Here is a 114,389-nt window from a genome sequence, read left to right as displayed (position 1 = left end):
TGGCTAATCTGATGACCCTCAACCGCAATGGTCAGGCCATCACTCTCTCCAGCGAACTGCAGGAGAAAGGGGTGACCGACCTCGGCGGACTGAAACGGCTGATCGACCGCAGCGCGCCGGGCAGCTACACCTTCGCCCATACCTTTCCCACCGGCACCCATGCCATGTGGCTTTACTACTGGCTGGCGAGCGCCGGCATCGATCCCTTTAACGATGTGCGCACCGTCGTGGTGCCGCCGCCGCAGATGGTGATGAACATGCGCATCGGCAATATGAGCGGCTTTTGCGTCGGCGAGCCGTGGAACGCCCGCGCCATTAACGACCGTATCGGCTTCACCGCGGCCACTTCCCAGGATATCTGGCCTGAGCATCCTGAAAAGGTGCTGGGCGCCCGTCGCGACTGGGTGGAACGCCACCCGAACACCGCCCGCGCGCTGGTGGCGGCCCTGATGGAGGCGCAGCGCTGGATCGCCGCCTCGGCGGAGAACACCCGGGAGACGGCCCGCCTGCTCGCCAGACGCGGCTGGCTCAATACCAAAGAGCAGTACCTCACCGGCCGGATGCTTGGGGAGTATGACAACGGCCTCGGCCGCCGCTGGCAGGATGCCCATCCGATGCGTTTTTACGCCGAGGGAGAGGTGAGCTTTCCCTGGCTGTCGGACGGAATGTGGTTCCTCACCCAGTTTCGTCGCTGGGGGCTGCTGAAGCAGGCTCCGGATTACCTCGCGGTGGCGTCGCGCCTTAACCGCATCGACGTCTGGCAGGCGGCCGCCCAGGCGGTCGGCGGGATCAGTACACCGGCGGCCACGATGCGCAGCAGCACACTGATGGACGGTACGGTCTGGAACGGGTCTGACCCGGAAGGCTACGCCCGCCATTTCGCTATTCAACGTAAGGGGGCATGAGATGAAGCAGGCACAACGTAAGCAACCGGTCGTCAGCGTGGAGAACGCGCCTGGCGAAGTCATTATCCTGCCGCCGGTGCAGGTCCGGCGCACCACGCCGACCGTCACGCGCTGGCTGCGTGAACTCACCCAACGCCTGCTGCCCCCGCTGCTGGGGCTGGGGGTGCTGCTGCTGGCCTGGCAGCTGGCGGCGATGCACAGCAAAGGCTTTCCCACCCCGCTGAGCACGCTGGACTCGGCGCTGACGCTGTTCGCCGATCCGTTCTATCAGGACGGGCCGAATGACATGGGGATCGGCTGGAACGTGTTGGCCTCCCTGCAGCGCGTGGCGGTGGGCTTCGGCCTGGCGGCGCTGGCGGGCATTCCGCTGGGGTTTTTGATCGGCCGCTCGCTGTTCTTCTCCCGCATGTTTAATCCGCTGATTGCTCTGCTGCGCCCGGTCAGCCCGCTGGCCTGGCTGCCGATTGGCCTGCTGCTGTTCCAGAAGGCGGAGCCAGCCTCCAGCTGGACCATTTTTATCTGCTCCATCTGGCCGATGGTGATCAACACCGCGGAAGGCGTGCGGCGGATCCCGCAGGACTATCTCAACGTCGCCCGCGTCCTCCAGCTCTCAGAGTGGACGGTGATGCGCAAAATTCTCTTTCCGGCGGTGCTGCCGGCGGTGCTCACCGGCGTGCGCCTCTCCATCGGCATCGCCTGGCTGGTGATCGTGGCGGCGGAAATGCTCACCGGCGGGCTGGGGATCGGCTTCTGGATCTGGAACGAGTGGAACAACCTCAATGTGGAAAACATTATCATCGCCATCGTCATTATCGGCGTCGTCGGCCTGCTGCTGGAGCAGGGCCTGATGCTGCTCGCCCGCCGCTTTAGCTGGCAGGAAAAATAAGGAGCCAACATGAAACCATTAATTCAGGTGCAGGCCGTCAGCCAGCGCTTCAACACCGCCAGCGGCGAGTTTCTGGCGCTGCAGAATGTCTCCTTCGATATCGTCGAAGGGGAGACCATTAGCCTGATTGGCCACTCGGGGTGCGGAAAATCGACCCTGCTGAATCTGATCGCCGGGATCACGACCCCTACCGAGGGCGGACTGCTGTGCGATAACCGGGAAATCGCCGGGCCCGGGCCGGAGCGGGCGGTGGTTTTCCAGAACCACTCGCTGCTGCCGTGGCTGAGCTGTTTCGACAATGTGGCGCTGGCGGTGGATCAGGTGTTTCGTCGCACCATGAGCAAGCATGAGCGTCGGGAGTGGATTGAACACAACCTCGCGCGCGTGCAGATGAGTCATGCGCTGCATAAACGGCCCGGGGAGATCTCCGGCGGCATGAAGCAGCGGGTGGGTATCGCCCGGGCGCTGGCGATGAAGCCGAAAGTGCTGTTGCTTGATGAGCCCTTCGGCGCCCTGGACGCGCTGACCCGCGCTCACCTTCAGGACACGGTGATGCATATCCAGCAGGAGCTCAATACCACCATCGTCATGATCACCCACGACGTTGATGAAGCGGTGCTGCTCTCCGACCGGGTGCTGATGATGACCAACGGCCCGGCGGCGACGGTCGGCGAGATCCTCGCGGTCGATCTGCCGCGTCCGCGGCATCGCGTTCAGCTGGCGGACGACAGCCGGTACCACCATCTGCGCCAGCAGATCCTCCATTTCCTGTATGAAAAACAGCCTAAAGCGGCATAAGGAGGCGGTCATGACGCGGCGACTGGTGGTGATCGGTAACGGCATGGCGGCCACCCGGCTGGTGCAGCGGCTGGTTGAGCGCGACCCTGCGCGGTTTGCCATTACCGTCGTCGGCGACGAGCCGCACCCGGCCTATAACCGCATCCAGCTCTCGCCGCTGCTGGCTGGCGAAAAAACGGCATCGCAGATCCCGTTGCTGCCGGCGGAGTGGTACACCCGGCACGGGGTGTGTCTACGGTCTGGCGAGGCGGTGGATGAAGTGGATGTTGCGCAACGGCGGCTGCGCATCGCTGACGCCTGGCTGCCGTGGGACGAGCTGGTTTTCGCCACCGGCTCGCGGCCCTTTATCCCGCCGCTGCCGGGCATTGATCGTCCGCAGGTTATGCCCTTCCGCACCCTGGCGGACGTGGAACGTATTCTGGCGATACCCGGCCCGGCGGTGGTGATTGGCGGTGGGGTTCTGGGCGTGGAAGCGGCGGCGGCGCTGCGTCGCCGCGGCGGGGAGGTCACACTCCTGCATCGCGGCAGCGGCTTAATGGCGCCGCTGATCGACGCCTTTGCCGCCGATGAGCTCAGGCAGCAGCTTGAAGCGCGCGACATTCGCTGCGTGCTGGAGTGCCGGATCGCCGCCATCGACGCCGACGGCGTGCGGCTGGCGGACGGGCGCGTATTCGGCGCCGCCAGAGTGGTGCTGGCGACCGGCGTGCAGCCCAACAGCCGTCTGGCGGCGCAGTCCGGCGTGCTGTGCCAGCAGGGGATCGTGGTTGACCGCCAGATGGCCGCCTCGCTGCCGGGGATCAGCGCCATTGGCGAGTGTTGCGAAATTGACGGCCAGACCTGGGGGCTGGTGGCTCCCTGCCTGCGCCAGGCCGAGGTGCTGGCGGATCGCCTGTGCGGCGCCCCCGGCGAGGGCTTTGTCTGGCAGGACGCCGGGACCCGCCTGAAGGTCACCGGCATTGAACTCTTTAGCGTCGGCGAACAGCAGGCCGGCGAACAGGATGACATCTATACCAGCTGGGATCCCATCGACCGGCACTATCGTCGCCTGCTGCTGCGCGACAGCCGCCTGCGCGGCGTGCTGCTGATGGGCGACTGTACCGCCGCCGCCGCGCTCACCGCGCGCCTGGAAAGCGACGAGCCCGCCACCGCGGACTGGCTTTTTGACCCTTCTTCAACGCAGCCGCAGGCTGCAGGAATAATGACGATGACGAAACCTGTATTAGTGCTGGTGGGACATGGCATGGTCGGCCACCATTTTCTCGAACAATGCGTGAGCCGCAACCTGCATCAGCAATATCGTATCGTGGTGTTTGGCGAAGAGCGTTACGCCGCCTACGACCGGGTGCATCTCTCCGAATATTTCGCCGGACGCAGCGCCGAATCGCTGTCGCTGGTGGCCGATGATTTCTTTCACCAGCACGGCATCGAACTCCGCCTCGGCAAGGCGGTGGCGACGATCGACCGCGACGCGCGGCTGGTGCGGGACGCCGAGGGGCATGAAACCCACTGGGATAAACTGGTGCTGGCGACCGGCTCCTATCCCTTTGTTCCGCCGATCCCTGGCAACGATCTCGACGGGTGCTTTGTCTATCGTACCCTTGACGATCTCGACCGTATCGCCGCCCATGCCGCCGCGGCGAAGACCGGGGTGGTGATCGGGGGCGGCCTGCTCGGACTGGAGGCCGCCAACGCCCTGAAACAGCTGGGGCTGGAGACGCACGTGGTGGAGTTTGCCCCGAACCTGATGGCCGTCCAGTTGGATAACGGCGGGGCGGCGATGCTGCGGGAGAAGATCGTCGCCCTCGGCGTGGGGGTGCATACCAGCAAAGCCACCACCGCCATCGTGCGCGAGGCCGATGGCCTGCGGCTGAACTTTGCCGACGGCGGCACGCTGGCGGCCGACATGGTGGTCTTCTCGGCAGGGATCCGCCCGCAGGACGCGCTGGCCCGCGGCTGCGCGCTGCAGGTTGGCGAGCGCGGGGGGATTGGCATCGACGGCCAGTGCCGCACCACTGACCCGGACGTGCTGGCGATAGGCGAATGCGCCCTGTGGGATAATAAAATTTACGGCCTGGTGGCGCCGGGTTATCAGATGGCGCGGATCGCCGCGGCCACCCTCGCAGGAGAGGACGCCTGCTTTAGCGGCGCCGACATGAGCACCAAACTGAAGCTGCTGGGGGTTGACGTAGCCTCATTTGGCGATGCGCAGGAGCGCACGGCGGGCTGCCAGAGCTATCAATGGACCGACGGTCCGCAGCAGGTTTACAAAAAAATCGTCGTCAGTCAGGACGGCAAAGCCCTGCTTGGCGGCGTGCTGGTGGGGGACGCCAGCGACTACGCCACGCTGCTGCAGATGATGCTGAACGGCATGGCGCTGCCGCCGCGTCCGGAGAGCCTGATCCTGCCGGCGCTGGAGGGGGCCGCGCCGAAGGCGCTGGGGGTGGCGGCGCTGCCCGACAGCGCGCCGATCTGCTCCTGCCATAGCGTCAGCAAAGGCGATATCTGCCAGGCGGTGAACAATGGCGCGGGGGATATGGCGGCGATAAAAAGCTGTACCAGAGCGGCCACCGGCTGCGGCGGCTGCAGCGCGCTGGTGAAACAGGTGATGGAGTACCAGCTGGCGGCGCAGGGCGTCGAAGTGAAAAAAGACGTCTGCGAGCATTTCCCGTGGTCGCGTCAGGAGATCTACCATCTGGTGCGGGTCAACCATATCCATACCTTCGAGCAGCTGATTAGCCGCTACGGCCAGGGGCACGGCTGCGAGGTTTGTAAACCGCTGGTGGCCTCGGTGCTGGCCTCCTGCTGGAACGAATACCTGCTGAAGCCGGCGCACCTGCCGCTGCAGGATACCAATGACCGCTATTTCGCCAACATTCAGAAGGACGGCACCTATTCGGTGGTGCCGCGGATGGCGGCAGGGGAAGTGACCCCGGACGGGCTGATCGCCATCGGGCAGATCGCCAAACGTTACCAGCTCTACAGCAAAGTGACCGGCGGCCAGCGCATCGACCTGTTTGGCGCGCGGCTGGAACAGCTGCCGGCGATCTGGCGCGAGCTGGCCGACGCCGGGTTTGAAACCGGCCACGCCTATGGCAAGTCGCTGCGCACGGTGAAGTCCTGCGTCGGCGCAACCTGGTGTCGCTACGGCGTACAGGACTCCACCGGGCTCGCGGTGCGGCTCGAGCATCGCTATAAAGGGCTGCGCGCCCCGCACAAAATCAAGATGGCGGTCTCCGGCTGCACCCGCGAATGCGCCGAAGCCCAGGGCAAAGACATCGGGGTGATTGCCACCGACAAAGGCTGGAATCTCTACGTCTGCGGCAACGGCGGAATGAAGCCGCGTCACGCCGACCTGTTTGCCAGCGACCTCGACGAAGCGACGCTGATCCGCAGCATCGATCGTCTGCTGATGTTCTATATCCGCACCGCCGATCGCCTGCAGCGGACCAGCACCTGGATGGACAACCTGGAGGGCGGCGTGGCCTACCTGCGGCAGGTGGTGCTGGAGGATAGCCTCGGCATTGGCGAGGAGCTGGAACAGGAGATGGCCCGCATCGTCGACAGCTACCAGTGCGAGTGGCAGACCACGCTCAACGATCCCCAGCGCCTGGCGCTGTTCCGTTCCTTCGTGAACAGCGACCAGCCCGACGAGGCGGTGCAGCGCCACGATCTGCGCGGTCAGCCGCAGCCGTTGCCTGCTGAAGCGTTGCCTGAAGGCGAACTCCCATCCCGGCCGTGGCAGGCGATTTGCGACCTTGACGCCATCCCGGCGCAGGCGGGGATCGGCGCCCGGTTAGGGGAGCGGCAGATTGCCCTGTTCCGGTTCGGCGATCGGGTGTATGCCCTGGACAACCGCGAGCCGGGCAGCGCGGCCAACGTGCTGTCGCGGGGGCTGTTAGGGGACGTCGGCGGGGAACCGGTGGTGATCTCCCCGCTGTACAAACAGCGGATTCGCCTGCGCGACGGCTGGCCGTGCGACGGCGGTGAACAGGCAGTGCGCGCCTGGCCGGTGAAAGTGGAAAACGGCAAAGTGTGGGTGGGCAGCCAGCAGCTGCTGGCGCGAGCGGAGGCCTCCTGATGAAGACCATCCGAACGACCTGTCCCTACTGCGGCGTAGGCTGCGGCGTGCTGGCGAGCGTGGATGACGCGGGTCAGGTGAGCGTGCGCGGCGACGATCAGCACCCGGCCAACCTCGGCCGCCTGTGCGTCAAAGGGGCGGCACTAGGGGAGACCATGGGCCTGGCGGGGCGGCTGCTGGCGCCGGAGGTGGACGGCCAGCCGGTGGCCTGGTCTCAGGCGCTGGCGGAGACCGCTTCCCGCCTGCAACAGGTTATCGACCAGCACGGTCCGCAGGCGGTGGCCTTCTACGCCTCCGGCCAGCTGTTAACGGAGGATTACTATGCCGCCAACAAGCTGATGAAGGGATTTATCGGCGCGGCGAACATCGACACCAATTCGCGGCTGTGCATGTCGTCGGCGGTGACCGGCTACAAGCGGGCCTTTGGCGCCGACGTGGTGCCCTGTAGCTATGAGGATGTGGAAAACAGCGATCTGGTGGTGCTGGTCGGCTCGAACGCCGCCTGGGCGCACCCGGTGCTGTACCAGCGTCTGGCGCAGGCGAAGCGGGATAATCCCCGGCTACAGATCGTGGCGATAGACCCCCGGCGCACCGCCACCTGCGAAATCGCCGATCGCCATCTGGCGCTGGCGCCGGGAAGCGACGGCGGGCTGTTCGTGGGGTTGCTTAACGCCCTGGCGCAGGCCGGGGCCTGCGTCGACGGTTTTCGCGACGGCCCGCAGGCGCTGGCCGCCGCCCGCGGCTGGGACGTGGCGAAAGTGGCGGCTTTTTGCGGCCTGCCCGCCGATGAGGTAGCGGGTTTCTATCGCGATTTTATCGCCGCCCCGCGGGCCATCACCCTCTACACCATGGGAATTAACCAGTCAGCCAGCGGCAGCGACAAATGTAATGCCATCATCAACGTCCATCTGGCCAGCGGAAAGTATGGCCGCCGCGGCTGCGGCCCCTTTTCGCTGACCGGTCAACCCAACGCCATGGGCGGGCGCGAAGTCGGCGGGTTGGCGACGATGCTGGCGGCGCACATGGATTTTGTGCCAGACGATCTGCAGCGGCTGGCCCGCTTTTGGGGAACCGAGCGGCTGGCGCAGACCCCGGGGCTGACCGCCGTGGAGTTGTTTGCCGCCATCGGCCGCGGCGAGGTGAAAGCGGTGTGGATCATGGGCACCAACCCGGTGGTGTCGCTCCCCGACAGCCACGCGGTGAGCCAGGCGCTGGCCGGCTGTCCGCTGGTGATCGTCTCGGATGTCGCCGCTGAGACGGATACCGGACAATTCGCCCACATTCGCTTTCCGGCGCTGGCCTGGGGCGAGAAAAATGGCACGGTCACCAACTCGGAGCGGCGCATCTCCCGTCAGCGCAGCTTCCTGCCGCCGCCGGGGGAGGCGAAAGCGGACTGGTGGATCATCGCCAGAGTAGGGCAGGCGCTGGGGTATCGCGAGGCGTTTGCCTGGCAGCATCCGCATGACGTCTTCCGCGAGCATGCGGCGCTGTCCGGTTTCGAAAACGACGGCCAGCGGGCGTTTGATATCGGCGCGCTGGCGGATCTCAGCCGCGAGGCATGGGACGCTATGGCGCCGGTACGCTGGCCGGTCAGCCGCCGCCGCGCCGCCTGGGATGTTACGCGCGGCTGGCATAGCGATGGCAGGCTGCGGATGGTGCCAGTGACGCCTCAGCCGACCCGGGCGGCAACCGATGTCTTTTATCCGCTGATCCTCAACAGCGGGCGGATCCGCGATCAGTGGCACACCATGACCCGCACCGGCGCCGTGCCGCGGCTGATGCAGCATATCGCGGAGCCGGTGGTGGAGGTGGAGCCGCAGGACGCCGTTCGCTACCAGCTTGTCGCCGGCGGGCTGGCGCGGATCTGGTCGCGCCATGGGGTGATGGTGGCGAAAGTGGCGATCAGCGAAGGCCAGCGCCCCGGCTCGCTGTTTGTCCCAATGCACTGGAACAATCAGTTCGCCCGCCAGGGGCGGGTGAATAATCTGCTGGCCGCCGTCACGGACCCGCATTCCGCCCAGCCGGAGAGTAAACAGGCGGCGGTGGCCATCGCCCCCTGGCAGCCTGCCTGGCATAGCGAACTGTTTTGTCGCGAACCGCTGCCGTTTCCTGCGGCCTGGCACTGGCGGCGGCGGGCGGCGGCGGGCGTATTGCACTACTCGCTGGCCGGGGAGGCGTCAGCCCGACAGTGGCTCAGCGTCTGGTGCGCGCAGCGCGGCTGGCAGCTGCAGATAGCAGACGGCGGCGCGGTGTGGAACCTGCTGGCGTGGCATCAGGGGAGGCTGATGCTGGGCTGGTGGAGCGATGCGCGCGAGCCGGCGGTGGATAGCGCAGGGATAAGCGCCGCCTTCGCCGCGCCGCCGTCCGATGCCGCCCGGCGCCATGCGTTGCTCAGCGGCCGACCGGACGCCGCCGCCGCGCCGCCGGGGCGGATCGTCTGCAGCTGCTTTGGGGTGGGGGAGCGGGCGATCGGCGAGGCCATCGCCAGCGGCTGCGCCAGCGTTGGGGCTTTGGGCGCCAGGCTTAAGTGCGGGACAAACTGCGGCTCCTGCGTGCCGGAGCTCAACGCGCTGCTGACGGCGCAACCGGCCCGCGCCGGGGCGTAACGGCGCGGCGGCACCTTCTGTGGTTGGGCGACTATTTGCCCAACCGGTTTCAGCATATTCCTGGAATTGTCCGCAGGGCTGCGGGAGAAGGGAAAAAACGATAAACTAAAACTATCTTCCAATTTTTTCTGCGAGCCCGCGTAAAACCTGTTGATGCCTGTGTCGTACCGTTTGCTGCCATCCCTGATCTTTCTCCTGCTGCTGCCGGGCGCTCCCGTCTGGGCGCTGACCGCCAGCGACACCGCTCTTACGCCCCAGGGAGAAGATCCCTTGCCCGATTTGGGGATCGCCCCGCAGGTCGATGACGACGCCAGACACTTTGCCGAAGTGGCGAAGAAATTCGGCGAGGCCAGCATGAGCGATAACGGACTGACGGCGGGCGAGCAGGCGCAGATGTTCGCCATCAACAAACTCGGCAATGAAGTGAGCAACCAGCTGGAGAGCTGGCTCTCGCCGTGGGGCAACGCCAATGTCGACCTGCTGGTCGATAAAGAGGGGAAGTTCACCGGCAGTAAAGGGAGCTGGTTCGTGCCATTGCAGGATAACGATCGCTACCTGACGTGGAACCAGTATTCGGTAACCCGGCGCGAGAACGATCTGGTGGGCAATATTGGGCTTGGCCAGCGCTGGCGGGTCGGCGGCTGGCTGCTGGGCTATAACTCGTTTTATGACAAGGTGCTGAGCGAAAGCCTGGCCCGCGGCAGCGTCGGCGCCGAGGCGTGGGGGGAATATCTCCGCCTGTCGGCGAACTACTATCATCCGCTGGGCGACTGGCAGCTGCGGGAGAATCAAACTCAGGAGCAGCGGATGGCCGCGGGGTATGACGTTACCGCCCAGGCGCGGCTGCCATTTTATGAGCACATCAATACCAGCGTCAGCGTCGAACAGTACTTCGGCGACAGCGTCGATCTGTTTCACACCGGCACAGGCTACCATAACCCGGTGGCCGTCTCCGTCGGGCTCAATTATACCCCGGTCCCGCTGGTCACCGTAACCGCCAAGCATAAGCAAGGGGAAAATGGCGTCAGCCAGAACAACGTTGGCCTGAAGCTCAACTACCGCTTTGGCGTGCCGCTCAAGCAGCAGCTGGCGGCGGACGAGGTGGCGTTCAGCAACTCGCTGCGCGGCAGCCGCTTCGACAGCCCGGAGCGGGATAATCTGCCGGTGGTGGAGTATCGGCAGCGCAAAAATCTGACGGTCTATCTGGCCACGCCGCCCTGGGATCTACAGTCCGGGGAGACGGTGCAGCTCAAGCTGCAGATCCATAGTCTGCACGGCATCAAGTCGCTGCACTGGCAGGGCGACACCCAGGCGCTCAGCCTGACGCCGCCGGTGGATGCCAGCAGCCCCGATGGCTGGAGCGTGATTATGCCGGTGTGGAACAGTGAACCGGGCGCCGCGAACCGCTGGCGCCTGTCGGTGGTGGTAGAGGATAAACAGGGGCAGCGCGTCTCCTCCAATGAGATCGTCCTGGCGCTGACCGAGCCGCTGGTCAAGTTCACCGCGCCTGGCGTCTCGTGGACGGACTCGCCTTAAAAAATTCGCTCCTGGTGGACCCATACCGCGGCTTCCACCCGGGATTTGAGCTTCATTTTCTTCAGCATGTGCTTGACGTGTACTTTGACGGTGCTTTCGGTGATATCCAGCCGGCGGGCGATCATTTTGTTCGGCAGCCCCTGGGCGATCAGCTTGAGGATGTCGCGCTCGCGCGGGGTCAGCTGGCTGATGTCGCGATCGGAGGTGGCGCGGTTGGCGCGCAGGCTGGCGGCCAGCACCGGGGTTAACGCTTCGCTTAATACCATCTCGCCGGCGGCGGCCTGCTGCAGCGCTTTCAGCAGATCTTCCGGCTCCATGTCTTTCAGCAGATAGCCATCGGCGCCGCGCTTGAGGGCGGTAACAACGTCCTCTTCATGGTTAGAGACGCTGAAGACCACCACCCGGCCAGACAGCGATTTCTCACGCAGTTTGTCCAGCGTCTCCAGACCGTTCATGCCCGGCATATTGAGGTCCAGCAGGATCAGATCCGGATCCAGCGACTCCGCCAGCTCGATACCTTGCGCGCCATTGCTGGCTTCGCCAATCACCTGGATGTCCGGCGCCATGCTAATCAATTGTTTCACGCCGGTGCGCAGCATCGGATGGTCGTCAATGAGAAGGATGGTTGCCCGTTCCTGTTGACTCATGGGGGTCTCCTTATTGGATGGAAAACGTTTTTTCCGGGATAAACGTGACGATCACTTCGGTCCCGCCGGTTTCCCGGCGCCGAACCTGACAGTCGCCGCGCAGGCTTTGCGCGCGATCCCGCATAATGATTAAACCGTAATGGTTACTCCGCTCGGCGTGGTCCGGCACGCCGCGGCCGTTATCCGCCACCACCAGACGGACCTGGTTATCGCGTTGTGACACCGTCACGGTCACTTCCGTCGCGCTGGCATGCTTCAGGGCGTTGCTTAACGCTTCGCGGGCGATCTGCAGCAGGTGTATGGCCTGATGCGACGGCACAAAGCGCGGCGGAAGCTGATAATCAAGTTGCACCGTAAAGCCGAAGTGGGCGCTGTACTCCTGACAGCTGGCCTCCAGCGCCGGGCGCAGGCCCGGCTCGGTCAACTGCAGGCGGAAGGTGGTTAACAGCTCCCGCAGTTGGGCCCACGAGGTATTCAGCTCGTTACGTATTTGCCCCAGCAGTTGGCGGCTCTCCGCCGGCAAGGCGTCGCCCTGCATCTGCAGGCAACTGACCTGCATCTTCATACAGGATAGCGACTGGGCGATGGAATCATGCAGCTCGCGGGCGATAGTGGCCCGCTCTTCCATAACGATCAGCTGCTGCTGTTTCTCCTGATGGCGGTCCAGCGCCAGGGTGCTGGTCAGTTGTTCAACCAACGTATCCACCAGCTGCTGCTGATCGTGGCTGAGATGACGGCCAACCGGCAGCGTCGCCAGCAGGATGCCGTACTGATTATGCGCATCCGACAGCCGCCACTTCAGCGTTGTGCCGCCATCCGGTAGCGGCGGCAGGTTGCGTGGGCAGAGGTAGCAGCCCATGTCATCACATTCATTATCCGAGTGGCAGGTAAACTCCTGATGGTTGTCTTCATCTTCCAGATCGTAGACCCGCACCTCGATATCGCGCAGCAGCGTCAGACCCTGCAGGCCGTTCAGCACCGGCGAAATGCGTTCACAGAGCGGGGCGTTGGCGTGCAGCCGGCGGTTGGCCTGCCATAAGAAGGCGAGGATCTCGTTCTTCTGTTCCAGCCCGGCGGTCTTCTCCTGCACCCGGCGCTCGAGCACGGCGTAGCTTTCCGCCAGCTCTTCCGACATGTTATTTAGCGCCATGCCGAGGGTCGCCATTTCGTTGCGTCCGCTGATGTGCGCCCGCTGGGTGAAATCACGCTGGCTCACCGCTCGCGCCATGCTCAGCAGCTGTTTCCATGGCCGCAGCAGGCGGGCGCGTAGCCAGATGATGGTGAAGATCAGCAGCAGCGCCATGCCGATGGCGAGGAGGCGATGGATCCAGACCACCCGTTCGATACGCTGCTCGGTGGTATGGTCGAATGCGGTGACCAGCTGGTCGATACGATCGACAAAGTCGGCGACATCCTGGGCGACCTCCGCCTGGTTGACCGCGCGCTGCATGCCGGGAGCCAGCGCCAGCTGCCAGTACTGCTGCAGGGCCTGCAGCTGGCGCTCCTGCCCGTCGCGGCGGGCGGAGTTTTGCAGCTCCGGACTGAAGACGGTGGCGGTCATATCATCGACCAGCTTTTGGTCGTGTTCATTCAGCGGGATCGCCGCCAGCAGCCGGTAGCTCTGCATGCGTAATGACCCGGCTTTGTTAATGGCGTGCGCGCTGCCCTGCACGCCGTTGACCAGGCGCGCGGAGATCGCCATACCGGCGACGCCAGTAAGGGTGGCAAGCAGGACGATCAACGCCAGTTGATTGACCAGCGTCAGCGGGGTAAAAAGACGTTTTAACATGGAATGCGTGGCTCCTGACCGGTCGTGTCCCCGGGAGTGGCGCTTATTCTCGGCTATCCCCTGGAGTATACCCATACCCACAAAGAGTTACTCCTTAATTGTCGGTGGTAGGCGCCGTTGGGAGAGGGGTTAGACGCATCCCGGCAGCCGTGTGAAAAACCACACTTTTTTTCCCACCATTCTCTACTCACTTCGGAGCATGGTTTATTTTCGCACAAATTAGCGCGCGCTTTTCCTTTGATTTATATCAACTTACCGCCCGGGGCAACCCCTAAGGTAGCGGCAGGAAAAATGAATAATCAGAGGTATCTATGAGTCAATCTTCCCTCCCGGAGAAGGCTAACCGCTCGGTCATTACCGACTGGCGGCCTGAAGATCCTGAATTCTGGCAACAGCGCGGCCACCATGTGGCGAGCCGCAATTTATGGATCTCCGTTCCCTGTCTGTTACTGGCGTTCTGCGTGTGGATGTTGTTCAGCGCCGTTGCCGTTAACCTCAACAAAGTGGGCTTTCAGTTTACGACCGATCAGCTGTTTATGCTGACCGCGCTGCCGGCGCTGTCAGGCGCTTTGTTGCGCGTGCCTTACGCTTTCATGGTACCGCTGTTCGGCGGCCGCCGCTGGACGGCGTTCAGTACCGGGATCATGATTGTGCCGTGCGTGTGGCTGGGCTTTGCGGTCCAGGATACCTCCACGCCGTTTAGCGTCTTCGTGATCATCTCTCTGCTGTGCGGCTTCGCCGGGGCCAACTTCGCCTCCAGTATGGCCAATATCAGCTTCTTCTTCCCGAAAGCGAAGCAGGGCGGGGCGCTGGGCGTCAACGGCGGCCTTGGTAATATGGGCGTCAGCGTGATGCAGCTGGTCGCGCCGCTGGTGGTGTCGGTCTCGGTGTTTGCCATTTTTGGCGGGACCGGCAGCGAGCAGCCGGACGGCTCAATGCTGTATCTGGAAAACGCCGCGTGGATCTGGGTACCTTTCCTGATTATTTTCACCCTGGCGGCGTGGTTTTTTATGAACGACCTGTCCGCTTCTAAAGCCTCGCTGAGCGAACAGCTGCCGGTGCTCAAACGCCTGCACCTGTGGATCATGGCGCTGCTCTATCTGGCGACCTTCGGCTCCTTTATCGGTTTCTCCGCCGGTTTCGCCATGCTGTCAAAGACCCAGTTCCCGGACGTGCAGATCCTGCACTACGCCTTCTTCGGTCCGTTTATTGGCGCGCTGGCGCGTTCGATGGGCGGGGCGATCTCCGACCGTCTCGGCGGTACCCGCGTGACGCTGGTCAACTTTGTGGTGATGGCTGTCTTCTGTGCGCTGCTGTTCCTGACCCTGCCGACCAACGGCCAGGGCGGTAACTTCATCGCCTTCTTCGCGGTGTTTATGGTGCTGTTCCTGACCGCCGGGCTGGGGAGCGCCTCCACCTTCCAGATGATCTCCGTGATCTTCCGTAAGCTGACCATGGACCGGGTGAAGGCTCAGGGCGGCAGCGAAGCCCAGGCGATGCGCGAGGCGGCGACCGATACCGCGGCGGCGCTGGGCTTTATCTCCGCCATTGGCGCCATCGGCGGCTTCTTTATTCCGAAGGCGTTCGGTATCTCGCTGGATCTGACCGGCTCGCCGGCCGGCGCGATGAAAGTCTTCCTGATCTTCTATATCGCCTGCGTGATCATCACCTGGGCGGTATACGGCCGTAAGCGTCAGTAATTCGCTATCGTCGATGTTGCTTCGTAAAGGCGTACTCCCGAAGGAGGCGCCTTTTTTAACCGGCCTATTTAGTTACAACATACTAATGGGTGATTGTATGCGTATTGGCCACTGAGCCGGGAAGGGACGGCTTGGCAGCGTCACTGCTCTACCCCTTAATACCTCCCTGGTGAACAATTCCGCGCTTGGCGACCCATTTTTCGATAAAAACCATTAAAAAAACATGCAGTTAAAAAATCGAGGCTCCTACCACCTTGGTGGTAAATGCCAATTTCCGCCGCGCTAACAAGCCAGTCCGTATTGATCGCTATCAATTCCCGTCCGCTTTCATAGCGTTACCTTCGCTGCAAATCCAGCAATGTCGATTTATCAGAGAGCCGTCAGGCTCCATATCAGGAGAAACCCGATGAGTAAATTCCTGGACCGGTTTCGCTACTTCAAACAGAAGGGTGAAACCTTTGCCGATGGGCACGGCCAGCTTCTAAACACCAACCGGGACTGGGAGGATGGATACCGTCAACGTTGGCAGCATGACAAAATTGTGCGTTCCACTCACGGTGTCAACTGCACCGGTTCATGCAGCTGGAAGATTTATGTCAAAAACGGACTGGTGACCTGGGAAACCCAGCAAACGGACTATCCGCGCACCCGTCCGGACCTGCCAAACCACGAACCACGCGGCTGCCCGCGCGGCGCCAGCTACTCCTGGTATCTCTACAGCGCGAACCGCCTGAAATACCCGTTGATGCGCAAACGCCTGATGAAGATGTGGCGGGAAGCGAAGGTCCAGCATAGCGATCCGGTTGAGGCATGGGCCTCGATTATCGAAGACGCCGACAAAGCGAAAAGCTTCAAGCAGGCTCGCGGTCGCGGCGGGTTTGTCCGCTCCTCCTGGCAGGAAGTGAATGAGCTGATTGCCGCCTCCAACGTTTATACCGTGAAAACTTACGGTCCGGATCGCGTGGCCGGCTTCTCGCCGATCCCGGCGATGTCGATGGTCTCCTACGCCTCCGGCGCTCGTTACCTGTCGCTGATCGGCGGTACCTGCCTGAGCTTCTACGACTGGTACTGCGACCTGCCGCCGGCCTCGCCGATGACCTGGGGCGAGCAGACCGACGTGCCGGAATCCGCCGACTGGTACAACTCCAGCTATATCATCGCCTGGGGCTCCAACGTGCCGCAGACCCGTACCCCGGATGCGCACTTCTTTACCGAAGTTCGCTATAAAGGGACCAAAACTGTCGCCATCACCCCGGACTACGCCGAAATCGCCAAGCTCTGCGATCTGTGGCTGGCGCCGAAGCAGGGTACCGATGCCGCGATGGCGCTGGCGATGGGCCACGTGATGCTGCGTGAGTTCCATCTTGATAAGCCGAGCCAGTACTTCACCGATTACGTGCGTCGCTACACCGACATGCCGATGCTGGTGATGCTTGAGGAGCGCGACGGCTATTACGCCGCCGGCCGCACGCTGCGCGCGTCCGACCTCGTGGATTCCCTTGGTCAGGAGAAGAATCCGGAATGGAAAACCGTCGCCTTTGATGAGAAGGGCGATCTGACCGTGCCGAACGGTTCCCTCGGATTCCGCTGGGGCGACAAAGGCAAATGGAACCTCGAACAGCGCGACGGTAAAACCGGCGAAGAGATTGAGCTGCGTCTGAGCCTGCTGGGCAGTCATGACGAGGTCGCGGACGTCGGCTTCCCGTACTTCGGCGGCGAAGGTTCTGAACACTTCAATAAAGTCGCGCTTGAAAACATTCTGCTGCACAAACTGCCGGTTAAACGCCTGCAGCTGGCCGACGGCTCCACCGCCCTGGTGACCACCGTGTACGACCTGACCATGGCCAACTATGGCCTGGAGCGCGGTCTGAACGATGACAACTGCGCCGCCAGCTATGATGAAGTGAAAGCCTACACTCCGGCCTGGGCGGAGAAAATTACCGGCGTCTCCCGCGCGCATATTATCCGTACCGCCCGCGAGTTTGCCGATAACGCCGATAAAACCCATGGTCGTTCGATGATTATCGTCGGGGCGGGTCTCAACCACTGGTTCCACCTCGACATGAACTACCGCGGTCTGATCAACATGCTGATCTTCTGCGGTTGCGTCGGCCAGAGCGGCGGCGGTTGGGCGCACTATGTGGGCCAGGAAAAACTGCGTCCGCAGACCGGCTGGCAGCCGCTGGCGTTCGCCCTTGACTGGCAACGCCCGGCACGTCATATGAACAGCACCTCGTACTTCTATAACCACTCCAGCCAGTGGCGCTATGAAAGCGTGACCGCGCAGGAGCTGCTCTCGCCGATGGCGGATAAATCCCGCTACAGCGGCCATCTGATCGACTTCAACGTCCGCGCCGAGCGGATGGGCTGGCTGCCGTCGGCGCCGCAGCTGGGCGTAAACCCGCTGCGCATCGCCGATGAGGCGAAAAAAGCGGGCATGACGCCGGTGGATTACACCGTCAAATCTCTGAAGGAGGGATCGATTCGCTTTGCGGCAGAGCAGCCGGAAAACGGAAAAAACCATCCGCGTAACCTGTTTATCTGGCGTTCCAACCTGCTGGGCTCCTCCGGTAAAGGTCATGAGTACATGCTCAAGTACCTGCTGGGTACGGAGAACGGCATTCAGGGTAAAGACCTTGGCAAGCAGGGCGGCGTGAAGCCGGAAGAAGTCGAATGGCGCGATAACGGCCTCGACGGCAAACTGGACCTGGTGGTGACCCTCGACTTCCGTCTGTCGAGCACCTGTCTCTACTCCGATATCGTGCTGCCGACCGCCACCTGGTACGAAAAAGACGACATGAATACCTCGGATATGCATCCGTTTATTCATCCGCTGTCGGCGGCCGTTGACCCGGCCTGGGAATCGAAGAGCGACTGGGATATCTACAAAGGTATCGCGAAGAAATTCTCTGAAGTGTGCGTGGGCCACCTCGGTAAAGAAACCGACGTCGTTACGCTGCCGATCCAGCATGATTCCGCCGCGGAAATGGCGCAGCCGCTGGACGTCAAAGACTGGAAGAAGGGCGAATGTGACCTGATTCCGGGGAAAACCGCCCCGCATATTATTCCGGTCGAGCGTGATTACCCGGCGACTTATGAGCGCTTCACCTCCATTGGCCCGCTGCTGGAAACCATCGGCAACGGCGGGAAAGGCATCGCCTGGAATACCCAGAGCGAAATGGACCTGCTGCGTAAGCTCAACTACACCAAGGCCGAAGGCCCGGCGAAAGGTCAGCCGAAGCTGGAAACGGCCATCGACGCCGCGGAGATGATCCTCACCCTGGCGCCGGAAACGAACGGTCAGGTGGCGGTGAAGGCGTGGAAAGCGCTGAGCGAAATCACCGGCCGCGAACACGCGCACCTGGCGCTGAACAAAGAAGACGAGAAGATCCGTTTCCGCGATATTCAGGCGCAGCCGCGGAAAATCATCTCCAGCCCGACCTGGTCCGGGCTGGAAGACGAACACGTCTCCTATAACGCCGGATACACCAACGTTCACGAGCTGATCCCATGGCGTACCCTGTCCGGTCGTCAGTCGCTGTATCAGGATCACCAGTGGATGCGCGACTTTGGCGAGAGCCTGCTGGTTTATCGTCCGCCGATTGACACCCGCTCGGTGAAAGCGGTGATGGGCGAGAAGTCCAACGGCAACCCGGAGAAGGCGCTGAACTTCCTGACGCCGCACCAGAAATGGGGTATCCACTCGACTTACAGCGATAACCTGCTGATGCTGACCCTGTCACGCGGCGGTCCGATCGTCTGGATGAGCGAGGCGGATGCGAAAGATCTGGGTATCGAAGATAACGACTGGATCGAAGTGTTCAACGCCAACGGCGCCCTGACGGCGCGCGCGGTGGTGAGCCAGCGCGTGCCGGCCGGGATGACCATGATGTACCACGCGCAGGAACGCATCGTGAACCTGCCTGGCTCTGAAGTCACCGGCCAGCGCGGCGGGATCCATAACTCGGTTACCCGTATTACGCCGAAACCGACCCATATGATCGGCGGCTATGGCCATCTGGCCTATGGCTTTAACTACTACGGCACCGTCGGCTCCAACCGCGATGAGTTTGTGGTGGTACGTAAGATGAAGAACATTAACTGGTTAGACGGCGAAGGCAATGACCAGGTACAGGAGAGCGTAAAATGAAAATTCGTTCACAAGTCGGCATGGTGCTGAATCTCGATAAATGCATCGGCTGCCACACCTGCTCGGTAACCTGTAAAAACGTCTGGACCAGCCGGGAAGGGATGGAGTACGCCTGGTTCAATAACGTGGAGAGTAAGCCTGGCGTTGGTTTTCCGAACGACTGGGAAAACCAGGAGAAATGGAAGGGCGGCTGGATCCGCAAAATCAACGGCAAGCTGCAGCCGCGTATGGGCAACCGCGCGATGCTGTTAGGTAAAATCTTCGCGAACCCGCATCTGCCGGGCATCGATGATTACTACGAGCCGTTCGATTACGACTACCAGAACCTGCATAACGCCCCGGAGAGTAAACACCAGCCGATCGCCCGTCCGCGATCGCTGATCACCGGCCAGCGGATGGACAAGATCACCAGCGGTCCGAACTGGGAAGAGATCCTCGGCGGCGAGTTTGAAAAGCGCGCCAAAGACCAGAACTTCGACAACATGCAGAAGGCGATGTACGGCCAGTTCGAGAACACCTTCATGATGTATCTGCCGCGCCTGTGCGAGCACTGCCTGAATCCGGCGTGCGTCGCAACCTGCCCGAGCGGCGCCATCTATAAGCGTGAAGAAGACGGCATCGTGCTGATCGACCAGGACAAGTGCCGCGGCTGGCGGATGTGCATCACCGGCTGCCCGTACAAGAAGATCTACTTCAACTGGAAGAGTGGGAAATCTGAGAAGTGCATCTTCTGCTACCCGCGTATTGAATCCGGAATGCCGACGGTATGCTCCGAAACCTGCGTGGGCCGAATCCGCTACCTCGGCGTCCTGCTGTATGACGCGGACGCGATCGAAAATGCCGCCAGCACCGAGAACGAGAAAGATCTCTATCAGCGTCAACTGGACGTGTTCCTCGATCCGAACGACCCGAAAGTGATTGAGCAGGCGCTGAAAGATGGCGTACCGCAGGGCGTGATTGAAGCCGCGCAGCAGTCGCCGGTCTGGAAAATGGCGATGGACTGGAAGCTGGCCCTGCCGCTGCACCCGGAATATCGCACCCTGCCGATGGTTTGGTACGTGCCGCCGCTGTCGCCGATTCAGTCCGCCGCCGATGCCGGCGAACTGGGCAGCAACGGGATCCTGCCGGACGTGGAAAGCCTGCGTATTCCGGTGCAGTATCTGGCGAACCTGCTGACCGCCGGCGATACCCAACCGGTCCTGTTGGCCCTGAAGCGGATGCTGGCGATGCGTCACTATAAGCGGGCTGAAACCGTTGACGGCGTTGTCGATACCCGCGCGCTGGAAGAGGTGGGCTTAAGCGAAGCGCAGGCTCAGGAGATGTACCGCTACCTGGCGATCGCCAACTACGAAGATCGTTTCGTGGTGCCGAGCAGCCATCGTGAACAGGCGCGGGAAGCGTTTCCGGAGAAAAATGGCTGCGGCTTTAGCTTTGGCGACGGCTGCCACGGCTCTGACAGCCAGTTCAACCTGTTCAACAGCCGTCGCATCGACGCCATCGACGTGACCAGCAAAACGGAGCCGCACGCATGATTGAACTTGTGATTGTGTCGCGTTTGCTCGAATACCCTGACGCTGCCTTATGGCAGCATCAGCAGGAGATGTTCGAGGCGCTCGCGTCATCGGAGAAACTCGGCAAAGAAGATGCTCACGCGCTGGGCGTTTTTCTGCGCGATCTGCTGGCTCAGGATCCGCTGGATGCTCAGGCGGCCTACAGCGAACTGTTTGATCGCGGCCGGGCCACCTCGCTGCTGTTGTTTGAACACGTGCACGGCGAATCCCGCGATCGCGGGCAGGCGATGGTTGACCTGATGGCGCAGTATGAGCGCCACGGTCTGCTGCTCGATAGCCATGAGCTGCCGGATCATCTGCCGCTGTATCTGGAGTATCTGGCGCAGCTGCCGGAAGAGGAAGCGCTTGGCGGCCTGCGGGACGTTGCGCCGATCCTCGGCCTGCTCAGCGCGCGCCTGCAGCAGCGCGAGAGCCGCTATGCGGTGCTGTTCGAGCTGCTGCTGAAGCTGGCCAACACTCAGGTCGACAGCCAGAAGGTGGCGGAGAAGATTGCCGACGAAGCCCGCGACGATACGCCGCAGGCGCTGGACGCAGTCTGGGAAGAAGAACAGGTTAAATTCTTTGCCGACCAGGGCTGCGGCGAGTCGGAGATTTCCGCTCACCAGCGTCGTTTTGCCGGAGCCGTGGCCCCGCAATATCTGAATATCTCTAACGGAGGACAGCAATAATGCACTTCCTGAATATGTTCTTCTTTGACATTTATCCGTACATTGCGGGCTCGGTGTTTCTGATCGGCAGTTGGCTGCGCTATGACTACGGTCAGTACACCTGGCGCGCGGCCTCCAGCCAGATGCTGGACCGTAAAGGGATGAATCTGGCGTCGAACCTGTTTCATATCGGCATCCTCGGCATTTTCGCCGGCCACTTCCTCGGCATGCTGACGCCGCACTGGATGTATGAATCCTTCCTGCCGATCGACGTCAAGCAGAAGATGGCGATGATCGCCGGCGGCGCCTGCGGCGTGATGACCCTGGTGGGCGGTTTACTGCTGCTCAAGCGTCGTCTGCTCAGCCCGCGCGTTCGCGCCACCACCACCGGCGCGGATATTCTGATCCTCTCCCTGTTGATGGTGCAGTGTGCGTTGGGCCTGCTGACGATCCCGTTCTCAGCCCAGCATATGGACGGCAGCGAAATGATGAAGCTGGTCGGCTGGGCGCAGTCGGTGGTCACCTTCCACGGCGGTGCGTCGCAGCACCTGGATGGCGTGGCGTTTATCTTCCGCGTCCACCTGGTGCTGGGTATGACCCTGTTCCTGCTGTTCCCGTTCTCCCGTCTGGTTCATATCTGGAGCGCGCCGGTAGAGTACCTGACGCGCAAATACCAGATTGTTCGCGCCCGTCGCTAACTGGCCCGCGTCTGCTGACTGACCCCGCTCTGGCGGGGTTTTTTTTCGCCCCAGCCGAGGTTATTCCCCGCGGCGGCAAACAGAATCAGCATCCCGCCGCACCACTGCACAGGAGTTAACGCATGGTGGAAGACCAGATAGTCGACCCCCATCGCCACCAGTGGATAAATAAAGGAGAGTGAACCGGTAATGGGCGTTGGCAGCTTCTGTATCGCGCTATATAAAAGCTGATACATGATCCCGGTATGGACGACGCCGAGGATCAGCAGATAGCGCCAGGGAAAGCTGGCAGAAAACGCGGGCATTTGCACCAGCGGCAGCAGCATCACGACGCCGACCAGCACCTGAATAAAGGCGATATGCTGAGCAGGGAGCGGATGCAGTTTGCGGGCGATAATGGCGGTCAGAGCATAGAAAAATGCTGCGCCTAATGCCAGCAAAACGCCGGTCGCGAGACTATCGCCGTGCGCCGGGGCAAGCTCGCTTGACAGCAGGATCACCACGCCGCCGAAGGCCAGCAGTAACCATCCCCATTTTACGGCGCTGACTCGCTCCCCCAGCACCATGCCCATCAGTACCAGCATAAACGGCTGGGTGTTGTAGACCACCGTGGCCATGCCAATTGAAATACGCGAGTAGGCGGCAAAAAGCAGCAGCCAGTTGATGACCAGCGCAATGCCGCCAAGCACCGCGAGGGCGAGGGTGAAGCGCGTGAGACGACTGAAGGGTTGGCGGCTGAGAACGATAAACAGCAGCAGGGTGAGCGCGCCAATCAGGCAGCGCCAGAACACCACATCAATTACCGGCAAACCAGAGAGCAGCACGAACGCGCCGATCGAGCCAGAAATTATCATCGCCAGGCTCATTTGCCAGACGCCGCGGGTAAGTTGCATATTTCACCTCCAGAAGTTTTCCATTATTGTGCGAAAAATCCTGACAGCCTGACATGGCTGAATTAAGGTAAGCAGGGGGAAATTCCTTTCATAATTAGGTAAAAACCATGAATGACTTACTTGATGAAATTGACCGGGCGATACTCGCTTGCCTGACTCAGGACGCCAGAGTCTCGTTGAAGGTATTGAGCGCGCGGGTGGGGCTGACCTCGCCGAGCACAGCCGAGCGGGTGAAGCGCCTGGAGGAGCGGGGGGTGATCCAGGGCTATGGGGCGCGGGTGAATCTTGCCGCGCTGGGCTACAGCCTGCAGGCGCTGGTGCGGGTCCGGCCGCTGCCTGGTCTGCTGCAGAAGGTGGATAAATATATCCAGGCGATGCCGGAGTGCATCGAAAGTGACAAAGTGACCGGAGAGGATTGTTTCGTGATGCGACTGGTGGTGCGTGATATTGCCCAACTGGATACGCTGCTTGACGGCCTGGCTGAATTTGCTCAGTGCAATACCTCGGTGGTGAAAAGTTCGCCGGTGAAGAGACGACTGCCCCCGCTGTGAGTTTCCCGGAGGCGGCGCGGCGCACCAGTCCGGGGCGCCGGTCGGCACCACCTGTAGCCTCGCTAAGCGAAGCGCGAGCGAGGAGGTAGCAGTACAGGTGGTTGCAGAGAGCGCGAGAATGGTGGGGGAAGGATAACTCGGCGCTAAAGCGCCTCGCCCTTCGGGCCGTTGCCTGCGGCAACGTTCTCTCGCTACGCTCGAGTCGAACCTTGGTCGAAACTTCTCATCCTCCCCCGTAGGGGAGAATATAGCATGTAGCCTCGCTAAGCGAAGCGCGAGCGAGGAGATAGCAGCACAGGTGGCTGAAGAGAGTGCAACAGTAGTGGGGGAAGGATGACTCGGCGCTAAAGCGCCTCGCCCTTCGGGCCGTTGCTTGCGGCAACGTTCTCTCGCTACGCTCGAGTCGAACCTTAGTCGAAGCTTCTCATCCTTCCCCGTGGGGCAGAATATAGAGTATCGCAAGTGAAGTAAGTTGGGTAATACATGAAGAGATGGTGGTGGGGGAAGGATTCGAACCTTCGAAGTCGATGACGGCAGATTTACAGTCTGCTCCCTTTGGCCGCTCGGGAACCCCACCAGGGGTAAAATCAAATTGTAGGCTATTCAGCAAAGTGAATGGTGGTGGGGGAAGGATAACTCGTCGCTATCGCTCCTCGCCCTTCGGGCCGTTGCCTGCGGCAACGTTCTCTCGCTGGCGCTCGAGTCGAACCTTAGTCGAAGGTTCTTACCCTTCCCGCTAAGTGCAAACATCGTTTACGCCTGCCGGGAAAACCCTATCACTGTAGTGAATAATGGTGGTGGGGGAAGGATTCGAACCTTCGAAGTCGATGACGGCAGATTTACAGTCTGCTCCCTTTGGCCGCTCGGGAACCCCACCACGGGGTAATGCTTAGTACTGGCCTGCTTCCTTCTCGGGAAGCGGGGCGCATCATACCAAATGATGCGCCCCTGTAAAGCATTCCTTTGACAAAAATAAACTGGTTGCCTGATTTTTACCCGTAACGCCGGAAAGCTAACCAATTCATTTCTCAGTCGATTAAAGAATAATCGTCCGGTTACCGTAGACGAAGACGCGCTGCGCCAGGACCTGATACAGCGCCCGGCTCAATACGTTTTTTTCGACATCGCGCCCGGCACGCATCATATCTTCTGCGGTATAAGTATGATCGACGTGAATGACGTCCTGCATAATGATGGGACCTTCGTCCAGGTTATCATTCACGTAGTGGGCGGTGGCGCCGATGATCTTCACACCGCGCTCATAGGCCTGATGATACGGACGCGCGCCGATAAACGCCGGCAGGAACGAGTGGTGAATATTAATGATCTTGTTCGGGAAACGAGCGACAAATTCCGGCGTAAGAACGCGCATATACTTGGCCAGCACCACGTAATCCGGTTCGTGGGCGGCAATCGCGTCGCCCATCTGCTTGTCGTGCTCTTCGCGGCTCAGCCCTTCATGGCTGACCAGTTCAAACGGGATGCCAAAACGTTCCACCAGCGGGCGCAGGGTGTCATGGTTGCCAATAACCGCGGCAATGTCGACATCCAGCCCGCCGTAGTTGGCTTTCATCAGCAGATCGCCGAGGCAGTGCGCCTCTTTCGTCACCAGAATCACTACCCGGCGGCGGCCTGCCGGATTGAGTTCACGAATCGAGCCTTCCGGCAGGGCGCTGTCCAGATCGGCCAGCAGAATAGCGTCGTTGAAGATGCCTTCCAGTTCGGTGCGCATAAAGAAACGACCGGTACGGTGGTCAACAAATTCGTTGTTCTGCACAATGTTAAGTTCGTGCTTGTAGCAGATATTGGTGATACGCGCGATGAGGCCTTTCTGATCAGGGCAAATAGTGCGTAGTACTTTACGTTGTAATGAATGCATCGCGAGGAAAATCCTGTAGTGTTTGCAAGCGCTGCGGTAGCGTTACTGGCCGCAGCATTTTTTAAATTTTTTACCTGAACCGCAAGGGCAGGGGTCGTTACGGCCAATCAGCGGCCGTGTCCCGTCGATATAGTACCACTGTCCATTTTCTTTTAAGAATCTGGAACGTTCAATAATGGCGCCCGGGCGGTTATTGTCATTAAAGCGGGCGATAAAGCTGACAAAGCCTTCATTGGCGGCTCGTCCATCATCGCTGGCGAACAGGGTTAAACCCAGCCATTCGGTGTGGGCAAAGCCTTTCTCCAGTTCGGCGCGAAACTGCTGCGCCTGACAGGACGGATGCCAGGTTTTGATCAGATAGTCGGCATCTTTCATGACGAACGCGCTGTAACGGGAGCGCATAAGCTGTGACGGGCCTGGCGCAAGCTCAGCGCCGGACAGATATCGCTGGCAACATGAGCTATACTCCAGTGCGCTGCCACAGGGGCATAATTGCGACAAAATTGCCTCCATGGAAGAAAGAGTAACGGCGCTTCTACGCCAAAGGGCTTTATGTTAACTGAGCCGTGACAATGTTGCCACGCTCAGAGTGGAAGGATAGTTATCAGTACTAATGAGAAAGCTTAAAATTGGTCTGGCGTTAGGTGCGGGCGCCGCCCGCGGATGGTCGCATATTGGCGTCATCAACGCCCTCCAGCAGGCCGGCATTGAGATTGATATCGTGGCCGGTTGCTCTATCGGTTCGCTGGTAGGGGCGGCGTATGCCTGTAACCGACTCCCGGCCCTTGAGTCCTGGGTCTGCTCTTTCAGTAACTGGGACGTTCTGAAACTGATGGACCTCTCCTGGCGCCGCGGTGGACTACTGCGGGGTGAAAAGGTGTTCAATCATTATCGCCGCATCATGCCCGTGACCGATATCGAACACTGCGAACGGCGATTTGCCGCCGTCGCGACAAATTTAAGCACTGGCCGGGAGCTGTGGTTTACCGAAGGCGATCTGCACTTAGCGATTCGAGCCTCCTGCAGTATGCCGGGGTTAATGTCGCCGGTCAGGCATAACGGTTACTGGCTGGTCGATGGCGCGGTGGTCAATCCGGTTCCCGTATCGCTTACGCGGGCAATGGGGGCGGATATCGTGATTGCCGTGGATTTGCAACATGATGCCCACCTTATGCAGCAGGATTTATTCTCCCTCGAAACGCCGCGGCGGGAAGCCGAAGCGAAGGAGGGGCCATGGCATACTCGTCTGCGCGCACGCTTGACGCAAATGAGTTCCCGCCGTACGGCCGTGACGCCGACGGCGATGGAGATCATGACCACCTCTATCCAGGTCCTGGAGAACCGTCTTAAACGCAATCGTATGGCGGGTGACCCGCCGGATATCCTGTTGCAACCGTACTGTCCGCAAGTCTCGACGCTTGATTTCCATCGCGCCGGCGAGGCGATTACCGCAGGGCAGTTGGCGGTAGAAAAGAAAATGGATGAATTATTACCCTTAGTGCGTACCGCGATTTAACGCACGAGTACCTGACTTAAGCAAATTCTGACAGGCGATAGTGAGAATAGCGTGCCACTATTGAATTATCGTCAGCCAGGGGAGATATCATGACGCAGCCATTGGCGGGAAAACAGATTCTGATAGTTGAAGACGAACCCGTTTTCCGCTCACTCTTGCATGGATGGCTGACCTCGCTGGGAGCAACAACCTTCCAGGCGGAAGATGGCAAGGATGCCCTGCATAAAATGACGGAGGTGCATCCGGACCTGATGATTTGCGACATTTCGATGCCGAGAATGAACGGTCTGGAGCTGGTGGAGACGTTGCGTAATCGCGGCGAGCAGCTACCGATCCTGATGATTTCCGCTACCGAAAACATGGCCGATATAGCCAAAGCGTTGCGGCTTGGCGTTCAGGACGTGTTGTTAAAGCCAGTAAAAGATTTCGATCGCCTGCGCGAAACCGTTTATGCCTGCCTCTATCCTGCGATGTTCAGTTCACGGGTGGAAGAGGAAGAGCGTTTATTTGAGGACTGGGACGCGCTGGTCAGTAATCCCACTGCGGCTTCACGATTACTGCAGGAATTACAGCCGCCGGTGCAACAGGAAATGTCGCACTGCCGCATTCATTATCGCCAGCTGGTGTCGGCGGATAAACCCGGTCTGGTACTCGATATCGCGCCGCTCTCGGACAATGATTTGGCCTTCTATTGTCTGGATGTCACACGGGCAGGAGATAATGGCGTCCTGGCCGCTTTATTATTGCGCGCGTTGTTCAATGGCTTGCTACAGGAGCAGCTGGCGCATCAGGGACAACGGCTACCAGAAATGGGGAGTCTGCTAAAACAGGTGAATCAGCTCCTGCGTCAGGCAAACCTTCCCGGCCAGTTTCCTTTGTTAGTGGGGTATTACCACAGCGGACTGAAAAATTTAATTCTGGTGTCGGCGGGACTTAATGGCACGCTGAATACCGGTGAGCATCAAATTCAGATTAGCAATGGCGTTCCTTTAGGCACCCTGGGTGATGCTTACCTTAATCAAATTAGTCAACGCTGTACCTCATGGCAGTGCCAAATTTGGGGGGCGGGAGGCCGTTTACGCTTAATGTTGTCTGCGGAGTGAGCAATTGCGTTTATATCTAAGCAGACGGGATTACCCGTTGTCCTTTAGCGGTGGTAACATCGAGCAGTTTTATGCGTAAAAGTCCTAATTCGAGGCTATCGGAAGCTTTTCAGACCAGTGAATACGCGGTTGACTGATATACTCGACACGTTATTTGTAACGAGAAGTTTAAAAAACAAACAGTCCAGGAGATTTCAATGGCTGCCCTTAATTCTAAAGTCAGAAAAGCGGTTATCCCGGTTGCGGGATTAGGCACCAGGATGCTGCCGGCCACCAAAGCGATTCCAAAAGAAATGCTGCCGCTGGTAGATAAGCCGTTAATTCAGTATGTTGTTAATGAATGTATCGCTGCAGGAATTACTGAAATTGTTCTGGTAACGCACTCGTCCAAAAACTCTATCGAAAACCATTTCGATACCAGTTTTGAGCTGGAAGCGATGCTGGAAAAACGTGTGAAACGCCAGCTGCTGGAAGAAGTGCAGTCTATTTGTCCGCCGCACGTAACCATTATGCAAGTTCGTCAGGGCCTGGCAAAAGGTCTGGGACACGCGGTACTTTGCGCCCATCCGGTGGTGGGTGATGAGCCGGTCGCAGTTATTCTGCCAGACGTTATTCTGGATGAATATGAATCCGATCTGAGCCGCGATAACCTCGCAGAGATGATCTCTCGTTTCGATGAGACCGGCGCCAGCCAGATTATGGTTGAGCCTGTCGACGACGTGACCGCTTACGGTGTCGTTGACTGCAAAGGTGAATCTCTCAAGCCGGGAGAAAGCGTGCCGATGGTAGGCGTGGTCGAGAAGCCAAAAGCTGACGTCGCGCCGTCCAACCTGGCGGTGGTGGGGCGCTATGTCCTCAGCGCCGATATCTGGCCGCTGCTGGCGAAGACTCCTCCGGGTGCCGGTGATGAAATTCAGCTGACTGACGCGATTGATATGCTGATCGAAAAAGAGACGGTCGAAGCTTATCATATGAAAGGCAAGAGCCATGACTGCGGTAATAAGCTTGGCTACATGCAGGCGTTCGTCGAATATGGTATTCGCCACAAAACGCTGGGTGACGATTTTAAAGCCTGGCTGGAAACCGCGGTTGCTAAGTAATCCGCAGCGCTGCTGAAAGCACAAAACCGGGAGTCGCAGATGCGCTCCCGGTTTTTTATATCGGCCCCTGGGGGCAAAAAAAATCCCGCCGCAGCGGGATTTTTTATATCGTAACAACGGAGATTAGATCAGGAAATCGTCCAGTGATTTACCTTGCTCATCCATTGCTTTTTTGATCACCGCCGGGGTACGGCCCTGGCCGGTCCAGGTTTTGGTTTCGCCGTTTTCGTCGACATAGCTGTATTTAGCCGGACGTGCAGCACGCTTGGTTTTGGTACCGGCTTTAACGGCTGCCATGGTGCTCAGCAGTTCATTCGGATCAATACCGTCAGCGATCAGCATTTCACGATATTGCTGCAGCTTACGCGTACGTTCTTCAATTTCTGCCGCGGCGGCGTTTTCTTCTTCACGGCGCTCGTTAACAACGACTTCTAATTTTTCCAGCATTTCTTCGAGCGTTTCCAGGGTGCATTCTCTTGCCTGCGCACGAAGAGTACGGATGTTGTTCAAAATTTTAAGTGCTTCGCTCATTGTAGTAATCTCAAACTTATATTGTGGGGTGGTTTGTTGAACTAATAATAGAGCGATAAAATGCGTTGTGCAATAGGGGGGAATGTAAGGAATTCAAAATTACTGGTTATTTGTCGCGAGAATTAATTAATTTAAGTTAAAATTCCCGTGCCGCTTCACATCTTTCATCCTTATAGCGATGAGCAGAAGGTAAGCTAAAACACTGAGACGGTATGCTTTTTCTGAGGTTCGGTGAGAAAAATTATCCTTTACATGGGTAAATAACCCTCGTCAGTATTAGCGCATTTTTGGTTATGAGGCTTAATATAAAACAACGCGCGGCGCCGCTTATAGCCCCATAGGTAACCGCCCTATAAGCACGAAAAGACAATGGTTACCCCGCCAGTAGCGTAACGAGGCGTACAAATAATGGCCCTGAAAATTCAATTCATCCTCTTAATCCTTTGGCTTTGCAGGCTCTTCAGCTGCGATACAATACCCCTGTCGAATGGGCGGCTGTACGCATAAAATATGGTACAATCGCCGCCGCGATAAAACACTTTGATTGGGGTCACGCAGCCGATGGCACAACTTTATTTCTACTACTCTGCAATGAATGCAGGTAAGTCGACCGCTCTGTTGCAATCTTCGTACAATTACCAGGAGCGGGGGATGCGTACCGTCGTTTATACCGCTGAGATTGATGACCGCTTTGGCGCCGGAAAAGTCAGCTCGCGTATCGGTCTCTCCTCGCCGGCCCGATTGTATAATCCACAGACGTCGCTATTTAACGATATTGCCGCAGAGCACAAGCTAAAGCCGATTCACTGCGTGCTGGTGGATGAAAGCCAGTTTCTGACGCGCGAGCAGGTTCATGAGCTGTCTGAAGTTGTCGATACGCTGGATATTCCTGTGCTTTGCTATGGCTTGCGGACAGACTTTCGCGGTGAGCTCTTTACCGGCAGCCAGTATTTACTGGCCTGGTCAGATAAGCTGGTGGAGCTGAAAACCATCTGTTTCTGCGGCCGGAAGGCCAGTATGGTGCTGCGCCTCGATCAGGAGGGGCGTCCTTACAACGAGGGCGAGCAGGTCGTCATCGGCGGCAATGAGCGGTACGTGTCAGTTTGTCGTAAGCATTATAAAGAGGCGCTGAGCGTCGGCTCGTTAACTCAGGTACAAAACCAGCACCGCCCCAGCTAATACGCGCAGAAGCTCGTCCAGGCGCCTGTGGGCGCCTTTTTATTGCCTGCGCTCCGTTGGGCTAGCAGGCGTTAAAGCTTGGCTGTCGGTGGGCAAAAAAAAGCCCCGTCAGATGACGGGGCTTGCAGAACGTTTATGCTTGTCGATTAAGCGGATTTTTTCGCTTTTTTCTCAGCTTTCACCGGAGCTGCTTCGGCTTTCGCGGCTGCTTCACCTTCGACGAACTCGCGACCGTAGTAGGTATCCAGCAGGATCTGTTTCAGCTCGGAGATCAGCGGGTAGCGCGGGTTAGCGCCGGTGCACTGGTCATCGAATGCATCTTCAGACAGCTTATCAACGTGGGCCAGGAAGTCAGCCTCCTGAACGCCAGCTTCGCGGATAGATTTCGGAATACCCAGCTCAGCTTTCACGCTTTCCAGCCATGCCAGCAGCTTCTCGATTTTCGCTGCGGTACGGTCGCCCGGTGCGGAGAGACCCAGGTGATCGGCGATTTCAGCGTAGCGACGACGAGCCTGCGGACGGTCGTACTGGCTGAACGCGGTCTGCTTGGTCGGGTTGTCATTCGCGTTGTAGCGGATAACGTTGCAGATCAGCAGGGCGTTGGCCAGACCGTGCGGAATATGGAACTGGGAACCCAGTTTGTGCGCCATGGAGTGACACACGCCGAGGAAGGCGTTAGCAAACGCGATACCGGCGATGGTGGCGGCACTGTGTACGCGCTCGCGGGCAACCGGGTTCTTGGAACCTTCGTGGTAGGAAGCCGGCAGGTACTCTTTCAGCAGTTTCAGCGCCTGCAGAGCCTGGCCGTCAGAGAACTCAGAAGCCAGCACGGAAACGTAAGCTTCCAGGGCGTGGGTCACGGCATCCAGACCACCGAACGCACACAGCGATTTCGGCATATCCATCACCAGGTTGGCATCGACGATGGCCATATCCGGGGTCAGCGCGTAGTCTGCCAGCGGATATTTCTGACCTGTCGCATCATCGGTCACAACGGCGAACGGCGTAACTTCAGAACCGGTACCGGAGGTGGTAGTGATCGCCACCATCTTGGCTTTAACACCCATTTTCGGGAACTTGTAGATACGTTTACGGATGTCCATAAAGCGCAGCGCCAGTTCTTCGAAGTGGGTTTCCGGATGTTCGTACATGACCCACATGATTTTTGCCGCATCCATCGGGGAACCGCCGCCCAGCGCGATGATCACGTCTGGTTTAAAGGAGTTCGCCAGGTCGGCGCCTTTACGTACGATGGTCAGCGTCGGGTCAGCTTCAACTTCGAAGAAGACTTCAGTTTCAACACCCGCTGCTTTCAGTACGGAGGTGATCTGATCGGCATAGCCGTTGTTGAACAGGAAGCGGTCAGTCACGATCAGCGCGCGTTTGTGACCATCAGTAATCACTTCATCCAGTGCGATAGGCAGGGAGCCACGACGGAAGTAGATAGATTTCGGAAGTTTGTGCCACAACATGTTTTCAGCTCGCTTAGCAACGGTTTTCTTGTTGATCAGGTGTTTCGGACCAACGTTTTCAGAGATGGAGTTACCACCCCAGGAACCACAACCCAGAGTCAGGGAAGGAGCGAGTTTGAAGTTGTACAGGTCACCGATACCACCCTGAGAAGCCGGGGTGTTGATCAGGATACGCGCCGTTTTCATCATCTGGCCGAAGTAAGCCACGCGAGCCGGCTGGTTATCCTGGTCGGTGTACAGGCAAGAGGTATGACCGATACCGCCCATGGCGACCAGTTTTTCAGCTTTGGTCACGGCGTCTTCGAAATCTTTCGCACGGTACATCGCCAGCGTCGGAGACAGTTTTTCGTGAGCAAACGGCTCGCTTTCGTCAACGTCGGTGACTTCGCCAATCAGAATTTTAGTCGTGGCCGGTACGGTGAAGCCTGCCAGTTCAGCGATTTTCGCCGCAGGCTGACCAACGATAGCGGCGTTCAGCGCGCCATTTTTCAGGATAATGTCCTGAACGGCTTTCAGCTCTTTACCCTGCAGCAGGTAGCCGCCGTGGCTGGCGAAACGTTCGCGAACCGCGTCATAAACGGAATCAACCACCACAACGGACTGCTCAGAAGCACAGATAACGCCGTTATCGAAGGTTTTAGACATCAGAACGGAAGCAACGGCGCGTTTGATGTCAGCCGTTTCATCAATCACCACCGGGGTGTTACCGGCACCTACGCCGATAGCAGGTTTACCGGAGCTGTATGCTGCTTTCACCATGCCTGGACCACCGGTCGCAAGGATCAGGTTGATGTCCGGGTGGTGCATCAGGGCGTTAGACAGTTCAACAGACGGCTGATCGATCCAGCCAATCAGGTCTTTCGGCGCGCCGGCAGCGATGGCAGCCTGCAGGACGATGTCAGCCGCTTTGTTGGTGGCTTCTTTAGCACGCGGGTGCGGAGAGAAAATGATGGCGTTACGCGTCTTCAGGCTGATGAGCGATTTGAAGATGGCTGTTGAAGTCGGGTTAGTGGTCGGTACGATACCGCAGATGATGCCGATAGGTTCAGCGATAGTGATGGTACCAAAGGTGTCGTCTTCTGACAGGACGCCACAGGTTTTTTCGTCTTTATAAGCGTTGTAAATGTATTCGGAAGCGAAGTGGTTTTTGATCACTTTGTCTTCAACGATGCCCATGCCGGATTCGGCAACGGCCATTTTGGCGAGAGGGATTCGAGCATCTGCAGCGGCCAGCGCGGCGGCGCGGAAGATTTTGTCGACTTGTTCTTGAGTGAAACTGGCATATTCACGCTGGGCTTTCTTGACACGCTCAACAAGCGCGTTCAGTTCAGCGATATTAGTAACAGCCATAATGCTCTCCTGATAATGTTAAACTTTTTTAGTAAATCAGTCGCTCGATTCGACATTATAGACAGGCTGTAAACAGCTTGCATGTAAATGTTTATGTAGGAAAATCAGGACGCTGTTTTACCGATTTACTAAAAAAGCTTTCTCTTTTTAACTTTCAGGTACTGCTGCCTTCCACTCTGTTAGTGTCATCAAGATTACTCACTTCTGAGTACAAATTACGTGATTTAGATCAAGTATTGGCACTGCTGATACCTTTCAGCTGGCTGCTTTTTGACCGGTTCGATCAAGTGTAATGGGAGGGTTTTGAAATTAAAAAAACGATTAGCATTAAAACTACAAATAGCTAACATTCGATACATATCACCGGGTTATGCATATTTATAATGAATATTGCATGCAAAAAGCGTATGTTTCGCGCAGTTATTTTATGCTGTTAACAGTCAACCGCCAATTTTGATGATGCTGCGGAGCCCATTGTGACTCAATCACTGTTCGATTTTTCTGCATATTTCAAGTTTTTCATCGGCTTATTTGCTCTGGTTAACCCGGTGGGCATTATTCCGGTGTTCATTAGTATGACCAGCTACCAGCCGGCAGCAGTGCGCAATAAGACCAACCTGACCGCCAACCTGTCGGTGGCGATCATCCTCCTGACGTCACTGTTTCTCGGCGATGGCATTCTGAAGATTTTTGGTATCTCCATTGATTCCTTCCGTATCGCCGGCGGCATCCTGGTGGTGACCATCGCGATGTCGATGATCAGCGGTAAGCTCGGCGAAGATAAGCAGAACAAGCAGGAGAAGTCGGAGACGGCGGTGAGGGAGAGCATCGGCGTCGTTCCTCTCGCGCTACCGTTAATGGCCGGACCGGGAGCAATCAGTTCCACTATCGTGTGGGGTACGCGGTATCACTCCTGGGTGCATCTCGTCGGTTTTTCACTGGCGATTGCGGTCTTTGCCCTCTGCTGCTGGGGGATTTTCCGCATGGCGCCATGGCTGGTGCGTCTGCTGGGGCAGACAGGGATTAACGTTATCACCCGTATTATGGGCCTGCTGCTGATGGCTCTCGGCATTGAGTTTATTGTGACGGGGATTAAAGCGCTCTTCCCGGGGCTGCTGAGTTAGTTCGTTGCCACGCAGGCGGGGAGGCTCCCTTCACGCCTGCGCGATTATTAGCAAAACCTATTAACCAGCGCGGAACCGGCGGTAGGAATACTATTTTGCGATATCGCTATTAATTTCATGTTTTTCATTAAGATATGAAATATTTCTCTTAACATTCCCCTCACGTCTCTCCCTCCTGTGATGTTATTTTCTTCACATCATTCTCTGGCGCTTGCTGTCGGATCATCGAAATGATATTAGTAATTTTAACAAGGCTGCAGATGAATGTGCTAAAAAGTAATCTATTGTTAAATTTTTGTACAAAAAATCATCTTGTGGTCGCTGCTCAGTATGATGACTGATGTAAATGTCGTAACAGTATGATTAATAAGAATATTTTTGTATCGGCGTATTGTGGCAACCGCTAGTGACGCTGGCAAAGCCGGCAATAAAAGAGAATCCGGTAACATATTTGCAAATTGCATTGGCGGAGGTGTTTACCTTTTGGTACTTTCCGCCGTTATCGTCTGCTGAATTATGCGTGTAAATGAGAATCATTTTTAATCGTCTCATTGCGCCTGAACTGCCCTCCAGCGAGGGGGGAACGAATCGACGTTAAGACTGCCGTTCGAGCGGTCGTAATAAATAAGTCGGTGATAGCAATCTGCCAATCGCAAACACTCCTGCGTTGGACAGATCCCGAAAACGGGAAAAAAAACAGGCTGGTTAAAAAACCAGTAATTATAATGACTGGAGTTACAACACAATGACCATCATCACTAAAAAACGTTTGATCGCCGCAGGAGTGCTATCCGCGCTCATGGCTGGCAATATGGCTATGGCAGCGGATGTCCCGGCCGGTGTGCAGCTTTCGGATAAGCAAACGCTGGTGCGAAATAGCGGCGCCGAGCCGCAATCGCTGGACCCGAATAAAATTGAAGGGGTGCCCGAGGCGAATATTAGCCGCGACCTGTTCGAAGGCTTGCTGAATACCTCGCCGAAAGATGGCCACCCGATCCCTGGTGTGGCAGAGAGCTGGGATAATAAAGATTTCAAAGTCTGGACCTTCCATCTGCGTAAAGATGCGAAATGGTCTAACGGCGAGCCGGTTACCGCCCAGGATTTCGTTTATAGCTGGCAGCGTCTGGTAGACCCGAAAACAGCGTCTCCTTATGCCAGCTACCCGCAGTATGGTCATATCCTCAACGTTGATGAAATCATTGACGGCAAGAAAGCCCCAGGCGAGCTGGGCGTAAAAGCCATTGACGACCATACGCTGGAAGTCACCCTCAGCGAGCCGGTACCCTATTTTTACAAACTGCTGGTTAACCCGGCGATGTCTCCTGTCTATAAACCAGCGATTGAAAAGTTTGGCGAGAAGTGGACGCAGCCTGGCAATATCGTCACCAACGGCGCCTACACCCTGAAAGACTGGGTGGTCAACGAACGTATCGTGATGGAGCGCAACCCGCATTACTGGGATAATGCCAAAACCGTTATCAACACCGTCACCTGGCTGCCGACCTCTTCTGAAGTGACCTATGTTAACCGTTATCGCAGCGGTGAACTGGATATGACCTATAACCAGCTGCCGATCGAGCTCTTCCAGAAACTGAAAAAAGAGATCCCGAACGAGCTGCACGTTGACCCGTATCTGTGTACTTATTACTACGAAATTAACAACCAGAAAGCGCCGTTCACCGACGTGCGCGTGCGTACCGCGCTGAAGCTGGGTCTGGATCGCGATATCATTGCCAATAAGGTGAAAGGACAGGGCGATCTGCCGGCCTACGGCTACACCCCGCCGTATACCGATGGCGCGAAGCTGACCGAGCCGGAATGGTTTACCTGGTCGCAGGAAAAACGGAATGAAGAAGCGAAAAAACTGCTGGCCGAAGCCGGCTATAGCGCCGATAAACCGTTGACCTTCAACCTGCTGTATAACACCTCTGATTTGCACAAGAAGCTGGCGATTGCCGCCGCCTCGCTGTGGCGTAAAAACCTGGGCATTGACGTGAAGCTGGTCAACCAGGAGTGGAAGACGTTCCTCGATACCCGTCATCAGGGCACCTATGACGTGGCGCGTGCGGGCTGGTGCGCTGACTATAACGAGCCAACCTCTTTCCTGAACACCATGCTTTCTGACAGCTCAATGAACACTGCGCACTATAAGAGCCCGGCGTTCGACAAAATTATGGCTGAATCCGTAAAAGCATCCGATGAAGCACAGCGCACGGCGGCCTATGCGAAAGCAGAGCAGCAGCTGGATAAAGACAGCGCGATCGTACCGGTCTATTACTATGTTAACGCCCGCCTGGTGAAACCGTGGGTCGGTGGCTACACCGGTAAAGACCCGATGGATAACGTCTATACAAAAGACCTTTACGTTATCAAACATTAATGGCAATACGTGGAGCGGGCCTGTGCTCGCTCCATCGTGTCTTATTTGAGAGCAGTGCAAAGGCACACGCCAGAAGGTACGGGCAATGTTAAAATTTATCTTACGTCGCTGTCTGGAAGCGATTCCGACGCTATTTATTCTTATTACCATCTCATTCTTCATGATGCGTTTGGCTCCGGGAAGTCCTTTTACCGGGGAACGCACGCTACCGCCGGAAGTCATGGCGAATATTGAAGCAAAATACCATTTAAACGACCCTATCATGACGCAGTACTTCAATTACCTGAAGCAGCTGGCGCATGGCGATTTTGGTCCCTCCTTTAAATACAAAGATTATTCGGTCAACGATCTGGTGGCGGCCAGCTTCCCGGTTTCGGCGAAACTGGGCTTCGCCGCCTTTTTGCTGGCGGTTGTGATCGGTGTCGCTGCGGGCGTTATTGCCGCTTTGAAGCAGAATACCCGCTGGGACTATGCGGTGATGGGGGTAGCCATGACCGGCGTGGTTATTCCGAGCTTTGTGGTGGCGCCTCTGCTGGTGATGATCTTTGCCATTACCCTGCACTGGTTGCCGGGCGGAGGCTGGAACGGCGGGGCGCTGAAATTTATGATCCTGCCGATGGTGGCGCTTTCCCTGGCCTATATCGCCAGTATCGCGCGTATTACCCGCGGCTCAATGATTGAAGTGCTGCACTCTAACTTTATCCGCACCGCGCGGGCGAAGGGGCTGCCGATGCGCCGCATTATTTTGCGCCATGCGCTGAAGCCGGCGCTGCTGCCGGTGCTCTCCTATATGGGGCCGGCTTTCGTGGGCATCATTACGGGCTCAATGGTCATTGAAACCATTTACGGCCTGCCGGGGATTGGCCAGCTGTTCGTTAACGGGGCGCTTAACCGCGACTACTCGCTGGTGCTCAGCCTGACGATCCTGGTTGGCGCCCTGACTATCCTGTTCAACGCCATCGTTGACGTGCTGTACGCCGTTATCGATCCGAAGATTCGCTACTGAAGCCGGAGTTCGCCATGATGTTAAGTAAGAAAAATAGCGAGGCGCTGGAAAACTTCAGTGAGAAGCTGGAAGTGGAGGGGCGTAGCCTCTGGCAGGATGCGCGTCGCCGCTTTATGCATAACCGCGCCGCGGTCACCAGCCTGATTATGCTGGTGCTTATTGCGCTGTTCGTGACCTTCGCGCCGATGGTGTCGTCATTCTCCTATTTCGACACCGACTGGGGCATGATGTCCAACGCCCCGGACATGGCCTCTGGCCACTACTTCGGGACCGACTCCTCCGGTCGCGATCTGCTGGTGCGCGTGGCGATCGGCGGGCGTATTTCGCTGATGGTCGGGGTGGCGGCGGCGCTGGTGGCGGTGATCCTCGGCACGCTGTACGGTTCGCTTTCCGGTTATCTCGGCGGCAAAGTGGATTCGGTAATGATGCGTCTGCTGGAGATCCTCAACTCCTTCCCGTTTATGTTCTTCGTTATCCTGCTGGTGACCTTTTTTGGCCAGAATATCCTGTTGATTTTTGTCGCTATCGGCATGGTCTCCTGGCTGGATATGGCGCGTATCGTACGTGGACAGACCTTGAGCCTGAAGCGCAAAGAGTTTATTGAGGCGGCGCAGGTCGGCGGGGTCTCCACAGCGAGCATCGTGCTGCGCCATATCGTTCCTAATGTGCTGGGCGTGGTGGTGGTGTACGCCTCGCTGCTGGTCCCCAGCATGATCCTCTTTGAATCCTTCCTCAGCTTCCTGGGGTTGGGGACGCAGGAGCCGCTCAGCAGCTGGGGGGCATTGCTCAGCGATGGCGCCAACTCAATGGAAGTCTCGCCCTGGCTGCTGCTGTTCCCGGCGGGTTTCCTGGTGGTGACCCTGTTCTGTTTCAACTTTATCGGCGATGGTCTGCGTGATGCCCTCGACCCGAAAGACCGCTAAGGAGCGCTGCCATGACCATGATTGAAACGGCAAAAGCGCCGCAAGCGCAGAGCCACAGCGGCCTGCTGCTGGACGTGAAAGATCTTCGCGTCACCTTTAAAACGCCGGATGGCGATGTCACCGCCGTCAATGATCTGAACTTCACCCTGCAGGCGGGGGAGACGCTCGGTATTGTCGGGGAGTCCGGCTCCGGTAAATCGCAGACCGCCTTCGCCCTGATGGGACTGCTTGCGGCCAACGGCCGAATCGGGGGGTCCGCCACCTTTAACGGTCGGCAAATCCTCAATTTGCCTGAGCGTGAGCTGAACAAACTGCGCGCCGAGCAAATCTCGATGATTTTCCAGGATCCGATGACCTCTCTGAACCCGTATATGCGGGTGGGCGAGCAGTTAATGGAAGTCCTGATGCTGCATAAAGGGCTGAGCAAAGCCGAAGCGTTTGAAGAATCGGTGAAGATGCTCGACGCGGTAAAAATGCCGGAAGCGCGCAAGCGCATGAAGATGTTCCCACACGAGTTTTCCGGCGGGATGCGCCAGCGCGTGATGATTGCCATGGCGCTGCTCTGCCGGCCCCGGCTGCTGATTGCCGATGAGCCGACCACCGCCCTGGACGTCACCGTGCAGGCGCAGATCATGACGTTACTGAATGAGCTGAAACGCGAATTTAATACGGCCATCATTATGATCACCCATGACCTCGGAGTGGTGGCGGGGATCTGCGATAAAGTGCTGGTGATGTATGCGGGCCGCACCATGGAGTATGGTCAGGCGCGCGATGTCTTCTATCAGCCGTCTCACCCTTACTCTATTGGGCTGTTGAATGCGGTTCCTCGTCTGGATGCCGAAGGCGATGCGTTGTTGACCATTCCGGGCAACCCGCCAAACCTGCTGCGTTTGCCGAAGGGCTGCCCATTCCAGCCGCGCTGTCCGCACGCAATGGAACAGTGCAGCAGCGCGCCGCCGCTGGAGTCGTTCGCGCCAGGCCGCCTGCGCGCCTGCTTTAAACCGGTGGGGGAGCTGCTATGAACGCCGTAACTGAACAACGAAAAGTCCTGCTCGAAATTGCCGACCTGAAGGTGCATTTCGATATTAAAGATGGCAAACAGTGGTTCTGGCAGCCGTCGAAAACGCTGAAAGCCGTAGATGGCGTGACGCTGCGTCTCTATGAAGGTGAGACCCTCGGCGTGGTGGGGGAGTCCGGCTGCGGTAAATCGACTTTCGCCCGTGCCATCATTGGTCTGGTGAAGGCTACCGATGGCAAAGTGGCCTGGCTGGGTAAAGATCTGCTGGGCATGAAGCAGGAAGAGTGGCGCGACGTGCGCAGCGATATCCAGATGATCTTCCAGGATCCGCTGGCCTCGCTGAACCCGCGTATGACCATCGGAGAAATCATCGCTGAGCCGTTGCGTACCTATCATCCGAAGATGCCGCGTCAGGAAGTGCGCGATCGCGTGAAGGCGATGATGATGAAAGTCGGGCTGCTGCCTAACCTGATCAACCGCTATCCGCACGAGTTCTCTGGCGGTCAGTGTCAGCGCATCGGCATTGCGCGGGCGCTGATCCTCGAGCCGAAGCTGATTATCTGCGATGAGCCGGTGTCCGCGCTTGACGTGTCCATCCAGGCTCAGGTGGTCAACTTGCTGCAGCAGCTGCAGCGTGAAATGGGACTGTCGCTGATATTTATCGCGCACGATCTGGCGGTGGTTAAGCACATCTCCGATCGCGTACTGGTGATGTATCTGGGCCATGCGGTGGAGCTGGGAACCTACGATGAGGTGTACCATAATCCGCTACACCCCTATACCAAAGCGCTGATGTCGGCGGTGCCGATCCCCGATCCGGACCTCGAAAAAACGAAAACCATCCAGCTGCTGGAGGGCGAATTACCCTCGCCGATTAATCCGCCGTCGGGCTGTGTCTTCCGCACCCGCTGTCCGCTCGCCGGACCGGAGTGCGCCAAAACCCGCCCGGTGCTGGAGGGCAGTTTCCGCCATGCGGTTTCCTGCCTTAAGGTAGACCCGTTATAATCTCAGGGGCTGACGCAGGTCAGCCCTTTTTTTTGCGAGGTTAACGAAGTGGGTATGCTTTCTGCCGCTCGCCTGCGGCTTTATCATTTGCTTTTCGATCAAAACCGACGTTCCGGCCGCCGCTTCGAAGGGCTGTGCGGACTTTTCGCCTTGCTCAGCGTGGTGGTGATATTTGTCGAATCGGGGCTGGGCACGCAATATCATCTGACATTAGATGAATGGCATTTATTCGTCTGGCTGGAGCTGATGGTGACCGCGGTCTTTACCCTGGAGTATTTGCTGCGTATTGCGACATGGCCCAATCCGCTCCATTACATTTTCAGCTTCTGGGGGTTTATTGACTTAGCGACCATCCTGCCGCTATACGTGATGTGGCTGTGGCCGGAAATTAGCCTCAATTATGTCTTTGCCTGGCGGGCAATGCGGGCGATCCGCGCGTTGCGTATTCTCAAACTGTTGCGCTTTATGCCTTCGCTCAATGTGTTCTGGCGGGCGATTGTCAGCGCGCGCCATCAACTGATCCTGTTCTATTCGTTTATCGCCATTGTGATGGTGATTTTCGGCTCGTTAATGTACCTGATAGAAGGGCCAGAGTATGGTTTTACCACGCTCAACGCTTCGGTCTATTGGGCCATTGTGACCATCACCACCGTCGGCTACGGGGATATTACGCCGCACACGCCGCTGGGCCGCATCCTGGCCTCCATTCTCATCCTGATCGGCTACTCCATTATTGCCATTCCGACCGGACTTATCACCACCCATATGACCAGCGCCCTGAACCGGCGGCGCCAGCAGCGGGTATGCCCGCAGTGCCAGCAGGGCGACCATGACGATAACGCCCGGTTTTGCCACGCCTGCGGTCATGTCTTACCGAAGTAAACCCTCGGCATAAAAAAAGCCTGCCGGGTGGAACGCGGCAGGCTTTTCACTGGCGGGTCAGCGTTATTCACGCCACAGAATATGACACAGCTTGTGATCTTTCTCGCGGCACAGCAGCACGCGGGCGAAGATATCATTGATTTCCCCGCCGTCGGTATCCGCCAGGCCAATCACCACTTCGGCGAAGAAATCCGGGTTCAGATCGTAATCCACATGCTCTTCCCAGTCTGCGGATGGGTCGAACAGCTCGGCGCCGCCGCGCTCCTCAAACTGCAGGTTAAACAGAATGATGTCCGCCGGGTCGAGGTTATCGGCCGCCAGTTCGAGGAAGATGTCGTATGCCTGCTCAAGCGTTTCGTCTTCGGTCAGGCGGTTGTTTAAATCCATATCCATGATTGCTACTCATTCGGTATCTGATGGGCACGTTTTACAGCAACGGGCTGAAGAAGTAAAACAGTCGCTCGGCGATCCGCTGCCACAGCGGACGTTTTAACCAGAGACGGGCGTCCAGCAGGCGCGAGCGCGAGATATAGTCATCCTGAACCGCCGCCAGATCGCTGCCGAAGCCGGCGTCATCGATGACCAGCGTGATTTCAAAATTGAGCCACAGGCTGCGCATATCCAGATTCACGGTTCCCACCAGGCTCAGTTCGCCATCGACCAGTACGCTCTTGGTATGCAACAGGCCGCCTTCAAACTGGTAAATCTTCACCCCTGCCGCCAGCAGCTCGGTGAAAAAGGCCCGGCTGGCCCAGCCCACCAGCAGCGAATCGTTCTTGCGCGGTAAAATAATACTCACGTCCACGCCGCGCTGGGCGGCGGTACAGATCGCGTGCAGCAGGTCGTCGCTGGGTACGAAGTAGGGCGTGGTCATGATCAAATGCTCTTTCGCCGCGTAGGCGGCGGTGAGCAGCGCCTGATGGATCAGATCTTCCGGAAAGCCCGGACCGGAGGCGATCGTGTGGATGGTATGCCCACTGGCCTCTTCAAACGGCATGATATTGACGTCCGGCGGCGGTGGCAGAATACGCTTTCCGGTCTCGATCTCCCAGTCACAGGAGTAGACGATGCCCATCGAGGTCGCCACCGGGCCTTCCATGCGCGCCATCAGGTCAATCCACTGCCCGACCCCCGAGTCCTGCTTAAAGTAGCGGGGATCGACCAGATTCATGCTGCCGGTGTAGGCGATATAGTTATCGATCATTACCATTTTACGATGTTGGCGCAGGTCCATCCGGCGCAGAAACACACGCATCAGATTGACCTTGAGAGCCTCGACCACTTCAATGCCGGCGTTACGCATCATCGCCGCCCATGGGCTACGGAAAAAGGCCACACTGCCCGCGGAGTCGAGCATTAACCGGCAGTGAACCCCGCGACGGGCGGCGGCCATTAGCGATTCGGCGACGCTGTCGGCCATACCGCCTGGCTGCCAGATATAGAAGACCATCTCTATGTTATGGCGAGCCAGTTGAATATCGCGGATCAGGGCCTGCATGACGTCGTCAGATTCCGTCAGCAACTGCAGCTGGTTGCCTTTTACGCCGCCAATGCCCTGGCGCCGTTCGCAAAGCTTGAACAGGGACTCGGCCACCGGGCTGTTATCTTCGGCAAAGATATGTTTGCAGGCTTTGAGGTCGTTTAACCATTTGGCCGTGGAAGGCCACATCGCCCTCGCGCGTTCTGCCCGCCGCTTGCCAAGATGCAGCTCGCCAAAGGAGAGATAGGCGATGATCCCCACCAGCGGCAGGATATAAATGATCAATAACCATGCCATGGCGGACGGCACAGCGCGGCGTTTCATTAGAATTCGTAATGTTACACCGGCGATCAACAGCCAGTACCCCAAAATGACCAGCCAGTTCACCACCGTGTAAAAGGTTGTCATAGATGTAAAATCCTTTTGAATGACGTTATGTGATGAGTTTACGCATCAGTATTTTTCTGGCAAATAAAAACGCAGCGAAAGCGGTGGTCAGTCGCCGGCAGAGGTTTATAATGGGGGCTGTTTTCACTCGTAGAGTCGTTGCAATGAAGCGTAGTAGAACGGAAGTAGGGCGCTGGCGCATGCTGAGACAGGTGAATCGCCGTAAAGCGCGCTGGCTGGAAGCCCAATCACGCCGCAATATGCGGATCCTCGCTATCAGGAAGGGACTGGTGAAACGGCAGCGTCATGCTCTGCTGTTTATCTTCCCCGACAGTTAAACGAGCAGAACAACGGCACCGAACGCGGTGCCGTTGTCGTTTTCCCGCTCTGCGCGGCATTCCCTTTTAACATCGCCAGATCGCCTATTGAAATATCTATGCGATGCCTGTCAGGGTATGACGGGGGATTATCGACAGAACGCCTTTTTCCGCAACAGGCATTCACCGCCGTGTGGAAGTCCGGACAGGGCGTGGGGTCGTCGATCGTTTTTCAATGTCATGCTCACTATCAGGATACCCACCCTGAATAAAACGCACCGCTTTTGCGGGCGTTAATTTATTTGGCATAGGCTTCCGTGGATAACGTGATAGTCACGTTATCACTCACCGCCGGAACATATTTATCAAGCTTGAAGTCTGAACGTTTTATTACCCCTGTGGCATCAAAACCAATGGCCTGTTTTTTCACCATTGGATGCATATCCTGTTTATTCAAAGTGGCATGCAATACAACCGGTTTGGTGATGCCCTTAATGGTCAGGTTACCTTCAACATCATATTTATTGTCGCCTTTACTTTCCACCCGGGTGCTCTGAAAAGTGGCCTCAGGATACGTGTTGACATCGAAGTACTCTTTGCCTAAAAACTCATCCGTTAACGCTTTGACATGAGTGTCAATGGTTTTGACTGGCAGCGTGACGTGCACAGAGGATTTTTCCGGGTTGTCTTTGTCAAAAGACAGTTTCCCTGAAACATCAGAGATATACGCTGTAGGGTTAGAGAAGCCAAAATGGTTCCAGGCAATAACAACGGAAGTATGCTGCGGATCCAGGCTATATTCTGTCGCTGCGGCTTGTGACACAGGAATATATAAGGCAAGCAGAGAAAGCAATGCGGTTTTTTTCAGGGTATTCACATAAAAATCCTCATAAGCGTCAGGTACATAAATGGTAGCCCAAAAAAATGCGGCACTTATTGAAAACATTTGTTATTCCCGTTCAAATTTTTTAATCAACCAAAAATCACCCTACAATTACTCTGCGTGAAGTTTACCCAGCGAAATTAATCGACTTTAAAAAATGATCATCTGCAACGTAAATCTGGTTGCGTAGTTTTTAGACGTTCATTCCATATTGATATGTGCCTGTATCAGCGCACTCCGTTTATTTTCAGACGCTTTCAAGCCACCGCGATCCTGAATGCAGTAAGATGGTGATATGGGGTCCCATACCTGCGGAACGGGATATGCATGCTTATTTACTTCAGGCCTTTATATCTGTTGGTCAGCATCTATCTCTCTTTAACGATCTTCTTTCAACTGTATTTTGGATTTACCGGGCGATGTCAGGATGTGCTGGCTTGTAAAGCAAGCGCTAAATCCAATGCAAGACCTCTGTTGCAGACTGATTCAATACATTAGCAATTCAAAATCATGCCCGGCGTCGACGTTTGGTCCAGCATTTTCAATGGCCGCAAAAGGCGAGGTGAGGGTCGATGATGTCGTCGAAGGAGAAAGGATGTGCTCATCTTCCAGGCGTCTCAGGCGGATAACAGACAACACTTGCGTGCGGTTAAAAAGGGCGACATTTTAATGTGATGTAGCAAAATGCGCCCTTTCATCTGATGGCCTGGTGCGTTGTTGCCGTTAACCAGAAAAAGAAAAGGGTATTTTCAAAATACCTTCTTATATGGTTTAACAGAGACCTGGCGGTAGACGCCGGCGGCGATATACGGATCGTCATTAGCCCAGGCCTGAGCCGCTTCCAGCGATTCAAACTCAGCGATCACCGTTGAGCCGCTGAATCCGGCTGCGCCCGGTTCGTTGCTGTCAACGGCCGGCATTGGCCCGGCGGTAAGCAGCCGACCTTCATCATGTAAAAGTTGTAGACGCGCAAGGTGCGCGGGGCGAACCGAGAGCCGCTTTTCCAGAGAATCGGCGATATCTTCAGCGTAGATAACGTAAAGCACGGCAAAGCTCCTTATCATTAAACAGGCGAATTACGTTAAGTTAAACGACGATGGACTGCAATGCAAAGATGCGCCCCGGTGTCGAATGCCCCGCTGACGCGGCTTTTTTCCGCAAATGGTGGCAAATATTGACTCAGGTTAAGACGGCTTATTGAATATGATTGCTATTTGCATTTAAAATCGGAGCATCATTTTTCAACAGAAACGACTATGAGCGCAATGACCCTTGATTTACCTCGCCGCTTCCCGTGGCCAACGCTGTTATCCGTGGCTATCCACGGTGCCGTTGTGGCGGGGCTGCTTTATACCTCGGTACATCAGGTTATTGAACAGCCTTCCCCGACGCAGCCGATAGAGATCACGATGGTGGCGCCGGCCGATCTTGAGCCGCCCCCGGCGGCGCAACCCGTCGTGCAGCCCGTTGTTGAACCTGAACCGGAGCCGGAACCTGAGGTGGTCCCGGAGCCGCCGAAAGAGGCGCCGGTGGTGATCCATAAACCAGAACCTAAGCCGAAGCCCAAACCTAAACCGAAGCCCAGGCCGGAGAAAAAGGTTGAGCAGCCGAAGCGGGACGTCAAACCGGCCGCGGAGCCGCGTCCGGCTTCACCGTTTGAAAACAACAATACGACGCCAGCGCGCACCGCGCCGAGCACCTCCACCGCAGCGGCCAAACCCACCGTCACTGCCCCGAGCGGCCCGCGGGCGATCAGCCGCGTTCAGCCGACCTATCCGGCGCGCGCTCAGGCGCTGCGCATTGAAGGAACGGTACGGGTGAAGTTTGACGTCACGCCTGATGGCCGAATTGATAATCTGCAGATCCTCTCCGCCCAGCCGGCGAATATGTTTGAGCGCGAGGTGAAAAGCGCGATGCGCAGATGGCGTTACGAGCAGGCAAGACCGGGAACCGGCGTGACGATGACCATTAAATTCCGTCTCAATGGCGTCGAGATTAACTGATAATGCAGGGCGGCGGACCGGTGAGGTCCGCCGTAAACTTTGTCTAACGCGTTTTTTCCATCAAGACATCGTCCAGCGCCTGCTGGACCGTCACCAGGTGCTGGCCACCGAACAATATCGCCCGGTTCAGCAGGGTATAAAGCTGGTAGATCGGCTGACGCTCGAGAAAACCAGCCGGCAGCGGTGAGACGGACTGATAGCCGTCATAGATCTGCGGGGGTTGTTCCGGGTGCATCGGCAGCATAGCTAAATCACATTCGCGGTCGCCCCAGTAGCAGGCCGGGTCGAAGATGTAGGGGCCATCCGGCCCTAAGGCGCAGTTGCCGGACCACAGGTCCCCGTGTAGCAGCGAAGGTTGCGGCTGATGGTTGGCCAGCCGCTGCTGTACCACATCGACTAAGGTATCGATATCGCCAAAGTGCAACCCTTTCTCCGCCGCCAGCTCCAGCTGCCAGCCGATACGCTGCTCGGCGAAGAACACCGACCAGCGACGTTGCCAGGCGTTGGGCTGCGGCGTGGTGGAAAGATCGTTATCAAAATCCAGACCGAACTGCGGCTGATCGCTCCACTGATGCAGGTGGGCTAACTGCTGGCCAAGCAGGAAAGCGTTATGCGCATCCAGCGGACGGGGAGGGAGGTATTCCATGACCACGAAGCTGTAGTCGCGATCGCTGCCGACGGCAAAGACCTGCGGTACGCGAACGGTTTTGCTTCGCGACAGCAGCTCCAGCTGATCGGCCTCGGCGGTGAAGATAGGCAGGAGTTCCCGTTCGTCGCATTTCACGAAGTAATCTTTGCCGCCGAAACGCAAATGCCAGGCGGAATGGATCTCTCCGCCGGGCAGCTCGGTTTTCAGTTCGATTTCAGCGTCTTCGGTATGCCAATCGCGTAAAAGAGTACTGATTGCTTGCCACATGCTGTCTCTCCCCATGTTTTCCACCATATCATAAGGTTAGCGCATTACTCCCGGGTAAACCTGGAACTGACGCACAACTGACGCTTTACGTTGCGCTAAACGCACTTATTGAGCTTTTAACCATTCAGCGAATGTGCTGACGGCGATCTCCGCCGGGCGGCCAAGGGCCGCTTCCGCCAGTCCGGCGCTAAGGGCCTTCACTTCCTCGGCTGCCTGGGCGCTCAGCAGGCCAAAGGTATTGGTGCCCAGCTCATGGGGAGTGCCCTCTTCATCATTGAGCGTCAGTACAAACCCTGCCCGGGTAAAATGGTTGCTGACCTCATTGATCTCCGTTAGCGCCTGTTCGTGGAAGTTCACGCTGACGACCCAGGCGGTAATATCATTGCTCATTTCTACACCCCGTTGTTATGCATGGCCTTTCCAGCATAGACCATCCTGCAAATATCGTGGTTCCCCTCCGCCAGCGCGGAGGGGCAGGGGAGATCAACGCCCGCAGAGATAATCGTAGATTTTTTGCGTATTGGCCTGCGAGCAGAGGCGGGTGCCCTGGTTGATGGTCGCGGCGCTACCGGCGGCAACACCAAAGCGTACCATGTCTTCGAGGCTGGCGTTCTCCGCCAGACGTAAGGTCATGGCGCCCACCATGCTGTCGCCGGCGCCGACGGTGCTCTGGCTTTTCATTGGCGGCGGCACCACCTGAACACTGCCGCTGGCGTCAACCCCCAACGCCCCCTGCGGACCAAGGGAGACCACCACCCGGCGAACTTTACCGGACTGGATCAACGATTGAGCGGCAAGGCGAACGTCATCGGGCTGGCTCAGATCGCGCTGCACGAGGGCGCTGAGCTCTTTCTGGTTTGGCTTCACTAATTCAATATTGCCGACGTCCAGCGCGGCGGCCAGCGCGTCGCCGGAGCTGTCGATAATGCAGCGCAGGCCCTGCTGTTGCGCATGCTTAACCAGCTGCATCAGATTTTCGACGCTGATTCCTGGCGGCAGACTGCCGCTGATCACCAGCAGAGAGCCGGGATCGATGGTCAGGACTTTCTCTTCCAGACGGCGGAATTCATCGTCTGTCAGCGCGGCGCCGGGCATCACAAAGCGATACTGTTCGCCGCTGGCGGCTACGTGAACGTGCAGGTTCTGTCGTGTCCAGTCGCGGGTTTCGACGGTCTCGACCGGCACCTGCTCATCGGCCAGCAGGGCGGCAAGGTGCTCGCCGGTGGCGCCGCCAATAGGGAAAATGGCGGTGGCTTTCCCGCCGAGAAAGGTCACGGCGCGGGCGACGTTGATCCCACCGCCGCCGGGTTCAAATACCGGCGCGCTGCAGCGGAGTTTCCCTTCCGGGTAGATCTGCGGGGTTTGGGTGGCGCTATCCAGCGAGGGGGCCAGCGTGAGCGTATAAATTTTGGTCATTCCTTCTCCTCCTTAATACGGCGACTGTACTTTATTTAAGCATGGCACGATGATCCAGGGAGGGAAAGTGCTGTCCCTGAGAGATTTGCAAAGAAGCCTGTATTTTCATTATGAAATAAAGATTGTTTCCGGAGCTGTCTTATTCAAAAAACGAAAGAGTAAGTGATTGCTATGTTATTCGTGCTTTTTTATAATTTGCTACCTTTCTTAGGACCTGCATTCCGCGATCCTCGCGAAAGTTTCCGGGACCCACAGGTCTCTTTTATGTTGTACGGACGCTAAATTCAATGAGCCGGCAAAGTGACGCCTGTTCATCATTTGTACTGTCCTAAAAAATGTATTTTAGAGAGTTATAATGAAGCTTTTAAAGACAGTACCCGCAGCGGTCATGCTGGCGGGGGGGCTTTTTGCGTCTGTTGGCGCAATGGCCGATGATTCTGTATTTACCGTCATGGATGACCCTTCCGCTGCCAAAAAACCGTTCGAAGGAGTGGTCAACGCAGGTTACCTGGCGCAGTCCGGCAACACCAAGAACTCCTCAATGACGGCCGATTCCACCCTGACCTGGTATGGCAATACCACCGCCTGGTCGCTGTGGGGCAACGCCAGCAACACCTCGTCCAACGATGAGCGCTCCTCAGAGAAATATGCTGTCGGTGGCCGTAGCCGCTATAACCTGACCGATATGAACTACGTCTTTGGGCAGGGCAGTTGGCTAACCGACCGCTACAACGGCTATCAGCAGCGCGATGTTCTGACAGCGGGCTATGGTCGTCAAATCCTCAACGGACCAGTGCATAGCCTGCGGTTTGAATTTGGTCCTGGCGTCCGCTATGACGAATACACCGACGGGGATACCGACACTCAGCCGCTGGGTTACGCCTCCGGAACCTGGGCCTGGCAGATGACCGACAACGCCAAATTTACTCAAGGGGTATCGGTGTTTGGCGCCGAGGACACCACGGTCAACTCAGAGAGCGCGTTAAACGTGGCGATTAACGCCCACTTTGCGCTGAAAGTGGCGTACAACGTCACCTGGAACTCGGAGCCGCCTGCGTCTGCGCCGGAGCATACCGATCGCCGGACCTCGCTCTCCCTCGGGTATAAGATGTAATATTTTCAGGCCGGGTTTCCCGGCCTGATCGTTTTAGATTTAGCAATAAGTGACATTATTTTTTCTGGCAATTCGTTTTAGTTTTTATAAAAAGAAACGGGCCTCCATCTTTTCTCCATTATTCTCCGTTTGCTGACAAATATTCATTCTATTTGACACGAAAAGCTAAATATTCGACGGACAAATATGTGATCTGGATCTATACTAAGAGTCACTGACCGAATGGCGACATTGTTCGGTCCGTCTTCCGTAATAAGAGAATAAACATCATGAAAAACAGCCAATTTACCATCGCAGCCCTGGCGCTGTGCGTGCTTTCCTTTGGCGCATCAGCCGCCACGCCAGTTCCGCCGTCGGGTAACCAGGACCATACGCAGGTAGGTATCGCCAAAGCAACCGACGTTGAGGCCGGTTCGAATATTGCCCCCGGTTCCCGTAGCACCGGACAATCCATGAGCGATGCCTTTAATGTGCATACGCTGGTAGCAGGCGAGTGGTCTTAATATCGCAGGCTACTGCTTCACGGGCAGACTATTAAGCCGGGTAGAGTGGTACCGGTTTAACGACCCGCGCTAAACATCACGCAGGCAATATCAAGGCGTCTCTTTTAGTTTGTCCGCATAATATCATCCGGCTTCGCTGGTGATTATTTTCGCGTCTTCCTGGCGGATATTCTGCTTTTATCCGCGCGGCTCTTGTTTTCTCCACATTCCGCCATCATTTATGCTATTACGGCTTTAATCACGTACCAATGATGTGTACACTACTCCCCGGTGTTATCAGCAGGCGGCAGCAGGCGGGAACGATCGCTCCGGTCGTGCTCCTCTTTTCGCAGAGTGAAGCGGGAACTGCGCCTTAACCTGATGATAATGATGATTATATAGTTTTGTATGTGCTCTTTCGTGTGGGGCACCACTGCAAATAAGGACATAAAATGCCTGTAATTACGCTTCCTGATGGCAGCCAACGCCATTTTGATCACGCTGTCAGCCCGATGGACGTCGCGCTGGATATCGGCCCGGGTCTGGCGAAAGCCACCATCGCCGGGCGGGTAAACGGTGAACTGGTAGACGCCTGCGACCCGATTGAAACTGATTCCACCCTCTCTATTATCACGGCTAAAGATGAAGAAGGGCTGGAGATCATTCGTCACTCCTGCGCGCACCTGTTAGGTCATGCCATCAAGCAGCTGTGGCCCAACACCAAAATGGCTATCGGTCCGGTTGTTGATAATGGCTTCTACTATGACGTAGACCTCGACCATACCCTGACTCAGGAAGATATCGACGCGCTCGAAAAACGTATGCATGAGCTCGCCGAGAAAAACTACGATGTCATCAAGAAGAAAGTGAGCTGGCACGAAGCGCGTGAAACCTTCGTGAAGCGCGGCGAAAGCTATAAAGTTTCTATTCTTGACGAAAACATTGCCCATGATGACAAGCCTGGCCTGTATCATCATGAAGAATATATCGATATGTGCCGCGGTCCGCACGTGCCGAACATGCGCTTCTGCCATCACTTCAAGCTGATGAAAACCGCCGGTGCCTACTGGCGCGGCGACAGCAACAATAAAATGTTGCAGCGTATCTACGGCACCGCGTGGGCAGATAAAAAAGCGTTGAATGCTTATCTGCAGCGTCTGGAAGAAGCCGCCAAGCGCGACCACCGTAAAATCGGTAAGCAGCTCGACCTGTATCATATGCAGGAAGAGGCGCCTGGGATGGTGTTCTGGCACAACGACGGCTGGACTATCTTCCGTGAACTGGAAACCTTTGTCCGTTCGAAACTGAAAGAGTATCAGTACCAGGAAGTCAAAGGTCCGTTCATGATGGACCGTGTGCTGTGGGAAAAAACCGGCCACTGGGACAACTACAAAGATGCGATGTTCACCACCTCTTCTGAGAACCGTGAATACTGTATTAAGCCGATGAACTGCCCGGGCCACGTGCAGATCTTCAACCAGGGGCTGAAATCCTACCGCGATCTGCCGCTGCGTATGGCGGAGTTTGGTAGCTGCCACCGTAACGAACCATCAGGCGCGCTGCACGGTCTGATGCGCGTTCGCGGCTTTACCCAGGATGATGCGCATATCTTCTGTACTGAAGATCAGGTTCGCGATGAAGTGAACGCCTGTATTCGTATGGTTTATGATATGTACAGCACCTTTGGCTTCGAGAAGATCGTCGTCAAACTGTCGACTCGCCCGGAAAAACGTATCGGCAGCGACGAGACCTGGGATCGCGCGGAAGCGGATCTGGCGGTGGCGCTGGAAGAAAATAATATCCCATTTGAATATCAACTGGGTGAAGGGGCGTTCTACGGCCCGAAAATTGAATTTACCCTGTATGACTGTCTCGATCGTGCATGGCAGTGCGGTACGGTACAGCTGGACTTCTCTCTGCCGCAGCGTTTAAGCGCCTCCTATGTGGGCGAAAACAACGAGCGTCAGGTGCCGGTCATGATCCACCGTGCGATTCTCGGTTCTCTGGAGCGCTTCATTGGCATCCTGACCGAAGAGTTCGCTGGCTTCTTCCCAACCTGGATTGCACCAGTGCAGGTGGTGGTCATGAATATCACCGATTCTCAGGCTGAATACGTTAACGAATTGACGCGTAAACTACAAAATGCGGGCATTCGTGTAAAAGCAGACTTGAGAAATGAGAAGATTGGCTTTAAAATCCGCGAGCACACTTTACGTCGTGTCCCGTATATGTTGGTCTGTGGCGACAAAGAAGTCGAAGCCGGCAAAGTGGCCGTGCGCACCCGTCGCGGGAAAGACCTCGGCAGCATGGACGTAAATGAAGTGATCGAGAAGCTGCAACAAGAGATTCGCAGCCGCAGTCTTCAACAACTGGAGGAATAAGGTATTAAAGGCGGAAAACGAGTTCAAACGGCACGTCCGAATCGTATCAATGGCGAGATTCGCGCCCAGGAAGTTCGCTTAACAGGTCTGGAAGGTGAGCAGCTGGGTATTGTGAGTCTGAGAGAAGCTATCGAAAAGGCTGAAGAGGCTGGAGTAGATTTAGTTGAAATCAGCCCTAACGCCGAGCCGCCAGTTTGTCGTATCATGGACTACGGCAAGTTCCTTTATGAAAAGAGTAAGTCTTCTAAGGAACAGAAGAAGAAGCAGAAAGTTATCCAGGTTAAGGAAATTAAATTCCGCCCTGGTACTGATGAAGGTGACTATCAGGTAAAACTCCGCAGCCTGATTCGCTTTCTCGAAGATGGCGATAAGGCCAAAATCACGCTGCGTTTCCGCGGTCGTGAGATGGCCCACCAGCAGATCGGTATGGAAGTGCTTAACCGCGTGAAAGACGATCTGGTTGAACTGGCAGTAGTCGAATCCTTCCCAACGAAGATCGAAGGCCGCCAGATGATCATGGTGCTCGCTCCTAAGAAGAAACAGTAAGGCCATCAAGAAACATTTCCGGTGGGCTTCGGCTCACTGGTTTTGTTCGCCTTTGTTTCGTTTATTAACAATGCGAAGTGGAAGTTATTAAAATGCCAAAAATTAAGACCGTACGCGGTGCTGCTAAGCGCTTCAAAAAAACCGGTAAAGGTGGTTTTAAGCACAAGCACGCTAACCTGCGTCACATTCTGACTAAAAAAGCTACCAAGCGTAAACGTCACCTGCGTCCGAAAGCCATGGTTTCCAAAGGCGATCTGGGCCTGGTTATCGCGTGCCTGCCGTACGCATAAGTCGTTAACGTTTAACTTTTTTAACTTAGAATAGATACAGGAGAGCACACATGGCTCGCGTAAAACGTGGTGTAATTGCACGTGCACGTCACAAGAAAATTTTGAAACAAGCTAAAGGCTACTACGGTGCGCGTTCTCGCGTATACCGCGTTGCCTTCCAGGCTGTTATCAAAGCTGGTCAGTACGCTTACCGTGACCGTCGTCAACGTAAACGTCAGTTCCGTCAACTGTGGATTGCACGTATCAACGCAGCAGCACGTCAGAACGGTATTTCTTACAGCAAATTCATCAATGGCCTGAAAAAAGCCTCTGTTGAAATCGACCGTAAGATCCTGGCTGACATCGCCGTATTCGACAAAGTAGCGTTCACCGCTCTGGTCGAAAAAGCGAAAGCAGCTCTGGCATAAGCCAGTTGAAAGAGGGAGCTTGTCTCCCTCTTTTCGTTTCAACACCATCAATACATTGACTTTTATCGGCGCAGGCTTTTCAATACAGGTCTGACGTTTCTTACCAGACAAGGTAATGCAAGCATGAATGCTGCTATTTTCCGCTTCTTTTTTTACTTTAGCACCTGAACTCAGGAGGCTAGCGCGTGAAAGAAGAAACGGAAAACAGCGCCAGAAAGCCTCCCCTGTGGAGGCTTTTTTCGTATATGGATTCGGAATATTAATTTCACTATAACCGGTGTCTGCACCGACATAATGAGGAAAACCATGTCACATCTCGCAGAGCTGGTTGCCAGTGCCAAGGCAGCCATTAACGAGGCATCAGATGTTGCTGCGCTGGACAACGTCCGCGTGGAATACCTGGGTAAGAAAGGGCATCTGACCCTGCAAATGACCACCCTGCGTGAGTTGCCGCCGGAAGAGCGTCCGGCAGCCGGTGCGGTCATCAACGAAGCGAAAGAGCAGGTACAGCAGGCGCTGAACGCGCGCAAAGCCGAACTGGAAGGCGCGGCGCTGAATGCTCGTCTGGCTGCAGAGACCATCGACGTCTCGCTGCCGGGTCGCCGCATTGAGAATGGCGGTCTGCATCCGGTCACCCGCACCATCGACCGTATTGAAAGTTTCTTCGGTGAGCTCGGCTTTACCGTGGCGACGGGCCCGGAAATCGAAGATGATTACCACAACTTCGATGCGCTGAATATCCCGGGCCACCATCCGGCGCGCGCTGACCACGACACTTTCTGGTTCGATGCCACTCGCCTGCTGCGCACCCAGACCTCCGGCGTGCAGATCCGCACCATGGAAAACCAGCAGCCGCCCATCCGTATTATCGCGCCGGGCCGCGTCTATCGTAACGACTACGATCAGACCCACACCCCGATGTTCCATCAGATGGAAGGTCTGATCGTTGATAAAAACATCAGCTTCACCAATCTGAAAGGAACCCTGCACGACTTCCTGAACAACTTCTTTGAAGAAGATCTGCAGGTACGCTTCCGTCCGTCCTACTTCCCGTTCACCGAGCCGTCCGCGGAAGTTGACGTGATGGGTAAAAACGGCAAATGGCTGGAAGTGCTGGGCTGCGGGATGGTGCACCCGAACGTGCTGCGCAACGTGGGTATCGATCCGGAAGTGTACTCCGGCTTCGCCTTCGGCATGGGCATGGAGCGTCTGACCATGCTGCGCTATGGCGTCACCGATCTGCGCGCGTTCTTCGAAAACGATCTGCGTTTCCTCAAACAGTTTAAATAAGGGCAGGACAGAACAATGAAATTCAGTGAACTGTGGTTACGCGAGTGGGTTAACCCGGCGATCGACAGCGAAGCGCTTTCCGATCAGATCACCATGGCGGGCCTCGAAGTGGACGGCGTTGAGCCGGTTGCCGGCAGCTTCAACGGCGTCGTTGTCGGTGAAGTAGTGGAGTGCGGTCAGCACCCGAACGCCGACAAACTGCGCGTCACCAAAGTCAACGTCGGCGGCGAACGCCTGCTGGACATCGTCTGCGGCGCGCCAAACTGCCGTCAGGGGCTGAAAGTCGCCGTGGCGACCATCGGCGCGGTGCTGCCGGGCGATTTTAAAATCAAGGCCGCGAAACTGCGCGGCGAGCCGTCAGAGGGGATGCTGTGCTCCTTCTCCGAGCTGGGCATTTCCGATGATCATAGCGGAATTATCGAGCTGCCGGCGGATGCGCCGATCGGTACCGATATTCGCGAATATCTGAAGCTTGACGATAACACCATCGAAATCAGCGTCACCCCGAACCGTGCCGACTGCCTGGGCATCATCGGCGTCGCGCGCGATGTGGCCGTGCTGAACAAGGCGCCGCTGAACGCGCCGGAAATCACCCCGGTTGCCGCCACCATTGACGATGTGCTGCCGATTCAGGTTGACGCCCCGCAGGCGTGCCCGCGCTATCTGGGCCGCGTGGTGAAAGGCATCAACGTCAAAGCGCCGACGCCGCTGTGGATGAAAGAGAAACTGCGCCGCTGCGGGATCCGCTCCATCGACGCGGTGGTTGACGTGACCAACTATGTGCTGCTTGAGCTGGGCCAGCCGATGCACGCCTTTGACCGCGACCGTATCGAAGGCGGGATCGTGGTGCGCATGGCGAAAGAGGGCGAAACCCTGGTCCTGCTCGATGGCTCCGAAGCGAAGCTCGACAGCGATACCCTGGTCATTGCTGACCACAACAAAGCGCTGGCAATGGGCGGGATCTTCGGCGGGGAACACTCCGGCGTTAACGACGAAACCCAGAACGTACTGCTGGAGTGTGCCTTCTTCAGCCCGCTGTCCATTACCGGCCGCGCGCGCCGTCACGGCCTGCACACCGATGCCTCTCATCGCTATGAGCGCGGCGTCGATCCGGCCCTGCAGTATAAAGCGCTGGAGCGCGCCACGCGTCTGCTGATCGACCTCTGCGGCGGCGAAGCCGGCCCGGTGATTGACGTGACCAACGAAGCGACCCTGCCAAAACGCGCCACCATCACTCTGCGTCGCAGCAAACTGGATCGCCTGATTGGCCACCATATCGACGACGCGCAGGTCACTGACATTCTTCAGCGCCTCGGCTGCGAAGTGACGGTGGGCGAGGGCGAATGGCAGGCGGTGGCCCCGAGCTGGCGTTTCGACATGGAGATCGAAGAGGATCTGGTCGAGGAAGTGGCTCGCGTTTATGGCTACAACAACATTCCTGATGAGCCGGTGCAGGCGGGTCTGATCATGGGTACCCACCGTGAAGCCGACCTGTCGCTGAAGCGCGTGAAAACGCTGCTGAATGACAAAGGCTATCAGGAAGTGATCACCTACAGCTTCGTCGACCCGAAAGTCCAGCAGCTGATCCACGCCGGTGAAGAGGCGCTGATCCTGCCAAGCCCGATCTCCAGCGAAATGTCGGCCATGCGCCTGTCGCTGTGGACTGGCCTGCTGGGGACCGTGGTCTACAACCAGAACCGTCAGCAGAGCCGGGTTCGCATCTTTGAGAGCGGTCTGCGCTTTGTGCCGGACACCAATGCGCCGCTGGGCATTCGTCAGGATGTGATGCTGGCCGGGGCGATCTGCGGCAACCGCTACGAAGAGCACTGGACACTGGCGAAAGAGACGGTCGATTTCTATGATCTGAAAGGCGATCTGGAAGCCGTTCTGGATTTAACCGGAAAATTAGCGGATATCGAATTCCGTGCTGAAGCGACCACCGCGCTGCATCCGGGGCAATCCGCAGCGATTTATCTTAAAGGTGAACGCATTGGTTTCATTGGGGTTGTTCATCCTGAGCTGGAACGTAAACTGGATCTGAACGGTCGCACTCTGGTGTTTGAACTGGAGTGGAACAAGCTCGCAGACCGCGTGGTGCCTCAGGCGCGCGACATTTCCCGCTTCCCGGCGAACCGTCGCGACATCGCGGTGCTGGTCGCGGAAAACGTGGCTGCCGCCGATGTTTTAGCCGAATGTAAGAAAGTTGGCGTAAATCAGGTAGTTGGCGTAAACTTATTTGACGTGTACCGTGGTAAAGGTGTGGCGGAAGGGTATAAGAGCCTTGCGATTAGCCTGATCCTGCAGGATACCAGCCGTACACTCGAAGAAGAGGAGATTGCCGCTACCGTTGCCAGATGTGTAGAGGCATTAAAAGAGCGATTCCAGGCATCATTGAGGGATTGAACCTATGGCGCTTACAAAAGCTGAAATGTCAGAATATCTGTTTGATAAGCTTGGGCTTAGCAAGCGGGATGCCAAAGAACTGGTCGAGTTGTTTTTCGAAGAGATCCGTCGTGCTCTGGAAAACGGAGAACAGGTCAAACTCTCCGGGTTCGGCAACTTCGATTTGCGGGATAAAAACCAACGCCCGGGACGTAACCCGAAGACGGGGGAGGATATTCCCATTACAGCCCGGCGCGTGGTGACCTTCAGACCCGGTCAGAAGCTGAAAAGCCGTGTCGAAAACGCGTCGCCTAAAGACAAATAATCTGAACTAATTAAAAAGGCCGCATTGCGGCCTTTTTCTTTTCTGTCGAATCTTACGCTTTAACGGCGGTGAGCATGATCTCCACCAGGATTTCTGGTCGCGCCATCTCCGCCTGCACGGCCGCGCGCGCCGGGCTATGGCCTTCCGGCATCCACTCCACCCACGCCTCATTGAACGCGGCAAAGTCACGCTTGATATTTTTCAGCCAGATCTGCGCGGAGAGAATGTGCCGCTTATCGCTCCCGGCCGCCGCCAGCAGGGCGTCGATTTTCTCCAGCACTTCGCGGGTCTGCAAGGCGATGTCCTCCTCGTTGCTTTTCGGCGTCTGTCCGGAGAGGAACAGCAGATTGCCATACGCAACGCTGGCGGAAAGACGAGGTTGAGGATGATTGCGAATGATTGTCATGCGGTTTGTTTCCATGTGAGACCTTCTAAAGAAATGTCTGGCATCTGATTGTCGATTAACGCGCCCAGCACCACCGCGCTGCCGGCGGCGAGGGTAAAACCGAGGCTGCCCTGGCCGAGATTCATCCACAGGTTGGGGTAGCCGGCGCGTCCCAGTAGCGGTGGCCCGGCTGGCGTTGAAGGGCGCATGCCGGTCCAGGCTTCGGCCTGGTCCAACCCCTCGAGTTCGGGAAAGCTGCGGGAGACGATTTTTTTCAGCGCCTGAATGCGGCTCTCGCGCAGTGTGTCGCCGTCGTAGCCGATGTCCACCATCGCCGCGATGCGCAGCTGCTGGCCCAGGCGGGCATAAACGATTTTGTGCCCGTAATCGGTGACGCTGATGTCCGGCGCAATGCCCGCCTGCTGCGGATAGGGAAGGGTCAGGCTGTACCCCTTCAGGGCGCAGAGCGGCACGCGAACGCCCATGTGCCCCAGCAGCGGACCGCTGCCGTTGCCGGCGGCGACGACGTACTCATCGCCGGTGATGGTCCCGCGGCTGGTCTCCAGGGCGCTGACGCGTCCGCCGCGCCTGGCGAGCCGCTGCACCTCACAGTGGGTCAGCAGGCTGAAGCGGCTGCTGGCGGTGAGCTTGTCGATCAGCGCAAGGCAAAATTGATGGCAATCCGCCGTTTCATCCCCCGGCGAATAAATTCCGCCCTGCAGCGAAGGGCTGATATGTTTTAGCGCCGGTTCCAGCTGCAGGCAGGCTTCAGCATTCAGCGCCTGCTGATACTGAGGATCTATCCCTTTTGCCGCTTTAGTAAAATCATATTCCCGGCGATGGATAATTAATTTTCCGCTGCGCCGCCAGTGAAAATCGGCAAGATTATCCTCTTCCCGCCACGACTGCATGACCTGCCGGCTGAGCAGCGACAGACGCAATATATGAGCGCCGTTTATTTTATTGGTCTGGCTATTACAGGCGCGCAGGAACTGCAGCAGCCAGCGCCACTGCTGTAAAGAGATATTGAGACGCATATTGAGCGGCGAATCGGCTTTGCCCATCCATTTTATCCCCTGCAGGGGAACGCCGCTGTCGGCAAGGGGGGCGACGTAGCGGTAACTTAATTGTCCGCCGTTGGCAAAACTGGTGGCGCTGGCCGGTTCGCCGTTACGCTCCAGTAATTGCACCTGATGGCCGCGCTTAATCAGTTCCCAGGCCGTGGCCAGACCGACCACGCCGCCGCCGATAATGACAATGCGTTTGTTCATAACCCGATATATCCACCGCTGTTCAATTTATCGGGTTATGTCAAAGCATTTACCCTGGCGGCGCAATTGACTTTTTATGGTCAGGGTATAACCGCAGGTTAATCTCCTTGAGCTGCTGGCGCAGGCGCTGGCAGAGAAAATCGACGAATTTTTGCGCCATCGGGCTCAGGGAAACGTCGGCCCGACGCAGCAGGCAGAGGTTAATGGCCATCGGCGGCGTAATGGGATGGATCATCTCGGGAGCCAGGTTGTGCTGGGCGGAAAAGATATCGGTAATGCTGCAGCCCATGCCGCGCTTCACGAACTCGGTGGCCATGTAGTAGGTCTGGACATTCAGCCGGGTAGTGGAAAAGTCGCGACGGGTGGCGATGGCGGCGGAGAGCGAGTGCGGCCCCGGCGAGATCCAGCGCTGCTGGTCGATCTGGCTGATATCCACCGCTCCCTGACGATAATGACGGTCGATATAGACCAGCGGCACTTCGGCAATCAGGGTGGTAAGGATCTCTCCCTGCTGCACCGGCTGCAGCGTCAGCGCTAAGTCTATCTCGCGTAAATCCAGTTTTCTGACCAGCGTCTCGGTGTGCTCGGTGGTGAGCGTCATCACCAGGTTGCTGTTTTGCTGATAAAAATCGGTCACCAGCTCCGGCACCAGGCTTAACCCCAGGCTCGGCAGACAGCCTAAGGTGATTTTGGCGCGCGGATCGCGGGCCAGGTTATCGGCCAGCAGGCGCAGGTTATCAAGGTCCTGATAAATAGTCTGCGCTTTTTCGAAAAGTGTGATCGCCTCGCTGGTCGGCAGCAGCTTGCCGCGCACCCGCTGAAACAGGGTAAAGCCCAGCTTCAGTTCGGCGCTTTTTAACGCTTTGCTGGCCGCTGGCTGGGAGATATTGAGCGATTCCGCCGCCCGTGACAGAGAGCCGCAGGTCATGACGGCATAGAAGATTTCCAGATGACGCAGTTTCATGAACAGTTAACTCAGGGTTATAGCCTACCGATAAAAAGTCATTTTCTACTAACACTAAGTTAACATAAATTTAATCACCAATCAGCGCATTGGTTACATATTGTGCTGCTGGCCCCGCCTGATGGCGGAATAAAACGCTCTCAGAATCGTTTCCTTTGTACCCCAACAGACCCTCAGGCCGCGGCCAATAATGAAAAAGAGGGAGGATATTTTCTGAGCAGGCCCCCATACACCACCTGACCATCATGGTGGGATTGATTGGCATTAAGGAGTGTTATGAGTGACTCAACGCTCGCAGGCAATACGCCTGTCAGACGAAATATCACGCGAAAAAACGTTATTACCGGTCTGTTATTGCTGCTGTTCGTGTTGATTGCGCTGTGGTGCCACGGTCGACCGGGCAGCGAGCTTGGCCTGCTGGGATTTACGCCGCTGGTGGCGTTAGCGATATTATCGCTGATCGGCGTCGATATAGTGCTGGCAGTCATCTCCTCGATTATTATCGCCATGATCATGACCTCGACCGGTCTGCCGGAAATGGGCGCGATGCTGGCGAAGTCCACCGGGTCATTTATTGCCACCGTCGGGCTTATCATTATGCTCGGCGCCGGCGTGGGGGAAGTGGCCACCCGCACCGGCGCGGCGGTTGAACTGGTGAAATTCGTGGTCCACCGTATTGGGCTGTCGAGCCAGACGCGGGTCAAGTTCGGCATTGTGGTGTCATCGATTTTAATTTGCGGTTCGCTGGGCACCATGGCCGGCGGCAATGCGATTATTGTCGCAGTGATTATCCCCGTAGCGGCGGCGGTACGCTTAACGCCGCCGACGGTAGCCGCGCTGATGATGACCGCCGGTTCCGTTGGACTCTTTACCGGGCCCTTCACCCCCAGCACCGTGACGATCCTCAGCCTCGGCGGACTGAGCTATCCGGATTATCTGCTGTATGTCGGCCTGCCGATGAGCGCCGTCACCCTGTTAGCCGGCTGGATCATGGCCGGACGGATCCAGAAGATGACCGAAGGCAAACTGCGCTATGAGGTCGATCTCTCGGAAAAGCCGCAAGAGGACCTTAGCGCCGCGCAGCAGCGCCGGCGTAAATTAAGCGCGCTGGCTTTCGCCGCGACCATCATCGTGATGGCGGTGGTTGGGGTGGTGATTAAAGCCGGCTTCAGCTTTGCGATTATCGTCATGCTGCTGGTGGCGTTGATGACCGGGCTGGTGGGCGGCCTGCGGCCGACGCAGATCCTGCAGGCGCTGTATCACGGCTGCGGTCGTCTGGTGTGGATGTTTATTCTCTACTGGCTGTATAACCCGATCCTTGAGCTGATGGATGGCCTGCACGCCTATCAGGGGCTGCTGGAGTATACCCAGCCGCTGCTGGAGGGGATCTCCCCGGCCTGGCTGTGCTTTAGCATCTTCGCGTTCAATATAATCGGCCATGTGCCCGGCGCGGCGGTAGCCCAGATGACCTTTACGCATAAAATCTTTGGCCCAATGCTGATGGCCGCCGGCGTGCCGCCGCAGGGGACCACCGCGGTGCTGCTGGCCTCGTCTCAGGTGGACTGGTTCGGGCCGTTTCCCTCATCGGACATGTTCGGCCAGATGGGGCTGGCGCAGTCTACACATCTGAAGTATATGCTCTATAACGGCTGGGCAATCGTGGTGGCGAACATCATTCTCTTCGCGCTGCTGTTTCAGATTCTGGTGTAAAGCGGGATGGTCGACGGGGGGGAGCGTCCTCCGCGTCGACCTTTGGTCGTGAGGTTTTCCTTTTCTCACCGCGACACCCACCGTAAAATCAGCCTCTTGTTCCCACTGCGTAATGGAATCTATGCTGACTCTCGCCCATCTTCAACAGCGCCGCAGCCGGCGTTGGCTCCTTGGTTTAACGCTGTTGCTGCTGGTCACCCTGCTGATCAGCCTGTGCGCGGGGGATCAATGGATCCCGCCCGGCGAGTGGCTCAGCGCCAAAGGTCAGCTGTTTATCTGGCAGATCCGCCTGCCGCGGACCCTGGCGGTGCTGCTGGTGGGGGCGGCGCTGGCGCTCTCCGGGGCGATAATGCAGGCGCTGTTTGAAAATCCGCTGGCGGAACCGGGTCTGCTGGGCGTCTCCAACGGCGCGGGCGTCGGGCTGATTGCCGCCGTCCTGCTGGGTAAAGGCCTGTTACCGGGCTGGGCGCTCGGGCTGTGCGCGATCCTGGGCGCGCTGCTGATCACCTTTATTCTGCTGCGTTTTGCCCGCCGCCATCTTTCCACCAGCCGCCTGCTGCTGGCGGGGGTGGCGCTGGGGATCATCTGCAGCGCCCTGATGACCTGGGCGGTCTACTTCTCCACCTCTTTTGATCTGCGTCAGCTGATGTACTGGATGATGGGCGGGTTTGGCGGCGTCGACTGGCAGCAGCTGTGGCTGATGATAGCCCTCCTGCCAGCGCTCTGCTGGGTCTGTCTGCAGTCGCAACCCCTGAATTTACTGGCGCTGGGCGAAGTCTCCGCCCGTCAGCTCGGGCTGCCGCTGTGGCTGTGGCGTAAGCTGCTGGTGGTGGCGACCGGCTGGATGGTCGGCGTGAGCGTGGCGCTGGCGGGGGCGATTGGCTTTATCGGCCTGGTAATTCCGCACATTCTGCGGCTATGCGGCTTGAGCGATCACCGGGTCTTGCTCCCGGCCTGCATGCTGGCAGGGGCAAGCGCCTTGCTGGGGGCGGATATTATCGCCCGGCTGGCGCTTTCCGCCGCTGAGCTGCCGATTGGCGTGGTGACGGCGACGCTGGGCGCGCCGGTCTTTATCTGGTTGCTGCTGCGCTCGCGGTGACGGGGATAGCGCGACGCCGTCTGCAGGGACGGCGCCGGCTCGGGCTTACCAGCCTTTGATCGCGTCGCCTTTGTAGACTTCCTTCGCTTTTTCCGCGACTTCACTGGTCTGGAAGGCGGCTTTCAGTTCCTGAATTTTCTTGCTGTCCTTGTTATCCTCGCGGGCGACAATCGCATTCACGTAAGGGGAATCTGGTCCCTCCATGAACAGGCCGTCGCGGGCGGCCGACAGGCCCGCCTGGGCGGAGAAGTTGGTGTTAATGATTGACAGGCTGACGTTCGGGTCATCCAGGGTGCGGGTCAGCTGCGGGGTATCCACCTCCACAATTTTCAGCTGTTTCGGGTTGTCGATGATATCCAGCGTGGTGGGTAAATAGCCGACGCCCGGTTTCAGCTTGAGCAGCCCCTGCGCCTGAAGCAGCAGCAGGCTGCGGCCCAGGGTAGTGGTTTCATTAGAGATGGTCACCGTCGCTCCCTCGGGGAGCTCGCTGATATTTTTGATACGATGTGAATAGGCGGCGATAGGGAAGACAAAGGTTTTACCGACCACTGTGAATTTATAGCCGCGCTCTTTCGACTGCGCCTCAAGGTACGGCAGGGTCTGGAAGGCGTTGGCATCCACATCTTTGTTGTTCAGCGCTTCGTTAGGCAGCACATAATCATTGAAGGAGACCACTTCGACGTCGAGGTGATATTTATCCTTCGCCACTTGCTCCACCACTTTCCAGATGGCTTCGTCCGGCCCGGTATTGATAGCGACTTTCACTTTATTATCTTCATCCGGAGAGCAGGCGCTCAGCAGGGCGACAGAGGCGGCGATTAACGCCAGGCTAAACAACTTCTTCATCAACAAAACTCTCTTAAATTAACAAGTAACGAAACCATATTACATTCATGGAACACTGTACACGTAAATAGGTGCATGCCCAATTGAGAGGATTTCATGTTGCCGACGGGCAGCGAAGCGCTGTTACATCATGCGACAACTCGCGGGGATTGGCAGTAGAATGGCGGGCGCTGAATCCGCTACAGTAGATAGGGATCACCTTCACCGGAAACCGGTTTATCCATTGAGGACAGGCTATGCAACATGACATTCTGAATACCGAAGTGACGACCATTGATGGCGAGAAGACCACCCTGGCATCCTTTGCCGGCAAGGTACTGCTGATCGTCAATGTGGCCTCCAAATGCGGCCTGACGCCGCAGTATGAGCAACTGGAGGACCTGCAAAAGCAGTTTGCCGGCGAGGGCTTCAGCGTGCTGGGCTTCCCCTGCAACCAGTTCCTCGGCCAGGAGCCGGGGAGTGAAGAAGAGATTAAGACCTTCTGCAGCACCACCTACGGCGTCACCTTCCCGCTGTTCAGCAAGATTGACGTCAACGGCGAGCATCGCGCACCGCTCTATCAAAAGCTGGTTGCCGCCGCGCCGAAGGCGGTGGCCCCGGAAGGTAGCGGTTTTTATGAGCGGATGGCCAGCAAGGGCCGCGCGCCGCTGTACGTGGACGACATTCTGTGGAATTTCGAAAAATTTCTCGTCGATCGCCAGGGCAACGTCATTCAGCGCTTCTCTCCGGATATGACGCCGGACGATCCGCAGCTGGTGGCGGCGATTAAAGGAGCGCTGGCGAAATAATGTCGTTTCTGATGCAGCTACAGGATGTAGAAGCGGCGGGGCGTCTGGCCCCGTTTTCTGCGGCCTTTCGCGCCGGGGAGATCGTTCACCTGGTGGGGCCGAACGGCGCAGGGAAGAGCACGCTGCTGGCCCGCATGGCGGGGCTGTCCGACGGCCCCGGCACGATTCATTTTAACGGACGGTTGCTTGACGAGTGGCCGGCGACGGAGCTGGCGCGCCGCCGCGGATATCTGTGCCAGCAGCAGACCCCGCCGTTCGCCATGCCGGTGTGGCACTATCTGGCGCTGCACAGGCAGCAGCAGGGCGACAGCGCCCGGGTGAACGATATCGCGGCCAGGCTTGGCCTTGACAATAAGCTGGGCCGTCAGGTCAATCAGCTGTCGGGCGGCGAGTGGCAGCGCGTGCGGCTGGCGGCAGTGATCCTGCAGATCGATCCCTTAAGCAATCCCGCGGGTCAGCTGCTGCTGCTGGATGAGCCGATGAACAGTCTGGATGTGGCCCAGCAGGCGGCGCTGGATCGGCTGTTACGCGAGCTGAGCGCGGCGGGAATCGCGGTGGTGATGAGCAGTCACGATCTCAACCACACTTTGCGCCATGCCGGACAGAGCTGGCTGCTCTGCCAGGGGGAAGCCATCGCCTGCGGGGAGACCGCCGAGGTGCTGAACGAGGAAAATTTAACCGCTGCCTATGCGATCCCGTTCCAGCGCGTGGAGGTGGCCGGTCATATTATGCTCATCGCGTCACAGTAGCACGCAGTTATCTTGTCACTATATTGATAAACAAGCTAAATTATTGCGATAAAGAGACTAGGGACAGAGGGATCATCTGAAATGCGCTTCTGGTTCATGTTGGCGGCGGCGTTAATTTTAGCCGGCTGCAGCAGCCATCGGGCACCGCCGCCGAATCCTCGGCTGGCTGACTCCATTACGGTGGTGGCGAATCTGAACGAGCAGCTGCGCAGCTGGCGCGGCGCACCGTATCGCTACGGCGGCATGACGCCGCGCGGCGTCGACTGCTCCGGCTTTGTGGTGCGCACGTTTCGCGATAAATTTGCCCTCCAGCTGCCGCGCGAAACCCGCGAGCAGGCGGAAATCGGCACCCGTATTGATAAGCGCGATCTGCTGCCCGGCGATCTGGTGTTCTTCAAAACCGGCTCAGGCGAAAGCGGCCTGCACGTCGGCATCTACGATACCGATAACCAGTTTATTCATGCCTCCACCAGTCAGGGCGTCACCCGTTCCTCGCTGGATAACATCTACTGGAACAAAAAATTCTGGCAGGCGCGGCGTATCTGACGTCATTCAGCGGCCGGAGGGAAGCGAGCGCTTCCCTTTTTTATGCCGATAACCCTGCACTCCGCCCGTGTTAATCCGCTGTTCCAGGCACTACACTGGAGAGAGGAGGAACCATGACCCTTTCTTTTACCACCCACTGGCGGGATGAACTGCCGGACTTTTACACTTCCCTGTCACCGACGCCGCTCGATAACGCCCGACTCATCTGGCGCAACGCTCCGCTGGCGCAACAGCTGGGCGTCCCTGACGCGTTGTTTGCGCCGGAAAGCGGGGCCGGCGTCTGGGGCGGTGAAGCGCTGCTCCCGGGCATGTCGCCGCTGGCGCAGGTTTACAGTGGCCATCAGTTTGGCGCCTGGGCCGGCCAACTGGGCGACGGACGCGGGATCCTGCTCGGTGAGCAGCAGCTGGCGGATGGCCGCCGTTACGACTGGCATCTGAAAGGCGCCGGCCTGACCCCCTATTCACGGATGGGGGACGGCCGCGCCGTGCTGCGCTCGACGATCCGGGAAAGCCTGGCGTCGGAGGCGATGCACGCCCTGGGGATCCCGACGACGCGCGCCCTGGCGATGGTCACCAGCGATACCCCGGTCTACCGCGAGCGCGTGGAGCCTGGCGCGATGCTGATGCGGGTGGCCGAGAGCCATGTCCGCTTTGGTCATTTCGAACATTTTTACTATCGTCGCGAGCCGCAGAAGGTTCAGCAGCTGGCCGATTATGTCATTCGTCACCACTGGCCGCAGCTGCAGGATGAAGCGGACAAGTACCTGTTATGGTTCCGTGACGTTGTCACGCGTACCGCGCAGACCATTGCCAGCTGGCAAACCGTGGGCTTTGCCCATGGGGTGATGAATACCGACAACATGTCAATTCTCGGTTTGACCATCGACTACGGGCCGTATGGCTTCCTTGACGATTTTCAGCCGGACTTTATCTGCAACCACTCCGATTACCAGGGGCGCTACAGTTTTGAAAACCAGCCGGCGGTGGGGCTGTGGAATCTGCAGCGTCTGGCCCAGTCGCTGTCGCCGTTTATCAGCGCCGAAGCGCTGAACGCGGCGCTGGATGAATATCAGCACGCCTTGCTGACCGCCTATGGCCAGCGGATGCGCGACAAACTTGGCCTGTTCACTCAGCAGAAAGGGGATAACGATCTGCTCGACGGTCTGTTTGCCCTGATGATCCGCGAGAGAAGCGACTATACCCGAACGTTCCGCCTGCTGAGCCACAGCGAACAGCTCAGCGCGGCCACGCCGCTGCGCGACGAGTTTATCGACCGTGCGGCATTCGACAGCTGGTTCGCCAGCTATCGCGCGCGGCTTCGTGATGAACAGGTGGAGGATGCCCAGCGCCAGCAGCGGATGCAGGGCGTCAACCCGGCGCTGGTGTTACGTAACTGGCTGGCGCAGCGGGCGATCGAGCAGGCTGAGGCTGGCGATATGGGGGAGCTGGAACGTCTGCATGCCGCGCTGGCCGATCCCTTCACCGATCGCGAGGACGACTACGTCCGCCGGCCGCCGGACTGGGGTAAACGTCTGGAAGTCAGCTGCTCGAGCTAACTCGCCTCGCCCCGCGCGCTGCGGGGCGATTATTTGGTCAGGATCAACTTCCCGGCGTGGGTCTGGCGCAACAGATAGCGCTGGCCGCCATGCTCAATGACTACCCGTCCTTCGCTGCCTAACAGAACCCGACTGCTGATCTGTCTGTCCGTCGCCACGGGATAGGGGGCATTGTCTTTTGGTTTTTCAGCTGTGGCAGTGTTATCCATACGCGTCATAGCTCTCAAAATAAAAATCAAAGCAACAATGATAATCATTATCAATAATGTTGTTTTTGACGGCAAGCGTTATTTATCGTGTTACCGAATTTGGTAGGGGAATGTCAAAGGGGATCGCCCACCGCAGGCGCGGCGGGCGGAGCGGTCACAGACGGGTGGCCGTGGCGGCCGCCAGTTCGCTCAATAAACGTTCGCTGTCTTCCCAGCTCAGGCAGGGATCGGTGATCGACTGGCCCCAGGCCAGCGGCTGGCCGGGAACCACTTTCTGGGTCCCTTCCTGCAGGAAGCTCTCCGCCATAATGCCGGCGATGGCGGTAGAGCCCGCGCGAATTTGCTGACAGATATCGGCGCACACCTCCAGCTGACGGCGATGCTGCTTCTGGCAGTTGCCATGGCTGAAGTCGACCACCAGCTGCTCCGGCAGATTGAATTCACGCAGCGCTTCGCCGGCGGCGGCGATATCCTCGGCGTGATAGTTCGGCCGTTTGCCGCCGCGCATAATGATATGCCCGTACGGGTTGCCGCTGGTCTGGTAAATCGTCATCTGCCCCTGCTTGTCCGGAGAGAGGAACATATGGCTGGCGCGGGAGGCGCGGATGGCGTCTACGGCGATGCGCGTATTGCCGTCGGTACCGTTTTTAAACCCGACCGGGCAGGAGAGCGCCGAGGCCATTTCACGGTGGATCTGGCTTTCCGTGGTGCGCGCCCCGATGGCTCCCCAGCTGATGAGATCGGCGATAAACTGACCGGTCACCATATCGAGAAACTCGGTGGCCGTCGGCACCCCCAGCTCATTAACCTGCAGCAGCAGGCGCCGTGCCAGTTCAATACCGTGGTTGACCCGATAGCTGCCGTTGAGGTCCGGGTCGGAGATTAAGCCTTTCCAGCCCACCACGGTACGGGGTTTTTCAAAGTAGGTGCGCATCACGATCTCCAGCTGCGGCTGGTAGCGCTCGCGCATGGTCTGCAGGCGGCGGGCATACTCCATCGCCGCGTCGGTGTCGTGAATGGAGCAGGGGCCGATAATCACCAGCAGGCGGCGGTCTTCGCCGTTGAGGATTTTTTCAATGCGGCGACGGGAGGCCGAGACGTGGGCGGCCACGTCGGCGGTGACGGGATGGCGCTGGGCCAGCTCCGCGGGCGTTACCAGGCTTTCAATGCGCGCGGTACGCAATTCGTCTGTTTTATTCATTGGGGTCTCAAAAATCTGTTTCTTCGCCAGCGAAAATGCCGGGAAGTGATGCGCATCACGATAAACCAATCCCTGCTTATTGCAAGAGCAGGGCATGATCCTGTATAGGCCACGGGTGATAGCATAAACAAATTTTTAATAATGTACTAGTTTATTAGTACATCCTGCGATTCAGCCCCATGATGTCCATGATTTTTGTCGCTATTTCCTCAACGGAATAGTTGGTGCTGTTCAGGCAGGGAATTTTATTCTTGCGATACAGCGCCTCCACTTCGGTCACTTCCATCCGACACTGGCGCAGCGAAGCGTAGCGGCTGTTCTCCCGGCGCTCCTCGCGGATCGCCGCCAGACGCTCCGGATTGATGGTCAGGCCGAACATCTTATGCTGCAGGGGTTTCAGCGACGCCGGCAGAACCAGATTGTCCATATCGTCGGCGATAAACGGATAGTTGGCGGCGCGAATGCCGTACTGCATAGCGAGGTACAGACTGGTGGGCGTCTTGCCGCAGCGCGACACGCCGAGGAGGATCACCTGCGCCTGGTCAAGGTTGCGCAGCGAGATGCCATCGTCATGGGCGAGGGTGTAATCGATGGCGGCGATGCGCGCATCGTATTTGATCAGGTTCCCGGGGTTCAGGCCGTGGGTGCGGTGGGCCACTGGCGTCGGGTCGAGGTTGAGCTCCTGCTGCAGCGGGGCCACCAGCGCCTGAACGATATCCTGACAAAAGCCCTCGCTTTGCAGAATGATATCGCGGATCTCCGGAATAACGATGGAATAGAACACCAGCGGGCGGATGCCCGTTTGCTGATAAATGGCGTCGATCTGCTCTTTCACCGCCCGCGCGCGGCTGATATTTTCCACAAACGGCAGGGTCACGCTGCTGATGGCGACCGGGAATTGCGACATGACGGCATGCCCCAGCACCTCCGCCGTAATGGCGGTACCGTCAGAAATATAAAATACGTGGCGATCTACAGCACTTTCCATTTTGACCATCCGGTATAATGAGTTTAATTGCCTGAAAGCGGATATTAAATTTAAGCATATCCCTGTTTGATTTGTCTCTTCTTAAAATTGAAACGCTATTTTTGTTTTTTATGAAAAGGGTGGTTCATTTTCTTTTTTTTGCCGTAATTTCCAGCGTTTTTTGTCATAATTCCTAAAAATCATTGAGTTATCTATATCGGGGGAACAGTCCGAAAAAAGAAAAAATAATTTGCTTGAACGATTCACCGTTTTTTTCAGCACCATAAATATGTCAGGATAATCTTGCAGTCGATCGTGAAATTTTTTTCACTGGTATTAAATCACAAAAGGATTGTCTCGATGTCCAACAATGGCTCGTCACCGCTGGTGCTTTGGTATAACCAACTCGGCATGAATGATGTAGACAGAGTTGGGGGCAAAAATGCCTCCCTTGGTGAAATGATTACGAATCTGTCCGGTATGGGTGTGTCCGTACCTAACGGGTTTGCCACCACCGCTGATGCTTTCAATCAGTTCCTGGACCAAAGCGGTGTTAACCAGCGCATTTATGCGCTGCTGGATGAAACCGACATTGACGACGTTTCCGCATTAGCGAAAGCGGGCGCGCAGATCCGACAGTGGATCATCGATACCCCCTTCCAGAGCGAACTGGAAAACGCGATTCGCGATGCTTATGACCTGCTGTCCGCCGATGACGCCGAGGCCTCATTCGCCGTGCGCTCTTCCGCCACCGCGGAAGATATGCCGGACGCCTCCTTCGCCGGGCAGCAAGAGACATTCCTCAACGTGCAGGGCTTTGACGCCGTGCTCGTTGCCGTGAAGCACGTGTTTGCTTCACTGTTTAACGATCGCGCGATCTCCTATCGCGTGCATCAGGGTTACGATCACCGCGGCGTGGCGCTCTCCGCCGGGGTGCAGAGGATGGTCCGCTCCGATCTAGCCTCCTCCGGCGTCATGTTCTCCATCGATACCGAATCCGGCTTTGACCAGGTGGTGTTTATCACCTCGGCGTGGGGTTTGGGCGAGATGGTGGTGCAGGGCGCGGTGAACCCGGACGAATTCTACGTCCACAAACCGACGCTGGCCGCTGGCCGCCCGGCGATCGTGCGCCGCACCATGGGGTCGAAAAAGATCCGCATGGTTTACGCGCCGACTCAAGAGCACGGCAAGCAGGTGCGTATCGAAGATGTGCCGCAGGCGCAGCGCGATATCTTCTCGTTAACCAACGAGGAGGTGCAGGAGCTCGCGAAGCAGGCGGTGCAGATCGAGAAGCACTACGGCCGTCCGATGGATATCGAGTGGGCGAAAGATGGCCACACCGGTAAGCTGTTTATCGTCCAGGCGCGTCCGGAAACCGTGCGTTCCCGCGGCCAGGTGATGGAGCGTTATACCCTCCACGCTCAGGGGCAGATCATCGCCGAAGGGCGCGCCATCGGCCACCGCATTGGCGCCGGTCCGGTGAAGGTGATCCACGATATCAGCGAGATGAACCGCATTGAGCCAGGCGATGTGCTGGTTACCGATATGACCGACCCGGACTGGGAACCGATCATGAAGAAAGCCTCGGCGATCGTCACCAACCGCGGCGGACGTACCTGCCACGCGGCGATCATCGCTCGTGAGCTGGGTATTCCGGCGGTGGTCGGCTGCGGCGATGCCACCGATCGCATTCAGGAAAACCAGAACGTGACCGTCTCCTGCGCCGAAGGCGACACCGGCTATGTCTACGCCGAGCTGCTGGACTTCAGCGTCAAGAGCTCCAGCGTCGGCGACATGCCGGATCTGCCGCTGAAGGTGATGATGAACGTCGGCAACCCGGATCGCGCCTTCGACTTCGCCTGCCTGCCGAACGAAGGCGTGGGTCTGGCGCGGCTGGAATTTATCATCAACCGCATGATTGGCGTTCACCCGCGCGCGCTGCTGGAGTTTGACGACCAGGAGCCGGGTCTGCAGAACGAAATCCGCGAGCTGATGAAAGGCTACGATTCGCCGAGAGAGTTCTACGTTGGCCGCCTGACCGAAGGGATCGCCACCCTTGGCGCCGCTTTCTATCCGAAACGGGTGATTGTACGCCTCTCTGACTTCAAGTCGAACGAATACGCCAACCTGGTGGGCGGCGAGCGCTATGAGCCGGAAGAAGAGAACCCAATGCTCGGCTTCCGCGGCGCCGGACGCTACGTTTCCGAAAGCTTCCGCGACTGCTTCGCGCTGGAATGTGAAGCGATGAAGCGCGTGCGTAACGACATGGGGCTGACCAACGTCGAAGTGATGGTGCCGTTCGTCCGTACCGTCGCCCAGGCGAAAGCGGTGGTCGAAGAGCTGGAGCGTCAGGGGCTGAAGCGCGGCGAGAACGGGCTGAAGATCATCATGATGTGCGAGATCCCGTCGAACGCGTTGCTGGCCGAGCAGTTCCTCGAGTACTTCGACGGCTTCTCCATCGGCTCGAATGACATGACCCAGCTGGCGCTCGGTCTGGACCGCGACTCCGGCGTGGTCTCTGAGCTGTTTGATGAACGCAACGACGCGGTGAAAGCGCTGCTGTCGATGGCGATCCGCGCGGCGAAGCAGCAGGGTAAATACGTCGGCATCTGCGGCCAGGGGCCGTCTGACCATGAAGATTTCGCCGCCTGGCTGATGGAGGAGGGGATTGATAGCCTGTCCCTCAACCCGGATACCGTGGTGCAAACCTGGTTAGGTCTGGCGGAACTGAATAAATAAGTTCGCCCTGACAGTACAGATCCCCGGCAGCGATGCCGGGGATTTTTTTTGTCGGTGTCAGGCCGCCCGGCGTCGCGATGCGCAGGACAAAAAAAAGCCCATCGTGGGAGATGGGCAAAGACTACACACAGCAATTCGTTGTTTCACTCAGGGGATTTCCATGCTTATAAATCAAGGTGTTGATTTATAACCGTGAGCTAATAGTAGGCAGCGGGGCCTTTGCCGTCGATCAGATTCCTCTCAATAGTTAAATTGTTGTGAAGGACCGGGAGGGTAAAAGCGGGTGCGGGGCATACAAGGCTGGCGTTTTGCCGGCGATCAATTAATTTTGCTTAACAATTGTCCTGGGGGGAGACAGGCGGGTCCCCCCGCCTGACAGGGCATTACTTGCGCCCGGCCTCCAGCTCGCTGAGCTCTTCGAGCACGACATCGGGGTCTTTCGGCGGCGGCGGCACTTCGTGCACCCAGGCGTCATACAGGCGCCAGGAGACGGCCAGCAGCACCGGACCGATAAACAGGCCGATCATGCCGAAGGCGATCAGGCCGCCAATGACGCCGGTAAGAATGAGGATCATCGGCAGGTCGGCGCCCATACGGATAAGCACCGGACGGATAACGTTGTCCATGGTGCCGACCACGCAGCTCCACACCAGCAGCACGGTGCCCCAGGTGGTGTCCCCGCTCCAGTAAAGCCAGATAATCGACGGCACCAGAACCAGCAAAGGCCCGAGCTGGACCAGACAGGTAAAGATCATCACCACGGTCAGCAGGGCGGCGTAGGGCACGCCGGAGATGGCAAGGCCGATCCCGCCCAGCACCGCCTGAGTGAGGGCCGTCACCACCACGCCCAGCGCCACGGCGCGCACGGCCTGGCCGGCCAGCAGCACGGCGGCGTCACCGCGTTTAGCCGCCAGGCGCGTGGCGAAATAGCGAAAACCGTAGGCTACCTGCTCGCCGCGCCAGTAAAGCAGCGCGCTGAATAACAGCATCAGGCCGCAGTAGACCAGCAGCTTGCCGATGTGCGCCGCCTGACCGACAAACCAACTGGTGGTGGTGCCAATGTAGGGGCGAACCTTGGCCATAATCGCCGAGCCGCCCATATCCAGCAGGCCATGCCAGGCGGCGTAGAGCTTATCGCCGACCAGCGGCACGCTGTTGAGCCAGGCGAAATCCGGCAGCGTCACATTTCCGCTGCTGATGAGTTTGATCAGCGGAACGCTGTTATCCACTAGGCTGTTGACCAGCAGAGCGATAGGAATCACGAATAGCAAAAACAGCAGCAGGGTCATCGCCAGCACCGCCAGCATCCGTTTGCCGAACAGCACGCGCTGCAGACGCAGCAGCACCGGCCAGGTGGCGATCACCACGGTGCCGGCCCAGGCGAAGGACAGAATAAACGGCTGCACAACCCACAGGCAGGATATGATAATCAAGGCCAGGAACAGCACCGACAGCAGTATTTGCGGTATGTCCCGAGGCTGATGGGGGTTAATCATAGAGAATTTTTACCTTTCCAGTCGCGCCAAAAAGCTGGCGCCGCATAAATCCATGTACTGATAATAATATCAATAATTTTGCTGGGCTGATTTTGCACAGAAAACACGTGGGCGCATATGAAAAAAATGTGATAAAAAGTTGAATGCGCTACGCAAACGTTTAGTTAGCACCAACACAATATTTTCAAACACAACATAGTCAGGCAGGGTCAAGTGTGATGATCCCACAAATTTCTCAGGCGCCAGGGGTAGTTCAACTGGTGCTGAATTTTTTGCAGGTACTGGAGCAACAGGGTTTTACCGGCGATACCGCCACCAGCTATGCCGACAGGCTGACGATGGCCACCGACAACAGCGTCTATCAGCTGTTGCCGGATGCGGTCCTGTTTCCACGTTCCACGGCAGACGTAGCGTTACTGGCGCGGGTCGCCGCCGAACCACGCTTTAAATCGCTGATCTTCACCCCGCGCGGCGGCGGCACCGGCACCAACGGCCAGGCGCTGAACGGCGGAATTATCGTCGATATGTCCCGCTATATGAACCGCATTATTGAAATCAACCCCGAAGAGGGTTGGGTGCGCGTCGAAGCCGGAGTCATCAAAGATCAGCTGAACCAGTTTCTTAAACCCTATGGTTACTTCTTTGCGCCTGAGCTCTCCACCAGCAACCGCGCCACCCTGGGCGGGATGATAAACACCGACGCCTCCGGACAGGGATCGCTGGTGTATGGTAAAACGTCGGATCACGTGCTTGGCCTGCGGGCGGTGCTGATGGGCGGGGATATCCTCGATACCCAGGCGGTGCCGGTGGCGCTGGCGGAGACGCTTGGCAATACGCCCTCGACGATAGGGCGGATTTACAACACGGTCTACCAGCGCTGCAAGGCGCAGCGCGAGCTAATCATTGATAAGTTTCCCAAACTCAACCGCTTCCTCACCGGATACGATCTGCGCCACGTCTTTAACGATGAGATGAGCGAGTTCGACCTGACGCGTATTTTAACCGGTTCGGAAGGGACGTTGGCGTTTATCACCGAAGCGCGGCTGGATATTACCCGCCTGCCGAAGGTACGGCGGCTGGTCAACGTCAAATATGACTCCTTTGACTCTGCGCTGCGAAATGCGCCCTTTATGGTGGAGGCCAAGGCCCTGTCGGTGGAGACCGTCGACTCTAAAGTTCTCAATCTGGCGCGCGAGGATATCGTCTGGCACTCGGTGAACGAACTGATCACCGACGTACCGGATAAAGAGATGCTCGGGCTCAATATCGTCGAATTCGCCGGGGATGACGCGGCGCTGATTGACCAGCAGGTCACCACCCTGTGCCAGCGTCTGGACGAGCTGATGGCTCGCAGCGAGGCGGGGGTCATCGGCTGGCAGGTCTGTCACGATCTTGATGGCGTGGAGCGCATCTACGCCATGCGCAAGAAGGCGGTAGGCCTGTTGGGCAATGCCAAAGGCGCCGCCAAGCCGATCCCCTTTGCCGAGGATACCTGCGTCCCGCCCGAACACCTGGCGGATTATATCGTCGAGTTCCGCGCGCTGCTCGACAGCCACGGCCTGAGCTACGGCATGTTTGGCCACGTCGACGCCGGTGTGCTGCACGTGCGCCCGGCGCTGGACATGTGCGATCCGCAGCAGGAGGTGCTGATGAAGCAGATCTCCGACGATGTGGTAGCGCTGACGGCGAAGTATGGCGGTCTGCTGTGGGGGGAACATGGCAAAGGCTTCCGCGCCGAGTACAGCCCGGCATTCTTTGGCGAGGCGCTGTACGGCGAGCTGCGGAAGATCAAAGCGGTCTTCGATCCGGATAACCGACTGAACCCGGGGAAAATTTGTCCGCCGGAAGGGATCGACGCGCCGATGATGAAAGTCGACGCGGTGAAGCGCGGCACCTGGGATCGGCAGATCCCTATCGCGGTGCGCAGCGCCTGGCGCGGGGCGATGGAGTGTAATGGCAACGGGCTGTGCTTCAACTTTGACGTAAAAAGCCCGATGTGCCCGTCGATGAAGGTGAGCAACCAGCGCATTCACTCGCCGAAAGGGCGGGCGACGCTGGTCCGCGAATGGCTGCGTCTGCTGGCGGATCGCGGCGTCGACCCCAATCAGCTGGAGAAGGCGCTGCCGGAGCAGGGCGTTAGCCTGCGCTCGCTGGTGGCGCGCACGCGCAACAGCTGGCATGCGCGCAAAGGGGAATATGATTTCTCGCACGAGGTCAAAGAGGCGATGTCCGGCTGTCTGGCCTGCAAAGCCTGTTCGACCCAGTGCCCGATCAAAATCGATGTCCCGGAGTTCCGCTCACGCTTCCTGCAGCTGTACCACAGCCGCTATCTGCGGCCGGTGCGCGATCATCTGGTGGCGTCGGTGGAGTCCTATGCGCCGCTGATGGCCCAGGCGCCGAAGACTTTTAACTTCTTCATGAACCAGCCGTGGCTGAAAAAGCTGTCGGAGAAGCATATCGGGATGGTCGATCTGCCGCTGCTCTCGGCGCCGTCGCTGAAGCAGCAGATGGCCGGCCACCGCTCCGCCAACATGACCCTTGAGCAGCTCGAAGCGCTGAGCGCCGAGCAGAAAGCGAAGATGGTGCTGGTGGTACAGGATCCCTTTACCAGCTATTACGACGCCCAGGTGGTGGCTGACTTTATCCGTCTGGTTGAGGCCTTAGGCTATCAGCCGGTGCTGCTGCCGTTCTCGCCGAACGGCAAGGCGCAGCATATTAAAGGATTCCTGACCCGCTTCGCGCGCACCGCGCAGAAAACGGCAGACTTCCTTAACCGCGTGGCGCAGCTGGGTATGCCGCTGGTCGGCGTCGATCCGGCGCTGGTGCTCTGCTACCGCGATGAATACAAGCAAACGCTTGGCGACAAGCGCGGCGATTTTCAGGTGCTGTTAGTCCATGAGTGGTTGCCGAAGGTCCTGACCGCCGACGCCCGTCCCGATCCGGGCGGCGAGCCCTGGTACCTGTTCGGTCACTGTACGGAAGTGACCGCGCTGCCGGCGGCGACGAAGCAGTGGGCAGAGATTTTTGCCCACTTCGGCGCGAAGCTGGAAAACGTCAGCGTCGGGTGCTGCGGGATGGCAGGCACCTATGGTCATGAAGTGAAAAACCATGCCAACTCGCTGGCCATTTACGCGCTCTCCTGGCAGCAGGCGATACAGCGGCTGCCGCGTAACCGCTGTCTGGTGACGGGCTACTCCTGCCGCAGCCAGGTGAAGCGCATTGAAGGCAGCGGCGTTCGCCACCCGCTGCAGGCGTTACTGGAGATAATCGGATGATTTGGAAACGTCAGGCCACGCTGGAGCAGCTCAACCGGCTCGGTGAGGGAAACATGGTAGGGCTGTTGGATATTCGTTTTGAGACCTTTACCGACGATACGCTGGAGGCCACCATGCCGGTGGATGGCCGCACACAGCAGCCGTTTGGCCTGCTGCACGGCGGGGCGTCGGTGGTGCTGGCGGAGACGCTGGGGTCGGTGGCGGGTTATCTGTGCAGCGAAGGCGAACAGAAGGTGGTGGGGCTGGAGGTTAACGCCAACCACATTCGTTCGGCGCGCGGGGGCCGGGTGCGGGGCGTGTGCAAAGCGCTGCACGTCGGGACTCGCCACCAGGTCTGGCAAATTGAAATCTTCGACGAACAGTCGCGATTATGCTGTTCATCGCGGCTAACCACCGCGGTAATATAAGTCATGACCGGGAGGCGAATAGCCTCCCTTTTTTCAGGGGAATAAGCGGGGGCGGGGCCGCCAGCGCGAAACATGAGGCCAGCAGCGCTACCGCGCGGCGGCAAGAAATTATCTAATAAATAGATTATTACCGATCCAATCTCGTTATATATGCTACTCTTTTCAATACGAAATGCTTAAAGGTAACAAGAGGACGGTTAACCATGGGTATTCTTTCCTGGATCATTTTTGGACTTATTGCCGGTATTTTAGCCAAGTGGATTATGCCGGGGAAAGACGGCGGCGGGTTTATTGTAACCATTATTCTGGGGATCATCGGCGCCGTGGTCGGCGGCTGGATCAGTACCTTCTTTGGTTTTGGCAAAGTCGACGGGTTTAATTTCGGCAGCTTCGTGGTGGCGGTAATCGGTGCGCTGGTCGTGCTGTTTATCTACCGTAAAGTGCGCAGCTAATTTTCAGCATTCTGTTTTATTCAAGCTAACAAAAGCTGCCGCGATAAGCGGCAGCTTTTTTATTATCGCAGGACTCAGGCAGAGCGCCCACGCCAGGGCTATTTCCCGTCGGCATCCTCCGCAACCGGCACCACCTCAACGTGAACTTCGTAGTGCTTCGCCTGACCGGTGGGGATCAGGGCGGTCAGTTTGTTAATGGTTTCCGCCGGCGTATCGGTCGCGACCGTTGCTGAAAACAGCACCGGCTTGTGCGGCGGAAACGGTGGTGGGAAAGGCGGTTGGGGGCCATGACCCATCTCCAGCGGAGGACGACCGCCGTTGTCGACAACGGGCGTCGGGGCGTCGGTTTTATCGGCGGCAAACGCGCTGGCGGCGGCCACGGTGGCGATAGCGAACAGGGCAAGGAGAGCTTTTTTCATCTGGTATTCCTCGATTAACAAGTACCAAAAGAGTAGAGGGCGGCGGCAGGCGGGACAATCCCGTGCGGCGCGAATCCTCTGAATCTCCTTTATTCCTCGCGAATGTGAAGGTCAGATGAGAGCGGGTGTCATTGTGTTCGGGAGCCTCTTAATTCAGCAGTACGCTCATAATCAGCAGCACGGCCATGCACATCGACATAATACTGATATCAACAATCATTCTGTACGACAAAAGCTCCAGCTAAACGGGTACGACGGCTATGTTAAAGCACGTATTATAGTGGTTAAAGATTGTACCCTGGCATACATTCACACCACAAACGTTTATTAGCCTGACGTGGCCTGAACTGCCGCCCCTGACCATGGCATCATGACGATACCTCGAGTACACCTGGCGCTTAGCGGAGCAACATGAGGATAGCTCATGTTGCAATGAATTTAAGTCGCTTTCCCTCCATCACCGACTCTGGCAAAAATAGACCCATTAACGAATCAACAACATTTACCGGTTGAAGCGCGCCAGGTCTGACTCTGCGTCGCCTGTGGAAAATACTCCGCTTATTCCGCTTTATGCCCGACACCAGGATGGACAATCGCCATGAATAACGAATTTACCTATACGATTAAGCGCAGCCGGTTTGATGAAAATTATAACCCTGCGGAAAATACGCGTATTACCACCAACTTTGCCAATTTGGCCAGAGGGGAGAGCCGTCAGGACAATCTGCGCAATACGTTAATCATGATGAATAACCGGTTTAATACCCTGGCGCACTGGGATAATCCCTACAACGATCGCTATGCGGTGGAACTGGATATTATTTCTGTCGAGATGAATATTGCTCAGGATGCCGCCAGTTTTCCGGTGATAGAGATCCTGCAAACGCATATTGTCGATAAAAAAACCGGTGAGCGCCATGCCGGTATCGTCGGCAATAACTTCTCTTCGTATGTGCGGGATTATGATTTTAGCGTGCTGCTGCTGGAGCATAATAAAGACCAGAACCGCTTCAGCGTGCCCGAAAACTTTGGCGAGCTGCACGGCAATATCTTTAAGGATTTCGTGCAATCCAGCGCCTATAAGACCAGCTTCAGCAAGGCGCCGGTGATTTGCCTGAGCGTATCCAGCAAAGATGTTTACCGTCGCACTGGCAACGAACATCCGGTCCTCGGCATTGAATATGCCCAGGAAGGCGTCTCGCTGACCGAGCGCTATTTCAGCAAAATGGGGCTGCAGGTGCGCTATTTTATGCCAAAACATAGCGTCGCGCCGTTGGCCTTCTATTTTTCCGGCGATCTGCTCAGCGATTACACCAGCCTGGAGCTGATCGCGACCATCAGCACGATGGAGACGTTTCAGAAAATATACCGACCGGAGATCTACAACGCGAATTCTGCGGCGGGGCAATACTATCAGCCCAATCTCAATCACCTGGATCATTCCGTCACCAAAATTGTTTATGACCGGGAAGAGCGCAGCCTGTTGGCGATAGAGCAGGGTAAATTTACACAACAACATTTTATCAACCCGCACAAGACGTTGCTTGAGCAATGGTCTGCTAACTTCGCGCTTTGCTAAACCAAAATAAAAGGCTACTGATTATGAAAACATGGCTTCCGACATCGACCGCCGGCAGTTTACCGAAACCTTCCTGGCTGGCGCAGCCAGAGACCCTGTGGTCGCCCTGGAAACTGTCCAGCGAAGAATTACTGGCCGGCAAGCGCGACGCCCTGCGTTTGTCCCTCGACGACCAGCTGCGGGCCGGGATCGATATTGTCAGCGACGGCGAGCAAACGCGGCAGCACTTTGTCACCACCTTTATTGAGCACCTCAGCGGCGTTGATTTTGCCAAACGCGAGATCGTGAAAATTCGTAACCGCTATGAGGCCAGTGTTCCAACCGTGGTGGGCGCCGTGGAGCGCCAGAAACCGGTCTTCGTTGAGGACGCGCGCTATCTGCGTCAGCTCACCAGTCAGCCGATTAAATGGGCGCTGCCGGGCCCAATGACCATGATCGACACGCTGTATGACAATCACTATAAAAGCCGGGAAAAGCTGGCCTGGGAGTTCGCCAAAATCCTCAATCAGGAAGCGAAAGAGTTAGAGGCCGCCGGGGTCGATATTATTCAGTTCGATGAGCCGGCCTTCAACGTCTTCTTCGATGAGGTGAACGACTGGGGGATCGCCGCGCTGGAACGAGCCACCGAAGGGCTGAAGTGCGAGACGGCGGTGCATATCTGCTACGGCTACGGCATCAAGGCCAATACCGACTGGAAAAAAACGTTGGGCTCTGAGTGGCGTCAGTATGAGGAGGCCTTCCCACAGCTGCAGAAATCGTCCCTCGATATTATCTCTCTCGAGTGCCACAACTCGCGGGTGCCGATGGATCTGCTGGAACTGATCCGCGGTAAAAAGGTGATGGTCGGAGCCATCGATGTGGCCAGCCATGCTATCGAAACCCCGGAAGAGGTGGCCGCTACCCTGCGCAAGGCGCTGGCGTTCGTCGATGCCGACAAGCTCTATCCGTCCACCAACTGCGGTATGGCGCCGCTGCCGCGCCAGGTTGCGACCGGCAAACTGCACGCCTTAAGCGCCGGCGCCGAGATCGTTCGCCGCGAGCTGGCGGCACAATAAGGCGGGCTGGCCTCCGTGCGCTTCTCCCGGTTAACTTCCTGAGCGGGCCGTTGCCCGCTCAGCGTCAGGTTGCCGCCAGCGGGCGGCAGATCGCCCTTAGGGCCACGGCGCTGCACAACGGAAACAGCGCCAGCAGAAGCCAGGGATAGACCGCCTGCGGCGAGGGGGTGAGCGCCTGGTCCAGCATATGGCCGAGCAGCAAATTCCCGGCTAACACCGCGCCCCCCCCCGCCGTGGCGAGCGCCCCGTAGTGGGCGCCCAGCGTCGACTCCTCGGCGAACAGCGGGATCAGATCCTTGGCTGAGGGCACCAGCAGCATCTGGCCGAGGGTGAGCAGCGTGACAAAGCAGGCCGACGGCAATAATCGCAGCCAGCCTTCGGCGGGCGACGAGGCGGCGAATAACGCCACGCTGACAAAAGAAGCCGACAGCAGCAGAAAGCCCACCGGCAGAATGCGCAGGGCGCCAATACGTCGGGCGAAACGGGCGAGAGGAAGCTGCAGGGTAATAATCAATAGCGAGGCCAGCATAAAAAGCGGCGCCAGATCCTGCTCATGGCCGCCGGCGCGTTGGATCTCCACCGGCAGGGCGAGGTACAGCTGGTTATAGCTCAACAGCCATGAGCTGTAGGCGATAATAAACGCGACAAAGCGCGGCTGACGCAAAGGGGTCCACCACGGCACCCGGCTGCGCGTTTGTGTCCGCTGCCCGTCGGCGGGCAGACAGAAAAAGAGCACCAGCAGCGCCAGAAGAAATAGCCCCGCGCCGGCGAGGGCGATATGTCGAAAGCCGATCCCGCTCAGCAGCCCTCCGGCCACCGGGCCGATAACCGCCCCCAGTTCACCGCACACTGCAAACAGCGCAAACCACTCGGCGCGGCTGCGTTTTCCGTTGGCCTGGCTGTGGGTACCGGTCCGCGCCAGCAGGGCCTCGATCGACGGAGAAAACAGCGCTCCGCCGACGCCGGTCAGGCAGGCGCCGAGGATAATAGGCTCCAGCGTTGTGCCGCACGCCAGCAGCAGATAGCCGGCGACGCGAACCACGCAGCCGGCGAGGATGATCGCCTTAGCGCCATAGCGGTCGGCCAGCGTCCCGCCGATGATAAACATGCCCTGCTGGGAGAAGGTGCGCAGCCCGAGGATCAGGCCGATAAGCCCGCCGGAGAGCAGCATCTCGTCGCGCAGGAAGAGGGCAAGGAAAGGGACGACCGCATAAAAGCCAATATTAAAAACGAACTGGCTTCCCAGTAAAACGGGAGGCCAGAGGGTCGCCGCAGGGCGCAGGGAGAAGAGAGGCATATACGCCAAACCTAAACGATGAAATGAATGTGCTTTTTACCGTGGTACGGGGAGATCTCGATTTTGGTTTTCACCCGGAAAACGTCCCACAGCAGCGCTTCGGACAAAATCTCCTCCGGCGTCCCGCTGGCGAGGATCTGCCCCTGCTGCATCACGATCAGCGAATCGCAGAACATCGCGGCATGATTAAGATCGTGAATGGCCACAATGCTGGTCACCGGCAGCTCGCTGATCAACTGCATCAGCTGCATTTGATGGTGAATATCCAGATGGTTGGTGGGTTCATCCAGCAGGATCTCGCTCGGGTTCTGCGCCAGGGCGCGGGCGATATGCACCCGCTGCCGCTCGCCGCCGGAGAGGCTCAGCCATCCCTGGTCGCTTTTCTCCAGCATCGCCACCCGCTGCAGCGCGGCGGTGACCGCCTCGTCATCCTGAGCGCTCCAGTTTGAGAACGGCGAGTGATGCGGAATACGCCCCAGGCGCACGACGTCGCGCACCCGCATATTGGCCTCGGTCATGCCGTGTTGCTCGACGAACGCCACCCGGCGGGCGAGCTGCTTTTTCGCCATCCTGGCGATGTCCTGGCCGTCGAGGGTGACGCGACCCGCATCCGGGCGGCGCAGGCCCGCCAGAACCCGCAGCAGCGAGGATTTGCCGCAGCCGTTGGGCCCCAGCAGTCCCACCGTTTCGCCGCGCGACACCCGCAGCGAGACCGTATTGACGATGACCTTTTTGCCTGCCTTCCAGGTGATATTTTCAGCGCAAATACTCATCACTTATTCCTTGAGCGGTAGATAATCACGGCGAAGAAAGGCACCCCAACCAGAGCGGTCACCACCCCGACCGGCAGACTTTGCGGGGCAATCAGCAGGCGCGAGGCAATGTCCGCCAGCACCATCAGGATCGCCCCCGCCAGCGCGCTGGCGATCAGCAACGTCCGGTGCAACGGGCCAAAGAAGAAGCGCATCACGTGGGGCACCACCAGGCCGACAAAGCCGATCGAGCCGGCCATGCTGACGATGGTGGCGGTGATCACCGCCGCAGTAGTGAAGAGGATCAGGCGCACGCGCGGCACGGCAATGCCTAGCGAAGCGGCGGCATCGTCGCCGAAGGTGAACGCGTCCAGCGCCCGGGCATACCACAGGCAGACCGCCAGGCCCGCAAGAACCACCACCAGGACCAGCTGGAATTCGGGCCAGCGGACGCCGCTGAAGCTGCCCAGCAGCCAGAACATCACATCGCGCGCCTGCTGCGCGCTGGCGGAGGTGCTGATGGTGTAGGCCGTGAGAGCGTTAAATAACTGCGAGGCGGCGACGCCCGCCAGGATGGTGCGCTCATTGCCGCCGCGCGCGCCGTTGGTCAGAAAGGCGACAAAGGCGAAGGCGGCGAAGGCTCCGGCAAACGCCCCGGCGGAGAGGGAGATCGCCCCGGCGCCAAGGCCCAGCACCACGATTGATACCGCGCCGGTGGAGGCCCCGGCGGAGACGCCGAGGACGTAGGGCTCCGCGAGGGCGTTCTTCAGGAGGCTTTGCAGCACGGCGCCGCAGATAGCCAGGCCGGCGCCGCAGCAGGCGGCGACCAGGGCGCGGCTGAGGCGGAAGTCCCAGATGACGCTCTCGTAGATACGATTGAGAGGCACCGCGGTTAAGCCGGTTTTATTGCTGATAGCGTAAAAGACGTTGTGCAGCGGGATGGGCAGTTCGCCAACGCTGACGCCTACCGCTATCACCAGCGCCAGCGCGAACACTGCCACGACGCACCAGCCGGTGAGCAGCATGCTGCGGCGCGTCTGAAGCACGGCGACGCTCATCAGTTAAGCCCCATTTTTCTCAGCTGTTCGCCCACCTGTTCCGCGCCGTAAAGGGTGCGGATGGTCGGATTCATCGCCTGGCCGTCCATCACCACGATATGGCCTTTTTTCACTGCCTCCAGCTGGCTGACGGCGGGATCGCTTTTGAGGAATTTGATCTTCTCCTCGGCCTTATCCAGCGCCCAGCGGTTACGATCCAGGCTTGAGACCACGATCACGTCAGGGTTGGCGGCAATGATGCTCTCCCAGCTTACCGTGGGCCATTCTGTCTCGGCGGTAATGGCGTTATGTCCGCCCAGCACGCTGGCGATAAAGCCGGAGGCGCTGTTTTTGCCGCCGACATAGGCATCGGCCGACGGCGAGGCGCTGGAGAACCAGAAGACGAAGGAGAGATCTTTTTTGCTTTTACCGAACTCCTGACGCAGGTCGGCTTCACGTTTTTTGAAATCGGCGATCAGCGCCTGGCCACGATCTTCCACGTTGAAAATGCGGGCAAAATCGCTAATTTCCTGATACAGCCAGGTCATGTCCCACAGCTTCTGCCGGCTGCCGTACATATCGCCGGTAGCCTTTTTGGTGGCGCACATCCCCGGCGACACGTAGCTGTTCACGCCGACGGTCGCGAGATCTTCACGCTTGGCGACTTTGCTTTCCGGCCCCAGCAGCAGCGGCAACTGGGCGGGAACGAAATCGGGATTTTGCGCCAGTACGGATTCCAGGCTCGGGATTTCCACCGTCAGGGTTTTAACCTTCGCGTTTTGCTCAGCCAGCTGCGGTAATACCCTGGTCGGCCAGAAGGCGCTGGCCACCACCTGCTTTTGCAGCCCAAGCAGCAGCAGGATTTCGACCGTATTTTGCCCCAGCGCGACCACGCGCTCCGGCGGCCGGGTGAAGGTCTCCTGATAGCCACAGTTTTCAATCGTCAGGGGGTAGGTTGTTGCCAGCGCGGAACTGACGGCGGTGAACATCAAGCCTAACGCGCAGAGGACCTTCTTCATTAAACGCTATCCTTGTAACAGGCGAGTGGATGACCAGCAAATGGAAGTAATGCAAATGAAACTCATTATTGAGGCGGGGTTTTATACAATGCCGTATTTACAGTGTCAATGAGTGACTATTTCAGCAGGGAAGGAGTTACCCGCGTGGCGGGTGGCTCAGCGCGCCAGTGGGCCGCGAATATACGCCTGCAACCCCTCGGCGAGGAAATCAAATACTCGCTTACAGGCGGGGCTATGGCGCAGGTCCTCATGCATCACCAGCCAGGTCTCGAGATACAGAGAAAAGTCGGCCGCCAGCACTCGCCGCAGGGGAATGATGCCGTCGGCAAGGGGCGCCTGGCAGATGCCGATCCCCGCCCCGGCGCGGATCAGGCTCAGCTGGGCGAGGTCGCTATCGGTGCGCATCGCGAACGCCTCGCGCTGGAAACGGGGGTAGCGCTCAAGCGCCCGGCGAACGAGGGGCGTGGCGCTGTCGAAACCAATCAGCGCGTGACCGTCAAGCTCCTCAGGCGTAGCGGGCCGACCCCGGCGGGTCAGATAGGCATCGGCGGCATGCAGCCCGAGCTCGATCCTGCCGAGACGCCGCGCGATAAGCTGCTCCTGCTGCGGAGCGACCATCCGCACCGCGATATCCGCCTCCCGGTGAAGCAGATCCTGAAACCGATTGGAGAGCATCAGTTCGATGACGATATTCGGGCACGCCTGCCTGAGCCGGGCAATCAGCGGCGGCAGCACCTCGGCGCCGACCACCTCGCTGGCGGCCACGCGCACCACGCCACGCAGATCGGTTCTGTCGCGACTAAAGTTGGCCGCCGTGCGTGCCAGCGCCCGGGCGGTGTTGGCCATCGCCTCGGCGTGCACCCGCAGCGCCAGCGCCGCGTCGGTCGCCAGCAGGCCGGTCTGCGAACGGGTAAATAAGGCCTGGCCGAGGGCGGCTTCCAGCCCGGCGATATGGCGCCCCGCCGTCGGCTGGGTGATGTTCAAAGTGCGCGATGCGCCCGATAAAGAGCCTTCCTGCAGGACGGCGAGAAAGGTTCGGTACCACTCCCAGGGAATAGAGGTATTCATACAAAAATGTATAGCCGCTCGATGATGATATGCAATTTCATTTGATATGAGCGGCAGGTAGGCTGTCAAGCATCCATTAGCGAACGGGGAAAGACGATGAACAGCAGCGGCAAGGTCCTTATTCTGGGAGCAAGCGGGGGCATCGGCGGGGAAGTGGCCCGCCGGCTGGCGGCGGACAACTGGCAGGTTCGGGCGCTGAAGCGCGGCGCCCAGGTGCGCGATCCCGGAGAGGGGATGCAGTGGATAGCCGGTGACGCGCTGGATGCCGGGCAGGTGGCGGCGGCGGCTGCCGGTTGCGACGTGATCGTCCATGCGGTCAATCCGCCTGGCTACAGGCACTGGCGGCAACAGGTACTGCCTATGCTGCGCAACACCCTGCAGGCCGCCGAACAGCAGCGGGCGTTAGTTGTCCTGCCCGGCACGGTCTATAACTATGGACCGGATGCCTTTCCGCTGATTGCGGAAGAGGCCGCACAACAACCGGTGACCCGCAAAGGCGCTATCCGGGTGGAGATGGAGCAGGCGCTGGAGGATTATGTGCAGCGCGGCGGCCGGGCGTTGATTGTCCGGGCGGGGGATTTTTTTGGTCCGCGCGCCGGGAATAGCTGGTTTTCCCAGGGGCTGATCAAGCCCGGTCAGCTTCCCGGCGTCATTCGCCGCCCGGGGGCGATCGGCGTGGGGCATCAGTGGGCCTGGCTGCCCGACGTCGCCGCCACCATCGCCGCGCTGCTGGCCCGCAGGCATGAGCTTGAGCCGTTTGCCCGCTTCCATATGCAGGGCCACTGGGACCCGGACGGCAGCGAAATGAGCCAGGCGATCCAGCGGGTGGTCGCCCGCTATGGCGGCAGGGCGGTAGTAAAGTCCTTTCCCTGGTGGCTGGTGAAGCTGGCGGCGCCCTTCAACGCCACCTTGCGCGAAATGGTCGAGATGCACTATCTCTGGCGTCTGCCGGTACGCCTGCGCAACGATAAGCTGGTGGCCTTTTTAGGCGCGGAGCCGCATACCCCACTCGATCGTGCCGTACATATGACGCTGCAAGGCCTGGGCTGTCTGCCCGCCGGCGCGATAAATAATGAGGCGCGTGAGGCGTAACGCGGCGAGAGAGAGGATCAGGGCGGGGCGTTATTGTGACCAAATCATAATAACGTCACTCGTTGTCAAACGATAGCGATCGCATTAAGCTAAACGGATGACGAAAAATACCTCCACCCCAGCAAGCCGTGGCCCCCTTGACCACAGCGTTCGCGACCAGATTCTTGACGCGGCCATGGCGCACTTTAGTCGCTATGGCTATGAAAAGACCACGGTCACCGATCTCGCCAAAGCAATAGGCTTTTCCAAAGCCTATATCTACAAGTTTTTCGACTCCAAGCAGGCGATTGGCGAGGCAATCTGCGCCAGCCGGCTGGAGAAGATCATGGTGGCCGTCAGCGAGGCCATCGCCGATGCCCCCTCCGCCAGTGAAAAGCTGCGCCGCCTCTTCCGGGCGCTGACCGAGGCCGGCAGTGAACTGTTTTTCGAGGATCGCAAACTGTACGACATCGCCGCCGTCGCGGCGCGCGATAAATGGCCCTCAACGGAGCAGTATGCCGGTCATCTGCAGCAGCTGATTGGTCAAATTCTTGTCGAAGGCCGCCAGGCGGGCGAGTTCGAGCGCAAAACTCCGCTGGATGAGGCGACCCTGGCGGTCTATATGGTGATGTGTCCTTTCATCAACCCGGTGCAGCTGCAATACAATCTCGACACCGCGCCTACCGCGGCGGTGCTGCTTGCCTCCCTGATCCTGAGAAGTCTCTCCCCCTGATTAGTGACTATTGACTTTATTGGTCACTCGTCTGAGAATGCGCTCACCAACCGGTCTTTTCATTAAGGTGACCCATGCTCAGGCTCAACGCCGTCCATTTTGCCGTCTGCCTCCTGCCGTTGGCCCTCACGGGCTGCGGCGAACCTGCCGACCATGACGATCCCCGCACGCGGCCGCCGCTGGTGCGGGTGGCCACCGTCGAGCGCGCGGAGGCCAGCTCGCGAGCCTTTACCGGCGTGGTGGTGGCTCGTACCCAAAGCGACCTCGGCTTCAGGGTGGCGGGAAAAGTCCTTGAACGGCTGGTAGAGACCGGGCAGAGCGTCCGGCGCGGTCAACTGCTGTTGCGCCTCGATCCGGCTGATCTTGCCCTGCAGGCGCAGTCCCAACAGCGGGCGGTCGACGCCGCGCGGGCACGAGCCAAAAAGGCGGCTAACGATCTGGCCCGCTATCGCGGCCTGGTGGCCAGCGGCGCCGTCTCGGCGGCGGAGTTCGATCAGTTCAACGCGGCGGCAGAGGCGGCGAGAGCCGACCTCAGCGCGGCCCAGGCGCAGGCAAACGTGGCGCAAAACGCCACCGGCTATGCCGGACTGCTGGCGGATGCTGACGGCGTGGTGGTGGAAACGCTCGCCGAGCCGGGGCAGGTGGTCAGCGCCGGGCAGGTGGTGATCCGCCTGGCGCGAGCGGGGCAGCGCGAAGCGCGGGTGCAGCTTCCGGAGACGCTGCGCCCGGCGGTCGGCAGCGAGGCCCTGGCGACACGCTATGGCAGCGAATCTCAGCCGGTCACCGCAACCCTGCGCCTGCTTTCGGACGCAGCTGACACTGCTACCCGCACCTTTGAAGCGCGCTATGTGCTGAACGGCGCGCTGGCGAACGCCCCGCTGGGGTCTACCGTAACCCTGCGCATCGGCAACGACCAGGGACCAGGCGAGGTGCTGGAGGTGCCCCTGGCGTCGGTCTACGATCCGGGCAACGGCCCTGGCGTCTGGCGCGTTGCCTCCCGCCCGGCCACCGTCTCCTGGCAACCGGTGACGGTGGTCGGCCTGAATGATGAAACGGCGCGAGTGACCGGTCCGCTGAAGCCGGGGGAGCCGATCGTCGCTCTGGGCGCCCATCTTCTGCACCAGGGCGAGGCGGTGCGGCTGGCGGAACGACGCGAGCATACTGCCGCCGGGAGCCAGCCATGAGCGACGGACGTTTTAATCTCTCCGCGCTGGCCGTCCGCGAGCGGTCGGTGACCCTGTTTTTGATTATCCTTATTTCGGTCGCCGGGCTGGTGGCCTTCTTCGGGCTCGGGCGGGCGGAAGATCCGCCCTTCACGGTCAAGCAAATGACGGTCATCACCGTCTGGCCGGGCGCCACCGCGCAGGAGATGCAGGATCAGGTCGCCGAGCCGCTGGAGAAACGGCTCCAGGAGCTGAAGTGGTACGATCGCACCGAGACCTATACCCGCCCCGGGATGGCGTTGATCACCTTATCGCTGCAGGATCAGACCCCGCCTTCCGAGGTGCCGGAGCAGTTTTATCAGGCGCGCAAGAAGCTGGGCGATGAGGCGAAAAACCTGCCTGCCGGCGTCTCCGGTCCGATGATGAATGACGAATTCGCCGATGTCACCTTTGCCCTTTTTGCGCTGAAGGCGCGGGGAGAGCCGCCCCGGCAGCTGGTGCGTGACGCCGAAACCCTGCGCCAGCAGCTGCTGCATGTTCCCGGGGTGAAAAAAGTGAATATTCTCGGCGAACAGGCGGAGCGCATTTATCTCTCGTTTTCTCATGACCGTCTCGCCACCCTGGGGCTCTCGCCGGAGGCGATTTTTGCCGCGCTGAACAGTCAGAATGTGCTGACCGCGGCCGGGGCTATCGAGACCCGCGGCGGGCAGATCTTTATCCGCCTCGACGGGGCGTTCGACCGCCTGCAGCAGATCCGCGACACGCCGATAATTGCCGGGGGCAGAACGCTGAAGCTCGCCGATGTCGCCACGGTTGAGCGGGGGTATGAAGATCCCGCCACCTTCCTGATCCGCAATCAGGGCGAACCGGCGCTGCTGCTCGGCGTGGTGATGCGCGAGGGCTGGAATGGCCTGGCGCTGGGGAAAGCGCTGGACGCCGAAACGGCCAGCATCAATCAGAGCCTGCCGCTCGGCATGTCGTTGACGAAAGTGACCGATCAGTCGGTGAATATCAGCGCCGCGGTCGATGAGTTCATGATCAAATTCTTTGTCGCCCTGCTGGTGGTGATGGCGGTGTGCTTTGTCAGCATGGGATGGCGCGTGGGGGTGGTGGTCGCGGCGGCGGTGCCGCTCACCCTGGCCGTAGTGTTTGTGGTGATGGCGGCTACCGGCAAAAACTTCGACCGCATCACCCTCGGGTCGCTGATCCTCGCCCTGGGACTGCTGGTGGATGATGCCATTATCGCCATCGAAATGATGGTGGTCAAAATGGAGGAGGGGTATGACCGCCTCAAAGCCTCGGCTTATGCCTGGAGCCATACCGCGGCGCCGATGCTGGCCGGCACCCTGGTGACGGCGGTGGGCTTTATGCCCAACGGGTTTGCGCAATCCACCGCCGGGGAGTATGCCAGCAATGTGTTCTGGATCGTCGGTATCGCGCTGATTGCCTCCTGGATTGTGGCGGTGATTTTTACCCCCTGGCTGGGCGTGCACCTGCTGCCGGAGAGGAAGTCCGCGGCGGCGGGCCACGCCGCGCTGTACGACACCCCACGCTATCAGCGCTTTCGCCGGCTGCTGACCCGGGTTATCGCCCGCAAATGGCGCGTGGCCGCCGGGGTGGTGGTGCTGTTTATGGTGGCGTTACTGGGAATGAGCGTGGTGAAAAAGCAGTTTTTCCCCACCTCCGATCGCCCGGAAGTGCTGGTTGAGGTGCAGATGCCTTACGGGTCGTCGATTATTCAGACCAGCGCCGCGACGGCGAATATTGAGCGCTGGCTGCAGCAGCAGCCGGAGGCGAAGATTGTCACCAGCTATATCGGCCAGGGCGCGCCGCGCTTTTACCTGGCGATGGCCCCGGAGTTGCCGGACCCCTCCTTTGCCAAACTGGTGGTATTGACCGACGGTCCGGCCTCTCGCGAGGCGCTTAAGCTGCGGCTGCGGGAGGCGGTGGCCAATGGCCTGGCGCCGCAGGCGCGGGTGCGCGTCACGCAGCTGGTTTTTGGTCCTTATTCGCCGTATCCGGTCGCCTGGCGGGTGATGGGGCCCGATCCGCATACCCTGCGCGACATCGCCGATCGGGTGAAATCGGTGCTGCAGGCCAGTCCGCTGATGCGCACCGTCAATAGCGACTGGGGTTCGCGCGTGCCGGTGATGCATTTCAGCCTCAATCAGGACCGGCTGCAGGCGAGTGGGCTCAGCTCCCAGGCCGTCGCCCGGCAGCTGCAGTTCCTGCTGTCAGGGATCCCCATCACCACCGTCCGGGAAGATATTCGCGCCGTGCAGGTCATCGGCCGCGCGGCGGGGGATATCCGTCTGGATCCGGCGAAAATCGCCGATTTCACCCTGGTGGGCAGCGACGGGCAGCGAGTTCCCTTGTCGCAGATCGGTGAAGTCGAGATCAGGATGGAAGAACCCCTGCTCCGTCGTCGCGACCGCACGCCGACCATTACCGTCCGGGGCGATGTCGCGGATAACCTGCAGCCGCCGGATGTCTCCACCGCGCTGATGACGTCGCTGCAGCCCATTATCGACTCCCTGCCGCCGGGGTATCGCATCGAGACGGCGGGGTCAATCGAGGAGTCCGGCAAAGCCACCCGGGCGATGGTGCCGTTATTTCCGATCATGATCGCCCTCACGCTGCTGATCATTATCCTGCAGGTGCGCTCCCTGTCGGCGATGGTCATGGTCTTCCTGACCGCCCCGCTGGGGCTGATTGGCGTGGTGCCGACGCTGCTGCTGTTCAATCAGCCGTTTGGCATCAATGCCCTTGTGGGCCTGATCGCCCTGTCGGGGATCCTGATGCGAAATACGCTGATCCTGATTGGTCAAATCCACCATAACCAGCAGGCGGGGCTCGATCCGTTCCACGCGGTGGTGGAGGCGACGGTGCAGCGAGCCCGCCCGGTTCTGCTGACCGCGCTGGCGGCGATCCTGGCGTTCATTCCGCTGACGCATTCGGTTTTCTGGGGGACGCTCGCCTATACGCTGATTGGCGGGACGCTGGGGGGAACCATCATGACCCTTATCTTCCTGCCGGCCATGTATGCGATCTGGTTCCGCATCCGCCCGGAGCGCCCGGCTGACGCAGCGCAACGGCCGGCGCTGGGCCCTCAGGGGTAATTTCGTTTGCCGGGCCAAGGCACGCGGTCAGGCCCGGCCCCGGGCTGCGTCAGGCAGATAAGGATACCGGGACCGCACGGCTGCGCTGTTGATCTTTTTCCAGCCGGTCGAGGCAATCGAGGCTGATGGCCGAGGGGGAGGTGGCGCCGGTGAGGGTCATGGTGACCTTCATATCCTCGGCAAATAAGCGCAGCAGGTGCGCCACGCCCGCTTCGCCCGCGGCGGCCAGGGCATAAATATAGGCCCGACCAAGCAGGACCCCCTTCGCGCCGAGGGCGAGCAGGCGAATAACGTCCACGCCGGAGCGCACTCCGGAGTCGGCAAGGACCGTCAGATCGTCGCCGACTGCCTCCGCCACCCGCGGCAGCGCCCGGGCGGTGGGGATGGCGCCATCGAGCTGTCTGCCGCCGTGATTGGAGACCACAATGCCGTCGGCGCCCAGCCGCACGGCATTGCGCGCATCCTCGGCATCAAGGATCCCTTTGATGATCAGCTTTCCTGGCCAGCTGTCGCGGATCCACTCCAGATCGTGCCAGGCGATGGACGGGTCGAAGTTGTTGCTGATGAACCCCATATAGTCGTCCATGGTCATTTTGTGGCCGGTATAGGCTTCGATATTACCGAACGACAGGGGCCTGCCCGCCAGGCCGACGTTCATTGCCCAGCGCGGGTGGGTGCAGGCCTGAAGATACTGTCGCAAGGTGGCGTGCGGCCCGGACATTCCTGAGCGGTTGTCCCGATACCGTGAGCCGGGGATCGGCATATCGACAGTGAACACCAGGGTTTTCATGCCGGCGGCCCAGGCGCGCTCCAGCGCGTTACGCATGTAGCCGCGATCTTTCAGGACGTACAGCTGGGACCAGAGCGCGCCGCTGGCGTGGCTCGCCACCTCCTCAATGGAGCAGACCGACACGGTGGACAGCGTGTAAGGGATCCCGGCGCGGGAGGCGGCGCGGGCCGCCTGGACTTCGCCGCGGCGGGCATACATGCCGGTGGCGCCGACCGGCCCCAGCGCCACGGGCATCGCCCATGGGGCATCAAGGATGGTGGTGGCCAGCGTCGGTTCACCCGCCCCGCACAGCACGCGCTGGCGAAGAGCGACCGAGGCGAGCTCGGCGGCATTGGCGTTCATGGTATTTTCCGCCACCGCGCCACCGTCAATATAGTCAAAAAGGAAACGGGGCAGACGGCGACGAGCGGCTTCGCGATAATCGCTGGGGGCTGAAACAATCATAATTATATCCTTATGTCTTTTAACCTAAGTGGATGTTCTGCAGGCAAAAAAACTATAGGCTTCTTAAAATCGTTGGGGAAATGAAATATTAGCATCTCAGCCATTCCCTAATGGAATAATCTGGATTTGTCGCTTAATGAGTTATTTCTTTTTTTTGCCTCAGGCACGCGCGTTATTTTTATTTATTTCCGCGACGCGTGAATTCGGCCAAATAAAAGACCCGACGTGGTGCGACAGCGTTATGCGCTATCGCCATAGCAAGGAAGCGTGGTCAACTCGGCGCCTGCCTTTTCCAGCAGGCGTAAAGAAAGTGAATTTGAAATGGAGCAGTGGCTATCTTTTGCTAGCCTTTCTGATGAGGACAGACGGAGCGACACCATGAAAGATAAAGATGAACAAACGGCATTGATTGGCATGGCTATCGGCGCGGCGGTCATTAGCTTAGTGGCGACCCAAAAGCAGATTAATCAGGGGAGTATCGTGGATGAGCTGGTGCGGCTGGGCAGACAGAAGGGGGATGGGGTGGAGGATGAGGTCTTTGTCCAGGCCGCCCGCCTGGTGAGAAAAGGGACCTAGCCAACCGATAGCCTTCCTGACTACCCGTTTCATCGCGGTTTACATCCCCCCGATCGCGGCCACGTCCCCGCCAGGCCGCGACCGCCCCTGCCGAAAGCGTCGCGCCTTGACGCTTTCTTCTCACGCTTTCTCATTCCGCAGGCCAGCGCCTGTTCAGCGCGCATGGCCGCTTAGTGACGCCGTCACCAGATGCGAAGCCCGAAGAGGTAATCGACGAGCTGCGAAATCAGCAAGTCGCGCTGGCCGGCGGACTGAGTAACCCGGGGGGTGCAAATGGCAACGGTGAATGAAAAGCTTCAGGATTAATCGATAGCGCATGCGATATGGATAGCCGGGACATAATTACCGCGGCGACGAAATGCCTCGATGCAGTCTGGCGAGACGGGCATCGCTATCAGAAAGCAGGCGTTATGCTTGGGGAATTCTACAGCCAAGGCGTAGCGCAACTTAACCTCTTCGATGATAACGCTCCACGGAGGAACAGCGAGAAACTGATGAAAGTTCTCGCCCAACTCAATGCAAAGGACGGAAGGGGAACGCTGTATTTTGCAGAACAGGGGATCCAGGCTGCCTGGCAGATGAAGCGAGAAATGCTCTCGCCTCGATATACGACAAGATTTGCCGATTTACTTAAAGTGAGATGAGTTAATGTGCCCTCTAAAATTAGAATTATTATTTAGCACTCAGGATTGAGTTTTCGATATTCATTTGCCTCAATATCGTAGCGCTTTAATTTATTGTAAAGTGCTCCACGTGAAAGATTAAGTGCGATAGCAACCTGTCGCAGATTACCTTTTTTCTCTATCAGACAGCGTTCAATGATCATTTTTTCACTATCCTTAAGATTATAGTTTTTTGTGCGTCCATCATGAACAGCCAAAGCATTACAGACAGAATTCTGTAATTCATCGGGTAAGTCTTTATCATTTATTACCTCAGCTTCTGTGAGGTTTATTGTTCGTTCGACGATGTTCTCCAGTTCTCTAACATTACCTGGCCAGTCGTAGTTTTCCATATGACTAAGGGCTGAATCTGAAAATTTCACGCAGTTTCGATTGAATGCTCGACTGATTTTTTCGCAAAACCATTCTACTAGTTCTCTAAGATCTTCTTTTCTTGCTCTTAATGGTGGAATAGGCAAGCTAATAACATTAAGACGAAAATAGAGGTCACGGCGGAAGGAACCATGTTCGATATCTTTTTTTAGATCCCGATTGGTTGCAGCAATAATTCTGACGTTAACCTTCATCGGACGCTTGCCGCCTATACGCATCACTTCACCTTCTTGCAATACTCTCAAAAGGCTAGCCTGCGCTTCAAGTGGCATATCGCCTATTTCGTCCAGAAATAGTGTACCACCATCAGCAAGCTCGAATTTCCCCGCTGCACCACCTCGCTTTGAACCAGTATATGCACCATCCTCATAGCCAAATAATTCACTCTGCACGAGATCTCGAGGAATAGCACCACAGTTAACCGCGAGAAAAGGTCCTGAATTACGATGACTACCGTTATGAATTGACTGAGCAAAAAGCTCTTTTCCTGTTCCGCTTTCTCCAGTCAGGAGAACAGTACTATCGCTTCGCCCGACGCTTCGGGCCTTATTGCGTGTATCCTGCATCACACGTGACTCACCGAGGATCATATCGAAGTTGTAGATGGCGGTACTACCAATAACACGATGAGCCATGTCGCGTACGCGTCGGTTGTCACGCATCGAAATCACTCGACCACCTTCAGGCGTGATGACTACAGAGATCACACATGAAATACGAGAATCAGATACGGGGCAGAACGTAATATTACGGTCTTTACTGGCTGGTAATGCTTTAACTGAACAGCCATCTGGGCATAATACTTCGTCAACATCGCGAAAAAGGACATCTTCCTGAATACCTAATACCTTACGGGCATAACAATTTAACTGACGAATCACCCCCAACTCGCTGATAACCAAAACCCCTTCATTAAGTGACTCCATCACCGACTCCTGCTCGTTTACCAACCGACGCAGAATAAGTTGCTGAGATATCGCTTCTGCGGCAGCCTGAACTGTGCCTAACGTATGGTAATGGAAACAACCAGGATCAGCAGTAAGGGTCAGAATGCCAAGCATTCCACCGTTTTCATCTCTGATGGGAGCTGCCGCGCAATGTTTACCTCGTACGCGTAGCGCTTCTTTATAGTTCTCAGCGCTCAGCAAATAGACCAGCCGGTTCTCTTTGAGACAACGTCCAGTACAGTTTGTACCTTGTACCGTTTCGCAAAGAATACTACCGATCGGCGTCAAGTCCTGGCCGCAATAATGTAGGGTCACTCCGTTAGCATCTGTCAGGTTGATATGTCCATCAGGGTTGTAGGCCAGCAAGTTACGCATGATTTCACGAGCGATGGAAATCAGTAGTGAATTTCTCGCCATTATTCGGCGCAGTTCCCCCTGTTCGCAAAATTGATATTCGAAGTGATGCGCATCTATGCCATTGGTATGGCTTCGTAGCCATGATGCATGAACAACAGAGCGTAATCCTTTAGGTTTTTCCCCCTTTTCGAACTCTGCCCAGGCTCTATCCAGTTCATCGGTGTACTGAGCAAAACCTTGTTCATGGTTAAGCCGGGCAATCCGCTCGCATTCTTCATCCCAGATATCACTGATGCTTTGGCTCATCTATTTCATTCTCTGTAAATTTTAATATGTTCATTCTATATACATGTTGTGTCATTGTGTCTTTTTTATGAACATATTGTGATCGTTATCTATTTTTATTTCTTTATGAAACATCGAGATACGATTTGGCACATCTGTTGCTATTAGAACAGTGTCTCCCTACAAAGACATAAACTAGAAAAATCAATATGGAGTAAAATGAAATGTCTACACGAAAGCACAACGTGCCTTACCTCATATTCATATGTGCCATTGCATCTATTAGCGGGATCATACTCGGTTACGATGCTTCCGTTATTTCTGGCGTCATAGATCCGCTTACTGAACATTTGTCACTCTCACCAGCGGAAAGCGGATGGGCAGTTTCAAACGTCATTCTGGGTTGTATTGCGGGTGCCTGGGGGGTCGGACGCTTCACAGACCGTTTTGGCCGCAAAGTAACCTTGATCGTCACAGCTATTCTGTTCACCATTTCCGCTATCGGGTCGGCATTAGCCAATGATCTCACCTGGTTTGTTATCTACCGTATGATTGGCGGATTGGCCGTGGGTATGGCATCAGCTGTTACCCCTCTCTATATCGCGGAAGTATCCCCGAAAGACCTTCGTGGTCGGATGCTGGGAATGCAGCAGATGCTGATGGTAGGCGGTCAATTAGTTGTTTACATCGTAAATTACCTGATTGCCAGAGGAATGGCGCATGAATGGGTCGTGTCTATGGGCTGGCGTTGGATGCTGGCATCTGCACTCATTCCCTGCGTGCTATTCCTTGTGATGGCTTTCTTTATGCCAGAATCGCCACGCTGGTATGCGATGCGCAACCAGAGAGAAAAGTCACTGAAGGTACTGACCTCGCTGTCCAACCCAGGACATGCCGAGCGCTTATATGCTGATATTCGTATCTCCATCGCCACCGATTCTGCTTTGCAGAGTACACCAACATCTCATGGCATTCTGCGGGATAAAAAATCGTCTTACATCCTGTGGATAGGCTGCGCTATCGCCGTCTTACAGCAGGTCTCCGGCATCAATATCCTGATGTACTTTGCGCCTTCACTTCTACAAAACGTTACCGGAAACACACAGGATTCCCTCTTTCAGAGTATTTTCCTTGGCCTCGCACTATTGGCTGGAGTGAGCATTGCGCTGGTGGCCTTTGACCGCGTCGGACGAATCCCGTTGCTACGCTGGGGGGCATTGGGCTGTGCTGCCTTCCTGTTATTCACCTCATGGGCCTTTATGAGTGAAGCAAAAGGGTATCTCCCGGTCGTCGGCTTAGTCGGATTTATTTTTGTGTTTGGTATGTCCTGGAGCCTCGGAGCCTGGTTACTGATATCTGAGATCTTCCCTAATCGCATGCGGGCCGTTGCCATGGGTTATGCGTTTTGCTCCCTGTGGATTTCGAACTTCATCGTTACTCAGAGCTTCCCGATGATGAACCGCAATTCTGTATTAATGGAGCATTTCCATGGGGCATTCCCTCTGCTGTTATGCAGCGGATTCAGCATTATCGCTTTCTGGTTTGTTGGCCGTTTTCTGCCGGAAACCAAGGGTGTTTCGCTGGAACATATCGAACCGTTAATGCTTTCAAAATCCCGTCGGTTTGGCGGCGAGCAGGAGATGCTCGTCACGCCAAAATCTGTTTCGCAAAAATAATTAACCAATACCCTATATCTAAGGAGAATGAGATGTCAGTTAAAAACATTGTACGCATCGGTCTTATTGGCGCAGGTCGTATGGGCAGTTTTCATGGTGAAACTGTTGCTCAACGTGTACCAGGCGCAACTCTGATTGCCGTTGCCGATCCGGTTCCGGGCGCAGCAGAAAAATTAGCCGCCAGACTGGGAGCAAAAAAATCGTATACGGATCCGCAAGATCTGCTGAACGATCCTGAAATCGATGCCGTTGTGATCGCTTCTCCGGCACGTACCCACGCTGAACTGGTCGTCGCCGCAGCCAAAGCGGGTAAAGGTGTATTTTGTGAGAAGCCAATGGCAGTCACCCTGGAAGATGCAGATAAAGCCATTAATGCGGCTAAAACAGCCGGAGTTGCTCTACAGGTAGGTTTCAACCGTCGATTTGCTAGTGGTTTTGCTACAGCGTATGAAGAGATAAAAGCGGGTAAAATTGGCGTACCACAACTGTTGCGTTCAACGACTCGCGACCCCGGTCTGGGGGATCCAACGCCAATCCCGCACTGGACCATTTTCCTTGAAACACTGATCCACGATTTTGACATCCTGCTGCACCTTAATCCGGGCGCGAAACCCACCCGTGTTTATGCGGTTGCCGATGCATTAGTGCGGCCCGATTTTAAAGATCGTGGCCTGCTGGACACCGCAGTCGTGAATATTTGCTTCGACAATGGTGCGTTCGCCACTGCTGAAGCTAACTTCCAGGCAGTGTATGGCTATGACGTTCGTGGTGAGGTTTTCGGTAGTAAAGGTATGTTACAGGCAGGAAATATCAATGTGAACAACTGCGTGCGTTACACCGCTGACGGTATCTCTATTGACACAGCACGTCGTGATACTGACCTACTTCATGATGCCTATGTTGCAGAAGTGACCGACTTCGTACATTGCGTTGCAACGGGCGCCACGCCGAAAGCATCCGGTGAAGATGCACGTAATGCATTGGAAGTCGCGCTGGCATGTATCGCATCTGTTCAACAGTCTCAGCCGATTAAGCTCTAAGGATTAAAATATGTCTACTTACTCACTGTCGGTCTGCGCTGAAATGGTATTCCTTGATCTGCCATTCATTGAGCGCGTTGAACGCATTCACGCTATGGGATTTGGCGTGGAGATTTGGGACTGGACCCAAAAAGATATTGATGCGCTGGTGAAAACCGGTGCCCGCTTTACCTCAATGACAGGCTACATCTCTGGCAACCTGACCGATGATGAAGCAATTGATCACCTGCTTTCCAGCGCCAGTCAGTCACTCGAGGCCGCTCGCCGCCTTGGCTGCCCGTCTCTCAACTTGCACGGCACAGGACTGAACAATGTTGGTCGCCCGGTGAAACCAGTTGAAATTGTAACGGGTGAAATGTGGCTGAAAGCGAAAAAGACGCTGGATGCCCTTGCAGCTATGGGGGAGAAAACAGGCAAGGTATTCACTTTGGAAAACCTGAATACCGCCGTTGATCATCCGGGAACACCTTTCGCTAAAGCAGAGGATACTATGGCCCTGGTGAGCGCAGTGAACAGCCCATACCTGAAAATGAATCTGGATATTTATCACGCGCAGATCGGTGAAGGTAACCTGGTCGAGCTTATCCGCAAATGTGAGAAACATATCGGTGAAATTCAGGTTGCCGATGTTCCGGGCCGTAAAGAGCCGGGTACCGGTGAGATCAACTATAAGGCTGTAGCCCGTGCATTGAAAGGGATTAACTATCAAGGCGTGGTCGCGATGGAAGGTTGGGCATCGGGTGATTCCGTCGTCGCACTTGAAGCCTTCCGCGAAGCGTTCACGCTATAAGAGTTAACATCCTTAAGCGCTCATTTTGCATCGTTTCTAAGCTAAGGAAGCGATGCATTTATTGTAAAGGATAGAATGATGAACGTATCAACACGTATTCATGTTGGCGTTAGCCCGCTCTCCTGGACTAACGATGTACTCGAAGATCTCGGTGGCGACATCCCACTGGAAACCTGTCTGGCAGAAGCGGCGGTGGCTGGCTACAAAGGAATTGAACTTGGCCGAAAGTTTCCGCGATCCATCGACACACTTGAGGCATTACTGAATCAAGCTAAGCTTAAGCTTGCCTCTGGTTGGTATAATGGCCTGATGGCTGAACGAAGTTTTGAGGATGAGTTAGCAGCGGTACGCGATCATGCCATGTTATTGAAATCACTGGGTGCAAAAGTCATGGTATATGGTGAGTGCGGCGCAATGCCCGGACTCACGCCACTCGATGAGCCCCTGTCGAAATCTCCTGCCTTAGGACATATTAATCTGCCTCAGTACGCAGAAAAAGTGAATAAGTTGGCCGTCTCTTTATTGAAGAACTATGGTTTACGTCTGGCTTATCATCACCATTTGATGATGGTTGTTGAAACCGACGATGAGCTGAAAGCCTTCCTGAAAGCGACTCATGACTTAGTCGGCATCGTCCTGGACTGTGGGCATGCAACCGCGGCAGGCGTAGATATCGAATGGGTACTTGAAAAGTATGGCAACCGTGTGGCACATGTCCATCTAAAAGATGTTCGTGGTGAAGTACTCGATAACGTCATTAACAATAACCTGAGCTTCAATGATGCAGTAAGAGCCGGTCTTTTTACTGTGCCAGGCGAGGGGATAGTTAATTACGCTCCGGTTATTCATTTTCTTAAAAACTCAACCTACGAAGGCTGGATTATCATAGAAGCCGAACAGGATCCTGAAAAAGCACCACCTTTAGAGACAGTAAAAAAAGCGCGCGCATGGGTTAAAAGCGAGCTGGGTATTTAGCATTTGAACAGGTTTGCTGTAGGTTTTTGGCGCTCGTTGAGCGCCTTTTTTGACCTTTGGCCACACCCACCCGTATTTCATTATGTTGAACCGACTAGTTTGTAATAACGATCCCACTGACCCGGAGGCTGCGACGGGTTGAATTAATTGATTCCAGAAAACGCTTACGACTGTCGCTCAGATCTCGGGAAAGTAATGCTGCCGCTTTATCTGTTTCCTGATCCCTGAGGGCGCTAACAATCTCTACGTTCTCTTTCCAGGCTGGGTTAGTGGGCTCTTTATCCTACCATCCTGGCGCGTAACCCCATTGGACCGGATCGAGGTGCAGCTGTTCATCGCGTTCGTTCACGAGCAAAACTTTAGTCCCCGGCGCCACGTTGTAACGCCCAATCGGCTCAGGTCGTATGCAATGTCGCGCTCGGCTTCATCCGCCAGGTATGCAAGATATTCTTCACGGGTTTGTGATTGAGCAAAGCGTCCGTGCATGGTTACCTCCAGTCTTCAGACTGAAAGTATAGATGTTGGAATAGAGTCGGACAGTACAGCAGTGGTTTATGACGGAATCACATCCCCGGTAGAAAAAAAGTGGGCGTCAATCAGGCTGTTTTTCGGGGCATAACGGGGGCAGCAGAGTTGATGGGGACACATTTGGGGACACCAGAATGTCCATTCACGGCCTTGAACGTCCGTCTGTGTAATAGTGTAACTCATTGAATATCCGCTAAGTCACTGAAAGGCGGTTTTTTTCATCTCCTATCTCATAAATCGGTATTTTCGATACATCTTTGCCATTGCGTGCGGTAACAGAACAATATCAGAATAACATATTATAAATCATATGATTAGGTTCGACTTGCGTACCCTGATAATCCCCGGGCAAGGGTCTATGCTTATAAAAAGCGCTAAATGAGGCAATACCCCTGCTGCAGAAGGGTTGAAGTGATAATCATTATCACTAACATGGCGGTATGCCTTGATGGCGCCAACCTGGAGGTCTATCGATGGAAGTACAAGCAGGAACCTTTAATCCCGCCGATTTCAGCTGGCAGGGACTGACCATGACGCCGGCCGCTGCCGCGCATATTCGCGATCTGATGCGTAAGCAGCCGGACAAAAAGGGGCTACGGCTGGGTATCAAAACCAGCGGCTGCGCCGGTTTTGGCTATGTGCTCGAAATGATTGCCGAGCCGGCGCCCGACGATCTGCTCTTTGAATCTGACGGGGCGAAGCTGTTTGCGCCGCTGCAGGCGATGCCGTTCATTGACGGCACGGAGCTGGATTACGTCCGGGAAGGTTTAAATGAAATCTTTAAATTTCATAACCCGAAAGCGCAGCACGAGTGCGGCTGCGGCGAAAGTTTTGGGGTGCAGGCGGAGTAACTATGTCGCGTAATACTGAAGCAACAGACGATGTCAAAACCTGGACCGGCGGCCCGCTCAATTATAAAGAGGGCTTTTTCACTCGCCTGCAGACCGATGAGCTGGCCAAAGGCATTAATGAAGAGGTGGTTCGCGCCATCTCCGCCCGCCGCAATGAGCCGCAGTGGATGCTGGAGTTCCGGCTCAATGCCTACCGGGCGTGGCTGGAGATGGAAGAGCCGCACTGGCTGAAGGCGCATTACGATAAGCTGAATTATCAGGATTACAGCTACTATTCCGCCCCCTCCTGCGGCAACTGCGATGAGACCTGCGCCTCCGAGCCCGGCGCGGTGCAGCAGACCGGGGCCAACACCTTCCTGACCAGCGAGGTGGAAGAAGCCTTTAACCAGCTGGGCGTGCCGGTGCGCGAAGGGCGCGAGGTGGCGGTGGACGCGATATTCGACTCGGTGTCGGTGGCGACCACCTACCGTGAAAAGCTGGCGGAGCAGGGGATCATCTTCTGCTCTTTCGGCGAGGCGATCCACGACCATCCGGAACTGGTGAAAAAGTATCTGGGGACCGTGGTGCCGGGCAATGACAACTTCTTTGCCGCGCTGAACGCCGCGGTGGCTTCGGATGGCACCTTTATCTATGTGCCGAAGGGCGTCCGCTGTCCGATGGAGCTGTCGACCTATTTCCGCATCAACGCCGAAAAGACCGGCCAGTTCGAACGCACCATTCTGGTGGCCGATGAAGGCAGCTACGTCAGCTACATTGAGGGCTGCTCGGCGCCGGTGCGCGACAGCTATCAGCTGCACGCCGCGGTGGTGGAAGTCATCATCCATAAAGACGCGGAAGTGAAATACTCCACGGTGCAGAACTGGTTCCCGGGGGATAACAACACCGGCGGGATCCTCAACTTTGTCACCAAACGCGCCCTGTGCGAAGGGGAGAACAGCAAAATGTCATGGACCCAGTCGGAAACCGGCTCGGCCATCACCTGGAAATACCCCAGCTGCATCCTGCGCGGCGATAACTCAATCGGCGAATTCTTTTCGGTGGCGCTGACCAGCGGCCATCAGCAGGCGGACACCGGCACCAAAATGATCCATATCGGCAAGAACACCCGCTCGACCATCATCTCGAAAGGGATCTCCGCCGGACACAGCCAGAACAGCTATCGCGGGCTGGTCAAAATCATGCCGACCGCGACCAACGCCCGCAACTTCACCCAGTGCGATTCGATGCTGATCGGCCCGGACTGCGGGGCGCATACCTTCCCGTATGTGGAATGTCGCAACAACAGCGCCCAGCTGGAGCACGAAGCGACCACCTCGCGGATCGGTGAGGACCAGCTGTTCTACTGCCTGCAGCGCGGGCTCAGCGAAGATGATGCCATCTCGATGATCGTCAACGGCTTCTGTAAAGACGTCTTCTCCGAACTGCCGCTGGAGTTCGCCGTCGAAGCGCAAAAATTGCTGGCCATTAGCCTTGAGCATAGCGTCGGCTGATAATTAAGGAAAAAAGATGTTAAGTATTCAAGATTTACACGTCGCCGTCGAAGATAAAGCGATCCTGCGCGGGCTGAACCTTGAGGTGCGTCCGGGGGAGGTCCACGCCATTATGGGGCCGAACGGCTCGGGGAAAAGTACGCTTTCGGCCACCCTGGCCGGGCGCGAAGATTACGAGGTCACCGGCGGCAGCGTCGAATTTAAGGGCAAAAACCTGCTGGAGCTCGCCCCGGAAGATCGCGCCGGGGAAGGCATCTTTATGGCCTTCCAGTATCCGGTGGAGATCCCCGGCGTCAGCAACCAGTTCTTCCTGCAGACCGCGCTGAATGCCGTGCGCAGCTATCGCGGCCAGGAGCCGCTGGATCGCTTCGACTTTCAGGATTTAATGGAAGAGAAAATCAGGTTGCTGCAGATGCCGGAAGATCTGCTGACCCGTTCGGTGAACGTGGGTTTCTCCGGCGGCGAGAAAAAGCGCAACGACATTCTGCAGATGGCGGTGCTTGAGCCGGAGTTGTGCATTCTCGATGAATCGGATTCCGGGCTCGACATCGATGCCCTGAAAATCGTCTCCCAGGGCGTGAACGCGCTGCGCGATGGCAAACGCGCCTTCATCATCGTCACTCACTATCAGCGCATCCTTGACTATATCAAGCCGGACTATGTCCATGTGCTGTATCAGGGGCGGATTGTGAAGTCGGGGGATTTCACTCTCGTCAAACAGCTGGAGGAGCAGGGCTATGGCTGGCTTACCGAACAGCAGTAATGCGCTGCAGCAGTGGCACCATCTGTTTGAAGCGCAGGGCGACCAGCGTACGCCGGAGGCCAGCCAGCATCTGCAGCAGCTGTTGCGCCTGGGTCTGCCGACGCGCAAGCAGGAGGACTGGAAATACACCCCGCTGGACGCGCTGATTAACGGCCGCTTCGTCGCCGATGAGGGAGCGTCGATCAGCGCCGAACAGCGTGACGCGCTGGCGCTGCCGCTGGACGCCTGGCGACTGGTGTTTATCGACGGTCGCTATCATCCTGAGCTGAGCGACGATCTCGCCGCCAGCGGCGTGGAGGTCAGCGTCGATAACCAGCGCCAGCATCTGCCGGATGCCCTCCAGCCGGAGGTGTTTCTCCATCTGACCGAAAGCCTGGCGCAGACGGTGACCCGCCTGCGCGTGCCGCGCAACCGCCGCCTGGATAAGCCGCTGCTGCTGATGCATATCACCCGCGGCCTGGCCGGCGATGCGCTGAATACCGCTCACTATCGTCACCACCTGGCGCTGGAGAGCGGGGCGGAGGCGACGATTATCGAGCACTATCTTAGCCTTGATGAGCAACCGCACTTCACCGGCGGGCGGCTGACCATGACGGTGGCGGACAACGCGCGCCTGCAGCACATCAAGCTGGCGTTCGAGAACGCGCACAGCTACCACTTCGCCCATAACGACCTGCTGCTGGGCCGCGACGCCTCGGCTTTCAGCAGCAGTTTCCTGCTCGGCGGTCAGGTGCTGCGTCATCACACCAGCACGCGTCTGGGCGGCGAAAACAGCGACCTGCGTCTTAACTCGCTGGCGATGCCGGTGAAAAATGAGGTCTGCGACAGCCGCACCTGGCTGGACCACCAGGTGGGGTACTGCACCAGCCGCCAGCTGCATAAAACCATTGTCAGCGATAAGGGCCGGGCGGTGTTTAACGGGCTGATCAACGTCGCGCCGCATGCGCTGAAAACCGACGGCCAGATGACCAACAACAATCTGCTGCTCGGGCGGCTGGCGGAGGTCGACACCAAACCGCAGCTGGAGATTTACGCCGATGACGTGAAATGCAGCCACGGGGCGACGGTAGGGCGCATTGACGAAGAACAGCTGTTCTATCTGCGCTCGCGCGGGATTGAACAGCAGGCGGCGCAGCAGATGATCCTCTACGCCTTCGCCGCCGAGCTTACCGAAGCTATCCGCAGCGACGCGCTCAGAGAGCAGGTGCTGGCGCGGATTGGAGAGCGTTTGCCGGGAGGCACAGCATGACATTTTCAGTAGAACGGGTTCGCGCCGATTTTCCGGTACTGAGCCGGGAGGTCAACGGCCAGCCGCTGGTCTATCTTGACAGCGCCGCCAGCGCCCAGAAACCGGAGGCGGTGATTGGCGCCGAAGCGGAATTCTATCGCCACGGCTACGCGGCGGTGCATCGTGGGATCCATACCCTCAGCGCGGAAGCCACCGCGCGGATGGAGGCGGTGCGCCAGCAGGCGGCCATCTTCCTTAACGCCGGCTCGGCGGAGGAGCTGGTATTCGTGCGCGGCACCACCGAGGGCATTAACCTGGTGGCCAACAGCTGGGGAAATGCCAACGTCGGCGCCGGGGATAACATCATCATCAGCGAGATGGAGCACCACGCCAACATCGTACCGTGGCAGATGCTCTGCGCCAGGGTAGGGGCTGAGCTGCGGGTGATCCCCCTCAACCCGGACGGCACCCTGCAGCTGGACGTGGTTCCCGGGCTGTTTGACCAGCGTACCCGCCTGCTGGCGATAACCGAAGTCTCCAACGTGCTGGGGACGGAAAACCCGCTGTCGGCGCTGATTGCCCTTGCGCATCAGCATGGCGCGAAAGTGCTGGTGGACGGCGCCCAGGCGGTGATGCACCACCCGGTGGACGTTCAGGCGCTGGGCTGCGATTTTTATGTCTTCTCCGGCCATAAACTGTACGGCCCGACCGGGATCGGCGTGCTCTACGCCCGGGCCGAGCTGCTGCAGACGATGGCGCCATGGGAAGGGGGCGGGTCGATGATCGCCACCGTCAGCCTGACGGAGGGCACCACCTGGAACCTGGCGCCGTGGCGCTTTGAGGCCGGCACGCCGAATACCGGGGGGATCATTGGCCTCGGCGCGGCGCTGAGCTACGTCAGCCAGCTGGGACTGACCCAGATCGCCGAATACGAGCAGACGCTGATGCGCTACGCGCTGGAGGCCCTGCGCGCGGTGCCGGATCTGATCCTCTACGGTCCGGCGCAGCGTAAAGGGGTGATTGCCTTTAACCTCGGCCAGCATCACGCCTATGACGTCGGCAGCTTCCTCGATAACTACGGGATCGCCGTGCGGACCGGGCATCACTGCGCCATGCCGCTGATGGCCCGCTATCAGGTACCGGCCATGTGTCGGGCGTCGCTGGCGATGTACAATACCACGGAAGAGGTGGACCGCCTGGTGGCCGGCCTCCAGCGGATCCGCAAACTATTAGGGTAAAGGACGTGACGATGGCGGCATTACCGGACAAAGACAAACTGTTGCGCAATTTTAGCCGTTGCGCCAACTGGGAAGAGAAGTATCTCTATATCATTGAGCTGGGCCAGCGGCTGCCGCCGCTGAGCGCCGAGGAGCACAGCCCGCAGAACATTATTCAGGGCTGTCAAAGCCAGGTGTGGATCGTGATGGCGCAGGATCCTTCCGGCGTTGTCACCCTGCGCGGCGACAGCGATGCGGCGATTGTCAAAGGGCTGATTGCGGTGGTGTTTATCCTTTATGACCGGATGACCGCCCAGGACATCACCGAGTTTGACGTCCGCCCATGGTTTGAAAAAATGGCCCTCACCCAGCATCTTACCCCCTCCCGCTCGCAGGGCCTCGAAGCCATGATCCGCGCGATACGCGCGAAAGCCGCAAATATTAGCTAGAATAAACAGGTAGATTTCATTCTGTTACGTCCGGCAGGGCGCTGCCCCTGCCGCCGTTCAGTCTCCTGGCGTTTTATCAGCGAAAGAAGGAATCTCAGTATGAAACGCAAAACGATGATCGCTTTAGCCCTTCTCGGCGCCCTTGGCGCCACCCCGGCCGCCTGGGCCGTCGATTACCCGCTGCCTCCGGCCAACAGCCGGCTGATTGGCCAGAACCAGTACTGGACGGTTCAGGAGAGCGATCGCAACCTGCAGGCGATTGCCCGCCATTTCGATACCGCGGCGATGCTGATCCTTGAAGCCAACGATACCATCGCGCCGGTGCAGCCGAAGCCCGGGACCCAGGTGCTGATCCCTTCTCAGATGCTGCTGCCCGACGTGCCGCGGGAGGGGATTGTCGTCAACCTCGCGGAGCTGCGGCTGTACTACTTCCCGCCGGGAGAGAATCAGGTCCAGGTTTATCCCCTGGGCATCGGCCAGTTAGGGCTGGAAACGCCGGAGATGACTACCCGCGTCGGGCAGAAGATCCCTAACCCGACCTGGACACCCACCGCCGGCATCCGCGCGCGCTCGCTGGAGAAAGGGGTGACGCTCCCGGCGGTGGTGCCGGCCGGGCCGAATAACCCGCTGGGCCGCTATGCGCTGCGTCTTGCCTACGGTAACGGCGAATATCTCATCCACGGGACTAACGCGCCGGACAGCGTTGGGCTGCGCGTCAGCTCGGGCTGTATGCGGATGAACGCCGATGACATCAAGGCGCTGTTCAGTCAGGTGAAAACCGGGACGCCGGTGCGGATCATCAATCAGCCGGTGAAGTTTGCCGTCGAGCCGGATGGTAAACGTTATGTAGAGGTCCACAGGCCGCTGTCGCAGACGGAAGGGGAAAACACCCGGACCATCGCTTACACGCTGCCAGCGGCGTTTCACGCCTTCGCAGAGGATAAAGCGGTGGATGACCTGCAGCTGAAAAAAGCGATGTCGAGAAGGGCGGGCTATCCGGTGGTGGTATCGACGGGGGCGGGTAGCGCGGCGACGTCGCTGTCGGCGCAGAACAGTTCGTCTGACAACGGCCTGCTCACCCAGTAGCCCTCAGCGCGAGGGCAAAAAAAATGGCGCACAGAGTGCGCCATTTTTATTACCAGAACTCTTACTTACGGTAAGAGTGAGCCTGGTTGTCCAGACGCTGGTTAGCGCGAGCTGCGTCGTCTTTAGCAGCCTGAACGTCGGAACGCATTGCGTTCACGTCGTTGCTCAGCTGGTCAACTTTAGCGTTCAGAGTCTGAACGTCAGAAGACAGCTGATCGATTTTAGCATTGCTGGAGCAACCAGCCAGCAGAGTAGAACCCAGGATTACCGCGCCCAGTACCAGTTTAGTACGATTCATTATTAATACCCTCTAGATTGAGTTAATCTCCATGTAGCGTTACAAGTATTACACAAACTTTTTTGGGATGAGAATATTTTTTTTACCTGAACGCACTTATTTTTGATCGTTCGCTCAAAGAAGCATCGAATTGGTCAAAATCGCTGAAAAAGGCGAGTGAAAACAGCACGCTTCCATCGGATTCATCTTAGATAATCTCTTATTAAATAGTAAATTCCGATTTGCATTTTTAATAGGAAGAGCTAGTCGATGAATAAAAAAAAGCGCCCCGAGAGGCGCTTTATTAAAAAAAAACCAATTAACCTGTAAATTATTACAGCACGTGCACGGAAGCGGTATTAGTGGTGCCGCTCGGGACTAATGCGCCAGAGACCATCACCACCACGTCGCCTTTGCGCGCGAGGCCGCTCTTCAGCGCCAGATCTTTACCCAGGTGATAGAAATCATCCGTAGAGGCAATCTCTTCCACCAGCTGCGGCACAACGCCCTTGCTCAGCACCAGCTGGCGAGCAGTGGTTTCGTTGGTGGTCAGCGCCAGGATGGTGGCATCCGGGAAGTATTTGCGCACAGCGCGTGCGGATTTACCGCCCTGGGTGGCGACCACGATCAGCGGCGCTTCCAGTTTCTCAGCGGTTTCTACCGCGCCGCGGCACACCGCTTCGGTGATGCGCAGTTTACGGTTGTCGTTGTTGAAATCCAGACGGCTGGTCATGACGCGGTCGGTACGTTCGCAGATGGTCGCCATGATGGTGACCGCTTCCAGCGGGTATTTACCTTTCGCCGATTCGCCGGACAGCATTACCGCATCGGTGCCGTCGAGGATGGCGTTGGCCACGTCGCCGGCTTCAGCACGGGTCGGACGTGGGTTTTTGATCATGGAGTCCAGCATCTGGGTCGCGGTGATAACCACTTTGCGCGCGCGGATACATTTTTCGATGATCATTTTCTGCGCGAAGATAACTTCTTCAACCGGGATCTCAACGCCCATGTCGCCACGAGCAACCATGATGCCGTCAGAGGCTTCGAGGATTTCGTCGAAGTTGTTCAGGCCTTCCTGGTTTTCGATTTTGGAGATGATCTGGATGTTTTCGCCGCCGTGGGCTTTCAGGTGCTCACGGATCTCGACGACGTCGGAACGCTTACGGATGAAGGAGGCCGCGACGAAGTCCACGCCCTGTTCGCAACCGAAGATCAGGTCCTGTTTGTCTTTTTCCGCCAGCGCCGGCAGGGCGATAGAGACGCCCGGCAGGTTCACGCCTTTGTTCTCGCCAAGGTCGCCGTTGTTCAGCACTTTACAGATAACTTTGTTGCCTTCGATAGCGGTCACTTCCATGCCGATCAGGCCATCGTCCACCAGAACGGTGTTGCCGACGCTCAGGTCAGAGGTGAAGCCTTCATAGGTTACCGCAACGATTTCGCTGTTGCCGATGACCGATTTATCGGTGGTGAAGGTGAAAGTCTGGCCCGCTTTCAGGGAGACGTCGTTGCCGCCTTCCAGCTTGATGGTACGAATTTCCGGTCCTTTGGTGTCCAGCAGAATAGCGGCTTTCTTACCGGTTTTGCTCATCACATTGCGCAGGTTCTGGATGCGCTGACCGTGTTCCGCATAGTCACCGTGGGAGAAGTTCAGACGCATCACGTTCATGCCGGCTTCCAGCATTTTGGTCAGCATCTCTTCAGATTCGGTTTTCGGACCGATGGTGCAAACAATTTTGGTCTTTTTCATGACAGTTTTAGTCTTTAAGTTGTGAAGGATATGGAATTCTCGCTCCGCGGGCGCACTGCCGGGGAGCCAAACCTGTATTACGAAAGTTGCTAAGCCACGCCCTAAGGATAGGTGACAACCCCGAAGCGTGCAGAAGAATGTGTGCTGGCGGTTCAGCCCATGAAATGTGGCAAGGTGTTATGCGTTTTATCATGCAGTCCAATGCGCTGAAACCATTCAAGAAAGAATCGAAGCGCATTATACGCTGGCGAAATCAAAAAGGAAAATAAAAACCTCGTTTCAAATTATGGACAAAACGCGTAACAAAACCGGCACGTTATGCATAAAACTATGCAACACATTTTTTCATCAGGCGTGATGAAAAGGGGCGGCGGAAAGGGAATTTTCTCCCGTTATGAGGCGGTAAAATGCGCCATTGACCCGGTAACGGGAGGATGATTTGCGTTGCCGGAAAAATCTATCAATAATGATTTGATTGATAATGAGAAAATGCGAGCCAGACTCAATGGGAAATAAAGCGAAAGACGACGAGCTGTACCAGGAAATGTGCCGCGTGGTGGGCAAAGTGGTGCTGGAGATGCGTGACCTTGGCCAGGAGCCGAAACACATTGTCATCGCCGGCGTGCTGCGCACCTCGCTGGCGAACAGCAAAATCCAGCGTTCACCGCTCACCGAGGAGGCAATGGCGAAGGTCATTCACGCCCTCTCCGGACACTGACGCCTTTCGCCGGCGGGTCAGGAAATCACGAAGCGGACCACCGCCCGGACGGCAATGTCGCAGTGGTGGGCCACCATCGCTTCATCGTCAATGGCGGGCAGCGGATCGTCAAGGTACAGACTGCTGAAGGTGTAGAAATTCGACACCTGATAAAAGCTAAAGCTGCTGATTAACCGGTGCACATCGCGCGCTTCCAGCCCCGCCTGAAAGACCCCCTGCTGCTGGCCGCGCTGCAAAATGTCCTCGAGAATCGACAGGGCGGTACGATTCAGCGGCTTCAGCTCTCCCGAGGTCTTCAGCCACTTGCCGCGCTGCATGTTCTCCATGCAAATCACCCGCATATAGTCCGCGTGGGTGGCGTGATAGCGCACGCTCCAGCGCACCAGCCGCACCAGCGCCTCTACCGGCGGTACATTCTCCAGCCCCAGCTGCTGCTCGGTTTCGCGGATCCGCGCATACACATGCTGCAGCACCTCCTGATAGAGCTGCTCTTTGCTTTTGAAGTAGTAGACCACCATGCGCTTGGTGGTCTGCGCCTCGGTGGCGATCTGCTCCATGCGGGCGCCTGACAGCCCGTGTTCGGCAAAGACGGCGATAGCGGCGCTGAAGATCCGCTCCTTCAGAGATTGTGCTTCATCATGAGCAACGGCGGTCATGGCAACTCCTTTTTCTTGGGTGACAAAAAATACACATAATGATCACAATTTAGCAACCTGGTATGGCGCAAATGAACCAAATGATACATATTCAAGGCTCACGTCAGCTGTTGACCCGAGGACCTTATGCTGCGCTCTATCGCCACCGTTTCGATTTCCGGCACCCTGCCAGAGAAGCTGCACGCTATTGCGGCGGCGGGGTATCAGGGTGTGGAAATTTTCGAGAACGATCTGCTCTATTATACGGGGACGCCGGCGGAAATCCGCCAGCTGGCCGCCGATTTAGGGTTAAAAATCACGCTTTTTCAACCCTTTCGCGATTTTGAAGGCGCCAGCCGGGCGCAGTTTGCGGCCAATATGGCCCGCGCCAGACGCAAATTTGCGCTGATGCGCGAGCTGGGCTGCGACACGCTGCTGCTGTGCAGCAATGTGCAGCCGGACTGCTCGGCGGATAGCGAACTGCAGGTGGCGGACCTGCGGGCGCTGGCCACGCTGGCGGAAGAGGAGGGGATCGCTATCGGCTATGAGGCGCTGGCCTGGGGAACCCATGTGAACCGCTGGCAGCAGGCCTGGGAGCGGGTGCAGCGGGTGGACAGCCCGGCGCTGGGCCTGGTGCTCGACAGCTTCCATATCCTGGCCCGGGGCGACACCCTCGACGCGCTGCCATCGGTGCCGGTGGAGAAAATCACCTTCGTTCAGCTCGCCGATGCGCCGTATATGAAAATGGATCTCCTGGAGTGGAGTCGCCATTTCCGCTGCTTCCCCGGGCAGGGGGAGCTGCCGCTGGAGGCGTTTGCCGAGCAGATCACCCGCTGCGGCTATCGCGGCCCCTGGTCGCTGGAGATCTTTAATGACGGTTTTCGCGCCTCGCCGAACGGCGCGACGGCCAAAGATGGCTATCGTTCGCTGCTGTGGCTGGAGGAGCAG

Annotated in this window: 101 protein-coding genes, 2 tRNA genes, 4 other RNA genes, 4 pseudogenes and 1 other annotated feature (2 of these 112 cut by a window edge); of the genes and pseudogenes, 68 read left to right on the top strand and 43 right to left on the bottom strand. The window is 57.6% G+C overall.

Annotated features, from left to right (window positions below; all coding sequences use genetic code 11):
* The 6 genes from QLG03_RS00815 to QLG03_RS00790 form a co-directional block, all read left to right on the top strand.
* On the top strand, positions 1-905 hold the 3' portion of the coding sequence (locus QLG03_RS00815; protein WP_032453296.1) for a CmpA/NrtA family ABC transporter substrate-binding protein. It extends 352 nt beyond the left edge of the window; only the last 905 of its 1,257 coding nucleotides appear in the window; the start codon falls outside the window, past its left edge; the stop codon is at positions 903-905.
* 1 nt (position 906) lies between these two features.
* Entirely contained in the window at positions 907-1,791 is an 885-nt protein-coding gene (gene ntrB, locus QLG03_RS00810; RefSeq protein ID WP_087824107.1) for a nitrate ABC transporter permease, read from the top strand.
* A gap of 9 nt (positions 1,792-1,800) precedes the next feature.
* The gene (locus QLG03_RS00805; protein WP_023290140.1) at positions 1,801-2,589 is read left to right on the top strand and encodes an ABC transporter ATP-binding protein; all 789 of its coding nucleotides are present in this window, start codon (positions 1,801-1,803) and stop codon (positions 2,587-2,589) included.
* Positions 2,590-2,599: 10 nt separating this feature from the next.
* Positions 2,600-6,667 (top strand): nitrite reductase large subunit NirB, encoded by a 4,068-nt coding sequence (gene nirB, locus QLG03_RS00800; protein ID WP_255987872.1) that lies wholly within the window; start codon positions 2,600-2,602, stop codon positions 6,665-6,667.
* On the top strand, positions 6,667-9,273 hold the full coding sequence (locus QLG03_RS00795; RefSeq protein WP_255987870.1) for a nitrate reductase: 2,607 nt from the start codon (positions 6,667-6,669) through the stop codon (positions 9,271-9,273). Before nirB ends, QLG03_RS00795 begins: the two co-directional genes overlap by 1 nt.
* Positions 9,274-9,426: 153 nt before the next feature.
* The gene (locus tag QLG03_RS00790; RefSeq protein WP_147733282.1) at positions 9,427-10,809 is read left to right on the top strand and encodes a YchO/YchP family invasin; all 1,383 of its coding nucleotides are present in this window, start codon (positions 9,427-9,429) and stop codon (positions 10,807-10,809) included.
* Here the strand turns inward: QLG03_RS00790 and narL are convergent.
* Together narL and narX are read right to left on the bottom strand one after the other, a co-directional pair.
* The gene (narL, locus tag QLG03_RS00785; protein ID WP_002910198.1) at positions 10,806-11,456 is read right to left on the bottom strand and encodes a two-component system response regulator NarL; all 651 of its coding nucleotides are present in this window, start codon (positions 11,454-11,456) and stop codon (positions 10,806-10,808) included. The two genes, QLG03_RS00790 and narL, sit on opposite strands and share 4 nt — an antisense overlap.
* 10 nt (positions 11,457-11,466) lie before the next feature.
* Positions 11,467-13,245, bottom strand: a complete 1,779-nt coding sequence (gene narX, locus QLG03_RS00780) for a nitrate/nitrite two-component system sensor histidine kinase NarX (protein WP_017900764.1) — start codon at positions 13,243-13,245, stop codon at positions 11,467-11,469.
* A gap of 311 nt (positions 13,246-13,556) precedes the next feature.
* On the opposite strand from narX, the gene QLG03_RS00775 reads away from it, so the two are divergent.
* The 5 genes from QLG03_RS00775 (at position 13,557) to narI (ending at position 22,011) form a co-directional block, all read left to right on the top strand.
* Positions 13,557-14,945 (top strand): NarK family nitrate/nitrite MFS transporter, encoded by a 1,389-nt coding sequence (locus QLG03_RS00775; protein ID WP_023290135.1) that lies wholly within the window; start codon positions 13,557-13,559, stop codon positions 14,943-14,945.
* A gap of 406 nt (positions 14,946-15,351) precedes the next feature.
* Complete coding sequence (locus QLG03_RS00770) at positions 15,352-19,095, top strand: nitrate reductase subunit alpha (protein WP_023290134.1); 3,744 nt, start codon at positions 15,352-15,354, stop codon at positions 19,093-19,095.
* Positions 19,092-20,627 (top strand): nitrate reductase subunit beta, encoded by a 1,536-nt coding sequence (gene narH / locus QLG03_RS00765; protein ID WP_023290133.1) that lies wholly within the window; start codon positions 19,092-19,094, stop codon positions 20,625-20,627. The genes QLG03_RS00770 and narH overlap by 4 nt, the downstream gene beginning before the upstream one ends.
* On the top strand, positions 20,624-21,334 hold the full coding sequence (narJ, locus tag QLG03_RS00760; RefSeq protein WP_032453280.1) for a nitrate reductase molybdenum cofactor assembly chaperone: 711 nt from the start codon (positions 20,624-20,626) through the stop codon (positions 21,332-21,334). Before narH ends, narJ begins: the two co-directional genes overlap by 4 nt.
* A complete protein-coding gene (narI, locus tag QLG03_RS00755) occupies positions 21,334-22,011 on the top strand; it encodes a respiratory nitrate reductase subunit gamma (RefSeq protein ID WP_002910189.1) in 678 nt (225 codons plus the stop codon). The genes narJ and narI overlap by 1 nt, the downstream gene beginning before the upstream one ends.
* Here narI and QLG03_RS00750 read toward each other — a convergent pair.
* Positions 22,008-22,904: a DMT family transporter gene (locus QLG03_RS00750; protein WP_255987865.1), complete on the bottom strand. Its 897-nt coding sequence runs from the start codon at positions 22,902-22,904 to the stop codon at positions 22,008-22,010. The two genes, narI and QLG03_RS00750, sit on opposite strands and share 4 nt — an antisense overlap.
* Positions 22,905-23,011: 107 nt before the next feature.
* Here QLG03_RS00750 and QLG03_RS00745 point away from each other — a divergent pair, with 107 nt between their 5' ends.
* A complete protein-coding gene (locus QLG03_RS00745) occupies positions 23,012-23,455 on the top strand; it encodes an Lrp/AsnC family transcriptional regulator (RefSeq protein WP_023290130.1) in 444 nt (147 codons plus the stop codon).
* 116 nt (positions 23,456-23,571) lie between these two features.
* On the opposite strand, the gene QLG03_RS00740 is transcribed toward QLG03_RS00745, so the two are convergent.
* The 7 genes from QLG03_RS00740 to QLG03_RS00710 all read right to left on the bottom strand — a co-directional run bounded on the left by QLG03_RS00740 (position 23,572) and on the right by QLG03_RS00710 (position 25,835).
* Positions 23,572-23,703: non-coding RNA, RtT sRNA (locus tag QLG03_RS00740), on the bottom strand.
* A 69-nt stretch (positions 23,704-23,772) separates the two neighbouring features.
* Positions 23,773-23,904, bottom strand: a non-coding RNA gene (locus QLG03_RS00735) — RtT sRNA.
* 43 nt (positions 23,905-23,947) lie between these two features.
* A tRNA-Tyr gene (locus QLG03_RS00730) sits at positions 23,948-24,032 on the bottom strand.
* A 39-nt stretch (positions 24,033-24,071) separates the two neighbouring features.
* Positions 24,072-24,204: non-coding RNA, RtT sRNA (locus tag QLG03_RS00725), on the bottom strand.
* Between the two features lie 43 nt (positions 24,205-24,247).
* Positions 24,248-24,332 (bottom strand) — tRNA-Tyr (locus tag QLG03_RS00720).
* 159 nt (positions 24,333-24,491) lie between these two features.
* The gene (gene purU, locus QLG03_RS00715; protein WP_004203178.1) at positions 24,492-25,334 is read right to left on the bottom strand and encodes a formyltetrahydrofolate deformylase; all 843 of its coding nucleotides are present in this window, start codon (positions 25,332-25,334) and stop codon (positions 24,492-24,494) included.
* A 42-nt stretch (positions 25,335-25,376) separates the two neighbouring features.
* Positions 25,377-25,835 carry a YchJ family protein gene (locus QLG03_RS00710; RefSeq protein ID WP_032428898.1) on the bottom strand — a complete coding sequence of 153 codons (459 nt, stop codon included), beginning with the start codon at positions 25,833-25,835 and terminating at the stop codon, positions 25,377-25,379.
* 112 nt (positions 25,836-25,947) lie between these two features.
* Between QLG03_RS00710 and rssA the strand changes: the two genes are divergently transcribed.
* From rssA to galU, 3 genes are all read left to right on the top strand, one after another.
* Entirely contained in the window at positions 25,948-26,850 is a 903-nt protein-coding gene (rssA, locus tag QLG03_RS00705) for a patatin-like phospholipase RssA (protein WP_004203175.1), read from the top strand.
* Between the two features lie 89 nt (positions 26,851-26,939).
* Positions 26,940-27,953, top strand: coding sequence for a two-component system response regulator RssB (gene rssB, locus QLG03_RS00700; RefSeq protein ID WP_032453277.1), 1,014 nt, complete (start codon positions 26,940-26,942; stop codon positions 27,951-27,953).
* A gap of 197 nt (positions 27,954-28,150) precedes the next feature.
* Positions 28,151-29,053, top strand: coding sequence for a UTP--glucose-1-phosphate uridylyltransferase GalU (galU, locus tag QLG03_RS00695; protein ID WP_023290127.1), 903 nt, complete (start codon positions 28,151-28,153; stop codon positions 29,051-29,053).
* 123 nt (positions 29,054-29,176) lie between these two features.
* On the opposite strand, the gene hns is transcribed toward galU, so the two are convergent.
* Both hns and QLG03_RS00685 read right to left on the bottom strand, forming a co-directional pair.
* The gene (gene hns, locus QLG03_RS00690; RefSeq protein ID WP_002910103.1) at positions 29,177-29,584 is read right to left on the bottom strand and encodes a histone-like nucleoid-structuring protein H-NS; all 408 of its coding nucleotides are present in this window, start codon (positions 29,582-29,584) and stop codon (positions 29,177-29,179) included.
* 422 nt (positions 29,585-30,006) lie between these two features.
* A complete protein-coding gene (locus tag QLG03_RS00685) occupies positions 30,007-30,138 on the bottom strand; it encodes a hypothetical protein (protein WP_044523854.1) in 132 nt (43 codons plus the stop codon).
* Positions 30,139-30,145: 7 nt separating this feature from the next.
* Between QLG03_RS00685 and tdk the strand changes: the two genes are divergently transcribed.
* A complete protein-coding gene (gene tdk / locus QLG03_RS00680; RefSeq protein WP_032429180.1) occupies positions 30,146-30,763 on the top strand; it encodes a thymidine kinase in 618 nt (205 codons plus the stop codon).
* Between the two features lie 146 nt (positions 30,764-30,909).
* On the opposite strand, the gene adhE is transcribed toward tdk, so the two are convergent.
* On the bottom strand, positions 30,910-33,585 hold the full coding sequence (gene adhE, locus QLG03_RS00675) for a bifunctional acetaldehyde-CoA/alcohol dehydrogenase (RefSeq protein ID WP_023290125.1): 2,676 nt from the start codon (positions 33,583-33,585) through the stop codon (positions 30,910-30,912).
* 77 nt (positions 33,586-33,662) lie between these two features.
* Between adhE and QLG03_RS00670 the strand changes: the two genes are divergently transcribed.
* The 8 genes from QLG03_RS00670 to QLG03_RS00635 all read left to right on the top strand — a co-directional run bounded on the left by QLG03_RS00670 (position 33,663) and on the right by QLG03_RS00635 (position 41,926).
* Complete coding sequence (locus QLG03_RS00670; RefSeq protein ID WP_032428896.1) at positions 33,663-33,878, top strand: hypothetical protein; 216 nt, start codon at positions 33,663-33,665, stop codon at positions 33,876-33,878.
* Positions 33,879-34,061: 183 nt separating this feature from the next.
* Positions 34,062-34,709 (top strand): YchE family NAAT transporter, encoded by a 648-nt coding sequence (locus QLG03_RS00665; RefSeq protein ID WP_255987860.1) that lies wholly within the window; start codon positions 34,062-34,064, stop codon positions 34,707-34,709.
* Positions 34,710-35,454: 745 nt separating this feature from the next.
* A complete protein-coding gene (gene oppA, locus QLG03_RS00660; protein ID WP_023290124.1) occupies positions 35,455-37,089 on the top strand; it encodes an oligopeptide ABC transporter substrate-binding protein OppA in 1,635 nt (544 codons plus the stop codon).
* 85 nt (positions 37,090-37,174) lie between these two features.
* A complete protein-coding gene (oppB, locus tag QLG03_RS00655) occupies positions 37,175-38,095 on the top strand; it encodes an oligopeptide ABC transporter permease OppB (RefSeq protein ID WP_002910089.1) in 921 nt (306 codons plus the stop codon).
* Positions 38,096-38,109: 14 nt separating this feature from the next.
* Positions 38,110-39,018: an oligopeptide ABC transporter permease OppC gene (gene oppC, locus QLG03_RS00650; RefSeq protein WP_004145396.1), complete on the top strand. Its 909-nt coding sequence runs from the start codon at positions 38,110-38,112 to the stop codon at positions 39,016-39,018.
* A gap of 11 nt (positions 39,019-39,029) precedes the next feature.
* The gene (locus tag QLG03_RS00645) at positions 39,030-40,043 is read left to right on the top strand and encodes an ABC transporter ATP-binding protein (RefSeq protein ID WP_023290123.1); all 1,014 of its coding nucleotides are present in this window, start codon (positions 39,030-39,032) and stop codon (positions 40,041-40,043) included.
* A complete protein-coding gene (gene oppF, locus QLG03_RS00640) occupies positions 40,040-41,044 on the top strand; it encodes a murein tripeptide/oligopeptide ABC transporter ATP-binding protein OppF (RefSeq protein WP_002910083.1) in 1,005 nt (334 codons plus the stop codon). The genes QLG03_RS00645 and oppF overlap by 4 nt, the downstream gene beginning before the upstream one ends.
* A gap of 54 nt (positions 41,045-41,098) precedes the next feature.
* Complete coding sequence (locus tag QLG03_RS00635) at positions 41,099-41,926, top strand: ion transporter (protein ID WP_048297756.1); 828 nt, start codon at positions 41,099-41,101, stop codon at positions 41,924-41,926.
* Positions 41,927-41,989: 63 nt separating this feature from the next.
* Here the strand turns inward: QLG03_RS00635 and QLG03_RS00630 are convergent, their stop codons facing one another.
* Entirely contained in the window at positions 41,990-42,319 is a 330-nt protein-coding gene (locus QLG03_RS00630; RefSeq protein ID WP_002910079.1) for an HI1450 family dsDNA-mimic protein, read from the bottom strand.
* A 34-nt stretch (positions 42,320-42,353) separates the two neighbouring features.
* The gene (cls, locus tag QLG03_RS00625) at positions 42,354-43,814 is read right to left on the bottom strand and encodes a cardiolipin synthase (RefSeq protein WP_023290121.1); all 1,461 of its coding nucleotides are present in this window, start codon (positions 43,812-43,814) and stop codon (positions 42,354-42,356) included.
* A gap of 143 nt (positions 43,815-43,957) precedes the next feature.
* Between cls and QLG03_RS00620 the strand changes: the two genes are divergently transcribed.
* Complete coding sequence (locus tag QLG03_RS00620) at positions 43,958-44,131, top strand: YciY family protein (RefSeq protein ID WP_004194006.1); 174 nt, start codon at positions 43,958-43,960, stop codon at positions 44,129-44,131.
* A gap of 277 nt (positions 44,132-44,408) precedes the next feature.
* Here QLG03_RS00620 and QLG03_RS00615 read toward each other — a convergent pair whose 3' ends face one another.
* Together QLG03_RS00615 and QLG03_RS00610 are read right to left on the bottom strand one after the other, a co-directional pair.
* Positions 44,409-45,056, bottom strand: coding sequence for a YceI family protein (locus QLG03_RS00615; RefSeq protein ID WP_181446289.1), 648 nt, complete (start codon positions 45,054-45,056; stop codon positions 44,409-44,411).
* A 686-nt stretch (positions 45,057-45,742) separates the two neighbouring features.
* Positions 45,743-46,039, bottom strand: coding sequence for a YciI family protein (locus QLG03_RS00610; protein WP_002910042.1), 297 nt, complete (start codon positions 46,037-46,039; stop codon positions 45,743-45,745).
* A 210-nt stretch (positions 46,040-46,249) separates the two neighbouring features.
* Between QLG03_RS00610 and tonB the strand changes: the two genes are divergently transcribed.
* Complete coding sequence (tonB, locus tag QLG03_RS00605) at positions 46,250-46,996, top strand: TonB system transport protein TonB (protein ID WP_032428890.1); 747 nt, start codon at positions 46,250-46,252, stop codon at positions 46,994-46,996.
* A 43-nt stretch (positions 46,997-47,039) separates the two neighbouring features.
* Here the strand turns inward: tonB and QLG03_RS00600 are convergent, their stop codons facing one another.
* The 3 genes from QLG03_RS00600 to pfkB all read right to left on the bottom strand — a co-directional run bounded on the left by QLG03_RS00600 (position 47,040) and on the right by pfkB (position 49,328).
* A complete protein-coding gene (locus QLG03_RS00600; protein ID WP_023290117.1) occupies positions 47,040-47,912 on the bottom strand; it encodes a fructosamine kinase family protein in 873 nt (290 codons plus the stop codon).
* 105 nt (positions 47,913-48,017) lie between these two features.
* Positions 48,018-48,302, bottom strand: a complete 285-nt coding sequence (gene ghoS / locus QLG03_RS00595) for a type V toxin-antitoxin system endoribonuclease antitoxin GhoS (protein WP_023290116.1) — start codon at positions 48,300-48,302, stop codon at positions 48,018-48,020.
* A 93-nt stretch (positions 48,303-48,395) separates the two neighbouring features.
* Entirely contained in the window at positions 48,396-49,328 is a 933-nt protein-coding gene (gene pfkB, locus QLG03_RS00590) for a 6-phosphofructokinase II (RefSeq protein WP_023290115.1), read from the bottom strand.
* Positions 49,329-49,683: 355 nt separating this feature from the next.
* Between pfkB and QLG03_RS00585 the strand changes: the two genes are divergently transcribed.
* From QLG03_RS00585 to ihfA, 10 genes are all read left to right on the top strand, one after another.
* A complete protein-coding gene (locus tag QLG03_RS00585) occupies positions 49,684-50,442 on the top strand; it encodes a YdiY family protein (protein ID WP_004203142.1) in 759 nt (252 codons plus the stop codon).
* Between the two features lie 269 nt (positions 50,443-50,711).
* A complete protein-coding gene (locus tag QLG03_RS00580; protein ID WP_023290114.1) occupies positions 50,712-50,945 on the top strand; it encodes a hypothetical protein in 234 nt (77 codons plus the stop codon).
* A gap of 431 nt (positions 50,946-51,376) precedes the next feature.
* Positions 51,377-53,305: a threonine--tRNA ligase gene (gene thrS, locus QLG03_RS00575; RefSeq protein WP_017900777.1), complete on the top strand. Its 1,929-nt coding sequence runs from the start codon at positions 51,377-51,379 to the stop codon at positions 53,303-53,305.
* A 3-nt stretch (positions 53,306-53,308) separates the two neighbouring features.
* On the top strand, positions 53,309-53,851 hold the full coding sequence (infC, locus tag QLG03_RS00570; RefSeq protein ID WP_004189469.1) for a translation initiation factor IF-3: 543 nt from the start codon (positions 53,309-53,311) through the stop codon (positions 53,849-53,851).
* 92 nt (positions 53,852-53,943) lie between these two features.
* Entirely contained in the window at positions 53,944-54,141 is a 198-nt protein-coding gene (gene rpmI / locus QLG03_RS00565; RefSeq protein ID WP_001124225.1) for a 50S ribosomal protein L35, read from the top strand.
* A 50-nt stretch (positions 54,142-54,191) separates the two neighbouring features.
* A complete protein-coding gene (rplT, locus tag QLG03_RS00560) occupies positions 54,192-54,548 on the top strand; it encodes a 50S ribosomal protein L20 (protein ID WP_000124850.1) in 357 nt (118 codons plus the stop codon).
* 118 nt (positions 54,549-54,666) lie between these two features.
* Positions 54,667-54,791 (top strand) — a sequence feature (Phe leader region).
* Positions 54,672-54,716 (top strand): pheST operon leader peptide PheM, encoded by a 45-nt coding sequence (gene pheM, locus QLG03_RS00555; protein WP_001386830.1) that lies wholly within the window; start codon positions 54,672-54,674, stop codon positions 54,714-54,716. (Overlaps the previous feature by 45 nt.)
* Positions 54,792-54,854: 63 nt before the next feature.
* Complete coding sequence (gene pheS, locus QLG03_RS00550) at positions 54,855-55,838, top strand: phenylalanine--tRNA ligase subunit alpha (protein WP_002909105.1); 984 nt, start codon at positions 54,855-54,857, stop codon at positions 55,836-55,838.
* Between the two features lie 15 nt (positions 55,839-55,853).
* Positions 55,854-58,241 (top strand): phenylalanine--tRNA ligase subunit beta, encoded by a 2,388-nt coding sequence (pheT, locus tag QLG03_RS00545; protein WP_023290113.1) that lies wholly within the window; start codon positions 55,854-55,856, stop codon positions 58,239-58,241.
* A 4-nt stretch (positions 58,242-58,245) separates the two neighbouring features.
* Positions 58,246-58,545 (top strand): integration host factor subunit alpha, encoded by a 300-nt coding sequence (gene ihfA, locus QLG03_RS00540; RefSeq protein ID WP_002909098.1) that lies wholly within the window; start codon positions 58,246-58,248, stop codon positions 58,543-58,545.
* A gap of 52 nt (positions 58,546-58,597) precedes the next feature.
* Here ihfA and QLG03_RS00535 read toward each other — a convergent pair whose 3' ends face one another.
* From QLG03_RS00535 to QLG03_RS00525, 3 genes are read right to left on the bottom strand one after another with little or no spacing between them, the layout of a single operon-like run.
* Entirely contained in the window at positions 58,598-58,951 is a 354-nt protein-coding gene (locus QLG03_RS00535) for a RidA family protein (RefSeq protein WP_077263840.1), read from the bottom strand.
* Entirely contained in the window at positions 58,948-60,213 is a 1,266-nt protein-coding gene (locus tag QLG03_RS00530; protein WP_322965994.1) for a D-amino acid dehydrogenase, read from the bottom strand. The genes QLG03_RS00535 and QLG03_RS00530 overlap by 4 nt, the downstream gene beginning before the upstream one ends.
* A gap of 37 nt (positions 60,214-60,250) precedes the next feature.
* Entirely contained in the window at positions 60,251-61,165 is a 915-nt protein-coding gene (locus tag QLG03_RS00525) for a LysR family transcriptional regulator (RefSeq protein WP_023290110.1), read from the bottom strand.
* Positions 61,166-61,441: 276 nt separating this feature from the next.
* On the opposite strand from QLG03_RS00525, the gene QLG03_RS00520 reads away from it, so the two are divergent.
* Both QLG03_RS00520 and btuC read left to right on the top strand, forming a co-directional pair.
* Entirely contained in the window at positions 61,442-62,875 is a 1,434-nt protein-coding gene (locus QLG03_RS00520; RefSeq protein WP_023290109.1) for a H+/gluconate symporter, read from the top strand.
* A 121-nt stretch (positions 62,876-62,996) separates the two neighbouring features.
* A complete protein-coding gene (gene btuC / locus QLG03_RS00515) occupies positions 62,997-63,974 on the top strand; it encodes a vitamin B12 ABC transporter permease BtuC (protein WP_023290108.1) in 978 nt (325 codons plus the stop codon).
* Positions 63,975-64,019: 45 nt separating this feature from the next.
* Here btuC and QLG03_RS00510 read toward each other — a convergent pair whose 3' ends face one another.
* Positions 64,020-64,820 (bottom strand): MetQ/NlpA family lipoprotein, encoded by an 801-nt coding sequence (locus QLG03_RS00510; protein WP_023290107.1) that lies wholly within the window; start codon positions 64,818-64,820, stop codon positions 64,020-64,022.
* Between the two features lie 236 nt (positions 64,821-65,056).
* Between QLG03_RS00510 and QLG03_RS00505 the strand changes: the two genes are divergently transcribed.
* The 4 genes from QLG03_RS00505 to selO all read left to right on the top strand — a co-directional run bounded on the left by QLG03_RS00505 (position 65,057) and on the right by selO (position 68,459).
* Positions 65,057-65,608 carry a glutathione peroxidase gene (locus QLG03_RS00505; RefSeq protein WP_004203124.1) on the top strand — a complete coding sequence of 184 codons (552 nt, stop codon included), beginning with the start codon at positions 65,057-65,059 and terminating at the stop codon, positions 65,606-65,608.
* Complete coding sequence (gene btuD, locus QLG03_RS00500) at positions 65,608-66,357, top strand: vitamin B12 ABC transporter ATP-binding protein BtuD (RefSeq protein WP_032453263.1); 750 nt, start codon at positions 65,608-65,610, stop codon at positions 66,355-66,357. The genes QLG03_RS00505 and btuD overlap by 1 nt, the downstream gene beginning before the upstream one ends.
* A gap of 81 nt (positions 66,358-66,438) precedes the next feature.
* The gene (locus tag QLG03_RS00495) at positions 66,439-66,903 is read left to right on the top strand and encodes an NlpC/P60 family protein (RefSeq protein WP_126494273.1); all 465 of its coding nucleotides are present in this window, start codon (positions 66,439-66,441) and stop codon (positions 66,901-66,903) included.
* Positions 66,904-67,016: 113 nt separating this feature from the next.
* The gene (gene selO / locus QLG03_RS00490) at positions 67,017-68,459 is read left to right on the top strand and encodes a protein adenylyltransferase SelO (RefSeq protein WP_023290104.1); all 1,443 of its coding nucleotides are present in this window, start codon (positions 67,017-67,019) and stop codon (positions 68,457-68,459) included.
* A gap of 29 nt (positions 68,460-68,488) precedes the next feature.
* On the opposite strand, the gene hemP is transcribed toward selO, so the two are convergent.
* The 4 genes and pseudogenes from hemP to QLG03_RS00470 form a co-directional block, all read right to left on the bottom strand.
* Positions 68,489-68,668 (bottom strand): hemin uptake protein HemP, encoded by a 180-nt coding sequence (hemP, locus tag QLG03_RS00485; protein ID WP_023290103.1) that lies wholly within the window; start codon positions 68,666-68,668, stop codon positions 68,489-68,491.
* A 154-nt stretch (positions 68,669-68,822) separates the two neighbouring features.
* The gene (gene aroH, locus QLG03_RS00480) at positions 68,823-69,869 is read right to left on the bottom strand and encodes a 3-deoxy-7-phosphoheptulonate synthase AroH (protein WP_032453261.1); all 1,047 of its coding nucleotides are present in this window, start codon (positions 69,867-69,869) and stop codon (positions 68,823-68,825) included.
* A 154-nt stretch (positions 69,870-70,023) separates the two neighbouring features.
* Positions 70,024-70,857, bottom strand: a complete 834-nt coding sequence (locus QLG03_RS00475) for a pyruvate, water dikinase regulatory protein (protein WP_002909061.1) — start codon at positions 70,855-70,857, stop codon at positions 70,024-70,026.
* A gap of 147 nt (positions 70,858-71,004) precedes the next feature.
* Positions 71,005-71,121, bottom strand: a pseudogene (locus QLG03_RS00470) (hypothetical protein); the annotation flags it as partial.
* A gap of 75 nt (positions 71,122-71,196) precedes the next feature.
* Between QLG03_RS00470 and ppsA the strand changes: the two are divergent.
* Positions 71,197-73,575 carry a phosphoenolpyruvate synthase gene (gene ppsA / locus QLG03_RS00465; RefSeq protein ID WP_004203115.1) on the top strand — a complete coding sequence of 793 codons (2,379 nt, stop codon included), beginning with the start codon at positions 71,197-71,199 and terminating at the stop codon, positions 73,573-73,575.
* A gap of 86 nt (positions 73,576-73,661) precedes the next feature.
* On the opposite strand, the gene rprA is transcribed toward ppsA, so the two are convergent.
* Positions 73,662-73,769, bottom strand: an RNA gene (rprA, locus tag QLG03_RS00460) — antisense sRNA RprA.
* A gap of 189 nt (positions 73,770-73,958) precedes the next feature.
* A complete protein-coding gene (gene ydiK, locus QLG03_RS00455) occupies positions 73,959-75,071 on the bottom strand; it encodes an AI-2E family transporter YdiK (RefSeq protein WP_023290101.1) in 1,113 nt (370 codons plus the stop codon).
* Positions 75,072-75,289: 218 nt separating this feature from the next.
* On the opposite strand from ydiK, the gene QLG03_RS00450 reads away from it, so the two are divergent.
* The 3 genes from QLG03_RS00450 to QLG03_RS00440 all read left to right on the top strand — a co-directional run bounded on the left by QLG03_RS00450 (position 75,290) and on the right by QLG03_RS00440 (position 79,205).
* Positions 75,290-78,346 (top strand): FAD-binding and (Fe-S)-binding domain-containing protein, encoded by a 3,057-nt coding sequence (locus QLG03_RS00450; protein WP_135718981.1) that lies wholly within the window; start codon positions 75,290-75,292, stop codon positions 78,344-78,346.
* On the top strand, positions 78,343-78,753 hold the full coding sequence (gene menI / locus QLG03_RS00445) for a 1,4-dihydroxy-2-naphthoyl-CoA hydrolase (protein ID WP_023290099.1): 411 nt from the start codon (positions 78,343-78,345) through the stop codon (positions 78,751-78,753). Before QLG03_RS00450 ends, menI begins: the two co-directional genes overlap by 4 nt.
* Before the next feature lie 203 nt (positions 78,754-78,956).
* On the top strand, positions 78,957-79,205 hold the full coding sequence (locus tag QLG03_RS00440; protein WP_004203110.1) for a GlsB/YeaQ/YmgE family stress response membrane protein: 249 nt from the start codon (positions 78,957-78,959) through the stop codon (positions 79,203-79,205).
* Between the two features lie 98 nt (positions 79,206-79,303).
* Here QLG03_RS00440 and QLG03_RS00435 read toward each other — a convergent pair whose 3' ends face one another.
* A complete protein-coding gene (locus tag QLG03_RS00435) occupies positions 79,304-79,624 on the bottom strand; it encodes a hypothetical protein (RefSeq protein ID WP_255987848.1) in 321 nt (106 codons plus the stop codon).
* Positions 79,625-80,222: 598 nt separating this feature from the next.
* Here QLG03_RS00435 and QLG03_RS00430 point away from each other — a divergent pair.
* Positions 80,223-81,203 (top strand): DUF1852 domain-containing protein, encoded by a 981-nt coding sequence (locus tag QLG03_RS00430; protein WP_032453251.1) that lies wholly within the window; start codon positions 80,223-80,225, stop codon positions 81,201-81,203.
* A 23-nt stretch (positions 81,204-81,226) separates the two neighbouring features.
* Positions 81,227-82,258: a methionine synthase gene (locus QLG03_RS00425; protein ID WP_023290096.1), complete on the top strand. Its 1,032-nt coding sequence runs from the start codon at positions 81,227-81,229 to the stop codon at positions 82,256-82,258.
* 64 nt (positions 82,259-82,322) lie between these two features.
* Here QLG03_RS00425 and QLG03_RS00420 read toward each other — a convergent pair whose 3' ends face one another.
* The 5 genes from QLG03_RS00420 to QLG03_RS00400 form a co-directional block, all read right to left on the bottom strand.
* Positions 82,323-83,555, bottom strand: coding sequence for an MFS transporter (locus tag QLG03_RS00420; RefSeq protein ID WP_255987845.1), 1,233 nt, complete (start codon positions 83,553-83,555; stop codon positions 82,323-82,325).
* A gap of 11 nt (positions 83,556-83,566) precedes the next feature.
* A complete protein-coding gene (locus tag QLG03_RS00415) occupies positions 83,567-84,328 on the bottom strand; it encodes an ABC transporter ATP-binding protein (protein WP_023290094.1) in 762 nt (253 codons plus the stop codon).
* A complete protein-coding gene (locus QLG03_RS00410; protein WP_023290093.1) occupies positions 84,328-85,365 on the bottom strand; it encodes an iron chelate uptake ABC transporter family permease subunit in 1,038 nt (345 codons plus the stop codon). Before QLG03_RS00410 ends, QLG03_RS00415 begins: the two co-directional genes overlap by 1 nt.
* Entirely contained in the window at positions 85,365-86,363 is a 999-nt protein-coding gene (locus QLG03_RS00405) for an ABC transporter substrate-binding protein (protein WP_048335962.1), read from the bottom strand. The genes QLG03_RS00410 and QLG03_RS00405 overlap by 1 nt, the downstream gene beginning before the upstream one ends.
* Positions 86,364-86,519: 156 nt before the next feature.
* Complete coding sequence (locus QLG03_RS00400) at positions 86,520-87,431, bottom strand: LysR family transcriptional regulator (protein WP_023290091.1); 912 nt, start codon at positions 87,429-87,431, stop codon at positions 86,520-86,522.
* A 96-nt stretch (positions 87,432-87,527) separates the two neighbouring features.
* Between QLG03_RS00400 and QLG03_RS00395 the strand changes: the two genes are divergently transcribed.
* The 4 genes from QLG03_RS00395 (at position 87,528) to QLG03_RS00380 (ending at position 93,517) form a co-directional block, all read left to right on the top strand.
* Complete coding sequence (locus tag QLG03_RS00395) at positions 87,528-88,523, top strand: NAD-dependent epimerase/dehydratase family protein (RefSeq protein WP_101996953.1); 996 nt, start codon at positions 87,528-87,530, stop codon at positions 88,521-88,523.
* A gap of 97 nt (positions 88,524-88,620) precedes the next feature.
* The gene (locus tag QLG03_RS00390) at positions 88,621-89,235 is read left to right on the top strand and encodes a TetR/AcrR family transcriptional regulator (protein ID WP_065805468.1); all 615 of its coding nucleotides are present in this window, start codon (positions 88,621-88,623) and stop codon (positions 89,233-89,235) included.
* A gap of 74 nt (positions 89,236-89,309) precedes the next feature.
* Positions 89,310-90,419, top strand: a complete 1,110-nt coding sequence (locus QLG03_RS00385) for an efflux RND transporter periplasmic adaptor subunit (RefSeq protein ID WP_112201453.1) — start codon at positions 89,310-89,312, stop codon at positions 90,417-90,419.
* On the top strand, positions 90,416-93,517 hold the full coding sequence (locus tag QLG03_RS00380) for an efflux RND transporter permease subunit (RefSeq protein WP_255987837.1): 3,102 nt from the start codon (positions 90,416-90,418) through the stop codon (positions 93,515-93,517). Before QLG03_RS00385 ends, QLG03_RS00380 begins: the two co-directional genes overlap by 4 nt.
* A 49-nt stretch (positions 93,518-93,566) precedes the next feature.
* On the opposite strand, the gene lldD is transcribed toward QLG03_RS00380, so the two are convergent.
* Together lldD and QLG03_RS00370 are read right to left on the bottom strand one after the other, a co-directional pair.
* Positions 93,567-94,751 (bottom strand): FMN-dependent L-lactate dehydrogenase LldD, encoded by a 1,185-nt coding sequence (gene lldD, locus QLG03_RS00375; protein ID WP_048297731.1) that lies wholly within the window; start codon positions 94,749-94,751, stop codon positions 93,567-93,569.
* A gap of 290 nt (positions 94,752-95,041) precedes the next feature.
* Positions 95,042-95,131 (bottom strand): annotated as a pseudogene (locus QLG03_RS00370) (hypothetical protein); the annotation flags it as partial.
* On the opposite strand from QLG03_RS00370, the gene QLG03_RS00365 reads away from it, so the two are divergent.
* The gene (locus QLG03_RS00365) at positions 95,130-95,327 is read left to right on the top strand and encodes a hypothetical protein (protein ID WP_004203090.1); all 198 of its coding nucleotides are present in this window, start codon (positions 95,130-95,132) and stop codon (positions 95,325-95,327) included. The pseudogene QLG03_RS00370 and the gene QLG03_RS00365 sit on opposite strands and share 2 nt — an antisense overlap.
* A 326-nt stretch (positions 95,328-95,653) precedes the next feature.
* Positions 95,654-95,971, top strand: a pseudogene (locus tag QLG03_RS00360) (DUF4113 domain-containing protein); the annotation flags it as partial.
* Between the two features lie 32 nt (positions 95,972-96,003).
* On the opposite strand, the gene QLG03_RS00355 reads toward QLG03_RS00360, so the two are convergent.
* Positions 96,004-97,992: a sigma 54-interacting transcriptional regulator gene (locus QLG03_RS00355; RefSeq protein ID WP_085550991.1), complete on the bottom strand. Its 1,989-nt coding sequence runs from the start codon at positions 97,990-97,992 to the stop codon at positions 96,004-96,006.
* A 203-nt stretch (positions 97,993-98,195) separates the two neighbouring features.
* Here QLG03_RS00355 and QLG03_RS00350 point away from each other — a divergent pair, with 203 nt between their 5' ends.
* The 4 genes from QLG03_RS00350 (at position 98,196) to iolE (ending at position 102,452) form a co-directional block, all read left to right on the top strand.
* Positions 98,196-99,647 carry a sugar porter family MFS transporter gene (locus QLG03_RS00350; protein ID WP_101866327.1) on the top strand — a complete coding sequence of 484 codons (1,452 nt, stop codon included), beginning with the start codon at positions 98,196-98,198 and terminating at the stop codon, positions 99,645-99,647.
* Positions 99,648-99,679: 32 nt separating this feature from the next.
* Positions 99,680-100,687 carry a Gfo/Idh/MocA family oxidoreductase gene (locus tag QLG03_RS00345; protein ID WP_023290082.1) on the top strand — a complete coding sequence of 336 codons (1,008 nt, stop codon included), beginning with the start codon at positions 99,680-99,682 and terminating at the stop codon, positions 100,685-100,687.
* A gap of 10 nt (positions 100,688-100,697) precedes the next feature.
* A complete protein-coding gene (locus QLG03_RS00340; protein ID WP_255987832.1) occupies positions 100,698-101,477 on the top strand; it encodes a TIM barrel protein in 780 nt (259 codons plus the stop codon).
* Between the two features lie 78 nt (positions 101,478-101,555).
* Positions 101,556-102,452, top strand: coding sequence for a myo-inosose-2 dehydratase (iolE, locus tag QLG03_RS00335; protein WP_255988027.1), 897 nt, complete (start codon positions 101,556-101,558; stop codon positions 102,450-102,452).
* A gap of 286 nt (positions 102,453-102,738) precedes the next feature.
* On the opposite strand, the pseudogene QLG03_RS00330 reads toward iolE, so the two are convergent.
* A pseudogene (locus QLG03_RS00330) lies at positions 102,739-102,938 on the bottom strand (SOS response-associated peptidase family protein); the annotation flags it as partial.
* 515 nt (positions 102,939-103,453) lie between these two features.
* Here QLG03_RS00330 and sufA point away from each other — a divergent pair.
* From sufA to QLG03_RS00295, 7 genes are all read left to right on the top strand, one after another.
* Entirely contained in the window at positions 103,454-103,831 is a 378-nt protein-coding gene (gene sufA, locus QLG03_RS00325; protein WP_004143232.1) for a Fe-S cluster assembly scaffold SufA, read from the top strand.
* 2 nt (positions 103,832-103,833) lie between these two features.
* The gene (gene sufB / locus QLG03_RS00320; protein ID WP_255987831.1) at positions 103,834-105,321 is read left to right on the top strand and encodes a Fe-S cluster assembly protein SufB; all 1,488 of its coding nucleotides are present in this window, start codon (positions 103,834-103,836) and stop codon (positions 105,319-105,321) included.
* Positions 105,322-105,337: 16 nt separating this feature from the next.
* Positions 105,338-106,084 carry a Fe-S cluster assembly ATPase SufC gene (gene sufC / locus QLG03_RS00315; protein ID WP_032453238.1) on the top strand — a complete coding sequence of 249 codons (747 nt, stop codon included), beginning with the start codon at positions 105,338-105,340 and terminating at the stop codon, positions 106,082-106,084.
* Positions 106,059-107,333 carry a Fe-S cluster assembly protein SufD gene (sufD, locus tag QLG03_RS00310; protein ID WP_101861722.1) on the top strand — a complete coding sequence of 425 codons (1,275 nt, stop codon included), beginning with the start codon at positions 106,059-106,061 and terminating at the stop codon, positions 107,331-107,333. Before sufC ends, sufD begins: the two co-directional genes overlap by 26 nt.
* Positions 107,330-108,550 carry a cysteine desulfurase SufS gene (gene sufS / locus QLG03_RS00305; protein ID WP_048335955.1) on the top strand — a complete coding sequence of 407 codons (1,221 nt, stop codon included), beginning with the start codon at positions 107,330-107,332 and terminating at the stop codon, positions 108,548-108,550. Before sufD ends, sufS begins: the two co-directional genes overlap by 4 nt.
* A gap of 11 nt (positions 108,551-108,561) precedes the next feature.
* The gene (gene sufE / locus QLG03_RS00300) at positions 108,562-108,978 is read left to right on the top strand and encodes a cysteine desulfuration protein SufE (protein ID WP_023290073.1); all 417 of its coding nucleotides are present in this window, start codon (positions 108,562-108,564) and stop codon (positions 108,976-108,978) included.
* 99 nt (positions 108,979-109,077) lie between these two features.
* The gene (locus QLG03_RS00295; protein WP_023290072.1) at positions 109,078-110,064 is read left to right on the top strand and encodes a L,D-transpeptidase family protein; all 987 of its coding nucleotides are present in this window, start codon (positions 109,078-109,080) and stop codon (positions 110,062-110,064) included.
* Positions 110,065-110,125: 61 nt separating this feature from the next.
* On the opposite strand, the gene QLG03_RS00290 is transcribed toward QLG03_RS00295, so the two are convergent.
* Together QLG03_RS00290 and pykF are read right to left on the bottom strand one after the other, a co-directional pair.
* Complete coding sequence (locus QLG03_RS00290) at positions 110,126-110,362, bottom strand: major outer membrane lipoprotein (RefSeq protein WP_002908860.1); 237 nt, start codon at positions 110,360-110,362, stop codon at positions 110,126-110,128.
* A 313-nt stretch (positions 110,363-110,675) separates the two neighbouring features.
* Positions 110,676-112,088, bottom strand: a complete 1,413-nt coding sequence (gene pykF, locus QLG03_RS00285) for a pyruvate kinase PykF (protein ID WP_023290071.1) — start codon at positions 112,086-112,088, stop codon at positions 110,676-110,678.
* Positions 112,089-112,225: 137 nt separating this feature from the next.
* Here pykF and QLG03_RS00280 point away from each other — a divergent pair, with 137 nt between their 5' ends.
* Both QLG03_RS00280 and fumD read left to right on the top strand, forming a co-directional pair.
* The gene (locus tag QLG03_RS00280) at positions 112,226-112,357 is read left to right on the top strand and encodes a hypothetical protein (protein ID WP_032428887.1); all 132 of its coding nucleotides are present in this window, start codon (positions 112,226-112,228) and stop codon (positions 112,355-112,357) included.
* Between the two features lie 236 nt (positions 112,358-112,593).
* Entirely contained in the window at positions 112,594-112,806 is a 213-nt protein-coding gene (gene fumD / locus QLG03_RS00275) for a fumarate hydratase FumD (protein ID WP_004203074.1), read from the top strand.
* A gap of 17 nt (positions 112,807-112,823) precedes the next feature.
* Here the strand turns inward: fumD and QLG03_RS00270 are convergent, their stop codons facing one another.
* Positions 112,824-113,462, bottom strand: a complete 639-nt coding sequence (locus QLG03_RS00270) for a TetR/AcrR family transcriptional regulator (protein ID WP_023290070.1) — start codon at positions 113,460-113,462, stop codon at positions 112,824-112,826.
* Between the two features lie 126 nt (positions 113,463-113,588).
* On the opposite strand from QLG03_RS00270, the gene QLG03_RS00265 reads away from it, so the two are divergent.
* Positions 113,589-114,389: the start of a sugar phosphate isomerase/epimerase and 4-hydroxyphenylpyruvate domain-containing protein gene (locus QLG03_RS00265; RefSeq protein WP_087824088.1), read on the top strand. The gene runs 1,053 nt beyond the window's last position; the window shows 801 of its 1,854 coding nt (coding positions 1-801); the start codon lies at positions 113,589-113,591; the stop codon falls past the right edge of the window.

It is taken from the genome of Klebsiella sp. V115_8, from assembly GCF_029967715.1.
GTDB classification, from domain to species: Bacteria; Pseudomonadota; Gammaproteobacteria; order Enterobacterales; family Enterobacteriaceae; genus Klebsiella; species Klebsiella quasipneumoniae.
Note: the sequence above shows the minus strand (reverse complement) of the source record. Positions and strands in the feature narration are given on the sequence as shown.

Excerpts from the sequence above, each read along its gene's own strand:
- QLG03_RS00385 (WP_112201453.1), top strand. The coding sequence starts at position 89,310 with ATGCTCAGGCTCAACGCCGTCCATTTTGCCGTCTGCCTCCTGCCGTTG.
- ihfA (WP_002909098.1), top strand. The coding sequence starts at position 58,246 with ATGGCGCTTACAAAAGCTGAAATGTCAGAATATCTGTTTGATAAGCTT.
- QLG03_RS00435 (WP_255987848.1), bottom strand. The coding sequence starts at position 79,624 with ATGAAAAAAGCTCTCCTTGCCCTGTTCGCTATCGCCACCGTGGCCGCC.
- QLG03_RS00790 (WP_147733282.1), top strand. The coding sequence starts at position 9,427 with ATGCCTGTGTCGTACCGTTTGCTGCCATCCCTGATCTTTCTCCTGCTG.
- ntrB (WP_087824107.1), top strand. The coding sequence starts at position 907 with ATGAAGCAGGCACAACGTAAGCAACCGGTCGTCAGCGTGGAGAACGCG.
- QLG03_RS00495 (WP_126494273.1), top strand. The coding sequence starts at position 66,439 with ATGCGCTTCTGGTTCATGTTGGCGGCGGCGTTAATTTTAGCCGGCTGC.
- sufA (WP_004143232.1), top strand. The coding sequence starts at position 103,454 with ATGGAAGTACAAGCAGGAACCTTTAATCCCGCCGATTTCAGCTGGCAG.
- QLG03_RS00450 (WP_135718981.1), top strand. The coding sequence starts at position 75,290 with ATGATCCCACAAATTTCTCAGGCGCCAGGGGTAGTTCAACTGGTGCTG.
- QLG03_RS00775 (WP_023290135.1), top strand. The coding sequence starts at position 13,557 with ATGAGTCAATCTTCCCTCCCGGAGAAGGCTAACCGCTCGGTCATTACC.
- pykF (WP_023290071.1), bottom strand. The coding sequence starts at position 112,088 with ATGAAAAAGACCAAAATTGTTTGCACCATCGGTCCGAAAACCGAATCT.
- sufB (WP_255987831.1), top strand. The coding sequence starts at position 103,834 with ATGTCGCGTAATACTGAAGCAACAGACGATGTCAAAACCTGGACCGGC.
- cls (WP_023290121.1), bottom strand. The coding sequence starts at position 43,814 with ATGACAACCTTTTACACGGTGGTGAACTGGCTGGTCATTTTGGGGTAC.
- hns (WP_002910103.1), bottom strand. The coding sequence starts at position 29,584 with ATGAGCGAAGCACTTAAAATTTTGAACAACATCCGTACTCTTCGTGCG.
- QLG03_RS00585 (WP_004203142.1), top strand. The coding sequence starts at position 49,684 with ATGAAGCTTTTAAAGACAGTACCCGCAGCGGTCATGCTGGCGGGGGGG.
- oppC (WP_004145396.1), top strand. The coding sequence starts at position 38,110 with ATGATGTTAAGTAAGAAAAATAGCGAGGCGCTGGAAAACTTCAGTGAG.
- hemP (WP_023290103.1), bottom strand. The coding sequence starts at position 68,668 with ATGGATAACACTGCCACAGCTGAAAAACCAAAAGACAATGCCCCCTAT.
- QLG03_RS00600 (WP_023290117.1), bottom strand. The coding sequence starts at position 47,912 with ATGTGGCAAGCAATCAGTACTCTTTTACGCGATTGGCATACCGAAGAC.
- QLG03_RS00630 (WP_002910079.1), bottom strand. The coding sequence starts at position 42,319 with ATGGATATGGATTTAAACAACCGCCTGACCGAAGACGAAACGCTTGAG.
- QLG03_RS00620 (WP_004194006.1), top strand. The coding sequence starts at position 43,958 with ATGAAGCGTAGTAGAACGGAAGTAGGGCGCTGGCGCATGCTGAGACAG.
- fumD (WP_004203074.1), top strand. The coding sequence starts at position 112,594 with ATGGGAAATAAAGCGAAAGACGACGAGCTGTACCAGGAAATGTGCCGC.
- QLG03_RS00745 (WP_023290130.1), top strand. The coding sequence starts at position 23,012 with ATGAATGACTTACTTGATGAAATTGACCGGGCGATACTCGCTTGCCTG.
- oppF (WP_002910083.1), top strand. The coding sequence starts at position 40,040 with ATGAACGCCGTAACTGAACAACGAAAAGTCCTGCTCGAAATTGCCGAC.
- narI (WP_002910189.1), top strand. The coding sequence starts at position 21,334 with ATGCACTTCCTGAATATGTTCTTCTTTGACATTTATCCGTACATTGCG.
- QLG03_RS00615 (WP_181446289.1), bottom strand. The coding sequence starts at position 45,056 with ATGTTTTCAATAAGTGCCGCATTTTTTTGGGCTACCATTTATGTACCT.
- QLG03_RS00805 (WP_023290140.1), top strand. The coding sequence starts at position 1,801 with ATGAAACCATTAATTCAGGTGCAGGCCGTCAGCCAGCGCTTCAACACC.
- QLG03_RS00345 (WP_023290082.1), top strand. The coding sequence starts at position 99,680 with ATGTCAGTTAAAAACATTGTACGCATCGGTCTTATTGGCGCAGGTCGT.
- QLG03_RS00770 (WP_023290134.1), top strand. The coding sequence starts at position 15,352 with ATGAGTAAATTCCTGGACCGGTTTCGCTACTTCAAACAGAAGGGTGAA.
- QLG03_RS00390 (WP_065805468.1), top strand. The coding sequence starts at position 88,621 with ATGACGAAAAATACCTCCACCCCAGCAAGCCGTGGCCCCCTTGACCAC.
- adhE (WP_023290125.1), bottom strand. The coding sequence starts at position 33,585 with ATGGCTGTTACTAATATCGCTGAACTGAACGCGCTTGTTGAGCGTGTC.
- narX (WP_017900764.1), bottom strand. The coding sequence starts at position 13,245 with ATGTTAAAACGTCTTTTTACCCCGCTGACGCTGGTCAATCAACTGGCG.
- QLG03_RS00505 (WP_004203124.1), top strand. The coding sequence starts at position 65,057 with ATGCAACATGACATTCTGAATACCGAAGTGACGACCATTGATGGCGAG.
- QLG03_RS00475 (WP_002909061.1), bottom strand. The coding sequence starts at position 70,857 with ATGGAAAGTGCTGTAGATCGCCACGTATTTTATATTTCTGACGGTACC.
- sufE (WP_023290073.1), top strand. The coding sequence starts at position 108,562 with ATGGCGGCATTACCGGACAAAGACAAACTGTTGCGCAATTTTAGCCGT.
- aroH (WP_032453261.1), bottom strand. The coding sequence starts at position 69,869 with ATGAATAAAACAGACGAATTGCGTACCGCGCGCATTGAAAGCCTGGTA.
- QLG03_RS00430 (WP_032453251.1), top strand. The coding sequence starts at position 80,223 with ATGAATAACGAATTTACCTATACGATTAAGCGCAGCCGGTTTGATGAA.
- QLG03_RS00795 (WP_255987870.1), top strand. The coding sequence starts at position 6,667 with ATGAAGACCATCCGAACGACCTGTCCCTACTGCGGCGTAGGCTGCGGC.
- QLG03_RS00395 (WP_101996953.1), top strand. The coding sequence starts at position 87,528 with ATGAACAGCAGCGGCAAGGTCCTTATTCTGGGAGCAAGCGGGGGCATC.
- QLG03_RS00510 (WP_023290107.1), bottom strand. The coding sequence starts at position 64,820 with ATGAAGAAGTTGTTTAGCCTGGCGTTAATCGCCGCCTCTGTCGCCCTG.
- narJ (WP_032453280.1), top strand. The coding sequence starts at position 20,624 with ATGATTGAACTTGTGATTGTGTCGCGTTTGCTCGAATACCCTGACGCT.
- selO (WP_023290104.1), top strand. The coding sequence starts at position 67,017 with ATGACCCTTTCTTTTACCACCCACTGGCGGGATGAACTGCCGGACTTT.
- oppA (WP_023290124.1), top strand. The coding sequence starts at position 35,455 with ATGACCATCATCACTAAAAAACGTTTGATCGCCGCAGGAGTGCTATCC.
- QLG03_RS00365 (WP_004203090.1), top strand. The coding sequence starts at position 95,130 with ATGAAAGATAAAGATGAACAAACGGCATTGATTGGCATGGCTATCGGC.
- QLG03_RS00290 (WP_002908860.1), bottom strand. The coding sequence starts at position 110,362 with ATGAATCGTACTAAACTGGTACTGGGCGCGGTAATCCTGGGTTCTACT.
- QLG03_RS00270 (WP_023290070.1), bottom strand. The coding sequence starts at position 113,462 with ATGACCGCCGTTGCTCATGATGAAGCACAATCTCTGAAGGAGCGGATC.
- ghoS (WP_023290116.1), bottom strand. The coding sequence starts at position 48,302 with ATGAGCAATGATATTACCGCCTGGGTCGTCAGCGTGAACTTCCACGAA.
- QLG03_RS00420 (WP_255987845.1), bottom strand. The coding sequence starts at position 83,555 with ATGCCTCTCTTCTCCCTGCGCCCTGCGGCGACCCTCTGGCCTCCCGTT.
- sufD (WP_101861722.1), top strand. The coding sequence starts at position 106,059 with ATGGCTGGCTTACCGAACAGCAGTAATGCGCTGCAGCAGTGGCACCAT.
- QLG03_RS00405 (WP_048335962.1), bottom strand. The coding sequence starts at position 86,363 with ATGAAGAAGGTCCTCTGCGCGTTAGGCTTGATGTTCACCGCCGTCAGT.
- ppsA (WP_004203115.1), top strand. The coding sequence starts at position 71,197 with ATGTCCAACAATGGCTCGTCACCGCTGGTGCTTTGGTATAACCAACTC.
- iolE (WP_255988027.1), top strand. The coding sequence starts at position 101,556 with ATGAACGTATCAACACGTATTCATGTTGGCGTTAGCCCGCTCTCCTGG.
- sufC (WP_032453238.1), top strand. The coding sequence starts at position 105,338 with ATGTTAAGTATTCAAGATTTACACGTCGCCGTCGAAGATAAAGCGATC.
- tdk (WP_032429180.1), top strand. The coding sequence starts at position 30,146 with ATGGCACAACTTTATTTCTACTACTCTGCAATGAATGCAGGTAAGTCG.
- QLG03_RS00750 (WP_255987865.1), bottom strand. The coding sequence starts at position 22,904 with ATGCAACTTACCCGCGGCGTCTGGCAAATGAGCCTGGCGATGATAATT.
- pheS (WP_002909105.1), top strand. The coding sequence starts at position 54,855 with ATGTCACATCTCGCAGAGCTGGTTGCCAGTGCCAAGGCAGCCATTAAC.
- QLG03_RS00535 (WP_077263840.1), bottom strand. The coding sequence starts at position 58,951 with ATGACAATCATTCGCAATCATCCTCAACCTCGTCTTTCCGCCAGCGTT.
- QLG03_RS00280 (WP_032428887.1), top strand. The coding sequence starts at position 112,226 with ATGTGTGCTGGCGGTTCAGCCCATGAAATGTGGCAAGGTGTTATGCGT.
- sufS (WP_048335955.1), top strand. The coding sequence starts at position 107,330 with ATGACATTTTCAGTAGAACGGGTTCGCGCCGATTTTCCGGTACTGAGC.
- QLG03_RS00400 (WP_023290091.1), bottom strand. The coding sequence starts at position 87,431 with ATGAATACCTCTATTCCCTGGGAGTGGTACCGAACCTTTCTCGCCGTC.
- QLG03_RS00580 (WP_023290114.1), top strand. The coding sequence starts at position 50,712 with ATGAAAAACAGCCAATTTACCATCGCAGCCCTGGCGCTGTGCGTGCTT.
- pfkB (WP_023290115.1), bottom strand. The coding sequence starts at position 49,328 with ATGACCAAAATTTATACGCTCACGCTGGCCCCCTCGCTGGATAGCGCC.
- thrS (WP_017900777.1), top strand. The coding sequence starts at position 51,377 with ATGCCTGTAATTACGCTTCCTGATGGCAGCCAACGCCATTTTGATCAC.
- rssA (WP_004203175.1), top strand. The coding sequence starts at position 25,948 with ATGAGAAAGCTTAAAATTGGTCTGGCGTTAGGTGCGGGCGCCGCCCGC.
- rssB (WP_032453277.1), top strand. The coding sequence starts at position 26,940 with ATGACGCAGCCATTGGCGGGAAAACAGATTCTGATAGTTGAAGACGAA.
- QLG03_RS00645 (WP_023290123.1), top strand. The coding sequence starts at position 39,030 with ATGACCATGATTGAAACGGCAAAAGCGCCGCAAGCGCAGAGCCACAGC.
- oppB (WP_002910089.1), top strand. The coding sequence starts at position 37,175 with ATGTTAAAATTTATCTTACGTCGCTGTCTGGAAGCGATTCCGACGCTA.
- QLG03_RS00520 (WP_023290109.1), top strand. The coding sequence starts at position 61,442 with ATGAGTGACTCAACGCTCGCAGGCAATACGCCTGTCAGACGAAATATC.
- QLG03_RS00425 (WP_023290096.1), top strand. The coding sequence starts at position 81,227 with ATGAAAACATGGCTTCCGACATCGACCGCCGGCAGTTTACCGAAACCT.
- narH (WP_023290133.1), top strand. The coding sequence starts at position 19,092 with ATGAAAATTCGTTCACAAGTCGGCATGGTGCTGAATCTCGATAAATGC.
- QLG03_RS00340 (WP_255987832.1), top strand. The coding sequence starts at position 100,698 with ATGTCTACTTACTCACTGTCGGTCTGCGCTGAAATGGTATTCCTTGAT.
- rplT (WP_000124850.1), top strand. The coding sequence starts at position 54,192 with ATGGCTCGCGTAAAACGTGGTGTAATTGCACGTGCACGTCACAAGAAA.
- QLG03_RS00410 (WP_023290093.1), bottom strand. The coding sequence starts at position 85,365 with ATGAGCGTCGCCGTGCTTCAGACGCGCCGCAGCATGCTGCTCACCGGC.
- galU (WP_023290127.1), top strand. The coding sequence starts at position 28,151 with ATGGCTGCCCTTAATTCTAAAGTCAGAAAAGCGGTTATCCCGGTTGCG.
- QLG03_RS00380 (WP_255987837.1), top strand. The coding sequence starts at position 90,416 with ATGAGCGACGGACGTTTTAATCTCTCCGCGCTGGCCGTCCGCGAGCGG.
- QLG03_RS00635 (WP_048297756.1), top strand. The coding sequence starts at position 41,099 with ATGCTTTCTGCCGCTCGCCTGCGGCTTTATCATTTGCTTTTCGATCAA.
- btuD (WP_032453263.1), top strand. The coding sequence starts at position 65,608 with ATGTCGTTTCTGATGCAGCTACAGGATGTAGAAGCGGCGGGGCGTCTG.
- QLG03_RS00295 (WP_023290072.1), top strand. The coding sequence starts at position 109,078 with ATGAAACGCAAAACGATGATCGCTTTAGCCCTTCTCGGCGCCCTTGGC.
- pheT (WP_023290113.1), top strand. The coding sequence starts at position 55,854 with ATGAAATTCAGTGAACTGTGGTTACGCGAGTGGGTTAACCCGGCGATC.
- nirB (WP_255987872.1), top strand. The coding sequence starts at position 2,600 with ATGACGCGGCGACTGGTGGTGATCGGTAACGGCATGGCGGCCACCCGG.
- btuC (WP_023290108.1), top strand. The coding sequence starts at position 62,997 with ATGCTGACTCTCGCCCATCTTCAACAGCGCCGCAGCCGGCGTTGGCTC.
- narL (WP_002910198.1), bottom strand. The coding sequence starts at position 11,456 with ATGAGTCAACAGGAACGGGCAACCATCCTTCTCATTGACGACCATCCG.
- QLG03_RS00355 (WP_085550991.1), bottom strand. The coding sequence starts at position 97,992 with ATGAGCCAAAGCATCAGTGATATCTGGGATGAAGAATGCGAGCGGATT.
- QLG03_RS00525 (WP_023290110.1), bottom strand. The coding sequence starts at position 61,165 with ATGAAACTGCGTCATCTGGAAATCTTCTATGCCGTCATGACCTGCGGC.
- QLG03_RS00415 (WP_023290094.1), bottom strand. The coding sequence starts at position 84,328 with ATGAGTATTTGCGCTGAAAATATCACCTGGAAGGCAGGCAAAAAGGTC.
- tonB (WP_032428890.1), top strand. The coding sequence starts at position 46,250 with ATGAGCGCAATGACCCTTGATTTACCTCGCCGCTTCCCGTGGCCAACG.
- purU (WP_004203178.1), bottom strand. The coding sequence starts at position 25,334 with ATGCATTCATTACAACGTAAAGTACTACGCACTATTTGCCCTGATCAG.
- rpmI (WP_001124225.1), top strand. The coding sequence starts at position 53,944 with ATGCCAAAAATTAAGACCGTACGCGGTGCTGCTAAGCGCTTCAAAAAA.
- QLG03_RS00350 (WP_101866327.1), top strand. The coding sequence starts at position 98,196 with ATGTCTACACGAAAGCACAACGTGCCTTACCTCATATTCATATGTGCC.
- QLG03_RS00440 (WP_004203110.1), top strand. The coding sequence starts at position 78,957 with ATGGGTATTCTTTCCTGGATCATTTTTGGACTTATTGCCGGTATTTTA.
- ydiK (WP_023290101.1), bottom strand. The coding sequence starts at position 75,071 with ATGATTAACCCCCATCAGCCTCGGGACATACCGCAAATACTGCTGTCG.
- menI (WP_023290099.1), top strand. The coding sequence starts at position 78,343 with ATGATTTGGAAACGTCAGGCCACGCTGGAGCAGCTCAACCGGCTCGGT.
- lldD (WP_048297731.1), bottom strand. The coding sequence starts at position 94,751 with ATGATTGTTTCAGCCCCCAGCGATTATCGCGAAGCCGCTCGTCGCCGT.